This is a genomic window from Agrobacterium sp. 16-2014-1-2a, assembly GCF_053522705.1.
The window spans coordinates 111102-226444 of the sequence record NZ_JBNWBX010000001.1 but is presented as its reverse complement, the minus strand read 5'-3'; the positions used below and the strand labels follow the sequence as shown (position 1 = coordinate 226444).

Below are 115343 nucleotides of genomic sequence, written 5' to 3'. Positions count from 1 at the left end.
CAGCGCCCGCGCCGTTGGGCTGTCATCCACGATCAGCACATGGTGGCGGTGGTTGGTGAGGAAACGACAGATGGATTCCGTCAGCATGTCCACGGCAAAGATATTGTCTTTCAGAATGTAGTCGACCACATTCTTGGCGATCAGCGTTTCGCGGGTCGCCTCATGAAACGTGCTGGTGAAAACGATGGTCGGGATCGAGAGATCGATCAGATATTCCAGCGCCTCGCCGTTCTCCGCCCCCGGAAGATTGATGTTGGAAATCGCAAGCGTCACGGGTTCGGCCGAGTGTTCGTAGCACGCCTGCAACTCCTCGAAGTTGCGGCACACCTCCACGGAAACGCCCAGCAATTCCTTCAGGCGCATGCTCACCATCTGGGTGAACACATTGGTATCTTCCGCAAGCAAAATGCGGCAATTGGTAAATGGCACACCCGAATATTGCATGCCCGTAATGCCCAGAAAATTCATTTTGTCCCAGTCCCCCGTCGCCTTTCACGGGAAATTAGCAGGCGTATTTTTCAGAATGATTAATAACACTTTTGCCCGAAAACAGTCGGCATACATGCTTACCCAAAAGAAAACACGGCCCCCGAGGGAGGGCCGTGTTTCGAATGCTTCCAGGAAAATCCCTCAGGCGCGCAGCAGCGCGTTTTCCGTATCGAAGGGGCTTTCTTCCACCACCTCGGCATCATAAAGCGTGCCGAGAATGCGAATTTTCAGCTTTGTGCCAATCGTGGCATATTCGGGTTTCAGCATGGCAAGCGCAATCGATTTGCCGATACGCCAACCAAAGCCGCCGCTCGTCACACGGCCGGCAAGTGCGCCATCTGCATCGAAGATAGCTTCAGAACCACGGGCATCGACATCCGTATTGCCCGAAACGGTCAGCGTCGAGAATACCGATTTCAAGCCGGCTTCCTTGTATGCCACCAGCGCGTCGCGGCCGATGAAGTTTTTCTCCGGACGCAGGAAACGGTCGAGACCGGATTCATAGGCGTTATATTCGACCGAAAGCTCGCGGCCCATGTTGCGATACGACTTTTCAAGCGACATCGACACCATCGCACGAATACCGAATGGCTTGATGCCAAATTCGGCGCCCGCTTCCATCAGCCGGTCGAAGATGTAGTTCTGCATTTCGATAGGATGGTGCAACTCCCAGCCCAGTTCACCGACGAAGTTGACGCGCAACGCATGCGCCGTCGCCACACCCACGGAGATCTGCTTCGCCGTCAGCCACGGGAAATCCTTGTTCTCGAGGCTGGTACGGGTCAGCTTCTTCAGGAGATCGCGCGACTTCGGACCGGCAAGTACCAGCACGCCGTATTTCTGGGTGATGGGCTGCAACACGACTGAACCGTCGGTGGGCGCAAGCCGCTGGAGCACGTCATGATCGTGCGCCTCAAGACCACCGGCGGACACAAGATAGAACCGGCCCGGCGCCCATTCATAGACGGTGAACTCCACCTTCACGCCGCCATTCGGCGTCAGAAGATGCGTCAGCGCAATACGGCCGCGCTTCTTCGGCACGATATTGGCGAGAATGCTGTCCAGCCAGGCGCGCGCGCCGGGACCGGAAACTTCCATCTTGGCGAAGGCCGACATGTCAAGCACGCCGACATTCTGGGTGACGTTCTTCACCTCGTTGCCGACATGTTCGAAATAGTTCGAGCGGCGGAACGACCACTTCTCAACGATACGGCCATCATCCAGTGGCGGCGCATAGTTGTGGCTGGTGATGACATCCGCACCGACGCCGAGGTCCTCTTCGCGCAGCGCATAACCTTCCGGAGCATACCAGTTGGCACGCTCCCAGCCGTAAACGGAACCGAACACACCGCCGAGCTTCTTCAGACGGTCGTAAACCGGCGTCGTCTTCAGCGGACGGGCAGCGGAACGTTCTTCATCAGGGTAATGCATGGTGAAGACGTTGGCATAGGCTTCCTCATTCTTGGCAATGAGGTAACCTTCCGTTGCGTGAGGGCCGAAGCGGCGCGGATCGACACCCATCAGATCAAGTGTAGGCTCACCATCGACGATCCATTCGGCAAGCTGCCAGCCAGCACCACCAGCAGCGGTGATGCCGAACGAGTGGCCTTCATTCAGCCAGAAATTCTTCAGGCCCGGTGCCGGACCGACGATCGGGTTGCCATCAGGCGTATAGGCGATAGCGCCGTTATAGACCTTCTTGATACCGACTTGACCGAAAGCCGGAACGCGCACCATCGCCGTTTCGATATGCGGCATAAGGCGGTCGAGCTCCTCCTGGAACAGCTCATATTCGCTATCGTCAGAGGGACCGTCGACATAACAGACCGGAGCGCCGACTTCGTAAGGGCCGAGGATCAGACCGCCGGCCTCCTCGCGCATGTACCAGGCCGAATCCGATTCACGCAGAACGCCCATTTCCGGCAGACCCTGACGGCGACGCTCCAGAATGGCCGGATGCGGCTCGGTGACGATATATTGGTGCTCAACCGGGATGACCGGAATATTGATGCCGACCATCTCGCCGGTCTTGCGGGCAAAGGAGCCGGTGCAGGAGATGATATGTTCGGCGATGATCTCGCCCTTATCCGTCGTCACCTTCCAGTGACCGTCTTCCAGCTGCTCGATGGCGGTGACGGTGGTGTTGCGATAGATGGTGGCGCCACGGTCTCGCGCGCCCTTCGCCAGCGCCTGCGTCAGGTCGGCGGGCTGGATATAACCATCATCGGGGTGCTGGATGGCGCCCAGCAGGCCGTCCGTCTCGCAAAGCGGCCAGATTTCCTTCACCTGCTCCGGCGTTAGCATGTTGACCCGCACACCGATGGTCTCGGCAATGCCGGCATAATACATATATTCGTCCCAGCGATCCTTGGTGCGGGCGAGACGAATGTTCGAGACCTTGGAGAAACCGACATTCATGCCGGTCTCTTCCTGAAGCTCCTCGTAGAACTTCACCGAATATTTGTGGATCTGGCCGACCGAGTAGCTCATGTTGAACAGCGGCAAAAGACCGGCTGCGTGCCAGGTGGAACCCGAGGTCAGTTCCTTGCGCTCGATAAGGACGCTGTCGCTCCAGCCCTTCTTGGCAAGATGATAAAGCGTCGAAACGCCGACGACGCCGCCACCGATCACCACCGCCCGTGCATGTGTCTTCATTTACAGAACCCCTAAAAAGCGCCGGCATTGCCTGTCGTGCTGCCAAATCGATGGGATGGAATATGAAGCGCCCGGCGGCCGTTCAGCCGCCTGATTGCGACATGGCCATAGGGTGCTGCGACAGGGGAGAAAATGCCGTCGCTGGAGGCGGGTTTCAAACCACCGTCGCCTTTTGAAGACGACGGTGGTGCACATATGGGAAAATACCAACCGGAACAGATCAAGTGTCAGCCAAGACGGATTGGAGCCTGAACCGCCGGATAAACCGTCTATCTGGTCTGAAGCTGCAATTGCATTCCCCGCACATCCGGGCCGTCCAAGTTTAACCCCTTTATAACGTCATTGCCGGGAACGATAATCGAGTTCTTGAGGACAGGACCGCCTGGCAGATTGTGTATCCCGCCGCCGCCACCGGGCGGAGGTGGTGGCGGCGGAAAAACGCCGCCACCATCATCCTTGCTGCAAGGTGGAATGCGATAAATGCAATCATCGTTGAATTGCGCAATATCTCCACTCGCAGACGGGCGAACCACATCCTGCGCATTTGCCAGAAACGGAAAAAACATACCGAAGAGAAAAATAGCCAATCTCATTTCGCAACCTCCTGCGAAGATGCACAAATCTTGGCGCGGTCTTTTACGTCCTTGCCAGCGGCAGCTTTTGCCGCGGCGTCCAGCCATGCGGGCGTGCTGTTGCGCATACCGATGGAAACGCTGTTGAAGCCTATGACGAGCGGCCTCGCAAACTGGCTATCGGAAAAGAGGCCGGAACTGTTCGTGCTGCGAATGGTGTTGTCATTGCCGGCCATGTTTTCGGCCGCCGGCTGCTGGCCCTGCGGGCCTGTGGTCGCGGCAACGTCCGCACCATCCACAGTCTTCTGGACGTCACCTTTGTTTCCCCTCGCATCGATGAAACCCGAGCGTGCCCGGCCGTTGGTGACCTTTACCCCGCGTGTCAGAAACGCCTGACGCACGACCAGCAAGCGAATGTCGTAAATATAGCGCGAACCACAGTCCTCTGTCTCCGCGGTTCTCAGAATATTGCGGCTGAGAATGTACGAGAGTTTTTCGCGAAGATAGTCGTCGGCGCAATAGACCTTGGTGTCGTCATCATTGCAAAACCGCATCAGCGCATTTTGTGCATGGAAGGGATTGATCGCATAGGTCTGCACATTCTGAAGCTCGATTTCCTCGATATCCGCCCGTGCGCCGCCAAAGGCGATATGGCGTAAAAGTCCTGCCATTCCTTCCTTGCGTTCTATCCTGACGATGGGAAACAGCGCGTCCTTCACCAGCAGGCCAGACGTCGTCCCATCCACAGCAACCTCCGTACGCGGTTGAGCAATCGACAGAGACTTTTTATCCTCCGACCAGGTGCTGTCGCCGAAATAAGGCGCCTCAGACTTGACCCCGAGATATCCCCGCAAATTAGGTATCTGGGTGATCTTGACGTAGCGACCGATGAAGGCTTCGCTTTCGAGGTCGGTCGGCAAAGACTTGAACTTGTGGCCCGAATCCACGACCTCGGCGATGATGTCTCCGACATAAATATCCTCCTGTGGAGGATAGACCGGCTCGATGCCCAGTCTGCGGATGGATTCATTCCAGCGTTTCGGCAGGTAATCATCCGTCACATCGGTTTCGCCCATCAGGAAAAACAGACCGGCAGAACCGATAACGACACCTGTCGCCAGTAAGGATACTCGGGCGGCATGGAGTGTCACCCACCTCCACGCACTCCTCAATTTTTCCCGCAAAGACGTTTTCGCGGGAACTTCGCCCGGAGGCTGGGCAGGCTGGGCAGGCTGGGCAGGCTGGGCAGGCTGGGCAGGCTGGGCAGGCTGGGCATTCTCATCGACTGGATCCGGCATGTGAACCCCGACAGGAAAGAAATGAACTAAATATAACCCAGCATATCAACTTAAAGTTTAAAAAACAATACAGTCATCGAGGGAATTTTCACTGTATTTCATGAAGACGACCGACAAAATCCGGTTTCCCTCCCAATAAGATCTTTCCTGTGTTTGGCGTCTCATCCGCCACAATGCGAATCGGGCGCGAGGATAACTCCCCGCGCCCGTCAACGCCCGTATCGGCTGCGTCGCCGCAGCCGCGGTAGCCGCAGATTAACTGTCCTTGCCGGCCGCCTTCAACGTCGCCTTCGGCTCCACCACGGTTTTGTCACCCGCCTTGCCCGCATCCTTTTCCGGTGCAGTTTCCGCGGCAGGCGCCGCCGCGCCCGTATGCGCCGCCACCGCCTTGTCACCCTCTTCCGAAAGCAGCGCCGCCAGCATTTGCGGATTTGTATCGCCTTCCACGTGGATGTTGAGGTTACGCTGCGGGAACGGGATGGCGATCCCCTCTTCGCGGAAGCGTTTCAGGATCGCGATCCTCAGCGCGTTTTTCACGCCAAGCCCATTCGAAAGATCGGCGAGGTGGAAACGCAATTCGAAATCCAGCGAGAAGTCGCCGAAACGGAGGAATTCCACGTGCGGTTCGGGGTTGCGCAGTACGGGCGGCTGGGTGCGCACCAGTTCCAGCAGAATATCCATTACCTGCTGCGGATCGGATTCATAGGCAACGGAGACCGGAATTTCCGCACGCATGATACGGTTGCGGTGTGTCCAGTTGCCGACCGAGGAATTGATGAATTCCGAGTTCGGTACGATGATCGACTGGCCGCGGAAGGTTTCAATCTCGGTCGCGCGCACCGAAAGCCGTTTGACGGTGCCTTCCGTCGTGCCTGTCACCACCCAGTCACCCACCTTGAAGGGACGCTCGACCAGCAGGATGAGGCCGGAGACGAAGTTCGAGACGATGTTCTGAAGGCCGAAACCGATACCGACCGAAAGGGCAGACGCCACCAGCGCCAGGCTGGAGAGGTTAAGACCGGCGGAAGAGACGCCGAAAATGGCCGCAACCGCGATACCGAGATAACCGATGCCGGTCTTGACCGAGTTGCGCACGCCAGCATCCACCTGCCCGCGCGCCATGACGTTGTTGTCCAGCCACTTCTGGAACCAGCGTGTTATGATGTAGCCGATGGCAAAGACAAGGACGCCGCCGAACAGGCCGATCAGTGAGATGGAGGCATTGCCGACGGTGATGCCGGTCAGCAGACGATAGGCCCAGCTTTCGATATCGCCCGGCTGGAACCCCCAGGAAAACAGGATGAGCGGCACGCCGAAGGCGAGTGCGATGACATAGATGCCGAGCCCTGCCGCAAGACCGGCCTGATCCAGCGCAACCGGGCCGAGACCGTAGCGCCGCCCGAGATAACGCCCGGCCAGGGATTCGGAAAAGGCGCCCTGTCGCGAAATCGCCTTGCCGGAAAGAATGCCGATATACATCGTTGCGAGCACCGCACCGGTGGCGACGATCTGCGTGGCAAGGAACCGCGCCAGCCCCACATAACCCGTCAGGCAGGCGCCGATGAGAACAAGCCCGCCGACCCTGAGCAGAATGACCAGCCAGCGCGGCAGGCGCTGGTTGCCGGTCTCGTAGTCCTGCCCCTCACCGATCACCGGGCGCAGGAACGACACGGTGAGCAGGATGATGCCAATGATGATGGAGGCAATGAAGCTCTTGGCAACGGTGACGATCAGCGGCGAATAGAGCGTCTCGCTGATCGTGCCGAACAGATAATCGAGACCGTTGACGAGCGCCATCAAAAGCACGGCCGAGGACAGCGTGTGCGCTCCGCGATTGGAAACCTGCAACAGACGCCATTCCGGCTGCGTCGGCGCAAAGATAGCGTAGCTCAGCCGCGACACGAAATAGACGAAACCAGTAACTGCCATGGCCCCGAACAGGATCGGCGCGATATCAGAACGAAGAACGTTGAAATTATCGAGGAAAAACGCCGAGGTCACCAGAAAGAGGAAAAGCGACAGCGACTGCACCATGGTTGACCAGAAGGCCACCGAAAGCCGCCGCAGATAGGAAGGCTCGCCGGAAAAGGCCCGCCTTTCCATGCGGCTGCCGAAAAAGCGATAACCGCCCACTAGAAACAACAGCGCCGCCATGATCGACAGCATCACTGCCCCGAACATCGGCAGGCGTTTGTAGTTCCAGACGAAACCCGCCCAGCTGCTGAAGGCGTTGTTGAGATTGGTCAGCTCGCTCACGAAGGCGGAAGAGGCGTCGCCCAGCGTCTGGGAAGAGACTTCGGTGCGCTTGAACAGGGTCGCGGCAAAAAGCGCCCGCCGAACTGCCGTTATGTTGTTGGAAATCTGCGCGGCGTTGGTGGCAGTGCTCTCCACCTCGCCGGCAATGGCATTCACCTCGGCACGCTCCGCCGTCAGCCGGGAGCGCTCCTCCGTCACCATGCTCGCTTCGGGTGGCTGTCCTTCCGCCGGAGCAGCGCCAAGCGCGTCGAGACGCGTCTTGATCTGGTCCAGGCGGGTCCGCAACTTGGTGTTGGCGGCGGCAGCATCGGCTGCAATGGTATCGGCGCGTCCCTTCAGGTCCACCAGTTGCACGTCATCGCTGCCGCCCGCCTCAACCTGTTTGGCGATTGCCGAAATATCGGCCTTCCATTTTTCCAGATCCGTGCGCGCCTGCTCGACGATGGAAGCCTGGATAGCGACTGGTGCGGCCGCTGGCGCATCCTGCGCCGACGCCAAGGTTGCGGACGACAGAAAGCTGCCAAGGAGGGTGAATACCGCGACCATTATCGCAGCCATGGCGGCCTTTCGCCGCCGGCCGGATAAAGGCCCGCCGAACATCCGCCTACCGTCAATCATTCCGCCAAACATCAACCGCACATCCATGCCTTTCATATCTTCACCCAGCATCAGGCTATTTATCGCCTGCCGCGCGGAAAACCACCCGCAAAAAGCGAGGTTTTCGGGAGTCTACCTTGCTTTTCACCCGGAGAATCATCACCTTCAATAGTGCAGCAATCATGGGAGGAAATCATGGAATCTGCTGGTATTGGCTGGATCGCAGCTATCATCATCGGTGGTGTCGCCGGGTGGCTCGCCGAACAATTCATGAAAAGCAATATGGGTGTTTTCATGAACATCCTACTTGGAATCGTCGGCGCGATCGTCGCCAACGCCATTCTCTCGGTATTCGGAATCGTTTTGACCGGATGGATCGGTTATCTCATCGCCGGCTTCATCGGCGCCTGCATCCTCATCGTCATCGGCAGAGCTTTCCGGCGAGGATAGCAAAAGACAAAAATCCGTAAAATCCCGGATTTCCAGCCTTTTCCAGCGCGACTGAAATTTTTTCGTCACAAAAATCGAAGAAATTTCATTTCCGCGCTGGACAAGCCGAAACTTCCCCTTTATAGCCCCCCTCACACCGCCACACGGTGTCGGTCGGGTGATTAGCTCAGTTGGTAGAGCAGCTGACTCTTAATCAGCGGGTCGTAGGTTCGAGCCCTACATCACCCACCAAATTCTTCAAAAATGACAAGATGTTGCGGTGCTAAGTTAAAGCATCGCATTCGGCGCCGTGGACTGAAAAAATATTTCGAATTCGGCGCCCCTAAACATGCGGCCGCGACAGCGGACCTAGCTCCCAAGAAAACCTACAACTTCGTTTCGGGTATGATTTTTGTCCCGATAAAACGTGGCCCCAAGGGCCGCCCGACAATACGGCTTGCGAATTCCTCGGTGAAAGGAACAGGCATTGCCCGCCTCACCGCGTCGATGGCGGAATCGATAAAGGCTTGCCGTCTTGGACTGTCTTCCTGCGGGCGCGCGGCTGTGACGACCACCTTGCCCCTTATCTGCCCATCCTTATGCAGAATGAACTGAAGCGTCACGACAAGCCCCTCCGTGTCTTCCGGCGGCACCCAGCATGCGTAAATCGCATCGAACATTTCGTTGAGGTTGCTGGTCGGAGTCGTTGCAGACCCGCGACTGGCCCAAAGCCTGCGTCAGAAAACCCGCGTACAGGGTGGCCAGTGCCACGATACCCGGCAGCTTGAGGCCGCAGAAGAATAAAACGAACGCTTGATCAAATCCATTATCCTCTGTCGGAAAGCGATCAGCCTGGCCCATCCACCAATTAACGTCATTTTAGAAAAAATATTTTTGTCAGTAAAACTCTTCGCTGATTCAGCAATCGAAATATACAAAATAACAAAGTCCACGATACACACAGAAAAATCATAAATACATCAAAATAAAACTCACAATAAATGAAAAAACAATTGAAAATAAAAAAATAGTTTCGAAATAGAAAATAATATATTTGTTTCATAAAAATAAAATCACAAATAAAGGCAAAACCTCAAAATATTTATTTATATATATTTGTAATATTTAAAATAGACTGGATATCTCGAAAAGTTACCCATAACGAACCCTTCGCAATTTAACCAAAACCCGCAGTTTGCATTGCAAGCCACTGGTTTGGTTGTATGCATTGCCCAGCCAGAACGATGGCGCAAAAGGGGGATATCATGACATCAAAATGGGTAACGGCGGTATTTTTCGGGGCTACGTTGACGGTTGCGGGTGCGGCGCAGGCGGACGACCTCGTCTTTTCGCTGAAGAACGGAACGAACTCCGTTCTCAATGCCTTCTACACCTCGCCGGTCGGCGTCGATGACTGGGAAGACGACGTGTTCGGAAAGAAGGCGCTTGGTCCGGGCGAAACGATGGAGATCACCATCGCCGATGGCCGCCGCGTGTGCAAATACGACATGCGTTTCGAATTCCAGGGCGATGAGCTGGAAGACCTCGAGGATACGCAAAACCTGTGCGAACTCGGCGAATATACCATCACCGAGTAAGAATCCGGCAATAACGGCCCTGCCCGATCATGGCGGGGCCTGCACCAACAAGCGGCCTTCAAAAAAACCAGCCGCTCCGGCAACGCCGGTTTTGCAACACAGCTACTGAAACGACGAAATATCAGCGCGGCAGTGCCACCCGCTCCGCAAAGCGGTCTTAATCATGCCTATGATTGACGTGATGAGATTGATCGTCAACATATTGCTTTTCGCCCTCGGCGCAGTCGGAAGCGGCGTATGTGCGTTTCTATTGTCGGGTACGCTTGCCGATTCCGGATTTCTCGGTTCCTGTTTCGAGGGAAGTTGTGCCTATGCGGCGCTTTTCATGGTGCTGCCCGTCACATGGTTCGTGCTTTTTGCGCTTTATGTCATGGCATTGCTGGTCTGGAGACGAAAACCTTTCCGGAACGGAAGGCTCTGAAATAGGTAAGACGGCGCCGTCGCTACCGGACGTTCGTTGACAGCCATCGAGACTTGCCGTTAACGTCCCGCCTGCTGGGGGATTCGCTGCCATTGATATACGGGCCTGCCCGATATCATAGGCCTCTGAATGTGCATGTTTCCGATTTGCGCGTCGCTTAACGACGTGCATGGCGGAAAACAGGGAGACCAAACGATGCGGGCCGCAATTAATTCTCCATCGCTTTCTATCGATACCATGGACTATCAGGCCGAGTGCCAGTTCGCGCTGGAGCCCTCTATTCAAGGGCTCATCGAAAAAGCGGAAGACGCTGGCTGGAACCGCCAGCAGGCCGCGCTTGCCATCGTCGCGCTCGCCAGTGAACATCTGAGTGACCTGCTTCCAGGCCTCACCCTACCCGATCAACGCCCCCTGTCCTGACAGCCTCCCGCCCGCCGGAGCCGATCGGCACCCGGCATGATTGCCAAAGCATCCCGAAAATTGATTGAGCAGGCCGTAGTATCCCCCGTCGCGCCCGCACGGGCCTTCGATGCTCCGTCGCAAGCGCGAGGGGAGAAAACGCTCCAGGCAAAGCCCTGCCCCTCAATGCAGCCGGTAGCGTCCCCGTCACAGACCAACTCCAGGGCATTTCAGCTGCCCTTTAAGTATCGCTGCCACAGTGTTGACATAAGCGACCGATAATGAGAACATAAAGTGAACATTATGGAGGTCAGCGATGAACGCAGCAGACGCAACCATAGAAAATGCCCTGTCCGTGGTCGCTCGCTCCCGCGATATGCGCGAGCGCGCGCTCGAGAGACGACGGGAATTGCAGCGGCGAACGGAAGTCATCATCGCCCGGCCGCTCTACGTGCTTAAAAAGAATGAAGGCCCGAAGCAATTGTCGCTGAAACTCGACAGCTAGATGGCAAAAAGCAAATCCCGTGCGGATTACCTCACACACGGGATTTTCAGAATGAAACGATCATTGTCTTGTCTTATTGCATGCGTTGCATTGCGGCTTCGGGTTCGCCAGTCGTCGCAACCGTTGCCGCGGGAAGGCGATCGGTCTTTTTCAGTATGACGATGGGCTTGTCCACCGGATCCGTCGGCGGAACGATGCTTGCAGTTTTGAATTCACGGTCGACAGCAGGAACGGAAGCGTTGATCTTTTCATGACCTGCGCACTCCGCCAACGCTGCACTGGCGGAAAAACCAAGTACAGCGGCGATAATGAGAACTGATTTCATGTCATTCTCCCTTCGCTTTCGTGGCGATCTCCCAATCTAAGGGGAGACGGTCTGGATTGAAAATCACACTTTAGAGACATCTAAAGCTCTCTGTCATTGCGGCAGTCGTCATCGGTGGCAATGGGTGAGGCGTGCCGCTTTATTTTTTCCGCAAATCCAGCGGATTTTGGCAAAGCGGCCTGCGGAATATCATCGCCACATAACTTCCCTTCAGGGAAATCAGGCTAGGCTTGTAAGTTGTGGCCTGTGCCGCGTTTGCGGCCTTTATCGTTCGTCCATCTGGAGAATTATGCTGCATGGCACGCCTCCTTCCATGAGCGATAACGAAAAAACAGCGGTCTTGTTCCGCAGCGGCGAAACGGCGGACAATTGAAAAGATAAGGTGCCGCCGCGTGCTTCGTCTCCACGCCGGTGAGATGGTGGCAGGAATAGTCGCATGAAGGGGAAGCTCGCCGCATAACTCCGGCCTCGCCGCCTCATCCCGCTCCCGCTGAGAAGAGCGCTCCCAAACCCAACCATGACCCAAGGCTTGAAATTTTGCCCGAAACCGCTATATGGCTTTGCGAGAGGACGACCTCGGCCATTATGGCGACAGCATGCGGGACGGCCCGGTCACATACCGGAGAATAAATTGCGTTCCCTGCCCGATCGTATCCGCCACGCTCTCAGCTTCGAAATCATCGGCCTTCTGCTGGTCGTGCCGCTGGGTGCATTCGTATTTCACATGCCCATGGAAGATATCGGCATTGTCGGCCTGGTCAGCGCCACGCTCGCCACCGCCTGGAACTATCTTTACAATCTCGGCTTCGACCATGCCATGCAGCGCCTGAAAGGCACGACGCTGAAGACGCCTGCTATCCGCGTCGCCCATGCTCTGCTGTTCGAACTGGGTCTGCTGATCGTGCTGATGCCCTTCATCGCCTGGTATCTCAGCATCAGCCTTGCCCAGGCGCTGGTGATGGATATCTCGTTTGCGCTGTTCTACGTAGTCTATGCCTTCGTCTTCAACTGGGGCTACGACCGGCTTTTCCCACTGCCGGAATGGCAGTCGCAGGACGCCGTCTGATCGACGGCGGCACCGGCGTGTGCGTCAGCGTAGCGAAGCCGTGAAAAAGCGGATGACTTCGCTGTTCAGTCGACGATGAAACTCCGCCCGGTCAAACCCCGCAATATCGCCGCATATCTCGGCCAGGGCTTTTTCCATCTCGGCGGGGCAAGGTGTTATGAACGAAAAATGCCCTGCCCCTTTCACCGTCTGATAGTCCGGTTTTGCCGGCAGGTCGTCGCGCAGCCCTAAAATATCCTCCGGCGCCACACCGTCGCCGCCGCGCTCTGAACTCCAGAGCTGAACGGGGATTTTGATATCTCGCAGATCGGCCCGCCCTGGAAAGGCGTTGAGGGGGTCTGCAATAACCACAGCCTTCACCCGCGCATCGTAGACCCGGTCCTCAGGCGAAGCAGACCTTTCCAGCATCTGAGCACACACTGCCGCCTGCCCATCAGGGCACGGCAATCCGGTATTTGGAAAATCCGGAACGCCGCCGGCAAGCACCAGCGCCGTATAACCGCCGCGCGAAAATCCGAACACCCCGATCCTTCCGGCATCGATAAAACGGGCATCGTTCCAGTTCGCCAGCATATGGTCGAGCAGGCGGACGATATCGGCCGGTCGTTCGGTCAGCGCGGAAAGATCGCCTGCCCGCTTCATGTCAATGGCGTTATCGCCGGGATGATTGATCGCCGCGACGATGAAACCGGCATCCGCCAGCGCCGCCGCGGTATCCCGATGGCTGAAATACGTACCGCCGAAACCGTGGGAGATGATGACGAGCGGATATTGCCCATCGACAACAGGGCAATCACGCACCGCTTGCAGAGCGAAGGGGCCGATGCGGGTCTCCACCGGAGTCGCCGCGCAGGGCGACCACACCGCCGCCCTCATGGAAGGCTTGCCGCCTGCCGAGGGAATCTCGATCAACCGAAGACCGGCTGCCAGAACGGTGCCCGTTCCGCACATGGCGGAAACAAGGGAAAGGCAAAGCAACACCAGAAATCGCATGACGGACCCGCGGATCGGAAACATTGAATGCAAGGCCGTCACCAACAGGCCTCACCCGCAACATAGAGCAATCTCTTGTAGCGGAAATGACCGTCGTCAGACTTAGAGCGACTTCAGCGTCCAGGCCACGATTTCGCGGGTGGCGGCGGCGAAAGCCTGGTCCAGCGCTTTGACGAAATTGGCATTTCCGGAACCGCTGACGCGTGCGCTGGCGCGGAATACTTCCTGCGCCTTTACCGTGCCGTTGCGATCGTTCAAGAGCTTCACCGAAATCTCGATATCGGCGGTGTTTTTTGCCGTATCGATTTCGAAGGTGCGAATATCGCTGACCACCTGGTAATCGATCGCCAGCCCCTGCCCCGGCCGGCCGACGCCACCGAGCTTGCCGGTATCCTCGAAGGCTTGCACCAGCTTGGATTGCACCATGCGCGGCAGGCGGTCGCTCCATTGCGAATTGCCGAGATATTGCACTTCCGAGCCGGAAAGGCGCACCACGATGTTTTCGCTATCAAGCGCTTTCAGCGCCGTCGGATCGGCGATCAGCAATTGCCGGCCTTTGAGCGACGGCCCCTGCGTCACAGTCGCCGAAGAGACGGAAAGGTCGAACGTATCGTTCGATGGGGTTCCCGCACAGCCCGCCATCGCAACCGCAAGCAGCGGAGCCAGAAGCAGGGCACGGCGCTTATGGCCGTTCATCAATCGTGTCATTGGCCCATACCCCTTTTAGCGCCTTGTTCTGCCGTCATATTGTTTCACGGTTTCGCCGCCGAAAATCAACCGCTGCGGATCGCGGTCGATATTGGTGATCGCATTGTTGAGATTGTCGACCGTCTGCCGCGTGCTGCCGATAAGCGCCTGGAAATCCTTCAGGCCCGAACTGGAGAAGCGCGTGAGATTGTCTGCAATCGGCCCGATTCGGGCATTGAGATTGTCGGCCACGGCCTTGAACGAGGTCAAAGTCTCGCGCGCCTTTGCAAACAGCGAATTGGCATCGTCGGTTCCAAGCATCCCGTCCACCTTGGCAAGAATGCCATCGACACGGCTTGAGGCAAGGTTCAGCTTGCGGCCCATGTCGGTGAAATCGGAGACCGCCTGGTCGATATCGGCCCGGCGTGCGCCGACATCGTCGGCAATTCGCTTGAAGTTCGCCACGGCATCACGCGCATCGGCAGTCGCTGCGGAAACATCACCCACCACGGTGCTGACCTTTGCGGGATCGACCGACGCCAAAAGCTCATCCGCGCGCTTCACCACCGTCTGCACTTCCGTGCTCGCCGCCTCGAAGTTGCGCGCCGTGCTCTGCACCGTTTCCATGATACCCTGAATATCGCTCGAAGCGGAAGCGACGTCCTTCGTCACCTTGTCGACATTAGACAGGATAGAATCGATCTTGCCGGCATCCACCGCCTTCACCAGATCTTCGACAGCAGTCAGCGTGCCGTCCAGGCGTACCGAGACCGATTGAACGGTGGTGGAAAGCGAACTGAGGCTGGCGATGAAACTCTTGATACCATCGGAATTTGCGGCCAGCGCATCGGAGAATTTCTCGGCGTTACGCACCGTCTGCGTCAGCGGCCCGCGGGCATCCTGCACGAAACCCTGCAATTCGCCGATGGCGCCATCGGCGCGTTTCAGGATCTTGTCGGCGGTGGCAAGAAGGTTGGTGACGCTGGAAAGATCGGCCGTCAGCTCGGCGGGAACGCCGCTTTCGACGGATTTCTGCAGAATGCGCTCACCATCCTTGTTGCCGCCGGATAGCTCGATATAGGCAGCGCCCGTCAGGCCCTGAATTTCAAGCACGGCGCGGGTGGACGGGAAAACCGGCGCGTCCGCCTGCACTTCGGTAAAGGCGATGGAATAGGCCGGATCGTCACGGTCGATCGCAAGACCGCGCACCGTGCCGACAGGAATGCCGTTGAAGCGTACCGGAGAGCCGACGGAAAGGCCGTTTGCCGAGCCGGGAATACGCACCACGAGCTGCGCCGTCGGTCCACCCCGGCCGAATTCTGCCATCCAGTAAACGAAGCCGAATGCGGCGGCGATCACGATCAGCGTGAAAATTCCGACTATGGTGTAGTTCGCCTTGGTTTCCATGCTTCTTGTTACTCCACCGGATTTTCGTGTCTGTCGTCCGGAAGAACGACAGAGCGCGCCCGTTTGCCACGGAAATAGGACTGCACCCAGGGGTCGTCACAGGCAAACATGTCCTGCAAGGTCCCTTCCACCAGCACCTTCTTCTGCCCTAGCACCGCAATGCGGTCGCAGACGGAGAACAGGCTGTCGAGGTCGTGCGTCACCATATACACGGTCAAACCGAGCGAATCGCGCAAGCGCGCGATCAGCATATCAAATTCCGCCGCCCCGATGGGATCGAGGCCGGATGTCGGCTCATCGAGGAAGACAAGGTCGGGATCGAGCGACAGCGCGCGCGCAAGCGCCGCACGCTTGATCATGCCGCCGGAAAGCTCCGACGGGTATTTGTCGCCCGCATCGGGCTTCAGGCCCACCATCTCGATCTTGAGATAGGCAAGCTCGTCCATCAGCTTTTTCGGCAGGTCCAGATATTCCCGCATCGGCAGCTGGATGTTTTCCTTCACCGTCAGGCCGGAAAACAGCGCCCCCTGCTGGAACAGCACGCCGAGCCGCTGGTCGAGCATCATGCGGTCGTCTTCGCTGGCCTTGTCGTAATCGGTGCCGAGAATGCGGATTGCACCCGCCTGGCGTGGCAGAAGCCTCAAGATCGCACGCATCAGTACGGATTTACCCGCGCCGGATGGGCCGATGAAGCCAAGGATTTCACCGCGATAGACATCCAGATCGAGATTCTCGAGCACGTTCCTGCCGTTGAAACCGACAGTCACACCCTCGACGGAAAGAACCGTCTCACGGCCGTCCTTTGCAGTTTTTGTCTCTTGCGGCTTCTGGTCCAAAGTTTCCAACGCGCCCTCCTTAAAAATCGATGGCTGCGTAGAAGATGGCAAAAAGGCCATCCACCAGAATGACGACGAAGATCGATTTGACCACCGACGACGTGACGTGTTTGCCGAGCGATTCCGCCGAACCGCCGACCTTCATACCCTCAACCGCCGCAACGATGCCGATGATCAGCGCCATGAACGGTGCCTTGATCATGCCGGCGGCGATGGTCGATTCCTCGACCGCGCCATGCAGACGCGACAGAAACACTTCGAAGGTGATGCCGGAATAGAGAAGCGTGACGATGGCGGCGCCGAAAAGTGCGGCGAAATTGGCAAGGATGGTCAGAAGCGGCAGTGCGATTGTCAGCGCCACGAGACGCGGAAACACCAGCACGCCAACGGGGTTGAGACCGATCACCTTCAGCGCGTCGATTTCCTCGCGCATCTTCATCGAGCCGATTTCCGCCGTGATCGCACTGCCGGAGCGACCGGCGATCATGATTGCGGTCAGAAGCACGCCGATTTCTCGCAATTGCAGGATGCCGACGAGATCGACGACGAACACTTCCGCGCCGAAGTAACGCAGCTGGAAGGCGCCCTGCTGGGCGATGATGGCGCCGATCAAAAACGACATCAGCATGATGATCGGCACGGCGCGCACGCCCATATGGTCGATCTGGTTGACGATGGCCGCCGGCGAGACGCCACGGCCGCGCCCGAGCTTCATCTGCGCGCCACGCACGGCAGAACCCAGAATATACATGCCCGCGAGGAAATCCGCACCATTCTGGACGACAGCTTGTCCTATCGGCGAGAAGAAGCGTTCGGCAAGTCCCACCTTGGCGGCAGGCTCACCCTCCATCGCCGCTTTATCCGGCAATTGGCCGATCAGATCCTCGATTCGCTCGTTTCCGGTAAGCGTGACGGTAACGCCCTTCGCTTCCATATCTTCGCGCAATCGCCGGATGACCCAGGCGCCGGTCGTGTCGATTGCCTCCACCGAGGAAAGATCGATCTCCACCGGACCGGCAGGGCCGCTTTTCTCGATGTTTTCGAGGCGTGCAAAAATGCCGGAAAGATTGCTGTTGCGCCAGGAACCGCTCAAGGCATACCGCTGGCCGCCGCCGGAGACGGCGTCGTCTTCGGTGATTGCGGCCGGGTTCGCCTGTTGCCGTATATCCTGTTCTTGCATAATGCTCCGAGCGAGTGCAGCCGTCACGAGATTCTTAAAGGTTTCATAACGGTTTGGCCTTCGGCAAGCCACAGTGACAGCCGACAATTCGCGATAAATTTGGCGTCATGTGTCTTTTAACGCCTGTCAGGAAGTGAAAAAACATGCCCCGTTACCTTCAAGCCACAACAGAACGTTTCGCCGTTGCTGGCAGCTTCACTATTTCACGCGGCACTCGCACACATGCGGATGTCGTAACGTGCACCATCCGCGATGGTTCCTTTACCGGCAGAGGTGAATGTGTGCCCTACCCGCGTTATGGTGAAAGCATCGAAGGCGTTATCGCCGATATCGAAGCGATGGCTGAGCAGATTGCCGGCGGCCTGACACGGCATGAATTGCAGCAGGTGATGAAACCCGGCGCCGCCCGCAATGCAGTGGATTGCGCACTATGGGACCTCGAAGCCAAGATGAGTGGCAAAAGTGCTGCCGAACATAGTCTCGGACACGCGGCAAAACCGCTCCTTACCGCCTATACCATCTCGCTTGCCGATCCCGAGACCATGGCGGCGAAAACGGCGGAAAACGCTGGCCGCCCGCTGCTGAAGATCAAGACAGGAACGGCGGATGACGAGGCGCGCCTGCGGGCCGTGCGCACCGCAGCACCTGACGCGCGCATCATCATCGACGCCAATGAGGGCTGGAACGACGATAATATCGAATATTATCTGAAACTCGCAGCGGAACTGAACATCGCGCTCATCGAACAGCCGCTTCCCGCCGGCAAGGACGCCATCCTGGCCCGCATCGACCACCCGGTCCCCATCTGCGCCGATGAAAGCGTGCATTCCACCAAGGACCTCGCAGACCTGCGCGACCGTTACGATGCGATCAACATCAAGCTGGACAAGACTGGCGGTCTCACGGAAGCACTTGTCATGAAGGCAGAGGCGGAGCGGCTAGGCTTCATCATCATGGTCGGCTGCATGCTCGGCACCTCGCTCGGCATGGCTCCCGCCGTTCTGGCCGCTCAGGGAGCCGCCTTCTCCGATCTCGACGGCCCGCTGATTCTCAGGCAGGACCGGCAGCCGGGCCTCGTTTACGAGGGTTCGCTGGTTTATCCGCCGCAGCCGGAGTTGTGGGGATAAGAGCCCTCGTTCGGGTTTCGTGTGAAAGCACTACGCCGCACATCGCAATAGTCTTTGCAGTATCACGTAAACTGTATGACCAGCCTTGCCTCACACTCGGCGTCATCCTCGGGCTTGTCCCGAGGATCTATCCACGTCGCGCGAAATCAATCGGTTGCAGATCCTTGGGACAAGCCCAAGGATGACGACTGAGAGCTGAACCATCCCGCGCTTAGGGATCGCCCTGCCTGTTGAACAAACCCCAATCAGGCCGCGTGCTTGCCAATCAGACCTGGAATATCCACCGGCTCCATCTCGTCCGATGTCTGCGAAGGGACATCGCTCGTCTGCATCCAGGTGATCAGCTCGAAAGTGCCATCGGCATTTTCGGCAATCGCTGTGCAGCTTTCCACCCAGTCGCCGGTGTTGATGTAGCGGATGCCGTCCATGTCTTCCATCACGGCGTGGTGGATATGGCCACAGATCACACCATCCACATTGTTGCGGCGCGCCTCGTCGGCCACTACGCGCTGGAACTCGCCGATGAAGTTGACGGCGTGTTTGACCTGCAATTTCGCCCAGGCCGAGAACGACCAGTAAGGCAGACCGATGCGGCGGCGCACCGCAGCAAGGACGATGTTGATCGCAATCGCCGCGTCGTAGGCCCAGTCACCGAGATAGGCGAGCAGGCGGGCATTGCGCACCACCACATCGAACTCGTCGCCATGGATGATGAGGTATTTCTTGCCGTCTGCCGCCTCGTGGATCATGCGCTCGGCCACTTCGATACCGCCGAAATGCATGCCCGGAAACTCGCGCAGAAATTCATCGTGGTTGCCGGGAATGTAAACGATGCGCGTTCCCTTGCGGGCCTTGCGCAACAACTTCTGCACCACGTCGTTGCAGCCCTGCGGCCAGTACCAGCTGCGGCGCAGGCGCCAGCCGTCGATGATGTCACCGACCAGGATGATCGTATCGGCCTCGTGATGTTTCAGGAAGTCGAGCAAAAAATCCGTCTTGGCCGCCTTGGAACCGAGATGGACATCCGAAATGAAAAGCGTTCTGAACTGTCTGGTTTCAATTTGACCGGCCACGGATTTAATCCCCTTGTTCGGTTGCGTCCCTGCGGCTTTCTTCCCTCTCAGAACCAGACTCGTGTTGCAGCAACATGACAATGGCCGGTTTTTGTATGGAATATGACTGATGGCATCACGAAAACGCGAATAAGCCATTCCCGCATTTGCATAAGGGGGCGGCAAATAACGGCTGTACCACGGGAAAGTTTGTTGTATTCAGAGGGCCGGAATTGAACCAGACATGACGGTGGAAGACATGACCTCTCACGATAAGAACAACACGCCCGCCAACACGGCAAAGGCCGACATCGAGGAACAGGCGCTCTTTTTCCACCGCTACCCGCGCCCCGGCAAGCTGGAAATCCAGGCCACCAAGCCCCTTGGCAACCAGCGCGATCTGGCGCTTGCCTACTCGCCGGGTGTCGCCGCCCCCTGCCTCGCCATCCATGAAAATCCGGAAATGGCAGCGGAATATACCGCCCGCGCCAATCTCGTTGCAGTGATTTCCAACGGTACGGCAGTGCTTGGCCTTGGAAATATCGGCCCGCTTGCGTCCAAGCCTGTTATGGAGGGCAAGGCCGTCCTCTTCAAGAAATTCGCCGGCATCGACGTTTTCGATATCGAGATCGATGCGCCCGGCATCAACGACATGGTCTCCACCATCGCAGCGCTGGAACCCACCTTCGGCGGCATCAACCTTGAAGACATCAAGGCGCCCGAATGTTTCGAGGTGGAGCGCCAGCTGCGCGAGAAGATGAACATCCCCGTCTTCCACGACGACCAGCACGGCACGGCGATCATCGTCGCCGCCGCCGTCACCAACGCGCTGGAACTGGCCGGAAAATCGCTTTCGAGCGTCAAGATCGTTGCCTCAGGCGCCGGTGCGGCAGCCCTTGCCTGCCTCAATCTGCTTGTCGCCATGGGCGCAAAGAAAGAAAACATCTGGGTCCACGATATCGAGGGCCTCGTTTATGACGGCCGCAACTCGCTGATGGACGAGTGGAAGGAAGTCTACGCGCAGAAGACCGACAAGCGGGTTCTGGCCGACTCGATCGACGGCGCCGATGTCTTCCTCGGTCTTTCGGCGGCAGGCGTGCTGAAGCCGGAACTTCTGGAGCGCATGGCGGAAAACCCGCTGATCCTGGCGCTTGCCAACCCCAATCCGGAAATCATGCCGGAAGTGGCCCGTGCTGCCCGCCCGGATGCGATGATCTGCACCGGCCGTTCGGATTTCCCGAACCAGGTCAACAACGTGCTGTGCTTCCCCTATATCTTCCGCGGCGCGCTGGATTGCGGCGCAACCACGATCAACGAGGAAATGAAGATGGCCGCCGTGCAGGCCATCGCCGAGCTTGCCCGCGAGGAGGTCTCGGAAGTCGCCGCCAAGGCCTATAGCGGCGAAACGCCGATCTTCGGCCCGAACTACCTCATTCCCTCGCCTTTCGATCCGCGTCTCATCCTGCGCATCGCGCCGGCCGTTGCCCGTGCTGCCGCCGCAAGCGGCGTCGCCGCCCGGCCGATCAGCGATTTCGAAGCCTATCTCGACCAGCTGAACCGCTTCGTCTGGCGTTCCGGCTTCATCATGAAACCGGTCTTCAACGCCGCCAAGGTTGCCGAAAAGAAGCGCATCATCTTTGCTGAAGGCGAAGACGAGCGCGTGCTGCGCGCCGCCCAGGTGCTTCTGGAAGAAGGGACCGGCATCCCGATCCTCATCGGCCGCCCGCAGATCATCGAAACGCGCCTGAAGCGCTTCGGCCTGCGTATCCGCCCGAATACCGATTTTGCGGTGGTCAATCCCGAAGACGATCCGCGTTACCGCGACTACGTCGATGATTATTTCGCCCTCGTCGGCCGCGCTGGCATCAACCCGGAGGCGGCCCGCACCATCGTGCGCACCAACTCCACGGTCATCGGCGCGCTGTCGGTGAAGCGTGGTGAGGCGGATGCGCTGATCTGCGGTCTGGAAGGCCGTTACGACCGGCACCTGCGCGACGTGAACCAGATCATCGGCAAGCAGGAAAGCGTTCGCTCTTTCGCAGGCCTCAGCCTGCTCATCACCCAGCAGGGCGCGCTGTTCCTCACCGACACCTTCGTCAACAACGATCCGACCTCCGAAGAAGTGGCTGAAATGGCCATTCTCGCGGCAAAGGAAATCCGCCGCTTCGGCATCACGCCGAAGATCGCGCTCGCCAGCCACTCCAATTTCGGGTCGCGCGATTCGGAAAGCGCCCGCAAGATGCGCCGCGCCCTGAAGATCGTGCAGGCAGCGGCACCCGAATTGGAAGTGGACGGCGAAATGCAGGGCGGCTCGGCACTTTCGGAAGCGCTGCGCAAGCGCGCGATGCCCAACAGCGTGCTGACCGGCGAAGCGAACCTGCTGGTCTTCCCGAACCTCGATGCCGCAAACATCACGCTCGGCGTCACCCGCACGCTGACGGAGGGCCTGCATGTCGGCCCCATCCTGCTTGGCACGGCACTTCCCGCCCATATCCTGTCGCCCAGCGTCACCTCGCGCGGCGTTGTCAACATGGCGGCCTTTGCCGTCGTGCAGGCATCGCACCCTTCGGTCTGATGAAGGCGCATTAACGCAGTTTTGAACATGCTGTTGCCGCATTGCGGCAACAGCTTATGTTATCTTCCTGAAACACGGATTTCCCGAAGCATAACACCCTCGCCACCGGCCGGGGACATCGAACGGATCGCACCATTGACCCGGCGCCGCAGCATTATCGGCCTCCTGCTTCCCCTTGTTTTCATCGCCCCGGCCGCTGCTTTCGCGGATCAGGTCTGCGATACGCTTTATGCGCAGCTGCGCGAACCGCCGCGTGTCATCGGCAACACCGCCGAGGTACGGCGTTACGCCAATGCGCTCACCCGCCAGAACATCGAGATCCGCAGGATCAGGAACGATCTGCGCCGTTACGGCTGTTCATCCGCAAGCGTCACCGTTTATGGCAGCCCGAATGCCGAACTCTGCGCGGAGATCAGCGACGCGATGGCGGATGCGCAGAGCGAACGCGATGCCATCATTCGTGACCGCGACTATGCCATGGCGGCCCAGGGCAGCGATGATGGCGACATCAGACGCCAGCGCATTCTCGCCGCACTCGATGCCAATGGCTGCAGCGCCATTCCTGAAACGGAAGCGCGCCAGCTGACGGCACCCGATGTGACACGTTACCCCGACGCCTTCGGCGAACAGAGCAATCCGCCGGGACAGGCAGGGCTTTCGCCCTACCCCAATGCCGCTGCGGAAGGCGGGCTCAGGACGCTGTGCGTGCGCACCTGCGACGGCTCGTTTTTCCCGATCGCTTCCAATGCCTCGCCGCTCGATTTCCGTGCGCAGGCCGAACAATGCCAGAAAATGTGCCCGGGTACGCAGACGGAGCTCTATTTCCACTCCATGACGGAGCAGGAAACGGCTGACATGGTCTCGGCTGAAACAGGAAAGCCCTACAAGGACCTGCCGACCGCCTTTGCCTATCGAAATGCCTCAACGAAAGCCCCAGGCTGCGCCTGCAACATGGCCGCCTATCACGAGGAGATGAAGCAGCAGGAGGCTGCGCGGCCGGAAGCTGAGAAACCCTATTCCAGCATCACGACCATTCCATCACCGCAAGGTGACACCCCCAAAAAACCCACCGAACTGCAGCAGGCCGCAAAGCCGCCGGAACAACCGGTTCCGGAACGCGACTATGACCCGAACAACAGCAAGGTCCGCGTCATCGGCCCTAAATTCCTGCCCGACCAGACAGGCCGGATCGACCTGAAGAACCCGGCGCTGAAGGGCATTCAGCCGCAGCAATAGCTCCCATCAGGCACACGGTATGGAGTTGGCAACGCTCTGTCTCACTCACAAGGCGGTCGCGTCTTCTCTTTACCGTCCACCCCAGCGATTGCGAAACACCAGCTCCTCCAGCGGCACGCGCTGGCGCCACCCCTTCACCGCCAGTTCCGGCTCGGTGTAAAGTTTATCGACGCGGCCGAGGCATAGCCAGGCGACGATCTCGATGTGGTCGGGGATCTCCAGAATGGTGCGAATGTCGCTATCGTGGAAAATGCTGACCCAGCCGACGCCGATGCCTTCGGCGCGCGCTGCAAGCCAGAGGTTCTGGATGGCGCAGACGGTGGAATAGACATCGGTGCGCGGATTGTGGGTGCGGCCCAGCACCACCTTGCCGCCACGCGTCGGATCGCAGGTGACGCAGATGCTAAGCGGCGCCTTGCGGATGCCCTCAAGCTTGAGGCTGCGGTAAAGCGCCTGCTGCTCCCCCTCGAACATCGCCGCCGCCTCGCCATTGGCGCGGCTGAAGGCAACCCAGGCTGCCTGCCTCACCGCACCGTCAGTGACGAGCGTGAAATTCCACGGCTGCATGAAACCGACCGAGGGCGCGGAATGCGCCGCCTTCAGCAGGCGCTCGACCACATCTTCCGGCAATGGATCCGGAAGGAACTGGTCGCGCACATCACGGCGGGTTTCGATGGCACGGTAGATCGCCTCTCGCTCTCCCTCGGAAAACGGGTAGGCGGGCGAAAGCGCGTGATCGAATGCATCGGCGTCGAGCGAACTGGTCGCGAGTGGATCGGTCGGCATCGTCTATCCCCAACAATGCTGGCGCGCCGCCACGAAAACCGGCTCCGGTTTTCGCCTGCACGACGCGCTGCTGCAACAACCTGCCGCCGTCCACGCGGTCTGGTCTATCCTGTCAGGCCGGTCTTCTGACTCGGCTTCATCCGCCCACTTTCGCCTTCCCGAATGGATTCAGTGGCATCAAGAAAAAGGGCATCCGCCTCACAGCGCTGGGCACGTTCCGGTCTTGCACCGGATTCCCGATTCTCCCGCCCTAAAGGGCAGGCACCTGACGAAGAAGCTTATGAGCAACAAAGATTGCAAATACAAGTATCTTGCGCAGCGATGCGGCAATGTGACCGTGGCCACCTCACCTGCGTATTGCGGCCTTCAGCCGCCTCGCAGACGCGCGCCGGCTGAAGCACTCCCTACCGCATCACCCAACGGGAAAATACCGCACATAAGCGAACTCATCCCCGTCCGGTGACCAGTTGGGCGAATTCATCGTTCCCTGCCCGCCGAAAAGGTCAAACAGCGTTTCGGCATTACCGCCATCCATATCCATCAGCCGCACGCGCACGTTGAGGTCGCGCGGATGGTCGAAGACATCGGCGTCGTAGGAGACGAAGACGACTTTGTCACCGCTGGGAGACGGATGCGGGAACCAGTCGCCATAGACGCTGTCGGTGATACGCTCGACGGCCGAGCCATCCACCCGCACGCGCCAGATCTGCATCTGGCCGGTGCGGCTGGAGTTGAAATAGATCCATTCTCCATCCGGCGAATAATCCGGCCCGTCATTGCGGCCCTCACCATGGGTAAGGCGTGTCTCAACGCCGCTGTCTATGTCCATGGAATAAATATCGAAAACCTGATCGCGAATGCCGCAATAGGCGAAACCTTTCCCGTCCGGTGACCAGCCGTGCCAGTAGGACGGAAGGTTCCTAGTCATCAGACGCGGCGTTCCGCCCGTCGAAGGCAGCAGATAGATGGCACTCTTGCCGAACTCCACCTTGTCGGAAATGGCATAAAGCGAACCGTCAGGCGAAATGCCGTGGTCATTGTTGCAGATTGTCGCAAAGCCGGTATCGACCTTGTCCGGCGAAGGGTCGCCGGCAAGTGACAGGCGGTAAAGCAGGCCATCGCAGTTCAGAAGCAGGTATTTCCCGTCCGGCGACCAGTTCGGAGCCTCGAACAGCTCCGGCGTCTGCCAGACCACCCGCATCTGCCGAGTGCGGATGTTGAAGATTTCGATGGAACTGCGCATGCTGCCTCCCGGGCCTGTCGATCGTCTGGCGTGGAGCGTTGAATGGCACAAACATTCCGTTTGCATCCGCCACCGCCGTGATTATGATCCTATTGCCGCAGGCACCGCCCTGCAAATTCAAATAGGAAAAAACAGCAGCGTTCCGGCACCGCCCGCACCCCTGCCCGTTTCTCCCAGATCCGAGGTTCCGCGATGAACAACATCGCCGATCACGGCATCCGCTTCGGTCGGATCGCCGCAATGCTTCCTGTCAAGAATATCGAGAAGGCCCATGACTTTTATGTCCGTGTGCTGGGCTTCGAAAAGACCTTCGAAAACGGCAACCCTGTCGGTTTCATGATCCTGAAACAAGGTAATGCCGAGTTGCACCTGACATTGCAGTCGACGCACAAACCGGCCCCCTTCAATGTGGCGCATATGCTGGTCAGCGACGCCGACGCGCTGCACGCGCTTTGCAAAAGCCACGGGCTTCGCATCATCAAAAGTCTGCAGGACAAGGATTATGGCCTGCGGGCCTTCGTTTTCGAAGACCCGGATGGTAACCGCATCGATGTGGGGCAGGTTATTTAAGGTGAGTGAAGAGTGGCGCGGGCTTTCCTCGCGTCACTTACTAAGTCTCATTTGTCGCCTTTTCGGCAGAATCTAAAACATCTTTTAGCGCTACACGTATGAGCTGATTAATAAAAAGTTGTCTCCCAGAAATCACTTGGTCTTCATCGATTTTCTCGGTGATGAACTCAGAATCGATCGCCATTTCGAACTCCAAAATCCACCAGCGATCAATCTTGGTTGCGAGACGATTAGCCTCAAATAATAACTCGATATCGAGACCGGTCTTCTTATCATCTAATAAAAACGCATAAAGCTCGTGAGCAACCTCACCTCGATATTTCGAAAATCGACTGATTAACTCATCATCTTCAATTGTAATCGCTCCAAGTTCGAGGTGGAAATCTCGACAAGCTCGGAAAACACTCTTTCCTCTTACTATTTCGCCAAATTTAGAATCGGGTTTCCCGACCAATTCGCCATCAACGATTTCCCATTCATTTGTAAAAAAGCTCTTCACTTTATCGGTGATTAGCTCTTTCAAATTCTCATAGATTATTAAGAATAACGCCCCAATGCGGAGATTGAGTGAAATCTCAATGTGATCCTCCTTGAGAAGAGATTTTATTTTCTCATAAGGCAGATCATCTATTTCCACAGTCTACCGATCCCGAAACCGGTTGGTAATCGGATAACGGCGATCGCGGCCGAAGTTCTTCTTGGTGATCTTCACCCCGGGCGCGGATTGGCGGCGTTTGTATTCGGCGAGATAGAGCAGATGCTCGATCCGGTGCACCGTCGCGATATCATGGCCACGCGCGAGGATTTCCTCGACCGACATTTCCTTTTCCACCAGGCACTCCAGAATATCGTCCAGCACCGGATAGGGCGGCAGCGAATCCTGGTCTGTCTGGTTGGGTCGCAATTCGGCGGATGGCGCCTTGGAGATGATATTGGCGGGGATCACTTCGCCGGATGGCCCGAGCGCGCCCGGCGGCACATGGGAATTGCGCCAGCTGGAGATGGCGTAGACCTGCATCTTGTAGAGGTCCTTGATGGGATTGAAACCGCCATTCATGTCGCCATAAAGCGTCGCATACCCCACCGACATTTCCGACTTGTTGCCTGTTGTCACCACCATCGAGCCGAACTTGTTGGAAACGGCCATGAGAATGGTGCCGCGTGTACGGCTCTGCAGGTTTTCTTCGGTAATGCCTTCTTCCGTGCCTTCGAACATTTCCGAAAGCGCCGAAAGGAACCCATCCACCGGTTCGGCAATGGGCACGATATCGTAACGGCAGCCGAGCGCCCTGGCGCAATCGGCTGCGTCCTTCAGCGAATCCTCGGAGGTGTAACGATAGGGCAGCATGATGCAGCGCACCCGCTCTTCGCCCAGCGCATCAACAGCAAGCGCAGCGCAGATCGCCGAATCGATACCGCCGGAAAGGCCGAGAACCACGCTCTTGAAGCCGTTCTTGTTGACGTAATCGCGAAAGCCCAGCATGCAGGCGCGGTAATCCGCCTCCTCGCCTTCAGGGATTTTCGAGAAAGGACCGCTCTCACAGCGCCAGCCTTCTGCGGTGCGTTTCCAATCGGTAACGGCAAGGGTCGCCTCGAACTGGCTCATCTGGAAGGCAAGGGTCTTGTCGGCATTGAAACCGAAGCTCGCGCCGTCGAAAACCAGCTCGTCCTGCCCGCCAAGCTGATTGGCGAAGACCAGCGGCAAGCCGCTTTCGATTACCTGCTTCAGCGCCACCTGATGGCGCACATCCAGCTTGCCGCGATAATAGGGCGAACCATTCGGCACCAGCAGGATTTCCGCCCCGCTTTCGGCAAGCGTTTCGCACACACCCATATCGTTCCAGATTTCCTCGCAGATCGGAATGCCGATCCTGACACCGCGGAAATTATAGGGACCGGAGATCGAACCTTCGGCGAAAACACGTTTTTCATCGAACTCGCCGTAATTCGGCAGGTCAATCTTGTCACGCAGCGCGATGATCCTGCCGCCATCCAGAAGCGCAACCGAATTGTGCCGGCCCGTTTCACCCTGACGCGGAAAACCGATGACGACGCCCGGCCCGCCATCGGCGGTTTCCGCCGCCAGTTCTTCCACGGCCTTCAGGCACGCTTTCAGAAAAGCCGGCTTCAATACCAGGTCTTCCGGCGGATAGCCGGATATGAACAGCTCGGTCAGAAGCAGGAGATCGGCACCCTGCGTCGCCGCATCGGCCCGTGCTTCACGCGCCATGGCGAGATTGCCCGCCACGTCGCCAACAGTCGGATTGAACTGCCCGACGGCAATTCGAAGATGGTTTTTGATGTCGTGTCTGTCGCTCATGGCTTTTCAATACCGCGCCCGTGCCCGCTCCGCAACGCGGCAATTGCATGCCGCACCACCTTGATAGGATGAAGCCGCAACCGGCATTCACGCTAAGGTTATCACCGCACCGGCCACACTCCGCAAAGTTCATGTCGCGTTCATCGCGCTTATGTGACAGTTACATGACAGTTTTGCGACGCCCCGATTCACCTCCCCGAATTGCGCGGTGTCGCCTCGTAATACCGGAGTATGAGTTTGAGAAATTCGGCGCCAAAAACAACGGCTTCCGAAAAGGCTGATTTTGTCTTTTCGCCTGCATGGACGCGGAGCCTTTCCAAGCTTTCGGGTAAGGCCTACACGCTTGCCAATCTGACATTTTCGTCGGTCGTGCTTGTCGTCGCGCTGGAATGGATCGCCCGCGGTTCGCTAGTTGATGTCGGCACCTTCCTCACCTCATCCGCCCGCCCCGGCATGACCACCATCGCCGCCGTGCTGCTGCTGCTCGTAGCGCTGGATTCCATCCTCGGCCGCCGTTACCTGTCGCTCATCGCCGTTGCGCCGCTTTGCGCGCTGACAGGGCTTATTTCCGCGCAGAAACAGACCTATCTCTCCGATCCGCTTTATCCCTCCGACCTGCTGTTCGGCCGGCAGATCCTCGAGCTTCTGCCCACCATGCTGAAAGCCCAGCCGGTGACGGCCGTGCTGGTCGGCCTTGGCCTTTGCGCCACGGTTGCGGCCCTTTCCACCCTGTGGCTGCTGGCGCGGCGTTATTCGCCGGGCTTGAGCTGGCGCGAACGCGCCGCAGGTCTTGTGCTGGCGCTGCCGCTTCTGGCCGGCCTCGCCTCGCTCATGGACTATTCGCATTATTCGTGGGTGCGCGATCGTCTCAACATCATCCCCATGATGTGGGATCAACAGGAGAATTACCGCCATAACGGTTTCCTGATGGCCTTTGCCTTCAATATTCCCATGGCCAACGTCTCGGCGCCGCAGGGTTACGGCGAAAACAGCATCGCAGACCTGACCTCGGAACCCGCCGCCTTTGCCGCCAACACGGGCGATTACCCTGATGTCATCATGTTGATGAGCGAATCGCTGTGGGATCCGACACGGCTTGAAAACGTGAAGCTCTCTGCCGATCCGATGCCCAACATCCGCGCCAAGCAATCCGGCAACGTGTTCTCGCCGGAATTCGGCGGCATGACGGCGAATGTGGAATTCGAGGCGCTGACCGGCTTTTCCAACGCCTTCCTGCCCTATGGCAGCATTCCTTATCAGCAATATATCCGCCGCCCGGTGCCCTCGCTTGCCAGCTTCTTCCGTGGCGAAGGATATTCGGCCATCGCCATGCATCCGTTTCAGGAATGGTTCTGGAACCGCAAGGAAGTCTACAGGAATTTCGGCTTCGAGGAGTTCCGCTCGGAAGAGACATTGCCGCCCATGGAAAAGCGCGGCAACTTCGCCTCCGACGACGCGCTGATGGACCAGATCATGGTGGCCGCGGACGATGCGCGCAACCCGCTCTTCCTCTTCGCCGTCACCCTGCAGGGACACGGACCTTACGAGGCGGGCCGTTATGCCGGCGACACCATCGGCGTAGAGGGCGATCTTTCCGCTTCCGCATCGCAGGCGCTTGGTACCTATGCGCAGGGCGTGGCGGAGGCCGACGACGCCCTTCTGAAGCTGATGCGCTGGGCAAAAAAGCGCGAGCGCGAAACCATCATCGTGCTCTTCGGCGATCACCTGCCGCCGCTTGGCCAGACATTCGTGGAAAGCGGCTACATGCCGGGCATGGTGGCCAGCCGCCGCGCGCCGCTGGAAATCATGAAAAAGGAACACGAGACGCCGCTCGTCGTCTGGTCCTCGAAGACGGGCGTGCGCAAGAATATCGGCACCATCAGCCCGGCGCTGCTGCCCTATCACGTATTGAAAACAGCCGGTTTCTCAGACCCCTTCTATACGGGGACTTTGGGTGAAGTGCAGGATGCGTTTTCCGTTGTCGACCGGCATATGCTGGTGGCAACGGATGGCAAGGCCCTGCCCGACTGGTCGATTTCACCCAATTCCATTCCGGACGTGGTGCGCAATTATCGCCTGCTGCAATTCGACATGATGTTCGGCGAGCAATATGGCCGAGAGCGCTTCTTCCCCGGCTTCAACTGGGTAAATGACGCTACACCCTCCGTCTGATGGGGCTGGATGTCTAAACGGCATGGCAGCGGAAATCGTTTGAATTCCATTGCCATGCGGGTTTATCTCGACAGGGCCGTAACGAACCATCAGCACCACGAGAAGCACCGTGTCAGACATCTCCGACTATATCGTTTCGCACTTCAAGCGCTCCTCCCGGGAAATCGGCGAGGTGGAGCGTCGTATTCTGGAACTGTCGCACCAGAAAAAGCTGGTCTCGACCGACACCAATGCGGAATTTTCCGCCGGGGCAAACCTGGGCGACAGGCTGGCCGACAGCATTGCAAGGGTTGGCGGCTCCTGGGGATTTATCCTCAGCTTCTGCTTTTTCCTGGTGTTCTGGGCAATCATCAACACGATCGTGCTGACGACGCGGGCCTTCGACCCCTACCCCTTCATCTTCCTCAATCTTCTGCTCTCCATGCTCGCGGCCATTCAGGCGCCGATCATCATGATGTCGCAGAACCGGCAGGCCGCCCGCGACCGCTTCGAGGCCGCCAAGGATTATGAGGTGAACCTGAAAGCCGAGCTTGAGGTGCTGTCTCTGCACGAAAAGATCGACGTGAAGGTACTGGCCGAACTGGCAGCACTCAGGCAGGACCTCGCTGCCCTTCACCGCCATGTGACCCGGAAAGAAGACTGACGAGAAAGAACCGGCGCGCGAAAATCCATCCCCGCTTTTCCCCGCCCCGCCTTACCCTGTTATCTTGAATGCAGTCCTGCCGGGTAGACGCCAGACGTGGCGTAAACCGAAGGACGGTCCTGGTGGTGGGAACGGTGGCACGTTCATGGTGACAGGACCATTTCGCAAAAGGCCGTGCACTGCCTCTTGCGAAATACGGCTTTCTGGAATGCCCGGTCGCGCAAGCATCCGTCCACTCCAACCCCAATCAGAGCGTGACCGGGCACAACCCGTCTGAAACTACGAAAACCCGACGGCGAAGGCCGTGCCGGGCGCAAAGGCGCATCTTTGCGTCGCAAAACGACGAGCGGGCAAAACGGTTACGAATCCGTCAGATTATTGCGCTACAGATTGACGCAGGCGTTTGTTGCATTGCACTCTCGTGTGCAAGGCTGACAAGGGAATCACTTCCCCTGGTCAAAATGGCATCACGACCATTTCGCGGCAGCGCCATCCCGGATGCGACATCCGGTCATTGCAATACATTCTGTTCCGGGGTTTTCATGTACCAGTTCGATCTGATTGTTATCGGCAGCGGTCCGGCGGGAAGACGCGCCGCCATCCAGGCCGCTAAGCTCGAAAAGAGGGTTCTGGTCATCGAGAAGGGCAGCCGCGTCGGCGGCGTTTCGGTGCACACAGGCACCATCCCTTCCAAGACATTGCGCGAAACCGCGCTCAATCTCACCGGCTGGCGCGAACGCGGTTTTTATGGCCGCTCCTACCGCGTCAAGCAGGAGATCGACGCGGACGATCTGCGCCGCCGCCTGCTGATCACGCTCGACCACGAGGTCGAGGTGCTGGAACACCAGTTCGCCCGCAACCGCGTGCAGCACATTCGCGGCACGGCAAGCTTCGTCGATGCCAACACGGTGAAGGTGGTGAAGAACGACGGTGAAGTCATGAACGTCACCGGCGCTTCCATTCTGCTCGCCATCGGCACGCGGCCCTACCGGCCACCGCATATTCCCTTCGACGGCGCGGCAGTGCTCGATTCGGACGAGATACTCGAGATCAAGGAACTGCCGCGCTCCATGGTCGTTGTCGGCGCGGGCGTCATCGGCATCGAATATGCCACGATCTTCAGTGCGCTCGACACGCAGGTAACAGTGGTTGAACCGCGCGAAACCATGCTGGAATTCATCGACAAGGAAATCGTCGAGGACTTCACCTATCAGTTGCGCGACCGTAACATGAAGCTGATCTTCGGCCAGAAAGCGGAAAAGGTGGAGCGCGACGACAGCGGCAAGTGCCTCGTTTCGCTCAGCAACGGCCGCGTCCTTAAAGCCGAGACGGTGTTGTTCGCCGCCGGACGCGTCGGCGCAACCGATACGCTCAATCTTTCCGCCTGTGGGCTGGAAGCCGACAGCCGCGGCCGCCTGAAGGTCAATCCCGAGACCTTCCAGACAACAGTGCCGAACATTTACGCCGCCGGCGATATCATCGGTTTTCCGAGCCTCGCCTCCACCTCGATGGAACAGGGCCGTATCGCCGCCCGCCACGCGGTCGGTGCACCGGCCGGTGAACCGCCGCAGTTCTTCCCTTACGGCATCTATGCCGTTCCGGAAATCTCCACCTGCGGCCTGACGGAAGAAGAAGTCACCGAACGCCACATTCCCTATGAATGCGGCATCGCCCATTTCCGCGAAACCTCACGCGGCCATATCATGGGTCTCGACAGCGGGTTGCTGAAGATGATCTTCTCGCTGAAAACCCGCCGTCTGCTCGGCGTCCACATCGTCGGCGAAGGTGCCACCGAACTGGTGCATATCGGCCAGGCCGTGCTGAACCTGAAGGGTACGGTGGAATATTTTGTCGAGAACACCTTCAACTATCCCACGCTTGCCGAGGCCTACAAGATTGCCGGTCTCGATGCGTGGAACCGCATGGGTGAGCTGAAGAAGGATTGAGGCTGGCTGTTGCGGGTGGAGATCGTTTGCAATGTGCGCAAACCTCTCCTCCGTCATGCTCGGGCCTGTCCCGAGCATCTGCAACGTCACGATTTTATGCGACGTGATTAGATCCATGGGACTAGCCCAAGGATGACGCCGAATGCGACGCAAGAACGTCTATCACCTTCTGCTCATCCATACGATAACCGGTGACGCCCCTCACCACCGAATACTATACCGCGCACTCACACCCGGCCGAAAATGATCCGCATATCCCTGATCGAGCGTTCCGCGCACTGTCAGGTGATCGCCGATCTTCTGCTCCACGGCCACGCCGCTGCTGAACTCGTTGAAGCTGTTGCGGCTTGCCCCCGTCAGCACGAAGGCCGTGCCGGTTTCCGAGCGGGAAAGGCGCAGCGACTGCGATACATCCAGGCCGTTCCATTGCTGCGCCGTGCCGTCATAACGCACCGTGAAATTTCGGTTGGCCTCGATATCCAGTTCCGGCGTAACGATGCGTTTCTGTCGCGACGTCATGGAAACGCTGCTCGACCCCGTCAACGCGTTGAAGAGGACACCGACATCACGGGCAAGCGACACGCCGGGCAACTGTTCCGCCAGCAGCGTGACATTGCCCCACAACCTTACTGGCGTATCCACCACCTGCCCCGTCCTGGAGGCATTCATGCCCATTTCCAGCCCCGCCCGGATCGGCGTCTCGACCGGCAGCTTCGCACCGATACGCGCCGTATAGGAACGATCGGAATTCTTGACCGGCTTCCAGATCAAACCAGCCTCATCGGCATGGGCGGAGGACCCAAGAGCAGTGAACAAAGAGAGCAAAAGGCCAAAGCCTGTTCGTGGTGACATATCTTGTCCCCTGGCAAATTAAGGGCGCACCGGGTGAACCCGGCAGGCACGGTAAAAGCTTAAGGCCAAAGGTTTTGGCAGCGATGACAGCCGCGCGTTGGCGGCCCATGTTTCCTTGACGGCTGCACCGGCAGCCAAGACAAATCATGCTGCGCAGGGTGCCAGATGAACGGGAGATGAACAAGAGCAGATGCAGCAAAAAATCATGCTGCACCGCATTGTGATCGAAACGAAGGTGACGGGAAGCGTAGCGTGTTAATTTCCTGCCTTCGGAACAACGCAACGAGCCAGAATATCATCCACCACCACTCCCAAAGACCTCGATGAATCAATGGCAGATGCACCGACTGGAAGGTCTTCTTTCGTTGCGTGGAGTTGCAGGACAAATTGTCTTTCGGCCAGATTGCCACCGAACTCATCCTCGGGCCTGGCAGCCAGCCGTCTTTGTAAGGTCGCTGCATCGACATCCAGAATGAAGACCTCATCGAACAGATCTACAAAGCGTCGAAAATTTCTCGATCCGCCACAGAAGAAGGTGACGGCGTGCTCTTGATCAGCCACAAGCTGCCGAACTTTTTCGACATTCCAGATGTGATGTCGGTGACGGAAGGCGATTTTTGTGTCGCCGCCCTGAAACAGCGCGACATCCATGGTTTCGCCCGTTTCGGGGTCGCCTTTGTAAGCCAGTTCACGGTCGCCGTGAATCACATGAAAGCCGCGTTGCTGAAGTTCCGTTGCAACCGAGGTTTTACCAGCCCCGGAGACACCCTCGATCAAATAATTTCTTCTGCCCATCGCCGCGACTGCCCAACGCCCTGTCATGCCTTCTGAAGATAATAGTCGAGAAAGACGTGAAGATGTCGGAGTGTCGAATTCTCCGGTTCATGTAACGCGAAATTGCGGTAGCTTGACGACTCAACGTTTTCCCACTGATAGTGACAAAAAGGCGAAGCCTGCGCCTAACCTCCCAGACCTTCCCCAGCATGGTCTTGAACGGAGGCAAAGGGACTGTCGTTGTCTCAGGCTACTGTCTTGGTCCGATCGTTTCGGGCGGGTTGCTGGGGAATCGCGTCCGGGACGTGAAAGGCCTGATCATGACGCAAAATAATAATTTCAAACGCCGCGTAAGAGCTCGTGCAGCGAAAACCGGCGAGTCCTATACGGCGGCGCTCAAGCATATCCGCCGAACTCCCGACATGCCAGTTAGCCCTTCTTTACGAATGGCTGTCGCGCAAACGTCGCTGGTCGACGACCCTCGTATGGTTTCGGCACTGAAAGCAGCCGGGCAAGAAATGCGTCGCCTCATGTGCGATGCCCATAAGGCCGGCGCCCGTCTCATCCATTTCCCGGAAGGGGCAACGTGCTGGCCCAATAAACGCATCATGTCCGAAACTGGGCCGAGAGAAATCGGGCCTTCCGACTGGACGCGCTTTGAATGGGAAACCCTGCGCAGAGAACTGGAAGCGAGCAGAAAACTGGCGCGAAGGCTGAAGCTTTGGACGATTCTCGGTTCCGTCCATCAGCTTACTCCGCCACATCGACCGTATAACAGCCTGTACGTCATCTCCGATCGCGGGAAGCTTATAACTCGCTACGATGAGCGCCTGCTGTCGAACACCAAAATCTCGTTCATGTACTCGCCGGGAACTGTACCGGTGACGTTTGAAATCGATGGCTTCCGTTTTGGTTGCGCGCTCGGCATGGAGGCGCACTACCCAGAAATATTCATGGAATACGAGAAGCTGAACGTCGATTGCGTGCTGTTTTCCACCGCAGGTGATGGCCCGTCCAATGCCCCGGCATTTGCAGCCGAAATATTGGGGCATGCGGTGAGCAACACCTATTGGGCCAGCTATTCCACCTTGGCGGCTCAGAGTACAGCTGCTCCCTCGGGAATCGCCGCACCGGATGGCCGTTGGGTGGCGCAATGCCCGATGAACGGTTTACCGGCTATCGCAATAGCAGACATTGCTATCGATCGTGAAAATCCCGCACGACCATGGCGGCGAAAAGCCCGCAGCGATCTATATGCGCCTCATCAGGTGAATAATGATCCCAGAAGCGATAGCCGGGAGCAATTTTAACAGGCGAGATCGGTCAGCGGCGCGGTTTGGGTCCGCTGGCCACCGCGCAAGGCGGATGGACCGTATCGCCCAGACGAAACAAAAAAGGCCGCAGCTTTCGCCACGGCCCTTCCATTCATTCAGCTTTCGCCAGCCAAGATTATTCGGCGTCGGCCTCAGTGGCCTTCTTCTTGGCCGGAGCCTTCTTCTTCGGAGCGGCTTCTTCGCCTTCAGCGGCGTCGTCAGCTTTGGCAGCAGCCTTTTTCTTGGCAGGCGCCTTCTTCTTGGTTTCCGTTGCTTCTTCGCCGTCGTCAGCCAGAAGCTCTTCCTTGGAAACGGTCTTGTCCGTTACCGAGATTTCCGTGAGCAGCTTGTCTATGACCTTTTCTTCGAAGATCGGAGCGCGCAGCGAAGCGGAAGCGCCGGGGGTGTTGCGGAAGAAATCGAGGATTTCCTTCTGCTGGCCGGGGAACTGCTGCAGCTGCTGGAACAGCGCGCGCTGCATTTCTTCTTCGGTCACTTCGACGCCGGCCTTTTCGCCGATTTCGGAGAGAACGAGGCCGAGACGAACGCGGCGTTCAGCGAGCTTACGATATTCTTCGCGGGCTTCTTCTTCCGTGGTGTCTTCGTCAGCGAAGGTCTTGCCGGACTGGGCAAGATCGGTGTTGATCTGGCGCCAGATGTTGTCGAATTCGGCATCGACGAGGCCAGCCGGCGTGTCGAACTTGTACATTTCGTCGAGCTGGTCGAGAATCTGACGCTTGACCTTCTGGCGGGTTACGTTGCCGTACTGGCTTTCGATCTGGCCGCGAACGATTTCCTTCAGCTTTTCAGCCGATTCGAGACCGAGCTTTTCCGCCAGTTCGTCGTTGATTTCAACAGCAGCGGCAGCAGCAACTTCCTTGACGGTGATGTCGAAGTTGGCTTCCTTGCCTGCGAGGTTCGCAGCCGGGTAGTCAGCCGGGAAAGTCACGGTGATGGTCTTTTCGTCGCCGGCCTTGACGCCAACGAGCTGGTCTTCGAAGCCGGGGATGAAGCGGCCAGAACCGAGAACCAGTTCAGCGTCTTCAGCAGCGCCGCCATCGAAGGCTTCGCCGTCAACCTTGCCGAGATAGTTCATGGTGACGCGGTCGCCCTCGGCGGCCTTGCCCTTCTTGGCTTCAAAGGTACGGGCGCTCTCAGCGATCTTGAGGATCTGCTCGTTGATTTCGTCTTCGGAGACTTCAACAACTTCGCGGGTAACCTTGATGCCGTCATTGGCCTTCAGTTCGATGGCCGGAATGATTTCGTAGGCAACGGTGAATTCGAAATCGGTTTCAGCCGAAAGGATCTTTTCGGCTTCCTGCTCGTCTTCGGTCATGGAGATGGCCGGCTGCGTTGCAGACTTCTCACCGCGGCTGGAAAGGATTTCGGAAGGCTTTTCACGAACCAGCTCGTTGACGAGGTCGGCCATGATGGACTTGCCATACATCTTCTTCAGATGGCCCATCGGCACCTTGCCGGGACGGAAACCGTTGATGCGAACCTTGTCCTTGGCGTCAACCAGGCGCTCGTCCAGACGGGCCTTCATGTCGGCAGCCGGGATAACGACCTTGAGTTCGCGCTTCAGGCCTTCAGCCAGCGTTTCGATAACCTGCATTTTCTCAAACCTTCACATCATGGCGGCGGTGCTCAGACAGCCGTTGGTTTACTTTCGAGCACTGCGCCGGAAACGTCGTTCCCCGGCCGTGGCTTCCATTATTTCTTCACACAAGCGCCTGCCGGACAAAATTGCGCTCGCGCCGGAGACAAGGGCGCGAAGGGGATGATGAACCCCAAAGCTCCCTGCATCACTAAGGATGCACTCTGGCACAAGCGTGGCACAGCCATGCTTTACTTGTGGTGCGGGTAGAGAGACTCGAACTCCCACGCCGAAGCGTTGGTACCTAAAACCAATGCGTCTACCAATTCCGCCATACCCGCACGTTGGGCGGCGGTATGTCACAATGTTCTGGAAGGGTCAAGCACACCTTATCGCCGCGTCCGGTTTCGCCCGGACTTTTCTTGGGTCCCCGCCCCAGCCGCAAAAGCCGCCCGGTACGTTCTTGCCGTTTCGTGCCCGCATGAAAGGGAACGGCGCGCCCGCAGACGATGACACGAGGGGCCGCAAAACTGCGCACGCCGTCTCCCTCTTTCCCGTCCGGCTTCACATGTTGCGACAGGAAAAACGCGCAACATTTATGCGGCTACATGACATTATATATAGGACATGCCGCCCGTCATTTTACGAGAACGCGCGCCTCCAGCCGAAGCCCTTATACGAACGACCTTTGCATCCCCATCCTCGCCGCTGCCCTGCCCGACCCCTGGTATTCAGCCGGACCGCACGGCTTGGCAGCGACAGATGTCGCCAAGTTCACTAAAAGCACACAAATTGGTCACAAATTATGCAGCAACCGCCGCAATTGGGGTCGTTTACCGGCTTGCTTTGCGTTCCATGCATAGGTGGCATCTTGCTTTGTCTGTTTTTGTTTTTATTAAACCGATTATATTCATGGTCATACAGAGATCGAGTTCAGCCCCGAGCCTAATCCTCCCAAGACGGGCCGGAAATGCTGGACAGCACGAAGAGGAAGATGACAATGAACATTACACGCTCGCTCACCAACTGGCGCAAGTATCGTCAGACCGTAACCGAACTCGGCCGCATGACCGACCGCGAACTGAGTGACCTCGGCATTGGCCGTCAGGACATCCGTCGCGTCGCACGCACCGCCGTCGGCATCTAATACGCTCCGCCGCTTGAGGCGGCGGATGCGAGACGACCCTCCCAAAAGGCCAGAGGCTCCCGCCTCCGGCCTTTTTTTCGTTCTGGCACCTTCTCGGAATCGAGCCGCGCCGCCCCACCGGCATGTGCGCGTGACAAACAGATGAAAAATGCATCGATTAGGCGGCTGCATCCGGCATGTCTGGAGAGCCCGAACGCCCTTCAAGCACCGCTGAGGGGAGCAAAAAGCCGGTCTAACACCGCCAATGGCCGCAAACCCCTTCAAAACCGCCCGAAAGACAGGCATTTCCGCTCATATTTTGCTCATGCGGTAGTCAAAGCCGCAAATTTAGCCGACATAGTGCACAAATGCATGGCAGTCGCCTAAATTCTGCACTGCACAACATGGCTCAATGTCTATATATAAAACCTCAACAGCCGAGAGCACAGAAACACTGAGCCGGCCGACGAAATCAAAGAAAGATTGAGGAAACGATCATGAACCCTATCCGCATCGCAAAGAACTGGATCTCCTACCGTCGCACGATCAACGAACTTGGCAGCCTGTCCAACCAGGCCCTGAGCGACATCGGCCTGACACGTTACGACATCCGTAACGTAGCTTCCCGTTCGTTCCGCTAAGGCGTAAAAGATCGTCCCGCTGCCCGACCTCCAGGGCGCGACGATTGAGCGACAGGTAAAAGAAAGCGGCGCCTCTGGCGCCGTTTTTGATTCTGGCGGTATTCGCCGGAGATTTTTGGCTTACAAGCATAGAGACCACATTCCCTCCGCCCCTATCGTCCCACCCGCAAAAACATTTGGCTGTCGCAGCCATGCATGGTAGTGCATCGCCCTGAAAAACGCGTCCTTCGGGACCCGCGCGGAACAATCACTCGAAAGACAGCCGCCGGAGGGGAGCTTTTGCCCCCACGCGGCCTATGGGCGCCAGCATGCAAGACAAGACCTATTCTCCCATTCACGTCGTGGGCGGCGGACTGGCCGGTTCGGAAGCCGCCTGGCAGATCGCTGAAAGCGGCGTTCCAGTCATCCTGCACGAAATGCGCGGCGTGCGCGGCACGGAAGCGCACAAGGGCGATACGCTGGCGGAACTGGTCTGTTCCAACTCCTTCCGCTCCGACGATGCGACCGCCAATGCAGTGGGCGTCATCCATGCGGAAATGCGGCTTGCCGGCTCGTTGATCATGGCCTGCGCCGACAGGCATCAGGTACCTGCCGGCGGCGCGCTTGCCGTCGATCGCGACGGATTTTCTCAGGCCGTCACGGACCGGCTCGAAAGTCACCCACTGGTGACGATCCTGCGCGAAGAGGTTTCCGGCCTGCCGCCGAAGGAATGGGGCAGCAGCATCATCGCCACCGGCCCGCTCACCTCGCCGGATCTGGCGGCGGCGGTTCAGGCCGAGACGGGTGAGGATGCCTTGGCATTCTTTGACGCCATTGCCCCCATTGTGCACCGCGACAGCATCAACATGGATATCTGCTGGTACCAGTCGCGTTACGACAAGGTTGGCCCCGGCGGCACGGGCAAGGACTACATCAACTGCCCGATGAACGAGGAGCAGTACAACGCCTTCATCGACGCGCTGATCGCCGGCGACACGGTGGGTTTCAAGGAATGGGAAGGCACACCCTATTTCGACGGCTGCCTGCCAATCGAGATCATGGCTGAACGCGGCCGCCAGACGCTGCGCCACGGGCCTATGAAACCGATGGGCCTGACCAACGCCCACAACCCCACCGTCAAGGCCTATGCCGTGGTCCAGCTTCGCCAGGACAATGCGCTCGGCACGCTTTACAACATGGTGGGTTTCCAGACCAAACTGAAATACGGCGCGCAGGCGGATGTATTTCGCATGATCCCGGGTCTCGAAAATGCGGAATTCGCCCGTTTGGGCGGCCTGCACCGCAACACCTATATCGATTCCCCCGTCCTACTCGATCCATCGCTGAAGCTGAAATCCCGGCCTGACCTGCGTTTTGCAGGCCAGATCACCGGCTGCGAAGGGTATGTGGAAAGCGCCTCCGTCGGACTTCTGGCCGGCCGTTTCGCTGCCGCCGAACGGAAAGGCGACACCCCGAGCCTGCCGCCCGCAACGACAGCCCTCGGCTCACTTCTCAACCACATCACCGGCGGGCATCTTTCCTCGAATGATGAGCCGGGCAAACGTTCCTTCCAGCCGATGAACATCAATTTCGGCCTCTTCCCAGAACTGGAGCCAGGCTCCATCGTCAAGCCGGAAGGCGTGAAACGTTTTCGCGGCAAGGACAAGACAATCATGAAACGCCAGCTCGTTGCAGCGCGGGCGTTGAGGGATTGTGCAACGTGGTTGAACGGGGGCGAGGTCATCCTAGAAACCGTCACCGATCATTATCGCTGAAACGCCACGGCATTGGCTAGGGTGAAGCCCCTGACCAATGCCGTCAGCGAACATTCCAGAAAAGCCAGTCCGACTTTCCCTTCTGATATTTGTAGTGTCGGGAGAAATACGGGTTTACCGCCGTCACGTATTCGAACTCGATATCCGTATTGCCCAGCAACGAAATGAGCGGGCGGTATTTGTAACGCCCCGAAATTACGATTACCGCTTCTTCGGTCTTGAAGTTTCCTTGCGTCAATATCTTGTCCCACTTCACGTTTTCGGCGTTGCCAAAAAAATTGTACGGGGCGAACTCGGTCACGGCGACCCCACCCACAAGCTTGGCGCTTCTGAGCGTCAGATCAAGCTTTTCAGATTCGAGCGGGCGCCCGGCAGCCATGACAAAGGATTTGACGCCCGTCCTGACGCGCTCCTCAAATTCCGGGAATCGGGCCGACCAACGGGCCGTATTGTCCACAACTGTTACGAAACGGTCATAGCTCATCCAGCCACGCCCGATTTCGATCACCATCGCCAGTACTAGAATGAGCAAAGGCATCAATAGCGCTAATTCCACCGCGGCAACGCCAGAGCGCGAACTTATCAGCGAGATGGATAGATATTTCAATCTCTTACCAATCATTCCGTCACCAGAACCGCGGTGATCGCCAGAGAGAGATTTTGCAATTGCGGCTTGCCCCCGGAACTGGGAACGAGCAGATGGGTGGTGGGAAGAATGAATTTCCAGTCATACCCCAGCGCCAGAAGATATTGCCCGGCGGCCTTGCTTGGCGCCTCGAATTTGTTCTCGACCGGAAATGTCACCGGTGTAGTAGCAAGGTTGGCATCAGCAATGGCAATGAGCGATATTTTCAGGTCATCTTCAGTTGTCGCGAGCAGGAAATTCGAGGCAATAACCTGCCTGAACTCCGCCGCGGTAACGGACGTTCGGCCAGCCGCCGCCTTGCGCAGATATTCAGTCCCGGCAGTGGCCGCCGTCGACATATTGAGGCTGAAGAAAAGCACGAGACTAACTTCGATGATACCGAAGATCAGCAGGAGATAGACCGGCAAAAGCAAACCGAACTCAACGGCGGTAGCCGCACGGATATCCGTGGCAAGCGACCGGATGAGACTGGGGAAGTCACGATGCGATATCTTAAAACGAGTCAAGATAAGTGACCTCGAATGCCGTTATGATGCCACCCAGACTGTCGCTCGTTCCAGCGGCGGCGATCGACAGCTTGTATAGCGAATAAGTATCGACAGTGACCTCGTAGCTTCGGCGCTCCCATCGAATTTCATTCGCCTTCTGGCTCATCTGGATAATTTTTTTCTCTACACCCATTTGGGGCCGCAACACCTGCAGCGAAATATCGATGTCGTTCGAGCCTTCGTAATTTTGGTTTCGCCCGTTGTACCAAACCGAGATTTCGTATTTGCCGGGATGCATTTCCACATATTTGAAGATCGAGCTGTTGGCGTCGCGTCTTTTTTGCCCTTCCCAGTGACTATCAAGTTCGACAGCGTAGCGGGTTGGCGGTATTCGCTCATGTTGGCCGTTGCGCATCGAGGGCGTGTTGTTCTTCTCTTCTTCTGTAGTGCACTGCTGCCCCTGCTCGGAATTCAAGGCGTCCTTGCCATCCGGTTGCGCCTTGCTGCCGTTTTTCGGATCGTTGTTTTCTTTGGGAAGAGTAGCCTGTGACTTTGGGGTGCATGTCATCCTGGCGCTTGTCTCCTTCTCCTTTTCCTGATCCCCGTAGCCCTGCCAGCCATGGTTCTTCCGGCAATCCGCATTGCTCCAATCCTGAAGTTCGATGCCCGGCCCCGTACCGCCATCCCACCCCAGTTCGGCATAGGTATAAACACCCCAGCAACCGTTGGGTGTTTTGGCGGTTCTGCCGTTTTTCAGCATACGTTCCGTGCCGTTCAGCGTCTTTTCGAAGGTGTTGTTGACAACGACCTCACCGTCATGTGGATAAGGCGGTATACCGCCACAACGATACGACAGCTGATAGTCCAGTTTTTCCGCCCCGAACATGCCACTGAACACGGTTTTGTAGCTGAACTTTGCGTCTATATCCGTCGTCAGCCAGTCGATTTTAACATCGCGACTGACCACATCCTGTTTGGTGGAACGGATCAGTGCGTCGAACGTGTCGAGCACGTTTTTACGGCGCACCTCATCCAGGGGTACGTTCGTGCGCGTCGGTTTTGTCGAACGCTCACATGCCTGTGCAACCACCCGCTTCGACTGGCTATAATATGCCAAAGCCCGGCCGCCTTCGAAAAGAAACCCGAAAAAAAGCAGGAAAACCGGCAACAGCAACGCCGTCATAATGGCGAAACTGGCCCTCCGGTCGTGCAAAAACGCCCCGAAAATCTCCGCCAGACCGTCCAGTTTTGTCTTAAAATTCAACATTGAAAATGCCGCTTCATGAAATTGGCTATCACCCGCCTTAAAATAAATCGCCCAGTTTCCCTCCACGCATCCGGACAGACACAACGCCACAGCCGGAGGGAATATTGGGGCAGCAGCAAACAAACTCAGCAAAGGCTGATGTACCGCGATCATGGCGGCACGCGGCAAATGAGCCGAACCACTTGCAAGCAAGAGATGCAAAAACTAATAACAGCCGCCGAAATACAGCACCGACTGCGGGTTATGCTCCATTCGAAATTCTATATTGTGGTATAAACACCAAATTTGTAAATTAATAGTCACCTTTATTCCGAAAAATATATGTAAAAACATACACTTAAATCACGTATTCATAATTTAGAATAGCTGAAGTAAACCATATAAAGACAACGCGAAACATTGCCCTGATGGCAGGCCCGCGACGATGCGCAAATTCCTCACAGGTGTGAGGGGCATTGCCGTCTTTTGAATACGGCAAGACGGATTTGTACCTTGCCCCTGCCGCCAAGCTCGGGCAAAACAGCCTTTTCCAATCACGAGACCATGCCAGGAGATAGAATATGGACGTTCGCGCCGCAGTTGCCATTCAGGCAGGAAAACCGCTTGAGGTCATGACCGTTCAACTCGAAGGTCCCCGCGCTGGCGAAGTGCTGGTCGAGGTCAAGGCGACAGGTATCTGCCACACCGATGATTTCACTCTCTCCGGTGCCGATCCCGAAGGTCTGTTTCCGGCCATCCTCGGCCATGAGGGTGCAGGCATCGTCGTTGATGTCGGTCCCGGTGTCACCTCGGTCAAGAAGGGCGATCATGTCATTCCGCTTTACACGCCGGAATGCCGCGAGTGCTATTCCTGCACATCGCGCAAGACCAATCTCTGCACCTCCATCCGCGCCACCCAGGGCCAGGGCGTGATGCCTGACGGCACCTCGCGCTTCTCGATCGGCAAGGACAAGATCCACCACTATATGGGCTGCTCGACTTTCTCGAACTTCACCGTCCTGCCCGAGATCGCCCTTGCCAAGATCAATCCCGATGCGCCCTTCGACAAGGTCTGTTACATCGGCTGTGGTGTGACGACCGGCATCGGCGCCGTCATCAACACCGCCAAGGTGGAGATCGGCTCGACGGCAATCGTCTTCGGTCTCGGCGGCATTGGTCTCAACGTTCTGCAAGGCCTGCGTCTTGCCGGCGCTGACATGATCATCGGTGTCGATATCAACAATGACCGCAAGGCCTGGGGCGAGAAGTTCGGCATGACCCACTTCGTCAACCCGAAGGAAGTGGGCGACGACATCGTGCCCTATCTCGTCAACATGACGAAGCGTAATGGCGACCTGATCGGCGGTGCGGATTATACGTTCGACTGCACCGGCAATACCAAGGTCATGCGCCAGGCGCTGGAAGCCTCGCATCGCGGCTGGGGCAAGTCTGTCATCATCGGCGTTGCCGGTGCCGGCCAGGAAATCTCCACGCGTCCGTTCCAGCTGGTCACCGGCCGCAACTGGATGGGCACGGCCTTCGGCGGCGCGCGTGGCCGCACCGATGTGCCGAAGATCGTCGACTGGTACATGGAAGGCAAGATCCAGATCGATCCGATGATCACCCACACGATGCCGCTCGAAGACATCAACAAGGGCTTTGACCTGATGCACAAGGGCGAGAGCATCCGCGGCGTCGTGGTCTATTGATCGGCTGACAAAATGGCAGGCGCGCACCGCGCGTCTGCCATATGAATTGACCTACCTTTCCGCTTACAGCCGTGCCGATTAACGGGACGGTAAATCTATCGTCGTATGCCGATATTGCGCGGTGGAGTTGAAAAATCCCTCCCTGCCCGAAACGACGCCAGATAGCGGGAGCCACCTCTGAAAACCGTACCGATCGACAACGGAAACCGCGTCGCTGCCGTTGCACTTCTGGCGAAAGGTTTTCCGGAAAAGAGCGAGGCTTTCTGGGCGCTCGGCGTGTCCCTTATAAGCGACCATCATCAGCGGCAGGATCTCGGCCACATCGGGCAATTGCTGATGAAGGGCGACGATGCCGTGGGCGTTCTTCTGACGATCCGAAGCCGCCTGCCCGAGACTGGTAGGACAGTCGTCAACCTGTCCAGCTGGTATGTCGAACCTTCCAGCCGCTGGTTTGCACCGCGTATGCTGCAAATGGCGACATCCTTCGAAGAAGACATCTTCACCGATCTTACCCCGTCTCCAGAAGCCTGCAAGCTGAACGAGAGACTGGGGTTCACAACGATAACGAATTGCACGCTTTTTTATCCCCTGCCTTTAAAGGCATTCAGCCCGGCCAGGGCGCGGCTGCGCCCGCTTGCCGAAGTGCCGCAGGGCACGCTGTCTGCCGCCACGCGCGACATGCTGGAAGATCATGCGCGTTTCGGCTGCATCGTGGCAGTCATGGAGGCGGATGGCAGCCATTATCCGCTGGTGTTTTTAAAAACCATAACCAAAAGGCTGCCCTCCGCCCGCCTCATCTATTGCGAGGACAGGCAAGTCGCCCAGAGGCACATTTCGGCAATTGCCCGCCATCTTCTTGGCAAAGGCCGGCTTGCATTGACCATGGCGGCTTCCGATGAGAAGCGAGACGCCGGCGGATTTGCCATACTCAAATCCTCGCCAATACAAGTAAAGGGAGCATGGAACCCACGGTTTATTAACGAAACATATTCAGAATTGGTGTTATTGCCACCCTGGGTATTGGGACGCTCTTAAAAGACGCGCGCTTAAACCTTGCCTGAAAAGAAAAAAATGCGCTTCGGCCGAGACTAGTCCCGACTGCGCGAACGAGCGGAGAATAAGCATGCTTTCAGCGAAACCCAGGGAAGTCGATGTCTCCGAGACCATCTATTCCTACCTCTCGCAGCGTTTCCCGGCTCATGCCCCGTTTTCCGCAGATACGCAATTGCTCGAAGGCGGCGTGATCGATTCGCTCGGTTTTCTTGAACTGATGATCTTTCTCGGCGAAGGTTTCGGCATCGTTCTCAATGATGAACATTTCACCCCGGAAAATCTCAGCACGCCGGCCGATCTGATTGCCTTCGTCACTCAGGAACGGCGCAGATGACAACCCACATCCTGCTGCACCACCTGCTCACCGCGCGGGCGGAAAGCGGCGATAAGGCGCTTGTCTACAAAGAAAAATCACTGAGCTATCGCGAATTTTCCGAAGCGGCCGCACGTTGTGCGGCGGCATTGCAGGAGGCCGGAACGGAGCGCGGCGACCGTGTCGTCATCTTCCTGCCGCGCGGCATCGAGGAATGCTGGTCGATCTTCGGCGTGAGCATGGCTTCCTGCGTCTTCGTGCCGGTCAACGCGCTTTTGAAGGCGCAGCAAATCCGCCATATCGTCGCGGATTGCGGCGCAAAAATCGTCATCAGCAGCGCTACGATGATGGATGAGCTGAACGCGGCTGTGGAAGACCTGCCCGAGGTCACTGTACTGCTGGCGGAACAAATCGACCGCCGCCCGCCCGTGCCTGCCAAAGTCTCCCCGTCAATTGGCGAGGACCTTGCAGCAATCCTCTACACATCCGGCTCCACCGGCTCGCCCAAGGGCGTGATGCTGTCGCACCGTAATCTTCTGGCCGGAGCGCGCATCGTGCGCACCTATCTGGAGATCACCGGAAAAGACCGCCTTCTCTCCATTTTGCCCTTCAGTTTCGATTACGGCCTGAACCAGTTGCTGACGGCGGTTGAACAGGGTGCGACCACTGTTATCTCCACCTTCAGGCTCGGCGACGACATTGTCAGGGACTTGCGCGACCATGCCATTACCGGGCTTGCCGGCGTGCCGACCGTTTGGGCTATCCTGACGAGGGCCGCGCCGTTGCTGGCGAAAACGCCGTTGCCGCAGTTGCGTTACATCACAAACTCCGGCGGACGCGTGCCGCAGGAAACCGTGAGGGCGCTGCGCGAAAAGCTGCCGGGAACGAAAATCTATCTGATGTATGGCCTGACCGAGGCCTTCCGCTCCACATTCCTGCCGCCTGATGAAATCGACCGCCGCCCGACTTCCATCGGCAAGGCTATCCCGGAATGTGAAATCTTCATCGTCACCGATAAGGGACAGAGGGCAAAACCGGGTGAGCCCGGCATTCTCGTCCATCGCGGCCCGACCGTGTCGCTGGGTTACTGGAACCGGCCGGAAGATACCGCCAAGGTGCTGCGCCCTCACCCTTTCATTCCGGCCGAACGCGGTGGCGAGACCGTGTGTTATTCCGGCGATCTGGCGGTGGAAGACGAGGACGGCTTTTTCAGTTTCGTTGCCCGCAACGATGCGATGATCAAATCGTCAGGCTATCGCATCAGCCCGACCGAGGTGGAGGAAAGCCTGATGTCGACTGGCCTTTTCCAGCAGGTCGCCGTCATCGGCCTGCCGGACCCCTTTGCAGGCGAGAAGGTGCATGCCGTGGCAACCGCCGCCAACGAGAATATCGATACCTCGGCAGCTCTCAAAAAAGCTGCCGAAATGCTTGCCCCCTTCATGATTCCGCGCGCCATCGAACTGGTCGACCGGCTTCCGGTCACGGCCAATGGCAAGGTGGATTACCGCGCGCTGGTGCGCGAACGGACGGACAATGGCGCCCACGGATAAACCCCAAAGCCACGGCCCTGCCCTTGCCGCCGCGCAATTCGCAGTCGACGAAAACGATCTTGTCATCGGCGGCCTTGCCGTGCGCGATATCGTCGCTGAGACCGGAACGCCGTGCTTCCTCTATGATGCCAGCGCCATGCGCCGCGCCTATCGCGATCTCGCAACCGCGCTCAGTGGTTTTGCCGATATCTACTATTCGGTGAAAGCCAATCCCCTGCCCGCCATCATCTCGCTTTTCCGTGAAGAAGGCGCTGGCGCAGAAATCGCCTCCGTCGGTGAATATCGCGCCGCCATCAAGGCAGGTGTGCCACCGGAAAAGATCATCTTTGCCGGTCCCGGCAAGCGCCAAGCTGAATTGCTTGAGGTGATCGAGAGCGGTATCGGCGAAATCCATATCGAGAGCGCCGAGGAAATTGCCCGCATCGAGGCGATCGGCAAACCGGTCAAGGCTTCGATCCGCATCAATCCGGTGCCGGATGCGCAGGCAGGCGCCATGCGCATGGGTGGCAAGGCCACCGCCTTCGGTTTCGACGAGGAAGAACTCGAAAACGTCCTGCCGCTGTTCAGGGACATCAGGCATATCAATCTCGTCGGTGTCCATATTTACGGTGGCACGCAAATCCTCGATGCCGACATGCTTGTCTCCCAATGGAGACACTCCATTTTGCTTGCCGCACGCATGGCCGAAATGCTCGGCAGGCCCCTTGAAACCATCGATCTCGGCGGCGGTCTCGGCATCCCCTATTTCGCCGGGGAGACGCCGCTCGATCTTGCAGCGGTCAGTGCCGCCATTCCCGACCTCAAGGCCTTGGTGCAGGCACATCCGCTGATCGCCGATGCCCATATCATTGTCGAACCCGGCCGCTTCCTCGCCGGTCCCGGCGGCATCTATGTGGCGGAAGTCAATTCGGTAAAGACCTCGCGCGGCACCACCTTCGTGGTGACGGATGGTGGCATGCATCACCATCTGGCAGCCTCCGGCAATCTCGGCCAGATCGTCAAGCGCAACTACCCCATCGTCGCACCGGCCATGATGCAGGCAGACTATGAGGAAACTGCAACCATAGTCGGCCCGCTCTGCACACCGCTCGACACGCTGGCACGCAATGCGGCCCTGCCGAAGCTGAAGGCTGGTGATCTCCTGGCAATCCTGCAATCGGGCGCCTATGGCGCCACCGCCAGCCCTTCGGGTTTTCTCAGCCATCCGGCGGCGAAGGAAGTGCTGATCGAGGATGGTGACATCGCCATTGTCACGTCGGCTCGAGATAGGGCTGGAGACAATATTGCTACCCTCACATCCGAAAATCCCCATCAAACACTAAGAATTTATGACATTCGCGAGGGCGTAATTGCAGCCGATCTTTACGATCTCCTTCATCTCCTCGCACCGGCCTCTCAAACGGCAACTTGGGTCGTTTCCACGGTCAAGTCTCTGCAATCCGCCGATGAATGGTTTGAGGTGGTGGGTGAATCGCGAGATGACCTCGAGATGTTGGCCCAGAAAGATGCGCGTATTTCAGGCGCCGTTCTGGCCGACCTCGCGAAGAAGGCGAAACAAGTGATATGGGGGCAGTTTACTGCGTTGTCGCCAGCCTTGGATCAGGAATGGGTGACCATTCGGGCAATCGACAGTAGCTTCTATGAAGTAACGACGCCTGACGCGAATGTGCAGGATAAGATTAAATCGTTCTTTCGGGATGTCCGCCCTACAGATTCGCAATACCGGTAAACTGAGACGCAACGCACGGGATAATCACCCCCGTAACAGTCTGTCCCCAACCGCAAATTTGGATTTCAGCAGACACTCATCATATTCCGCCTCGGCATCCGAATCGAAAACGATGCCGCCGCCGACATTGAAGATCGCGCGGCCGCCATCGAGCAAGGTCAGCGTGCGGATCGCCACCGAAAAGCGCATCTCACCAGCTGGAGACATGAAGCCGATCGCGCCGCAATAGGCGTCGCGCGGCGTCTGTTCCAGTTCGCGCAGGATCTTCATCGCCCACATTTTCGGCGCGCCGGTCACCGAACCGCAGGGAAAAAGCGCCGCGAAAATATCCTCCACCGTCACATCAGGCAAAAGCTTCGCGCGCACATGGCTGACCATCTGGTGCACGGTGGGATAGGTCTCGATATCGAACAGTCGCGGCACATGGAGGCTGCCGACTTCGGTGATGCGGGAAATATCGTTGCGCAGGAGATCGACGATCATGCGGTTTTCGGCAAGCGTCTTTTCATCCTCAAGCATCGCCGCGATGATCGCCCGGTCCTCTTGCGCATTCGCACCGCGCGGCGTCGTTCCCTTCATCGGGTGGGTTTCAATGAAACCTTCCCCGTCCACCGAGAAAAACAGTTCCGGTGAGCGCGACAGGATCACCGGTCCACCGAGATCGACCAGCGCGCCATATTTGACCGGCTGGCGCTCAACCAATGACCAGAAGGCCGTGAGCGGATCGCCGCTCCAGCGAGCGTGAACGGGCATCGTCAGATTGCCCTGATAACAGTCGCCGCGACGCAGATGCCCGTGCAGCCGCTCGAAGCGCTGGCAATAGTCTTCAAGGCTCCATGCGGGCGCGGGATCGGCCAGGAACGCATCGGCATCCGGCAGACTTACGGGCTGCGCAAATCGCCCCTCATCCGGTTGTGGGCCGGAAAAGACGCCGAAGCGAAGGAACGGCACGTTGCGAGGCTCGGCAGCAAAGTCCGCAAGTTTCGGCTCGAACAGGAAACCCGCCTCGTAGGACATATAGCCGGCAAGGTATTTCCCGGCGCGGCGCAGCTGCTCCATGCGTTTCAGCGCCGCGAAAAACGCCTCTGGCTCATCCGCGACGATGATCTCCTCCGGCTCGGTGAAGGCTGTCACCGTGCCGGTCGTGTCATCCCGGAAAAGAACGTAAGGCGCATGTGCCAAGGAAAGCGTCCGAGCAGGAGAAAGGGTCGGGAAAAATCAGGTCGGGTCTATGTCGCCCCGCGCCCACATCTCTATGGTTTCCGCATAAAAATCAGCGAAACGGCCTTCCTCGATCGACTTGCGGATACCCTGCATCAGCTCCTGATAATAGGCAAGATTGTGCCAGGAGAGCAGCATGCCGCCCAGCGCCTCATTGGAGCGCGTGAGATGATGCAGATAGGCGCGGGAATAATCACGCGAGGCCGGGCAGTTTGACTGCTCATCGAGCGGCCGCATATCCTCCGCATGGCGGGCATTGCGTATATTGACCCTGCCGCGACGGGTGAAGGCAAGCCCGTGACGACCGGAACGGGTCGGCATCACGCAGTCGAACATGTCGATGCCGCGAGCCACCGATTTCAGAATATCGTCTGGCGTACCGACGCCCATCAGGTAACGCGGCTTTTCGGTGGGCAGCACCGGCAGCGTGATGTCGAGCATGCCCAGCATCACATCCTGCGGCTCACCGACGGCAAGGCCGCCGACAGCGTAACCCTTGAGATCAAGCTGCTTCAGCCCTTCGGCGGAGCGAATGCGCAGATCCGGCTGGTCGCCGCCCTGCACAATGCCGAACATGGCCTTGCCGGGCTGTTCACCGAAGGCGACGCGGCAACGCTCCGCCCAGCGCAGCGACATTTCCATGGCGCGCTCGATTTCCTTCCGCTCGGCCGGCAGCGCGATGCATTCATCGAGCTGCATCTGGATGTCCGAATCAAGCATGCCCTGAATTTCGATCGAGCGTTCAGGCGACATATGGTGCAGCGAACCGTCCACATGGCTCTTGAAGGTCACACCCTTCTCGTCCAGCTTGCGCAGGCCGGAAAGCGACATGACCTGGAAGCCACCGCTGTCGGTGAGGATCGGATGCGGCCAGCGGATAAGCTCATGCAACCCGCCAAGCCTTGCCACGCGCTCCGGGCCGGGCCGCAGCATCAGGTGATAGGTATTGCCGAGAATGATATCGGCCCCCAACTCGCGCACCTGGTCGAGATACATGGCCTTGACAGTACCGACAGTGCCAACAGGCATGAAGGCAGGTGTGCGGATGACACCGCGCGGCATGGCGACTTCGCCAAGGCGGGCGCCGCCGCTCGTGGCTTTCAGGGTAAAGGTGAATTTGTCGTGCATCAGTTCTTCCGGAACAGCAGGCTTGAATCGCCATAGGAATAAAAACGGTATCCGGTTTCGATGGCATGCGCATAAGCGGCACGCATCGTCTCGAGACCGCAAAAAGCCGAAACGAGCATGAACAGCGTCGATTTCGGCAGGTGGAAATTGGTCATCAGAATATCGACCGCGCGGAAACGGTATCCGGGCGTGATGAAGATGCCCGTCGCGCCCGACCATGGCTGAATGACGCCATTCTCATCAGTGGCGCTTTCGATAAGCCGCAGCGAGGTGGTGCCGACAGAAACGATCCGCCCGCCGCGCGCCTTGACGGCATTGAGCTTTGCCGCAGTCTCTTGCGAAACATGGCCGATCTCGAAATGCATCTTGTGATCGTCGGTATCGTCGGCCTTAACTGGAAGGAAGGTCCCTGCCCCAACGTGAAGTGTCACGAAATGTCGCTCGATGCCGGCTTCGTCCAGCGCCGCAAACAGATCGGGCGTGAAATGCAGGCCGGCAGTGGGTGCGGCAACGGCGCCCTTCTCGCGTGCATAAATTGTCTGGTAATCGGTCTGGTCCTGCGCATCTTCCGGGCGCTTCGCGGCAATATAGGGCGGCAAAGGAATATGGCCGACGGAGGCGATCGCCTCGTCCAGAACAGGGCCAGAAACGTCGAACAGCAGCGTGATCTCGCCCTCCTCACCCTTTTCCTCGACGGTGGCCTCCAGATGGGCAAGGCCGCAGGCATTGTCGCGCTCGTAACCGAAACGGATGCGGTCCCCCTGCTTGATGCGCTTGCCCGGCCGCGCGAAAGCCTTCCAGCGCGACTGGTCGGCGCGCATGTGCAGCGTGGCTGAAACTGCCGTTTCAGGCGCACCTTCGCGCAGCCGCACGCCTTCAAGCTGGGCTGGAATGACGCGGGTGTCGTTGAATACCAGCGCGTCGCCGGGCTTCAGGAAGGAAGTCAGGTCGGATACGATGCGGTCTTCCATGCGGTTCGCATTCGGATCGACCACGAGAAGACGCGCACTATCGCGCGGGTTCGCCGGGCGAAGGGCGATATTCTCCTCGGGGAGATCGAAATCGAACAGGTCTACGCGCATTGCAATGGCTCTCGAAATATCAAAACCCGCCCTGCATGGCATGGGGCGGGTGGTGGGTGATGACAAGGCTTCCGACTACACTCGAAGTCATCCTCGGCTTGTCCCTAGGATGAGGTCTGAGAGGTTGGCGCCATCATCAATGTGAAACGCCCCGCAGTTTCCTGCGGAGCGGGTAAACACTTTATACGCTATTATCAGGCCGCCGAAGCAAGCTTCATCGAAACGATCGAATCGGGGTCCTTCACAGGCTCGCCGCGCTTGACCTTGTCGATGGCTTCCATGCCTTCGATGACCTGGCCCCACACGGTGTACTGCTTGTTCAGCCACGGCGAATCGGTGAAGCAGATGAAGAACTGCGAGTTGGCGGAGTTCGGGCTCTGCGAACGGGCCATAGAGCAGGTGCCGCGTACGTGGGAAATAGCCGAGAATTCAGCCTTGAGGTCAGGCTTCTCGGAGCCGCCCATGCCAGCGCGGGCCGGGTTGAAGCTTTCCGAACCCTTCTTGCCGAACTTCACATCGCCCGTCTGGGCCATGAAGTCTTCGATGACGCGGTGGAACACGACGCCGTCGTAAGCGCCTTCCGATACCAGTTCCTTGATACGGGCAACGTGGCCCGGAGCAACTTCCGGAAGCAGCTGGATCACGACCTTGCCGGTCGTCGTTTCCATGATGATGGTGTTTTCCGGATCCTTGATCTCGGCCATGATTATTCTCCTCTGTTCGGGCTCTATTGCCCTACCTTACTTCTTGCCGACGGTGACCTTGATCATCCGGTCGGGGTTGGAAACTTCGCCGTTGCCGCCGGCGCCGCGCTTGATCTTGTCCACGGCTTCCATGCCGGACACGACCTTGCCGACCACGGTGTACTGGCCGTTCAGGAACGGACCGTCGGCAAACATGATGAAGAACTGCGAATTGGCGGAATTCGGATCGCTGGAACGGGCCATGCCGACAACGCCGCGCGTGAACGGTGTCTTGGAGAACTCAGCCGGAATGTCGGCCATGTCAGAGCCGCCGGTGCCGGCACGCTGGGCGTTGAAGCCCTTCTCCATGTTGCCGTACTGCACGTCGCCGGTCTGCGCCATGAAACCGTCAATGACGCGGTGGAATGCCACGTTGTCATAGGCGCCCTTTTTCGCCAGCGCTTCAATCTGCGCCACGTGCTTGGGCGCGACTTCCGGCATCAGTTCGATGACGACGGGGCCGTCCTTCAGCTGGACGGTCAGGAATTCGGCAGCCGAAGCGAAGGTGCTGGCGGCAAGCGCGCCCGCAAACAGGGCGCCGGCAAAGGCAAATCGAACGAGTTTCATTGGATTGGCTCCGGAATGTGAGGCTGAAGTCAGCGCTTCAGCTTGGCGTTGAGGGCTTCAAGCACGGCTTTGGGAACGAAGGCATCCACATTGCCGCCCATGGCGGCGATCTGCCGGACCAATGTGGCTGTAATGGGTCGCGACGACGTACCCGCCGGCAGGAACACGGTCTGTATATCAGGTGCCATCTGGCGGTTCATGCCGGCCATCTGCATTTCATAATCGAGATCGGTGCCGTCACGCAGGCCGCGCAGAAGAAGGCGCGCGCCATGCTGGCGGGCTGCATCGACGACCAGATTGTCGAAGGAAACGACCTCAACGCGCGCCGCCTCACCAGGCAGGCTTTCGGAAAGGGCCCGGCTTATCAGCGTCGCCCGCTCCTCGAAGCTGAACAGCGGTGCTTTTCCGGGATGGATGCCGACGGCGACGATGACTTTGGACGCCACGTTCAGCGCCTGGATAAGCACATCCAGATGTCCGTTGGTCATCGGATCGAAGGATCCTGGATAAAAGGCAATCGTCATATCGCTCTCAAGTGGTGGGCGTTATGTGCCGCCTTTTGTCACGGAGATGGGCGCGGCGCAAGACTTTTACAACCCGGACGCCCTCCCGGTGCGGTCTGAACAACGGATGAATGCGCCGTTCAGTGCGGTTTCAGGGCTCATTTATATAAATACACGGCATCGGGAAACCGAAATGCCCCTCACCTCGTTAAGCCCCCGGAGAAATGAAAATGCTGGCCTTTATGATCGTCTTTTCGGTCATCGCATCATTCGCAGCCGAGTATCTTTTCCTCGAATGAGGCCAGTCGCCGGTTTCCTGAACGCCAGATGAACAAGCCATTCAAGGAAGTTTCACAGGCGCGATGCTAATCGATTTTTAAGGTTGACGCGGAACATGATTGGACGTGGCGCGTTAATATCAAACCAAAGGAACAGACAGATGTTTGTAAGAGAAAAACAGTCTACTTCGGCGAAAATCAGCGTCATCAGCACCGCCTGGACAGTACTGGTCATCGCAATGGTAGCAACAACGTTTAGCCTTTATGATCAGAAGCCTGCCGCCCAGGGACCGGACTATCCACAGATGACCGCCCGCTACCAGTCCATGACCTATTACTGATGAGGAACTAGGATTTCCTCGCTACCAACGGAGATGATATCATGTTCACATTCCTGACTCTGCTTCTTGCCCTGATCAGCATTATGTTCGTGACGTCAATGATCTCCGCCGTCGCCGAGATGCGACGTGAAGACGAGGAATTCAAGGCCTCGGTAAGACGCAACCGCGCGTTCTGACCGCAACCATCAGACTTAGCCGTCTTTCAGAATATGATTCTCCGCAACCGCCTGGATGCTCCGGGCGGTTTTATTTTGCCGCCTTAAGGGCCAGTATGGCGAAGATGAAGGCGTAAAAACCTAGCCCCAATCACATAAGCGTTTTCAAAACCCCGTTTTTCCAAGGCAAATTCCCTTCAATTTCCCATTGGATTGATTTAAGGAACGCCGATACGTTGCGGGCCGGACGGCTGGCGACCGCAATGACGTTCCTGTGAGGTTTGCATAACGATGCTCGATTCCCTGAGAAATGCTTCTCGAACCATGGCAGCCAAGCTGCTGCTTCTCCTGCTTGTTGTTTCGTTTGGCGTCTGGGGCGTCTCCGCATCACTCGTCACCTCCAATTCGCATGCGGTCATGACCGTCGGCGACCAGACGGTCAGCCCGCAGGAATTCCGCCTCGCCTATCAGCGTCAGGTTTCCGATCTGAGCCGCCAGTTCGGCGCGAGACTGACCACCGAACAGGCCAAGGCCTTCGGCATCGACCGTCAGGTGTTCAGCCAGCTTGCGGCGGGTGCCTCGCTGGACGAACTGGCGTCGAAGATGAATCTCGGCCTTTCGGAAGACCGCCTCGCCAATCTCATCGCCGAAGACCCGGCATTCAAATCGGTTAATGGCCAGTTCGATCGCACCCTGTTCACCGAGCGGCTGCGCAACTCCGGCCTGCGCGAAGACGACTATATCAAGGAACGCAGCAAGGTCGCGGTCAGAAGCCAGATCGTTGAAGCCGTTTCCGATGGTTTTAAGGCACCGCAGGTACTGGTGGACGCACTCAAGCAATACCGCAACGAACAGCGCTCGGTCGATTACGTCATCCTGTCCAACGCCGTCATTGCGCCGGTCAAGGCGCCGGGCGACGACGTGCTTGCACCCTGGTTTGAAACCAACAAGGCGAAATATCGCGCGCCCGAGTTCCGCAAGTTCACCTATGTGAAGCTGGAACCATCGGACATTGCCGATCAGGCTTCGGTGACGGATGCGCAGATCGCCGACTATTACAACAGCCACAAGGACAGCTTCCGCACCGCCGGTCGCCGCACCGTCGAGCAGCTGACCTTCCCGGAAAAGGAAATGGCAGAAGCCGCCGCGGAGCAGATCCGCCTCGGCAACACCACCTATGATCAGGTGGTGAAGGATCAGGGCAAGACCGCCTCCGACGTGACGCTTGGCGAATTCACCAAGGACACGATCCCCGACCAGTCGATTGCCGATGCTGCTTTCGCCGTCCAGAAGGATGGCGGCGTGTCTCCGGTCGTGGCAGGCTCCTTCGGCCCGGTCATCCTGCGCATCACCGGCATCAAGCCGGAAACCACCCGCACGCTGGAAGAAGCAAAAGAGGACATCCGCAAGGACCTCGCCACCGCTGCTGCAGCCGAAGAAGTCACCAATGTGCATGACCGTTACGAAGACCTGCGTGCCGGCGGCTCCTCGCTTGCCGATGCGGCAAAGCAGCTGAACCTCAAGCCCGTCACCATCGACGCCATCGATGCCGCCGGTCTTGATGAAAAGGGCGACGCCATTCAGGACCTGCCCTCGCCGCAGCTTGCCCAGGAAGTCTTCAAGACCGAACCCGGCACCGAAGCCCTGCCGATCAATCTTGGCCGCGAAGGCTACATCTGGTTCGACGTCGATCAGATCATCCCCGCCCGCGACCGCACGCTTGCCGAAGTGCGCGACGATGTCGTTGCCGACTGGACGGCAGAGCAGCAGCGCACGGCGCTTGCCACCAAGGCTGACGAACTGAAGGCACGCGTTGAAAAGGGCGAGACACTGGCAGCGGTGGCTGGCGAACTCGGCCTTGCCGTCGAGCAGAAATCCGGCCTGCGCCGCACCAGCGAGGACGCGATTTTCGGTCGCCAGACGATTACGGCGGTATTCTCCGGCGCTGAAGGCATGACGGGCACAGCGGCAGACGCCGATGGTTCCAGCCGCATCCTCTTCAAGGTCACGGCAGTCGACACCAACGCGCCTGCCGATGCGCTTGCCAATGACGATCAGCAGTTCGCCGCCATCGCCCGCGCGGCCGGCGACGACATGCTCGACCAGATGGTCAACCGCCTGCAGAACGACTACGGTGTGACCATCAATCAGGCCCTCGCCGATCAGGCGATGGTCGGCTTCTAACCGGGGGGCGGAAACGATGGCCGAACTGAAACCGCTGATCGCCAAGGTCGCAAACGGGGAAAGCCTGAACCGCGAGGAATCGCGGGCCGCTTTCGACATTCTGATGTCGGGCGAAGCTACCCCGTCGCAGATCGGCGGTTTCCTGATGGCACTGCGCGTGCGCGGCGAGACGGTGGACGAGATTGTCGGCGCCGTCTCCTCCATGCGCGCGCGCATGCTGCCGGTTTCGGCCCCCGAAAACGCGATCGACATCGTCGGAACCGGCGGTGACGGTATCGGCACCTACAATATCTCGACGCTCGCCTCGATCATCGTTGCCGGCACGGGCCTTCCCGTTGCCAAGCACGGCAACCGGGCGCTAAGCTCCAAATCCGGCACGGCGGATGCGCTGTCCGCACTCGGCGTGAAGCTGGATATCGGCCCTGACCTTATCGCCCGTTGCATCAGTGAGGCGGGACTCGGCTTCATGTTCGCGCAGCTGCACCATTCCGCCATGCGCCATGTCGGTCCAAGCCGCGTCGAACTTGGCACGCGCACCATCTTCAACCTGCTCGGCCCGCTTTCCAACCCGGCGGGCGCGAAGCGCCAATTGCTCGGCGTCTTTTCGCCGCGCTGGCTGGTGCCGCTTGCCGAAGTGCTGCGCGATCTCGGCTCGGAAAGCATCTGGGTCGTACATGGCGACGGCATGGATGAAGTCACGACGACAGGCGTCACCCATGTGGCGGCGCTTGAAAACGGCAAGATCCGCACCTTCGACCTGACGCCGAAGGATTTCGGTGTTGAACCCGCTTCCATGGCAGACCTCAAGGGTGGCGACGGCATTGCCAATGCAGCGGCACTTCGCGAGGTTCTGTCCGGCAAGCGCAACGCCTATCGCGACGTATCGCTATGCAACGCCGCGGCAGCCCTTGTCATTGCCGGCAAGGCCAAAACGCTTGGCGAGGCGATGACGACCGTGAGCCAAGCGCTCGACAGCGGCGCGGCGGCAGCAGCGCTCGACCGCCTGGTCGCTGTCTCCAATGAAACAGTCTCCGGGCAGGCCGACCACTAAAAGGAATGAGAGCGAAACCATGAGCGACATTCTGAAAAATATCGAGATTTACAAGCGCGAGGAAATTGCCGCCGCCAAGGCCAGGGTTTCACTTGCCGATCTCAAGGCGATGGCCGCAGGCCAGACTGCGCCGCGCGGTTTTTACAAAGCGCTGCGGACAAAGCAGGCTGAGGGCAAATTCGGTCTGATTGCCGAAATCAAGAAGGCCAGCCCCTCCAAGGGGCTGATCCGCCCGGATTTCGATCCGCCGGCACTGGCCGCCGCCTATGAGGCTGGTGGCGCCGCCTGTCTTTCCGTGCTGACGGACACGCCGAGCTTTCAGGGTGCGCCGGAATTTCTGACGGCTGCCCGCAATGCCTGCACGCTGCCTGCGCTGCGCAAGGATTTCATGTTCGATACCTATCAGGTGCATGAGGCCCGCGCCTGGGGCGCGGACTGCATCCTGCTCATCATGGCGTCTCTTTCCGACGATGAGGCGAAACGCCTTGAAGACGAGGCTTTTTCACTCGGCATGGACGTGCTGGTCGAGGTGCATGATGCGGAAGAAACCGAACGGGCGCTGAAGCTCGCCTCGCCGCTTCTCGGCATCAATAACCGCAATCTGCGCACTTTCGAGGTCAGCCTCGAAACCAGCGAGAAACTGGCTGGCCTCGTGCCCGCCGACAAGCTGCTGGTCGGCGAAAGCGGCATCTTCACCTATGAGGATTGCCAGCGCCTCGAAAAGAGCGGCATCAGCACCTTCCTCGTCGGCGAAAGCCTGATGCGTAAGGACGATGTGACGGCAGCTACCAAAACCCTGCTAACCGGCCAATCCGGCGTTCTGGCGGCGGAATGATGCGCCGATGAGCGAGGCGACAAAGCTCACCCATATCGATGCGAGCGGCGAGGCCCATATGGTCGATGTCGGCGACAAAGCCGAGACCGTCCGTGTCGCCGTTGCCGAAGGCTTCGTGAAGATGAAGCCGGAAACGCTGGCGCTCATCCGCGATGGTAATGCCAAGAAGGGTGACGTCATCGGCACAGCCCGGCTCGCGGGCATCATGGCAGCCAAGCAGACGGCAAACCTCATTCCGCTCTGCCACCCGCTGATGCTGACCAAGGTTGCGGTGGACATTACCGAAGACGCTGCCCTGCCCGGCCTGCGGGTGGAGGCCATGGTGAAGCTCTCCGGCAAGACCGGCGTGGAGATGGAGGCGCTGACCGCCGTGTCCATCGCCTGCCTGACCATTTACGACATGGCCAAAGCCGCCGACAAGGCGATGGAGATCGTCAATATCCGCCTTCTCGAAAAGAGCGGCGGCAAGTCGGGCGATTTCCGGCGACAGGAGACCTGAATGAAGCCACTGCTGCCCGTGGATGAGGCCGTAACGCGTCTTCTGGATGCGGCGGTTCCTGTGGTTGACAGCGAAACCCTTCCGCTCGCCGAATGCGATGGCCGCGTCCTTGCGGCTGACCTTGCGGCGCGTCTGACCCAGCCGCCTTTCGATGCCTCGGCCATGGACGGCTATGCGCTGCGCAGTGCCGATGCGCCACAAATCGGGTCAGTCCTCACCGTTATAGGCCAGGCTGCGGCAGGCCACGCTTTCGCGGGCACGGTGGGTAAAGGCGAGGCCGTGCGTATCTTTACCGGCGCACCGGTGCCGGCGGGTGCGGATGCCATTCTCATTCAGGAAGATGCCGAGCTTCTCGGCGAGGGCAAAATCCGCACCGCTTTCGACATCACCGCCGGGAGACACATTCGCCCGCGCGGACAGGATTTTGCCGAGGGCGACACCGTTTTGAAGTCCGGGCGCGAACTCGGCTTCACCGATCTCACCGTTGCGGCGGCGATGAATCACGCAACGCTTGCAGTCTATCGCAAGCCACTGGTCGCCATCCTTGCCACCGGCGACGAATTGCTGCCGCCCGGAAGCACGCCCCTTCCCGCCCAGATCATCGCCTCGAACACCTTCGGTGTTGCCGCACTTGCGCGGGCAGCCGGTGCCGAGGTTCTCGATCTCGGCATTATACCCGACAACGACACGCTGATCCGCGCCGCCATCGGCAAGGCTGTCGCGGCAAAGGCCGATGTGCTCGTGACGCTCGGCGGCGCCTCTGTCGGCGACCATGATCTCGTTCAGGCGGCGCTTAAGGCCGAAGGCATGCAGCTTGATTTCTGGCGCATTGCCATGCGTCCTGGAAAACCGCTGATGGTGGGCGCCATCGATGCCATGCAGGTTCTGGGCCTGCCAGGAAATCCAGTAGCGAGCCTCGTCTGCGGCCTGCTGTTCCTCGAGCCACTGCTTCACAGAATCGCCCGCCGCATTCCGCCGCAACGCGTCACCACGGCCCGAACCGCCACACCGCTGAAGGCGAACGATCACCGGCAGGATTATCTTCGCGCCCGTTTCAGCACCGATGACAACGACGCTCTGGTGGTGGAAGCCTACGCCAAACAGGATTCATCCATGATGAACATACTGGCACATTCCGACGGCCTGATCGTGCGCCCGCCAAATGCGCCGGCAGTTGACGCCGGTGCGGAATGCTCGGTGATACGGCTTAGAGCCTGACGGGACATATTCAGGCGGCAGACAAAACAACGCATTGTTTCAAAATCTTGCGCAATTTTCACCGCAAGTAGTCACAGAAATGAGACGAGCTGCAGCCACTTCTGTTGAGACGACGTAATAAAAACTGTAACGTTGCTGTATCCGGACACGCGCGAAGAAGTTCGTTGCTTATAAGCGGCGTCTTGCCAGATGAAAAACTCCGCGCCTCAACCATCTCCCGATTATCACCCTGCGTTGTTGTGCCGAAATAAATCACCCTAAAATCACTATCGGGATTGACAGAATAAATACGAAGCTGGCACCAAGACGAGCAGTAGAAATCAAAAAACTCCGGAACTTCCTCGAAATGAGAATTACTTATAATTATCAGCTAAATAAGATAAAAATTGCCGAAGATCAAATTTCAGGGAACAAAAATTAGTTTCCCATAAATTAAGCTTTTCAAAACGGCCTACATAATAATAATCATAGTCGATAAGCAGACTCACTGGAGTTTCTTGATGAACACGGCATCCACGCCCAAATCCACGGGGCCCGACATCGCCGGGCAGATTGCCTATGCCATGCGGAGCATGGGTGTGTCGCCGATCCCGCGCAACTATAGCCTTTTTTACGAAGCCTATATCGGCTCGAACCCGGCGCTGACGAGGGATCTGGCGGCACTGGGAAACCGGGTGACGCAGGAGGATCTGGACGAACTGTCCGCGCGGTACGGGGAAGGCAATCCCATCGCCTCGATCGACGACGCGCACGAGAAGCTGCGGCGTGAACTGGAGGCGCTTCTCGGAACGCTGAGGCGCGAACAGTCCTCCATCGAGAACTACAACAGAATTCTTGGCGAAACCCGCCAGCGCATTGACGACAAGACCGTGTCGAGCACCAATATCCTGAAAAATGCGGTCTCGCTGCTGGCCGAGGCCACCGGCTCGAAAATCATCGATGGCGAAAAGGCGTTCAACGACGTCAACCGCCATGCCGAGGAAATGCAACAGGTGCGTCTGGAGCTGGATGAATACAAGCGAATCGCCAATACCGATTCGCTGACGCGCCTTTCCAACCGTCGCGCTTTCGATGACAGGCTGGCCTCCGTCTACAACAGCTCCATCGGCCTGCAATATACGACGCTCATCCTGCTCGACATCGACCATTTCAAGCGGATCAACGATACGTTCGGCCACCCGGTCGGCGACAAGATACTGGCCACAGTCGCCTCCGTCATCCGCGCCAATGTCCGCAAGGACGGCTTCGTCGCCAGAAGCGGCGGCGAGGAATTCGCCATCATTCTTGATGGCAACACGCCGGAAGAAGTCATGGTGATCTGCGAGCGCATCCGCCTGTCGCTGGAAAGCACACCGTTCCGCAATTCACGATCGGGCGCCGACTACGGTACGGTGACGATCTCGATCGGCTTCGCCTCCGCCTCGCAGGCAAACAATCCGGGCGAACTTTACGGACATGCCGATATGGCACTTTACCACGCCAAGGAAACCGGCAGGAACCGTTCCGTCATTTACGAGGACGGCATGCAGAAGAACTATATCGGCAAGAACTGGCTGATCTACCGTACCTAGGGCGTCGTGCGTCCTTATCGGGGGCGCAGTTAACGGACGCTCTCCTCTTCCCTCATTCCTGTGCTTGTCACAGGAATCTAGCCAGACCAAGTCCTTGGGCTGAAAAGAGCCTCTCTCGCCGCGCCGACGCGCGTCGGCTAGATTCCTGTGACAAGCACAGGAATGAGGGCGGAGAGAAGCCAATGGCTCACGGGCGAATGTGCTGGTCTCGTCAGGACGAAAGCCGCACCGCCACCCCTCACCACATGGTCTTCGCCGCCCGAACCGCCCATTCGCGGTCATAAGTCTCCTGATCGAACTCCGCCTTGGCGGCTTTGAGCAGGCTGCCGGGTGTGGGCAGTGACGCGGGTTCCACGAAGTTGTCGGGGTTCCACAGTTCCGAACGCATCAAGGCCCTCGCGCACTGGAAATAGACCTCATCGATTTCGACCACAATGACGGTGCGCGGGTGTTTTCCGTCCATTTCGAAGCTTTGCAGCAGATCGGGTGCGACCGAAACGACAGCGCGGCCGTTGATGCGCATCGTTGTATTCGAGCCCGGGATCAGGAACATCAGCGCCACGCGTGGATCGCGCACGATGTTCAAGAGCGAATCGACGCGGTTGTTGCCGCGCCAGTCGGGCAAAAGCACCGTCCTGTCGTCGGCCACCCTTACCACACCGCCCTTGTCGCCGCGCGGCGAACAGTCCATGCCTTCCGGCCCGACAGTCGCCAGCGCCAGAAATGGCGAAGCCTCGATCATCTGCCGGTATTCGGCGGTCAGCGTGGCTGTCACCTTCGCGATAGATGCCTCGCTTGTGCCATCGTAAATGGCCTTCAATTCCTCAACCGTGCGAATGACCGTCATTGTGCGCTCCAACTCCTGCAATCAATCTGCCCACCCATAAATCAGGGCGCGTTATTCCTCTGCCGCTTCCGCTTTTTCCCGCTCCGCCCGCTCGCGCGCGGTGCGTGCAGCAACGAGGTCCGCCGGCTGGGAATTGCCGCGGATCAGCGACCGGCCCGCATAAATACCGCCGACGACTTCCATCGCGAAACGTTCCTCGTCGCGGTCGCGGAATTCCTCCACCAAGCGGGCAGCATCTTCCCGCTCCTCGCCCATGGCGCCCAGCACTTCCTCGCTGAAATTCATCGCCGATTCCAGCGTCTCGCGGATCTGGTAATCCACGCCGGCCTTCACAAGATCGATTGCGTGGCCACGGTCATAGGCACGGGCAAGAACGGGAACCAGCGGAAACTCATGCTTGACGATCTCCGCGATCCGCACAGCGGCTTCCTTGTCATCGACGCAGATCAGCACCGCACGCGCGGTGCTTGCCCCGGCGGCATGCAGGATTTCCGCGCGTGAGCCGTCGCCATAATAGACCTTGAAACCGAATTCCGCGGCATCGCGCACAAAGTCGGCATCCTTGTCGATCAGCGACAGCGTGTAGCCACGCGCGAGAAGCGGCTGGCTGACAATCTGGCCGAAACGCCCGAAACCGATCAGCAGAATGCTGCCCTCGACATTTTCCGGCACATCGAGATCATCGGTCTTGGGAACGGCCGCCGGCACCAGCCGGTCGTGCAGAATGACCATCAGCGGCGTCAGCACCATCGAGATGATGATGGTCGCCGTCAGGATGGCGTTGGCTTCGCGGTCGAGGATGCCGGCGCTGACAGCGGCGGAATAGAGCACGAAGGCGAATTCGCCACCCTGAGCCATCAACACAGCCCGCTCCAGGCTTTCGCGCCTGGTGGTGCCGAGCGCCCGCGCCACGCCGTAGATCAGCAATGCCTTGAGCAGCATGTAACCTGCGACGCTGACGACCACGAGCTGCCAGTTCGATGCGATGACGGCAAGATCGATCGCCATGCCGACGCCAAGAAAGAATAGGCCGAGCAGAATGCCGCGAAACGGCTCGATATCCGCTTCCAGCTGATGGCGGAACGACGATTCGGACAGCAGCACACCAGCCAGAAACGCGCCCATCGCCATGGAAAGACCGCTGACCTGCATCAACAGCGCCGAACCGAGCACCACCAGCAGGGCCGCGGCCGTCATTACCTCGCGCGCACCGGACGCCGCCAGCAGGCGGAAGAACGGGTTGAGAAGATAACGCCCGGCCAGAATGAGCGCGCCGACGGCGGCGAGCGCGATGCCGACGGAAATCCAGCGCTCCGAGGGTGTGACGTGCTCGCCACCAGCACCGAGGAAGGCAACGAGCGCCAGAAGCGGCACGATGGCGAGATCCTCAAACAGCAGGATGGCGATGATGCGCTGGCCCTTGAGGCTGGACATGCTGTTGCGTTCCTGCAGCATCTGCATGACGATTGCCGTGGAAGTCAGCACGAAGCCGGTACCGGCGACAAATGACATGATGAGCGGAAAGCCGAGACTGACGCCAACCATCGTCAGACCCGCCATACAGACCAGCACCTGCAGCGCGCCAAGCCCGAAAATATCCTGCCGCATGGACCACAGCCGTGACGGCTGCATTTCAAGGCCGATGATGAACAGGAACATCACCACGCCGAGTTCGGCGATATGAAGGATCGCCTGCGAATCGGAGAAGAAACCGAAGCCATATGGCCCGATCACCAGGCCGGCGGCCAGATAACCCAGCACCGAACCGAGGCCTATGCGCTTGAAAATCGGCGCGGCCACCACGCCCGCCGCCAAAAGCACGACCACCTGGGCCAGATCATTTCCGTTCGCTTCGACCGCCACACATCACCCCGTTTAAATTGATAGAACGAGGGTGTTCCCTCCCTCACTTCCTAGCGCATCAGTATGAAAATCGAAAATGATTTTACAGAAGGACGATACGCAGATTCAACGGGTTATTTGTCCATAAGGCATGCGGGCTTCAGATGCCGCTGCTCTCCTCCCCTCATTTCTGTGCTTGTCACAGGAATGAGGGTGGGGAGTATCCGCAGGCCTTGCGCCCGCCTACCGGGATAGCGGTTCCCTGCTCAAGCCCTTTTCGGCGAGCTGTCGCTCATAATCGGCAAACGATGCGTCGCCGGTCTCTCCCAGTTCCTTCAGATATCTCCAGGTAAAGATGCCGCTGTCATGGCCGTCGTCGAAGACGATGCGCACGGCATAATTGCCCGTCGCCATCATGGAGCGGATCGTCACGTTGCGCTTGCCGGGAACAGTGACCTTCTGGCCCGGCCCGTGGCCCTGCACTTCCGCGGAGGGTGAAAGCACGCGCAGCATCTCGGCACCAAGGCGATAGACGCTTCCATCATCGAAGGAAACGGTCAGTTGCCGCCGGTCTTTCGACACAAGCAGTTCAGTCGGCCAGGCATCACTCATTTTTCACTTCCGCAAGCTCGTCTTATGCGTCAGAATTACGGACTTGCCTCGCGATAGGCAAGTCACTACATCACCTGTAAAGCACATGCCCGGCAATCTTGTGCCCGGCGCATCGCGCAGTGAGGACGGAGACGTGAACAGTTTCCCCGGATCGCTCGAAAGAGCGCAGTCCCTGACGGAAAACAATGCACCGATGGTGGACCCTTTCGGCCGGTCCATAACCTATCTGCGCGTTTCCGTGACAGACCGCTGCGATTTCCGCTGTACCTACTGCATGTCCGAACACATGACCTTCCTGCCGAAGAAGGACCTTCTGACGCTGGAGGAACTCGACCGGCTCTGTTCCGTCTTCATTCAACGGGGCGTGCGCAAGCTGAGGCTGACCGGCGGCGAGCCGCTGGTGCGCAAGAACATCATGATGCTGGTGAGGAACCTCGGCCGCCATATTGGCACCGGCGCGCTGGATGAGCTGACGCTGACCACCAACGGTTCGCAGCTTGCGAAATTCGCCGCCGAACTCGCCGATTGCGGCGTGCGGCGTATCAACGTCTCGCTCGATACGCTGGACCCGCAGAAATTCCGCGAGATCACCCGCTGGGGCGATATCGACCGTGTGATGGAAGGGCTGGATGCCGCACAGGCCGCCGGCATCAAGGTCAAGCTCAATGCCGTCGCGCTGAAGGACTTCAACGAGACTGAAATTCCCGAGCTGATGCGTTTCGCCCATGGTCGCGGTATGGACCTGACTGTCATCGAGACCATGCCGATGGGCGAGATCGAGGAAGATCGTACCGATCGCTACCTGCCGCTTTCCAGGCTGCGCGCCGATCTGGAACAAAGCTTCACGCTTGTTGACAACGACTACCAGACCGGCGGCCCTGCCCGCTACGTGACGGTGAAGGAAACCGGTGGCAGGCTCGGTTTCATCACACCCATGACCCATAATTTCTGCGAAAGCTGCAACCGCGTCCGCCTCACCTGCACCGGTACGCTCTATATGTGTCTCGGGCAGGACGATGCCGCCGACCTTCGCACGGCGCTGCGCGCTTCCGACAGCGACGCCTATCTCTCGGGCGCCATAGACGAGGCCATTCTGCGTAAGCCGAAAGGGCATGATTTCATCATTGACCGCACCCACAAGCGCCCCGCTGTCGCCCGCCATATGAGTGTGACCGGCGGCTGAACCTGTTTCTCGTCCACCCACCCATTTAAGCGGTTGAAATGCCGGCTTGGCCGTGTCAGGTCTCTTGGCATGGAGGAATGCGCGGTCCCGCCCGGCGGGCGACCCCTTAGAGGAATTTGGGGTTAGGCTGCGCATGGTCTGGGACAGTATGAAATGGCATTGACGGACAATACGCGCGGCGCCCTTCTGATGGCGCTCGCCATGGCAAGCTTTACGGCCAACGACGCCCTGACGAAATCCGTCACCCCCTACATCAATACCGGCCAGATCATGTTCGTGCGCGGCATCATGACGGTGGTGCTGATCTATATTGCCGCCCGGCACTTCGGCGCGCTCCGGCCGCTGAAAACCCTGATGCGCCCCATCATCATCCTGCGCTGTCTCTGCGAAGTGACAGCCGCCGTTCTCTATCTGACGGCGCTCGGACTCATAGAATTTTCCAACGCCTCGGCCATATTGCAGTCCCTGCCGCTGATCGTCACGCTGGGTGCCGCACTGTTCCTGCGCGAGCCCGTCGGCTGGCGGCGCTGGGCGGCGATCATCGTCGGCTTCATTGGGGTGCTCGTCATCATCCGGCCCGGCCCGGAAGGCTTTACCTCAGGCGCGCTGCTGGTCGTCGCCTCGCTGGCGGTCACCGCCGCGCGTGATCTTCTGACCCGCAAGATGTATGCGGATGTCCCCTCGCTTGCCATCACCTTCGTTACCGCCTCCGTCAACATGGCGGTGGGTGGCCTGCTGATCCAGCCCTTCGGCGGCTGGCAGCCCATGAACTTCATGATCCTGTCGCATCTGGCCGGTTCTGCCGTTCTGGTGCTGGTCGGTTACCAGGCAATCATTCTGGCAATGCGAACCGGTGAAATCTCCTTCGTCGCGCCATTCCGTTACACCAGCCTGCTCTGGGGTTTCATGATCGGCGTGTTCTTCTTCAACGAAAAGATCGACAGTTTCACGATCGTCGGCGCCGTGATCGTCATCGGCTCGGGCCTCTACACCTTCTACCGTGAAAGCCTGCGCAAGCGCTCGCAGATGGCCAAGCGCTCCGCCGCAACGCCCACTGCCGCGACCACCGTGCGGCCAGCGTCCGTAACGAAAGCTGCCTTTACGGAAAAAGCGGGAGAATGACATGAAAAACACCCGCTTTCTGGATCGCACCACCCCGCCCCACATCATCACGCTCGTCGTTATCGCCGGCGTCGCGGCGCTTTGCATGAACCTGTTCCTGCCCTCGCTTGCAGCGATGGCGCTCCATTTCGAGACCGATTACGCCGTGATGCAATTTGCCGTGTCCGGCTATCTTGCCGCCACCGCCTGCCTGCAACTCCTCATCGGCCCGCTATCCGATCTTTTCGGACGCCGGCCCGTCATGCTTGCCAGCATCGCGATGATGATCGTCGCCACGCTCGTCTGCATGCTGGCGCCAGATATCACCGTCTTCATGTTCGGGCGTGTGGCGCAGGCGGCCGTCGTTTCCGGCTTCGTGCTGGCGCGCGCCATCGTGCGCGACATGGTCCCTATGGAACAGGCCGCTTCGATGATCGGCTATGTGACCATGGGCATGTCGGTGGTGCCGATGGTCGGCCCCACGGTTGGCGGTCTGCTCAACGATATCTCCGGCTGGCAATCCAGCTTTGCGCTTCTTGCCCTGCTCGGGGTCGGCATTCTGGTGCTCGCCTGGTTTGATCTCGGCGAAACCAATCACAACAGATCGGCAAGCTTCTCGCAGCAGTTCCACGCCTGGCCGGAACTTCTGCGCTCGCCGCTCTTCTGGGGATATGCGCTGACCTCGACCTTCTCGTCGGGCATGTTCTTTTCGTTTCTAGGCGGCGCACCCTTCGTCGGCAGCGTGCTTTATGGCCTTGCCCCGGCCATGCTCGGCCTGCAATTCTTCTTCATGGCCAGCGGCTACATGCTCGGCAACTTCGTCTCCGGCCGTTATGCGAGCCAGATCGGCATCACCCGCATGATGCTGTCGGGCAATGTCGTCGCCATCGCCGGCATTGTCGCAGCCATAGCGCTGATCTTCACCGGGGCGGAAAGCCCCTATGCGTTTTTCGTGCCGCTTGCGCTCATTGGTGTCGGAAACGGTGTGACCCTGCCAAGTGCCAATGCAGGCATGGTCAGCGTCCAGCCGCATCTGGCAGGCTCCGCCTCCGGTCTCGGCGGCGCCATGACCATCGGCGGCGGCGCGGCACTTTCCGTGCTTGCCTCCTCGGTTCTGTCCAAAGAGGACGGAACCTGGCCGCTTCTTCTCGTGATGCTGGCGACCGGCCTTGTCGCCCTCCTCACTACCTATATCGTAAGGCTGCAGGAAAAGCGGCAATGACGGCGCGATTTGAAATACCCGGTCTTGTGCTTGCCGGTGGCCTGTCGCGACGGATGGGCACCAACAAGGCGACCGTGATGCTGGGCGACGAACCGCTGCTTTCCCATGTCGTGCGCCGCATCGCGCCACAGGTGTCGGATGTCACCATCAATGCCGCGAATGGCTGGGCCGAAAGCTATGGCCTGCCGTTGCTGCCTGACACCGTGAACGGCCATGCCGGGCCGCTAGCCGGAGTTCTCGCCGGCATGCGGCATTTCCAGAACCATCACGTCCGGAAAAGCCACTTCCTGACAGTGCCCGCCGACAGCCCGTTCTTTCCCGAAGATCTCGTCGACCGCCTCTGCGAACACATGGCCGAAGATGCAATCGTCATCGCCGCCTCCAGCGGCCAGTTGCACCCGGTTTTCGCGCTATGGCCCGTGGCGCTCGCGGACGATCTGGAGGAATGGCTGAAGAACGATGCAAACCGGCGCATCCGCGCCTATCTTGCACGACACGTCACGATCGGTATCGCCTTCCCGCCGCTGGAAACGGCCAAGGGCAGCCTCGATCCGTTCTTCAACATCAACACGCCGGATGAACTGGCGCTCGCTCGAAGCTATCTGGAGAGCATGGAACCATGATGAGCCAAAAGGTCTTCGGTATTGCCGGCTGGAAAAACTCGGGCAAGACCGGCCTTGCGGTCCGCATCGTCACCGAGCTGACGGCGCGCGGCTATCGGATCTCGACCATCAAGCATGCCCATCATGATTTCGATATCGACAAGGTCGGCGCCGACAGCTGGCGTCACCGTCAGGCGGGCGCGCACGAGGTCACCATCGTCTCCGGCACCCGCTTTGCCATCATGCATGAATTGCGCGGCGAAGCCGAACCGTCTTTCGAGGAAATCCTCGCCCGCCTCGCCCCTTGCGATCTCGTACTGATCGAGGGTTACAAATACGAGCCGGTGCCGAAGATCGAGGCGCGACGGCTGGAAGCTGCCAAGACCGAACCGCTTGCCGGAAGCGATCCGCACATCATCGCAATTGCCGCCGATCACGCGGTGACCGACACCACTCTTCCCGTCTTCGACCTCGACGATACCGCCACGATTGCGGACTTCATCGAGAAGACGGTTGGGTTGGTGAGGGCGTAACTGCCGTTTCGGCAACCTCCTCTCCTCCGTCATCCTCGGGCTTGACCCGAGGGCCCGCAAACCGACCGCACCATGGATCCTCGGGTCAAGCCCGAGGATGACGTCTGATGTTTGAGGACGCTTGGCCTACCCCCAAAAATGAAAAAGCCGGGCGTTCGGCCCGGCTTCATCATTCCTTGAGACGCAATACCTATTCAAGGAAACCGGAGGGGTTCACCGGCGTCGCATCCTTGCGAACTTCGAAGTGAACCTGAGGACGTTTGGCGCTGCCGGTCATGCCTGACGTGGCAATGGTCTGGCCGCGCTGAACCTTCTGGCCGCGCTGCACGTCAAGATTGGCGGCGTTGCCGTAAACGGTGACCTTACCGTCGTCATGACGGACGAGAACCGTATTGCCGAGCTGCTTAAGGCCATTGCCCGCATAGATGACCACACCATTTTCGGCGGCCTTGATTGGCGTGCCTTCCGGAACGGAGATGTTGATGCCATCGTTGCGGCTGCCTTCGACGTTGTCGCCGAAATTGTTGATGACGGCGCCACGAACCGGCCAGCGATATTTGCCGATGCCCGTGGATTCCGGAGCGAGCGAGGCCATATCGGACTTCTTCTCGATATCGCCGACGCTTGCCGTTGCGGCAGGAGCGGACGGTACGGTCGCAGCTGCGGCAGGAGCCTTGTAGGGTTCCGGCTTGGCGGATGCGGTTTCCACTGCCTTGGCCGCTTCCTTTGCGGGTACGGAGGCTGTCTTGATGGCGTCGGTCGAAGCACCCGGCATGGCGAGTGTCTGGCCGACACGGATGCTTTCGGTGGAAATGCCGTTCGCGGCCTTGAGGGCTGCAACCGAAACGCCGTTTTCACGGGCGATCTTTGCCAGGCTGTCGCCCGGCTGAACCTTGTAACCACCGGCTGGCGGCATAGGCTTGCCACCGGGAGGTGTGAGCTTGCCGTTTTCAGCCGAAACCTTGTCGCGGGCAACACTCTGCGAGGGCAGCACGGCTACCTTCTGGTCTGGACCGCGCAGCGGGTTCGGCTCGTCGCCGTTGCGGTTGAGCGCAATGTCACCAGCCGCAGCCTTGGCGGCATTGCGGACCTGACCGAATTTCGGAATAAGGATCGACTGGCCAGCCTGCGCGGACGCCGCGGTTTTCAGACCGTTGACCCGCAGCAGTTCCTTTTCGGGAACGCCGTAGCGGTTGGAGATCGTCGCGATGCTTTCACCCGGACGCAGCGTTACCGAAGAGGCGCCATCCGTATGCCAGCCGTTCTTGTCGGAACGGACGGTTGCGGTGGTGAGATTGTCGGCGACGGGAGCGGCAGCCTGCTGTGCAGGTGCTGCGAGAGACGGAGCGGCTGGTCGTTGTGCGGACGGGAAAGGCTGGGCCATGGCTTCGTTGCGGGTCGACGGGTCGCGGCTTGCCACCGCCGGCGGAGCCGACAGCTCGGAGCGCTGCACCGGAGAGGCCGAAGCCGAACGGGCCGTCGAAGGCTGAACGCCACCGCCGTAACCGCCGGAAGACGGATAGGAGTTGGCCGCCATGTTCTGATTGGCGTAGCCGCCCTGGGGTGCCGCAGAGGCATAACCACCGTTCATGTCGCCTTGCGGGACCGGGGCCTGCCCATAAGCACCGCCGCCCTGGCGGGCTGGAATTGACGCTGTCGTCATCCGATCCGGTCCACTGGAAAAGAGGCCGCTGAACCGCGTTGCATCCGAGCTACAGCCCGTTGCGACGCTTGCCAGCAATGCCGCTGCGAACATTTTTGCGACTGATTTTCCGATTTTAGACGAATGTCTCATACGCATAACTCGATCTACACTGACGCCAACCCGCCGCATCGAGGTCGATCCGGCACAAATTTCACTTCTTGCAAGGCCCATTTCCCGATCCCGGGAAAACCATGCGTCGATGTTTATGATTAAAGCGCGTTAGTGTTACCACGCCGTTAAAACGTTAAGCCGCTCGGCGCTTTTTTGACACTTCGATAACCATGACGAAAACGGCATGCGTCATGTCTGAACAATATTATTATGGAAAATCAGTTGGTTGTGATGATTTAGAACATTCTAAGACGAAAATTAATCGCCTTCGATATTTTCATTTTGTCACAAATGCCGGGCAATATGGTTGCCAAGCGGCAGATAGGGCGTCTCGAACAGCTCTTCCTTCTCGAAGCGGCTGCCGGTCTTGGAGAAGCGCGTCATCACGCAGCGCCCGTCTTCCAGAATAATCGGCGCGATCATCATGCCGCCGGAGACGATCTGCTCGGCGAAAAAGCGGGGCATGGTGGTAAAGGCGGCGGTGGCGACGATTCGGTCGAAGGTGCCCTCGCCGACCAGACCGTTGCTGCCATCCGCCTGGCGGATGACGACATTGCGGATGGAAAGATCGTCCAGACAGTTCTGCGCCTGCTGCACCAGCGTCTTGTATCGCTCCAGCGAAAAGACCCGCTCCACCCGGCGCGCGATGATCGCCGTCATGAAACCGCTGCCGGTGCCGATTTCCAGCACGCGCTGGCCCGGCTTCAATTGCAGGCGGGCCAGGATTTTCACCGCCATGTCAGCGCCTTCCATGAAGGCGCCGCAGTCGATCGGGATTGTACGGCTGGAATAGGCATCAGCGGCGAATTGCGGCGGCACGAATCTGGAGCGCGGCGTCTGTTCCACCGCCGTCAAAAGGTCGAGATCGGAAATCCCCTCGCCCCGCAAGCGGAGAACGAGAGCGGCAAAACCTTCCTTTTCAACCATTGCGGATTTCAATCGGCGACTCCGAATCCAAGTGCTTGCGCAACCCGATCCTTGACCGTGTAATCCGTAAGGTCAAGCTTTAGCGGCGTGACCGAAATCTTGCCGTGCTTCAAAGCGTGGATATCCGTGCCCTCGCGGAAGGTGCCGAGGCGTTCGCCAAAGCGCAGCCAGTAATAAGGAAGACCGCGGCCATCCTGGCGTTCTTCTACCGTCAGGCCGAAATCGAGCTTGCCCTGCCCGGTAACGGAGACACCCTGCACATCATCAGGTGCGCAATTGGGGAAATTGAGATTGAGAAAGGTGCCATCAGGCAATTCCACATTCATCAGCTTGCGCAGCAGATCCGGCGCATGGGTCTCGGTCACCTCCCACGGCACGACGCGGCCTTCGGAATGGCTGAAAGCCTGGCTGAGTGCGAAGGAGCGCACCCCTTGCAACGTACCTTCAATGGCGCCGGCAATCGTGCCGGAATAGGTGACATCGTCAGCCATATTGGCACCGGCATTGACACCTGAGAGTACGAGATCGGGCTTTTCCGGCAGAACTTCACGGATGCCCATGATGACGCAATCGGTCGGCGTACCGCGCAGCGCGAAATGCTTGTCGGAAACCTTGCGCAGCCGCAGCGGCTCGGAGAGAGTAAGGGAGTGAGCAAGACCGCTCTGGTCGGTCTCGGGCGCCACGATCCAGACGTCATCGGACAGCGTGCGGGCGATACGTTCCAGCACCGCCAGCCCTTCGGCATGGATACCGTCGTCATTGGTCAGCAAAATCCGCATGTTTCTCTCTCCGCTTTTCATATCTTCCGGGACGGAGCATCCTCCCCACCGGCAGTGAGGTGTGCAGTTCTCTCAACGTCATCCTCGGGCCTGTCCCGAGGATCTAATCACGTCTAAATTAATCGACAGGTTGCAGATCCTCGGGACAGGCCCGAGGATGACGTCGGCGTATTGGAAGATTCTCCTTCCAATAGCACGACGCTGCGCTCCCTCAGGCCGCCTTCTCGATCCGTGTCAGACCGCCCATATAGGGCAGCAGCACGTCTGGAATTGTGACAGAACCGTCGTCGTTCAGGTAATTTTCGAGAACGGCGATCAGGCAGCGGCCGACGGCGGTGCCGGAGCCGTTCAGCGTGTGCACGAACTTCGTCGCCTTGTCGTCCTTGCCGCGATAACGCGCATTCATGCGCCGCGCCTGGAAATCGCCGCAGACGGAGCAGGACGAAATTTCGCGGTAGGTGTTCTGGCCCGGCAACCACACTTCCAGATCGTAGGTCTTGCGCGCGCTGAAACCCATATCGCCGGTGCACAGCGTCATGGTGCGGAAATGCAGGCCAAGACGCTTCAGCACTTCTTCGGCGCAGGCCGTCATGCGCTCATGCTCGGCAACAGCACTTTCCGCGTCGGTGATGGAGACGAGTTCGCATTTCCAGAACTGGTGCTGGCGCAGCATGCCGCGTGTGTCGCGGCCGGCAGAGCCCGCTTCCGAACGGAAGGACGGCGTAAGTGCCGTGAAGCGCAGCGGCAGCTTTTCCTGCTCGAGAATTTCGCCGGAGACAAGGTTGGTCAGCGTCACTTCCGCCGTCGGGATCAACCAGCGGCCATCAGTGGTCTTGAACAAATCCTCGGAAAACTTCGGCAATTGGCCGGTGCCGAACATCGCCTCATCACGCACCATCAGCGGCGAAGAGACTTCCGTGTAGCCATGTTCCGAGGTGTGCAGGTCGATCATGAACTGGCCGAGCGCCCGTTCCAGACGCGCCAGCTGGCTGGTCAGCACGGTGAAGCGCGAGCCGGAAAGCTTGGCAGCCCGCTCGAAATCCATGTAGCCGAGCGCTTCGCCAATCTCGAAGTGCTCCTTTGCTTCATGGTTCCAGCCGGGCTTCTGGCCGACCACGCGGGTCACCACATTGTCGTGTTCGTCCTTGCCGTCAGGAACATCGTCGAAAGGCATGTTGGGCAGGCGCGACAGGGCGTCGTTAAGCTCGGCGGTGACCTGGCGGTCCTCCTCCTCGGCGCGCGGCATGTTTTCCTTGATGTCGGCGACTTCCGCTTTCAGCTTTTCCGCCAGCTCCATGTTCTTCTGCGCCATGGCGGCGCCGATGTCCTTGGAAGCGGCATTGCGACGCGACTGCATGTCCTGCAGGGACTGGATGACGGACCGGCGCTTTTCGTCGAGAGCGATCAGGCTGCTCGCGGCAGGCTCTGCGCCGCGCCGTGCAAGTGCTGCATCAAAGGCTTCGGGGTTTTCGCGTATCCATTTAATGTCGTGCATCGTCGTTCCAGACTATTGTTGGTCGCTCGCGTTTTAGCAGCAAAACGCCGGGCGAAAGACCCGGCGCGAGGAGATTTGATGAGCAGGAAGACCGTGGCGAAGCGTCAGGTCTCTTCCAGCTCCGTGCTTTTGGATTCCGCAGCACGTTTCCTCTCCACGAGTCGAGCCATGTAGATGGAAATCTCGTAGAGAATGATCGCAGGCAGCGCAAGACCGATCTGGGACATGGGGTCTGGCGGCGTCAGCACGGCCGCAACCACGAAGGCCATGACAATGGCGAACTTACGCTTTTCCCGCAGCCAGTCGCTGGTCAGAATCCCGACCCGCGCCAGAAGCGTGGTGACGACAGGCAGCTGGAATACCAGGCCGAAGGACAAAACCAGCGTCATGATGAGGCTGAGATATTCCGACACCTTCGGCATCAGGGAAATCGCCACCTCGCCATCTACTGGCAATTGCTGCATGGCGAGGAAGAACCACATGACCATGGGCGTGAAGAAGAAATAGACGAGCGCCGCGCCGATGAGGAAAAGGATCGGCGACGCGATCAGGAACGGCAGGAAGGCGGCGCGCTCGTTCTTGTAGAGGCCCGGCGCCACGAATTTATAGAGCTGCGAGGCAATCACCGGAAAGGAGATCACCATGGCACCGAACATGGCAACCTTGATCTGCGTGAAGAAGAATTCCTGTGGTGCCGTATAGATTAGCGATGATTTCGCCACATCCAGGCCCGCCCAGATGACCGCCCACTTATAGGGAATGACGAGCAGGTTGAAGAGATGCTTGGCAACGGCGAAACAGGCGATGAAGGCGACGAAGAACGCGCCGAGCGACCAGATCAGCCGCGTGCGCAACTCCATGAGATGTTCGATAAGCGGCTGCGGCTTGTCCTCGATGTCCCCGCTCATGCTTCATCCTTTTTGGGCTTTGCAGCCTTGGTTCTTGCCGGTTTGGCCGGCTTGGCATCCGCAACGGCAACCGCCTTCTCAGCTGCTGCTTTCCTGACAGCAACCTTTTTGGCGACAGCCTTCACGGTCGGCTTCAAGACAGCAGCTTCTTCAACAGGCGCTGCGGCAGGCTTACTGCGGGTGGTGCGCTTCGGCTTGGCGGCAACCGCTTCGGCTTCAACGGTCGCAACAGATTTCGCACGCGCACGCTTCGGCTTTTCTTCCGCAGCAGCAACCGCAGTAACCGGCCCAGATGCAGAAGGCGTGGGAACCACCGCAGGCGCCACATCCGGAAGCTTCATCTCGGGCTCCGGCACGCTGACAAGAGGAGCCACCGGCTCACTTGTTGCAGGTGCTGCTGTCGACGAAATCGCATCGGGAGCGGATGTCGCCTTCTGGAGATCAGACTTGATTTCGTTGCCGAGCTGGCGAAGCGGGTTCATAGCATCGCGCAGGGAATTGGTCGGGTTGAGATTGCGCACATCGGAGATTGTCTGCCGCACATCGTCCATGTCTGCCTCTTTCAAGGCCTCGTCGAACTGCGTGCGGAAATCCCCCGCCATCTTGCGAAGGCCGGCCATCGTCTTACCGAAGGCGCGGATCATGGGCGGCAAGTCCTTGGGACCGACGACCACGATCAAAACGACCGCGATCACCAGAAGCTCGCTCCAACCGATATCAAACATCAAAACGCTCCCGAGACCCTAGCGCCAGTCTCAAAACAAGCAGGTTCAAGCCGCTTACTTGATCTCGTCAGCCTTGTGGTCAACAGTCTTCGCGTTGACATCGGCTGGCGGCGGAGTCTGATCTTCGTCAGCCATGCCCTTCTTGAAGCTCTTGATGCCCTTGGCGACATCGCCCATCAGTTCCGGGATCTTTCCGCGTCCGAAGAGAACGAGAACGATCACCAGCACGATCAGCCAATGCCACACACTAAAAGAACCCATAACTGAAACTCCTGAATTTCGCTTTCAGACGATGTAAGACGTTTGAAAGGCTTTTTCAAACAACAAATCGTTGCTTCAACAGGCTGTGGGCATAAAGTTTTCGTGCCTTGTCACCCGCATGAAGACGATATCAATCGTCGCCATCGCCGCCACCAGGTGCAAGCAGGCCCAACTCTTCCAGATCGAGCTGCGTGATCGGGTCTTCGTCTTCGCGCAATTCGTCGCTCATCATCGGCAAAGGCACGCCGAAATTGGAAGGAATACGGCCCGAAAGCAGGCCCGCACCCTTCAGTTCCTCAAGGCCCGGCAAGTCCCGCAATTCCTCAAGGCCGAAATGGTCGAGAAACTCCACCGTGGTGCCGATCGTCACCGGCCTGCCCGGCGTGCGCCTTCGGCCCCTGAAACGCACCCAACCCGCTTCCATCAGCACATCGAGGGTACCGCGTGAGGTTTGCACGCCACGGATTTCCTCGATTTCGGCGCGTGTCACCGGCTGATGATACGCCACAATCGCCAGAACCTCCAGCGCCGCACGCGAAAGCTTCTTAGGTTCCTTTTCCTCAGAATGGACGACGAAGGAGAGATCGCCGGCCGTGCGGAACGCCCATTGCCCGCCAACCTGCACCAGATTGACACCCCGCTCGCCATAAGCGGCCTTCAGCCCGTGGAGTATGGCAACGACATCCATGCCGCGCGGCAGCCGCTCGGCAATGAAGGCAACTGAAACCGGTTCGGCCGAGGCAAAGACCAGCGCCTCGGCAATGCGCTCGGCTTCCTTCAGCTGACGCTCGGAAAATACCGCAGGTTCGGCCCCAACCACATCCGCCGCCCCATCTGCCACGATGGCGGCTTCGCCGGTATCGTCGTCATGCGTCATTATCAGTCCTTTCCGCATTAGGCGCGCGGTCATCTCGCTCGCTCCTGCGCATATAGATGGGCTGGAACGCGCCCTCCTGCCGGATTTGCAGCGATCCCTCGCGCACCAGCTCCAGCGAGGCGGCGAAAGCGCTGGCGATTGCCGTCACGCGCATCGCGGGGTCAGGCACATATTGCAGCAGATATTGGTCGAGCACCGTCCACTCGCCGACATCCCCGAGCAGACTGTTCAGGAGTTCCCGGGCTTCCACCAGCGACCAGACCTGCCGCTTTTCAATCGTGACCTGGGTGATGGCCTGCCTTTGCCGCAGATTGGCATAGGCGCTCAGGAGATCGTAGAGGTTCGCCTCGTAAGCCGAGCGGTTGATATGCGGAATATGCTCCGGCGCGCCACGGGCGAAGATATCGCGGCCAAGCTGGGCGCGGTTGACGAGGCGTTCAGCCGCCTCCCGCATCGCCTCCAGACGTTTCAGCCGGAAGGCCAGCGTCGCGGCCATTTCTTCGCCGGAGGGGCCGTCATCCTTCGCCTGCTGCGGAATGAGAAGCTTGGACTTGAGGAAGGCAAGCCAGGCCGCCATCACCAGATAGTCGGCAGCAAGCTCGATGCGCACGCGGCGGGCTGTTTCCACGAATTGCAGATATTGCTCGGCAAGCGCCAGCACCGAAATGCGCGACAGATCGACCTTCTGCGTGCGAGCAAGGTGTAGCAACAGATCGAGCGGGCCTTCGAAACCCGCGACACCGATCACCAGCCCGGCCTCGCCCGTCAGCCGCTCCGGCGTCACATCCTGCCAGAGCTTGTCCATAGGCGTTGAAGTACGAGACTTGTCTGCTGCCATTGTTCCATCCGCCGGGCGTCCGGCCTGTCGTCCCGAGTACCGGGCCGCCGCCCGATTGTCAGGAAACGGCCCACATGGCGTTGAATTCGGCTCTCAGTTCAGCTTCGTCGGAGGCATCAGTGGCGGGAAAACCCGCTTCCACGGCCCGCACCCGCTCCAGCGAACGGCCGGAAAGAACGGGAACCTCCTTCACGACCTCAAGCATTTCACCCATCACGCCGTTGCAATGCAAGACTATATCGCAGCCACCCGCAACAATATTCGCGGCACGCTGGCCAAGCGTGCCCTTCAGCGCATTCATGGAACTGTCGTCGGACATCAAAAGACCGTCAAAGCCGATTCGCCCACGAATGATCTCCTCGATCACCTTTGGCGAGGTCGTTGCCGGACGCTCCCGATCGACGGCGTTGAACACCAGATGCGCACTCATCGCCATCAATTCACGGTTCAGCGCGCGGAATGGCACAAAATCATGGGCGTCCAGCTCGTCCAGCGGCACATCGACAACAGGCAATTCATGGTGCGAATCCACCATGCCGCGACCGTGGCCCGGCATGTGTTTCATGACAGGCAACATACCGCCCGCCTTGAGACCGTCAGCCGCCGCCTGCCCCATCTCCGCCACCATGGTCGGGCTGTAACCATAGGCCCGGTTGCCAATGACGTTGCTGGCGCCTTCCACCGGCACGTCTAGCACCGGCAGGCAATCGATATTGATGCCGAATTTCATGAGATCGAAGGCATGCAGACGCGACATCAACCACGCCGCACGCAGCCCTTCCTCCCGGTCACGCTCGTATATCTCGCCAAGAATGCGGGCATTCGGATAGGCTTGCAAAAGCGGCGGCTTGATGCGCTGAACGCGCCCGCCTTCCTGATCGATCAGAACCGGCGCATCCGGCCGCGCGACGGCATCGCGCATTGAGGCCACGAGATCGGTAATCTGTTGCGCATCACCGATATTGCGCCCGAACAGGATGAAACCCCAGGGCCGCTCATTGCGGTAAAGGGCAATCTCGTCAGCGGAAAGCGTAAGCCCGCCGCATCCGAGGATCATAGCTTTGCAATCGGTCATGATGTCACGCTCACAGAATGGGGAAATGGCCTTATACCGCAAGGCGTCGGGGATAAGTCGACAACCCCTCCGCCGTCATGCTCGGGCCTTTCCCGAGCATCTGCAACCGACCGGTTGGCGAAACGTTGGCAGATCCTCGGCACGGGGCCGAGGATGACGTCGAATGTGAGGAAAGCCTTTCCCCACTGCGAGGACTGCCTTAGACGGCAGCCCCAATCTTCACTCAACCGGATCAGCCGCTATCAGCGCGCCACCAGGCAGCTGCCGCCAGCTGCGCGGAACTTTTCGCACAGCGCCACGGCTTCGTTCTTGTCGCCTGCCGGGATGCGGACGCGGTAGAACGTGCCCTTGCCGGCGATCTCAGCGGCCTTGATGTCGACGCCGCGACCAGAAATGACCGAACCGAACTTGGCCGACATGTTCTGGTAGGACTTCTGGGCCTCCGCCTGGCTCGGCAGGGACGCGATCTGGATGTAATAACCACCCGAAGACGGCGCGCTCGTTGCTGCGGGCATGGCGGCGGCTGTCTGCTGCTGTGCAGCCTGCGGCTGGGCCGGAGCAGTTGCAGCAGGACGGACGTTGCCCTGATTGGTCACCGTTGCCACCACATTGGAAGGCTGTGCGGACGGACGCGCCGAAGGAACGGGCGCAGCCGACTGCGAGGCCGGTGTGGAGGAAGCGGCTGGCGTATTGGCCTGCGGATGTTCAGGCGCAACCGGAACACGCGAAGCGGCGATGACGGCGGGAGCGCCCTCACCCGGCTTGGCTGCCTGCGGTGCAGCAAGCTCCGCGACCTTGTCGGCCTTCGGTGGCTGGGCAGCAGGCGCATCGACTTCCTGTGCAACCAGCGTACCATCAGGCTTGACGATCATGGTACGGACCTTGCGCGGCGAAACGCCCGTCGCACCGGCACCTTCGTTCTGGCTGGCCTTTTCTTCCGGCGAAAGCAGGCGCGGATCTTCAGTCTCGCCAACCGGCGTGCCGGTGGCTTCCATGTCCGCGTCGTTTTCACCTTCCAGCGGCAGCTGTTCGGGTATCAGCGTACGCTGGACCACATCGACAGGCTTTTCGTTGCTGGAGATCAGCGCCGGTTGCTTCGGATCGGCAGCGCTACCACCGGCCACGCGGTCGTAAACCGCCTTGTCCTGGTTGGGCACGACGCGGCCGCCCGGATTTTCCGGCACCACCTTCATCGGGTCGTTATCGGCGGAAATGATGACCGGCGCGCCATTGGAGCCCGCACCGGACGAACCGCCCGACATCAGCGCGTAAACACCACCACCGACAAGCACCAGACCGATTGCTGCGGCAACCGGCATGATCCAGCGGCGACCGCCGCGTTCTTCTTCTTCGCGATAGGCCGGCTGATGGTCGACAAAAGTATTCTCGGCATCGCGCGGCGCATTGCCACGCGAGGCAGCAGCCTCCTGCATGGAGCGGCGGAAATCTTCTTCCAGCGCCCGCTCAAATTCGTCGACCTCCTCCGGACCCTGTGCCTGAGGACGCGCCTGCGGGGCAGCAGCCCGGTTTTCCGCATGTTTGTGACGGTCAAGACCACCGGCAACCGCCGGGGCAAACAGCGTTGCGAGCTCGGTGTCGATATCGAGGTCTTCTTCGTGACGACGGGCGACAGGCTTGGGTTCGAAAACGCCGACCGGCAATTCCGGCACGTCCATCTCGGTAATATTTTCCGGATGTTCTTCCGTCTCACCGATCTGCGAGGGATCGAAAGGCAGGCTTTCCAGCGTTTGTGGTGCAACCGGCTGCGGTGCGGCTGCAACCGGACGCGGCTGAACCGGAGGGGCGGCTACCGGAATTGCAGCAACCGGGGCCGGGCGCGGCTGAGGTGCTGGCTGTTCCCGCACCGGCTGCGGCGCGGCGGCAGCAACCGCTACCGGAGCGACCGGCTGCTGGCGAACGGGCTGCGGCACAGGCGCAGGTGCGACTTCCGCTGCAGCGATTTCGGACAGGTCGAGGTCAAGATCGAGATCATCAAGCGCAAGCTCGAAGTCATCGTCGTTGAAACCTGCGAAATCCCCAAAGTCCGGCTCCTGAACGGGCGGCGCTGTTACGGCCGGGGCTGCCTTTACAGGGGCTGCGGCAACCGGCGCCGTGGCAACCAAAGGCGGCTCCACTCTTGCAGCCGGAACGATAGGCGCAGCCTGTGCGATGGGGGCATCCTGAACGACAGGCTCTTCGCCGCGTCCGGGAATGGAATATTTCGCAACGCCGTAGATCAGCTCATCCATCGGCGAAAGATTTGTTTCAACCGGCTTTTCTGCAACCGAAGGCGCAAAGGTCGGCGCAGTTTCTTCCGCCTGAACGAAGACGGGCTCAGGCGCCGGAACTGGTTCGGCCTGTGGCTCGATCCGGGCTGCAGGCAGCGCTTCGGCCCTCGGCTCGATTCGCCGGGGATCACCAGCCGCAACATCACGGCGCGCGCCGAAATTGGCAAGCGGCAGACGCAGGCTGGAAAATTCCAGCGAAGAACGGCCACCATGCGAAGGCGGACGCACGGAAATCGGTGCAGGCGCTTCGGCGACGGCGATCTCTACCTCATCGGCAAGATCGAAAGCCTGCGGCTCAGGCGCATGGCTCTGATCGGAATGCGCAATATTGCTCGAAACATCGGCCGGAAGCTCAGGCATAGCGTGCCAGGTGCTTTGAGCCGGCTCGACAGCCTGCGGCTCTTCCCATGCAGCCTGCTGGTAAACCACCGGCTCGGCAGGGCGCGACTGGCGCGAATGCACATCGAACACCTCGGCAACCGCACCGGCATCATCACGGAAATCCGCGCGGATGTCCTGCGTCGACGTCTCGACGTAATTGTGAATGTAGGCCTGATCGGCCTCGGGAAGTGGCTCCTGGCTCACTTCGGGTGTGGGGCTTGCCTCGAACACGGGTTCGTCCGCTGGCGCAAGCTCAGGCTCGCGCCGGGCGAAAACCGATTCGACGCGCTGCATGAAGTCGCTGGGGTGGATGCCCGCACGCACATCGTTTGCCGGGTCAAGAACGACCGGATCGGCATGCGGCGCATCGTAAACCTCGAACTCTCGAAGCAGCTCGTCTTCGAGATTGAATTCGGGTTCGCGGCGGGTTGCCGCAGAGCCGGCGCGTGGCGCAGCTTCGGAACCCGCATGCGAAGGACGCTCATCGAAACCGACGATACGCGCCAGTTCTGCCAGAGGATCGTTGTCAGCGAACCCTTCAGACCGGGCGTCCCGGTTATACGCGACATTTTTTTCGACCATTACGTGTTCCACCATCTACGCATTGCAGCTCTTGCCAGCGTATTGTGAGCAAATAATGGTGATATGTTATCGCATCTCGTCAGGCGCGTCCGCTCCTAAAAGCGTAAGACCAGACTTCAAAACATTCGCGACAGCATTCACCAGCCCGAGTCTGGCAATGCTCAATTCTCGGTTTTTATCGTTAATAAAACGTAATTCCTGATGGTCTTTACCTTTGTTCCAGTGTCCATGGAAGGAACTGGCGAGATCGTAGAGGTAAAAAGCAAGCCTGTGCGGCTCGTGCGCAAGGGCTGCGGATTCGATCAGGCGCGGGTACTCAGCAAGCTTTGCAACCAGCTGCAACTCGTTGATATCGCTAATCAAAGCAACGGAAGACGACATGTCGTCCTGCGAGAGCGCAAGACCCGGAAACGCTTCCTGCGCCTGGCGGAAGATGGACATGCAACGGGCATGTGCATATTGCACGTAAAAGACCGGATTATCCTTCGATTGTTCGGTCACTTTCGCAAAATCGAAGTCCAGCGGCTCGGAATTCTTCCGATAGAGCATCATGAATCGCACGGGATCGCGACCTACTTCGTCCACCACATCGCGCAGCGTGACGAAATCGCCTGAGCGTTTCGACATCTTCACCGGCTCGCCATCGCGATACAGCTTCACGAGCTGGCACAGAAGAACCGTCAGCTTCGACTTGCCTTCCGAAACGGCGCGCGCAACCGCTTCAAGCCGCTTCACATAGCCGCCGTGGTCGGCGCCGAGCACATAGATCATCTCGGAAAAACCGCGATCGAACTTGTTCTTGAAATAGGCGACGTCGGCGGCAAAATAGGTGTAGGAACCGTCCGACTTCATCAGCGCGCGGTCCATGTCGTCGCCCACCTCGGTGGAACGGAACAGCGTCTGCTCGCGGTCTTCCCAGTCTTCCGGCAACTCGCCCTTCGGCGGCGGCAGGGTGCCCTTGTAGACGTGGCCCTTGAAGGTGAGATCGTTGATGGCCGAGAGAATGGGGCCGCCATTGCCCTCATGCAGCGTGCGCTCCGAGAAGAACACGTCGTGCTTGACGTTCAGCGTCTCCAGATCCTCACGGATCATCACCATCATTGCGGCGATCGCCTTGTCCTTGACGATAGGTAGCCACTTTTCCTCGGGCATGGCGCGCAGCTTGATGCCATATTCATCCGCCAGCGCCTGGCCGACTGGAACGAGATAGTCACCGGGGTAGAAGCCCGACGGAATGGCGCCGATATCTTCGCCAAGCGCCTCGCGGTAACGCAGGAAGACCGAACGCGCGAGCACGTCGATCTGCGAGCCGGCGTCGTTGATGTAGTATTCCTTGGTCACGCCATAACCGGCAAAGGCGAGCAGGTTCGCCAGCGTGTCACCCACGACAGCACCACGGCAATGGCCGACATGCATCGGACCGGTGGGGTTGGCGGAGACATATTCGACGTTGATCTTCTGGCCCGTGCCGATCTTCGAGCGGCCGAAATCGATGCCCTGCCCGATCATGTCGGCAAGAAGACGCTGCCAGTAACCGACAGAGACCTTGAGATTGATGAAGCCGGGACCGGCGACGTTGACGCTATCGACATCGCCATCGGCCTGAAGTGCTGGCACGATGAGTTCGGCCAGCGCCCGGGGATTGGTGCCGAGCGGCTTCGCCAACACCATAGCGGCATTGGTTGCGACATCGCCATGGCTCAGATCGCGCGGGGATTCGACCGTAATTCGACTGAAATCGACCTTTTCGCGGTTCTCTTTCACGAGATCGAGAGTCTCGAGCGCGTTTTTGATCCTGGTATCGAAATCGGCAAAAATGTTCATCGTTCCAACCTGCGCGAAGGGCTTCTGTTCATGTCCGGCCATCATAACCGGGTTGGCTTCGCGATCGCCCGCTGCCCTATCGCAAATCGGGGGTGTGGTCAAACAGCCGCTGGTGGGCGCGCAGTGCATAACTGTCGGTCATACCGGCCAGATAATCCCCCACATGGCGGGCTTTTGCGGCCTTGCTCATACCGGAAATGCTGTCCACCCAGTAGTGACTCTGCATCTCTGCCGGCACTTCCATATAACGGTGGAAAAGGTCGGTAACGATCTGCGTAGCGCCGGCGCGGATGCGCATGATTTCCGGATGCCGGTAGATATGGGCAAACAGCAGTTTCTTGATCTGCCTGTCGGTTTCAGCCATTTCCGGCGAGAAAGTCGCGACGGTAAAATCGGCGGCGCGGATATCGGCCGCACTCTTCGGTTTCAGCCGGGAAAGATTCTGCTGCGCGACCCCGATTACATCCTCGACCATATGGGTGATCTGGCGACGCATGATTTCATTGGCGAAGCGTTCCTTGTCGAGCACGGGATATTTCGCACGTACCTCAGCCATCAGCTTGCTGAGGAAAGGCACCTCTTCCAGCATCTCGAAGCTCAGATAACCGGCACGCAGGCCGTCATCGATATCATGGGTATTATAGGCGATGTCGTCGGCAATAGCCGCCATCTGTGCCTCAAGGCTGGCATAGCTGCCGATTTCCAGATCCTGCAGCTCGCAATATTCGAGGATGGGCAGCGGAACCGGGCCCTTCACGCCCTCGCCCTCGGCATTGACCAGCGGGCCATTGTGCTTCACCAGCCCCTCCAGCGTCTCCCATGTCAGGTTGATGCCGTCATATTCGGCGTAGCGGCGCTCCAGCTTGGTGACGATGCGCAGCGACTGCGCGTTGTGATCGAAGCCGCCATAGGGCAACAACACCGCATCCAGCGCATCCTCACCTGTATGGCCGAACGGCGTGTGGCCGAAATCATGCACCAGAGCCACGCCCTCGGCCAGATCCTCGTCCAGCTTCAGAGCACGTGCGAGTGCGCGGGCAATCTGCGCCACCTCAATCGTGTGGGTGAGCCGGGTGCGGTAATGGTCGCCGTCAGGGCTGATGAAAACCTGCGTCTTGTGTTTAAGCCGGCGAAAGGCCGTGGTGTGGACAATGCGGTCCCGGTCGCGCTGGAACTCCGAGCGCGTCAGGCTCCCCTCCTCGGCAAAAAGACGCCCGCGCGTGGTCCATGGATCAGAGGCGAAAACCGCCCTCTCGCCACTTCCGAAACCCAATGCGCGCTGGTCTATAATCATTCATCCACCTGTACTGTTCTCTGGCCGGGACTTCATTTGACCCGAAGTCCATGGCCTTTGACCATTGACCTTTTCATCCACCCTTCATACCTATCGCAAAGGTCGGCGCAAAGCATCATCGCGGCAAAGGCCGTTGCGGACATCGCTATAGACCGTTTATTTGACTGGTTTATAATGGTGACGACAAATCTATTGCTCTCCGGTTCTTGACCCCGGCACGAGGAACGACATGGAAAACAGCGACATTACACTTTCGGAAGCCGCAGCGAAGCGAATCGCCCAGATCGTCGCAGCGGATGCGGGCAAGCAGGCTCTGCGCGTTTCGGTGGAAGGCGGCGGCTGCTCGGGCTTCTCCTACAAGTTCGACCTGGCGGAAGACCCCGCCGATGACGACATCGTGATTGCGCGCGGAGACGCCAAGGTGCTGATCGACAGCCTGTCGGTTGTCTATATGGCCGGCTCTGAAATCGACTTCGTCGACAATCTGCTCGGCCAGTCCTTCCAGATCAAGAACCCGAACGCGGTCGCAAGCTGCGGCTGCGGCACCAGCTTTTCTATTTGATGGTGATATCAAGCGCCAAGCTTGAGATCATTCACGCCTTTCTCTCCGCCCTCGTTCCTGCGCTCGTCACAGGAATGAGGGTTTGGGGAGCTGCGGTGCATCCATAGCTGTTGATCTACCCTGCCCCGGCTTCTATCCACCACATCCTCACCCGCCGTTTCCAAAAACGGTGGCAATCGCTTTTGCATCGGGTAAAAGTAACCTCACAAAAGGGAAACTCCGATGAAGATTGCCACCTGGAACATCAACGGCGTCAAGGCGCGTATCGAAAACCTCTGCCAGTGGTTGAAGGATTCATCGCCCGACATCGTTTGCCTTCAGGAAATCAAGTCGGTTGACGAAGGCTTTCCCCGCCTTGAGCTGGAGGCGCTCGGCTATCACGTCGAGACCCATGGTCAGAAGGGTTTCAACGGCGTCGCCCTTCTGTCGAAGATGAAGCCCGACGAGATCAATCGCGGCCTGCCGGGCGACGATGCCGATGAACAGGCACGCTTCATCGAGGGCGTGTTTTCCGTTGATGGCGGTGCGATCCGGGTCTGCTCGCTCTACCTGCCGAACGGCAATCCGCCTGACGATCCGGTCAAATATCCCTACAAGCTCGCATGGATGGAGCGGCTGCGCCGCTTCGCCGAAGATCGCCTTGCGCTTGAGGAGCCGCTTATTCTGGCGGGTGACTACAACGTCATCCCCGAACCCTTCGATTGCCACGATCCGCGGGTCTGGGCGGGCGATGCGCTGTTCCTGCCCAAGACGCGCTCGGCATTCCGCAGGCTGGAAAATCTCGGCTTTACCGATGCCGCACGCGCGACGACGGATGAACCCGGACTTTATTCCTTCTGGGATTATCAGGCTGGCGCATGGCCGAAGAATAACGGCATCCGCATCGACCACCTCATGCTGTCGGCGGAAGCGGCCGACAGGCTGGAATCGGTCAGCATCGAAAAACATGTGCGGGCTTGGGAAAAACCGTCCGACCACGTACCGGTCTGCGGTTATTTCAATTTTACGCCGATCAATTGAACGGCGCTCGCCGGGCGAGTTAAAGAATTTCCGGTAAAAGTACGCCGAAACAAAGAGTTAGAGCACGTCAAACGATTCCGTTTAAACAGGACGTGCTCTGAGTCGCCTCAGCCAAAATAGACATAATTGTCAGTTCGGATCATCGATCTGCATGTTCTGCGCCAGCGCGATAGCCGCGCGGCGATCGTTTTCACCCGCGAGCGAAAAAGCCTGTTCCTGAAGGGTCTGGATCCAGGTGCAATCCACCGCCGTGCATTTGTCGAGCGCGGCCGTCATGAAGGCGAGCCCCTGCGTCGTCTGGCCTTCCTGGAAAAGCAGATTACCGAAAATCGACATGGCGCCGGCATGGCCGTGCTTGCGTGCCTGATTGAGCCACTTCTTGGCCTGCTGCACATCCGCCCGGCCGCCCTCACCCGCAAGGATCATTTCCGCCAGACGGAACTGGGCCTCGGCCACGCCAAAGGTGGAAGCCACCTGAAAATAGAGCTGGCGGGCCTGCGACAGGTCCATCTTTACCGGAGTGCCGGGAATGCCGTGGCGGTAATAATCGGCAAGAGAAAGCAGCGCGTTGACGAAGAAGCCGGTATCCTCGGAGCCCGGCTCGACGCCCTGGCTGGCAATTTCGCTGTAAATCTTGAAGGCTTCGAAGTCGTTCTTGGCAACGCCATCGCCGAAGGCATACATATTGGCAAGCGCCCAGCGCGAGCCGGTATGGCCCTTTTCGGCCGCATAGCGATAGGCCTCGACGGCTTCGTCCTTGTTACCGTTCTTGTAGGCCTTGAAGCCGAACTTGAACAGGTCGAAGGGCCCGGATTCCTTGGTAACGCCTGCGTTGATGTCAAAAGCCAGCACCGGCATTGCGAGCGACGCAAGCAAAAGGCTCATGATGAGCGGCTTTAGAACATGTGCTTCACATTTCAGCATTTAGGCGAACTTCTCTCACTCTTCCCGGCATATAGCCAATACTTGCGGAATACTGCAAAGCTGAACCCCGCCGGGTCGCGATTTTTCGAACACACTGCGTCTTTCCGGCAGCACTTTCCAGCGCACTGCCGATGGTCATATGCGGTAATTGCTCCAAATTTTCAGTGAGACAGATATAAGCATAATTTCCGGCAATATAACGGCGTTTGACCGCCTGCCGGTCAGCGCCAAACAAGAAACCCGGATCAAATTCCCGTATTACTTGCTTAAACCCTGAATCCAAACCCGTTTTCACTCTTCGCAACTCCGCAGGCCCACATCAAACGCCTGCATGTTCTTCCATCCCCGCGTCCATAAACAGAAGCCAAGCACCTTGTTTGTGGCGGGAAATGGACAGATATGCCCACATTCCAACGCGGCACCACGCTTGCAGAAAAGTGTTGCCAAATCGTCACAAAACTTTCGGGCTAGAAATTTTTATCGAGCAGGAATCATAGTCGGGAATGAAAAAAGGTCCGGTTGGTAAACCGGACCTTTCTTTTCGTTCAGGTGTGGCGAATGGTGTCAGAACTTGACCTTGACGCCCGTAGAGATCGCAGCCACGAGATCGTTGCCGAAGTCGTAGCCCGCCTCATTGCCGCAGGTGAAGCCCGCACCGCAAGGTCCACCGTTGATGGATGAGCTACCGGAGGTCAGGAGGCCGAGAGCACCGGCAACCTTGAACTCGATATTCTTGTTCGGCGAGTAGACGATCTGCGTGCCCAGCGTCCAGGTGTCGGTCTGGGTGCCGATAACAGTCGATGTACCGCGATCCCAGGTCAGGCTCACAGCACCGCTCCACTGCTCGTTGAACTTGTGACCAACGCCGCCGGAAATCGTCCAGCCATCACGATAAAACAGGTCTAGCGTGTTCAGCGTGTCAGCGCCGCTCGGAACGCAGGGGGACGTCCCTACCGCGCAGAAAGGAATGACCTGAATCTGGCTCCAGTCAGTCCACTTCACCGAACCGAAAGCCAGCCAGTCCGGAGCTATGCCGGATTGCACCTTGAGTTCGATGCTGTCTGGCATCGAAACGGAGCCATATATCGGCACCAGCTTGCCGCCGTATTTCGCCAGCGTCGGAGAGATGGACGGCGGCGTCTGCGGAACTCCTCTGACGTCGGCGAAACCGGTCAGGTCATGATCGACGGCGCTGTTATAAACAAGGCTCGCCCGGAAGGCGACCTCGGGGATTTCGTAGGCAACGCCGGCGCGCCAACCCCAACCGTCACCTTCCATCTCAAGTTTGCCGACGCCGCTGAAGCTGGACCAGGCCGGATTGAGGCCAAGAACAGCTGGGCCAAGAACCTGACGGTATTTATAACCGCTGATCTCCTGGTAAAAGCCGCCGCCAATAATCGAGAAGTCGCCCTTGCCAAGATCAAACTTCACACGGCAGGTGGTGGCGTAATTGTGCGACTTTACCTTGGTTTCGATATTGTAGCTCGATCCCTGCCAGATGCCCGGATTGAGGTGCGCGCCCCAAGGCTGCGAATAATCGAACATGCAGTCGCCGAAATCGCCGATTGCCGCCTTGGCGCCGATGCGGGTCGACCAGAAGTTTTCAGAGTCATCTGCGCTCCTTGACCAAGTCGCAGGCAGCGGACCGCTCTTCAGCGGATTGTCACGCGCATTCTCAACCTTGCGCTGTGGCGCAACGAATGTAGCGGAACTGTCGAGAACATAGTCGGACGGGTCGAACAGCAGGTCGATATTGTAGCCACCGCGCTCGAGGCCGCCCGCCAGTGAAGGCGTGACCGCCGCGATGCTGGCTACGAAACATACTGCGCCGCGAAAAAATGCAGTTTTTGCCATCTCTCTCCCCAATCAAGGCAATGTGATCATTGAGAGAGTGAAATGCTTTGCGGCAAATGACAATCTGCCGTGGCGCGGCGCGGTTGCCACCGGATGGCCATTTTTTTACGTAAGTTTTTGATGTTTGGCATCTTACATAATCATTTTAGGCTATTATTCTAATCCAATTAGAAAAAACGACACAAAACGAAACAAACTCCCAATCCGCACCGGAAATGTCGCCAAATAACCACAGTTGGACGTTTCCGAAGAAAATCGCTTATCAGGCCGTTTTTATTGATCTTTTTCGTCTTCCTGCGCGGTTTTGTGCGCCTCGCGGCAGAAATAATCGCGCTGTCACGCAGTGCATGATTCGCCATTGCAACGCAGCAATGAATTGAGCCGGCCCTGACAGAACGCAAAACGCCCCGTTTTCACGGGGCGTTTTGATTTTACACGCAACAGGAACCTTATCCTGCTTCGCTGACCCGCTGCAGGGCGGTTCGAAGACTTGTCAGCTGAACTTCCAGCTCCGCCTTGCGGTCGCGCTCGGCGGCCACAACCTCCGGATCGGCATTGGCCACGAATTTTTCGTTCGACAGCTTCTTGTCTATGCGTTCCATTTCCGCATCCACCTTGCCGATCGCCTTTTCGAGACGGGCCTTTTCGGCCGCGAGATCGACGAGGTTGCCGAGCGGCAGGCAGACGGTGGCCTCACCGATGATGATCTGCGCGGAACCTTTTGGCGCCACATCGGCACCACGGATTTCATCGGCACGCGCCAGGCGCCGGATAGCGGCGGCATGGCGGTCCAGCCGCGCTTCTGTCGAGGTATTGGCACCGACCACCACCAGCGATGCGGTGGCGCCCGGCGGCACGTTCATCTCGGCACGCGTCGAGCGGATGCCCGAAACCAGATCGATCAGCCAGTTGATTTCCGCAGCCGCGGCATCGTCGCGGAATTCCGGAGTCGGCCAGTCGGTAAGGCAGAGAAGATCAGCCCGCTCCTCGCCCTCGCCCGCCGTATGCGCCCACAGCTCTTCCGTCATGAAAGGCATGAAGGGATGCAGGAGCTTGTAGATCTCATCCAGAACATAGGCCGCGCAGGCCTGCGATTCCGCCTTTGCCGCCTCATCCTCGCCACCGAACACGGGCTTGAGCAGTTCCAGGTACCAGTCGCAGAACTGGTTCCAGACGAAACGGTAGAGGATACCGGATGCATCGTTGAACCGGAAGTTCTCAAGAGCCGCCGTCACATCGCGCGCGGTGTTGGCAAGCTCGGTCAGGATCCAACGGTTGATCGTCAGCGATGCGGTTTCGGCCAGGAAATGCGGATCGCGCTTTACGCCGTTCATTTCGGCAAAACGCGTGGCGTTCCAGAGCTTCGTGCCGAAGTTGCGATAACCGGCGATACGTGCCGGATCGAGTTTCACGTCACGACCCTGCGCCGCCATGATGGCGAGCGTGAAGCGTAGCGCATCCGCACCGTATTCGTCGATCAGTTCCAGGGGATCGATGACGTTGCCCTTGGACTTGGACATCTTCTGGCCGTTCTTGTCGCGAACCAGCGCGTGGATGTAGACGGTGCTGAACGGCTCGACCGGATTGCCGGCATCGTCCTTCATGAAATGCAGACCCATCTGCATCATGCGGACGACCCAGAACGGGATGATGTCGAAACCGGTGACAAGCACGTTGGTCGGATAATAGCGCGCCAGTTCCGGCGTCTTTTCCGGCCAGCCGAGCGTCGAGAACGGCCACAGCGCCGATGAGAACCAAGTATCGAGAACGTCTTCGTCACGGGTCAGGATCTCACCCGGCTTGAAGTTTTCAAGCTTCTCCTCGACCCAGGCCTTCCACGGACCTTCATGGGCAATATAATGCTGGATAGCGGCCTGAAGCGCCTCTTCCTCGGTCTTTTCAACGAAGACCTGCCCGTCAGGGCCGTACCATGCCGGAATCTGGTGTCCCCACCACAATTGCCGCGAGATACACCAGGGCTGGATGTTCTCCATCCACTGAAAATAAGTGTTTTCCCAGTTCTTAGGCACGAAATTGGTGCGGCCTTCGCGAACCGAGGCAATGGCCGGCTGAGCCAGCGTCTTGTTGTCAACCCACCACTGGTCGGTGAGGCGCGGCTCGATCGGCACGCCGCCACGGTCGCCATGCGGCACGACGTGCTTGTGCGGCTCGATCTTGTCGAGGAGGCCGGCTTCCTCGAAGATTTCGACGATGACCTTGCGGGCGAAGAAACGATCCTGTCCTTCCAGACGATCCCATGCGCCGTGCAGCGCCGCCGGATGATTGAGGCCCTCGAGGAAATCCTCGTTCTCCTTGATGGAGATCGTCCCATCGATATTCATGACGTTGATGGCGCGCAGACCGCAACGCTTGCCGACCTCGAAATCGTTGAAGTCGTGCGCAGGCGTGATCTTCACGGCGCCAGTTCCGGCCGTCGGATCGGCATAGTCATCCGCAACGATCGGGATCTTGCGGCCAACGATCGGCAGGATGACATGCTTGCCAATGATGCCCTTGTAGCGCTCGTCTTCCGGGTTCACCGCAACACCGGTATCGCCGAGCATGGTTTCTGGCCGCGTGGTAGCAACAACGATGTAATCGCGCGTTTCGAACTCGGTAGGCTTGCCTTCCTCGTCAAATGCGATCGGGTGCTGATAGGTCACACCCTTTTCCAGCGGATAACGGAAGTGCCAAAGGTTGCCCTTCACTTCCAGCTGTTCGACTTCCATGTCGGAAATCGCGGTCTGCAGCTTCGGGTCCCAGTTGACGAGGCGCTTGTCCTTGTAGATCAGGTTCTGCTTGTAAAGGGTGACGAACACCTCGAGAACGGCCTCGGACAGACCCTCATCCATGGTGAAGCGCTCACGCGACCAGTCGCAGGACGCGCCGAGACGCTTCAGCTGGTTGAAGATCAAGCCGCCGGATTCGGCTTTCCATTCCCAGACCTTGTCCACGAAGGCCTCACGGCCCATTTCGCGGCGGCCCGGAAGCTGCTGTTCCATCAGCTTGCGCTCGACGACCATCTGCGTGGCGATGCCCGCATGGTCCATGCCCGGCTGCCACAACACGTCCTTGCCGCGCATGCGCTCGAAGCGGACCAATATGTCCTGAAGCGTGTTGTTGAGCGCATGGCCCATATGCAGGGAGCCGGTGACATTCGGCGGCGGGATGACGATTGTGAAGGTTTCCGCGCCCGGTTTGGCGTTGGCGCCGGCACGAAAAGCGTTCGCCTCGTCCCAGGCTTTGGCGATTTTCGGTTCGACGGATGCGGAATCGTAGGTCTTTTCGAGCATTTCCTGACCTGAATTTTAGAGTTCTTGTGTGGATTTTTTTAAATAAGGATGGATGGTCGAGAGTCAACAGAAACCGACCCGTCAGCGACTATGACCCCATAGCGCCTTCATCTTCAACAAAAAAGCCGCCCCGGTGCCGGAGCGGCCTCTGTTTCATTATCTTGCGCATGTTACAAGACGCGGACGAACAGAGCCTAGCGGCGCGAGCCCCGCGCCACACGTTCGATTTCCTCACGCACGAGACGCTCCACCAGGGTCGGCAGATTGTCTTCCAGCCAGTCCTGCAGCATCGGACGCAGCATTTCGGCGGCCATATCCTCGATCGAGCGTCGTTCGACGCCATCGAAAATTTCCGCAAGTTCGCTGAAGGAACGGGCGATCTGCGCACCGGCAGCCTCGGAAATGAGGTTGAGCGACAAACCGCCCTCTTCCTTGGATTCGGCCAGATCGAATGACGGCATCTCGACAGCAGGTTCCTGCACCGAAATCTCGAAATGATCCTGGGCTACAGGCGTTTCGATGGCGCCACGCAGCGTCAGCTGGTCGAAGCGGTTCTCGAAAGCTGCGCTCTCGACAGCGGCAGCAGCAGCACGATCCTCGGCGGCAAAAGCTGCCGGCTGTTCACTGGTGCTCGCGGCAGCGGCCGCCAGCAGCGGCCGCACATCCGTCGGGCGCTGCGGCGCAGGGCGTTCAACCTGTTGCGCAGCCGAAGGCTGCGGTACGCTGGAGGAATGAGCGGCCGGGGCCGCCTGCGCGGGCTCACGCTGCGCCTGGGCGGCAAATGCCTGCGGCCCCATGGCAGCGTTGCGGTCGGCGGCAGCGCGAACGCGGGCGGCGACATCGGCAAGCGACATGCTTTTCTCGGCCGAGATTTCCTGCTGTTCTGGCGTCTGCTTTTCGGAGGCCGCGGAAAAATCCTGCACCGGCCTTGCGCCAAATGCCTGGTTTGCGGCGGGGGGAACGCGCGCCGGCGGGCTGATGGCCTCCGTCACGAAGGACGCTTCGCCTGCGCCATCGTCTTCGTCGTCATAGACAGGCGGCAACTGCCCGGAAAACGCGCCGGTAGGCCCGGTCTCGTTGCTTTCGATGATCCGGCGTATGGACGCCAAGATCTCTTCCATGGACGGTTCACGCGCTACGCTTGGCTGAGCCATATCAATCCCCGGTTTCCACTCTCTAGACCGCCTTGCGTCCATACGGACGCCAAAAGGACGCTCCAACATTTTAAATCTGCACACCGTTCCTGTCGAAAATCGCTTCCGGTTTTCGGGCCGATGGCCTGAAAAGGGGTAGAAATACGCACACCCCGAATCACCCTTAGTCTAGGGCAGCATAGTCAGGAACTAAATCACTGATTCGACAAGTTTCGCCGTGATGCACAGCTTTGTGAGAATGGTTTTTTTGGGCAATTGGGTGGGCGAAGCGGGTCTGCCGGTGCGGCACCCGCAAAAATAAACGCCGGGGCGGAAAGTCCACCCCGGCGTCCAAAACAATGATCGCTTTTAAAGATCAGAAAACGAATTCGGCCGCCTTGGCAAAACCGGGCAGAGGCTTGATCGACGCGTTGAAAGAGGTTGCAGCCGAGGTGCTGTTGCCATCGCGACGGTAAACGGTTGCCTTGGCAGCGTTACCGTATCCGACAACGACGACCAGACGTCCGCCATCGCGCAGCTGGTCGGTCAGTGCCGCCGGCACTTCCTCGACAGAGCCGTTGATGAAAATCAGGTCATAGGGTGCTTCGCCCGCATAACCCTTTTCGAGATCGCCGGTGACAACAGCAACATTGTCATATCCGAGCGAGGCCAGCGTCTCAGTCGCCTCAGCCGCCAGCGTTTCGTCGCATTCGAGCGAAACCACCGAACCGGCGAGCTGGGACAGGATGGCCGCGGTATAACCCGCGCCGCCGCCGACTTCCAGCACCACGTCTTCCTTGGTCACCGCCGCAAGCTGCAAAAGCTTCGCCAGCGGCGAGGCCTTCATGACGTAACGGGCCGGGCGACCATCCCGGGCGGGACAGATCTGCAGATCCTCGTCCACATAGGCAATCTGCCGCACACCCGCTGGCACGAAAGCTTCGCGCGGCACGCTCAAAAACGCCTTCAGCACCGAATGCGACGTCACGTCGGTCGTGCGCAACTGGCTGTCGACCATGTTGGCGCGTGCGGTTTCGAAATCCATCATATCGTTATCGCCTCAATTTCGCGGATGCCGGTCGGGAAGCCTCGGCCCCAAAAGCTCAAAACGGCACGGGTCTCCCCTCGCCTTTAAACAATCTCATAATTGCCCAAGCCTGCGCTTTCAAGCGCGGTGAGCCCTAAGTGCTGGAAAAAGCGAAATGGCCGGGATTTTTTAGAACAGCAAGGGCAGCCGATGACCGCAAGGTTAGCCAAAGGTTCAAAAAAACAGGTTCTATTCGGTGAAATTTTTGGAGGCCTCGCCCGGAATTGAACCGGGGTACAAGGATTTGCAGTCCTCTGCGTCACCACTCCGCCACGAGGCCTCACACGCTCATGAATTCGAGCGATGGCGGGCATTTAGAACGAATCCATTATGCGCGCAAGAGGGTTCGTTCCGAATGTGCTGTTTTTTCCGATCCGATGGACAAAGGGCAATCGACCACGTCCTAAGCCCTTCGGATTCCGACATTTTTTGTATCTCACTCATATTCCAGAAGAAACAATGCCCGCAGCCGGGGCTTTGCGCGGGTGCGGGCAGTCGCTGCATCTTCAATGCGGATCGATCAGATGCGACCCAGCAGAACAAGAACGAGGACGATGACCAGAACCAGTCCGAGGCCACCCGAGGGACCATAACCGTAATTGTGGTAACCCCAGCTTGGCAAAGCACCGATCAAGAAAAGAATGATGAGGATAACGAGAATGGTGCCGATCATGTTTAGCCCTCCATGAATAATAGGTATGCGCGGTATTTAATGATCAAACACGCAAAAAGTTCCGTTTCCTCCATCCGCTTATGGCGTGGGCCGAGAATGCATCTCCAGCCGATTCAAAGGGTTAAACGGCATTTGCGGACAACGCGGCGGGTCGTGCGCGCGCACGGCGGCTGCGATTGGCGACGCACCACGCTCCGGCCCCGGGGTGATCGACCATGGTAGCGATTTATTCGAGGTAATTTCTCGGTCTATGTATATCGCGTACCGTTCGTCATACTAAATCAAGTCACCCGTTCCCTGAAACTGGCGGGGGACTGGGAGACCTGGTATCACTGGCAGTGCGCCAGGTCTCACCTGTTTCCTTCTTCTCCGGCGATCTTCCCGCCGCACGCAAACCGTTCCCCAAACAAGCACACGGACATTTTACCTGCGGCGCTGTACGCCACGCTTGCCTTGCCTCTTTCTCTCCGGTTAGACCCCGGATCGGGAGGGAGAAATGAGAATCATATGTCCGGTTTTGCGAACCTCATCCCGCTTTTCATCTTCGGCCTGCTCGTCTACGCTTTCTTCCGCTGGGTCGCGCGCGACACTCAAAATCCGAGACGCAAGTAGCAGGTGCGAATAGCTCTGCCCTTTATCACTCGCGGGGAACCGTTGCGCCTCCATATCGTTTTCGCAGATGCACTTCGGAGGACAGGATGAAAACGCTCGTATCATTGGCCGCAATCGCGCTTACGCTTGCGGGCTGCACGACCTCAGGCCCGGCCGCTTATGTCGAACCGATCCCCGGCAGCATCACCTATAAGGGCCAGCCGCGCACCAAGCTGACGAAATCGCCGATCGGCAGTACCTTCAGCCACGAGTTCCGCATCGACGGCAGCACGAGGGCGGTGGAAACCTATCGCATTGCGCCAGATCGCTCGCTCGAACTCATAGACCGCCGCATCATTCGCGATTGGCTGTTCGGACGCGACGACTGACCGCACCGCAAGCCAACCGAAACCAATTGCGCATTCTGCCCGCTTGGTTTAGAGCCGGGCACGATAACCAACACGGATGAGCGATGAACACGCGCTGGCAAAAACCCGTCCTGATCGCGTTCGAAACGCCGGGCGACTATACGAGCATCGAGACCACGCAGGCGGCATCCTGGGCCATGATCGAGGATTGGCCGATAGAGGACGGCGATGCGTTGGACGCGGCGTTGCTGGTCTGCGCCGCCGTCGATGCCGGCAGGAAAAAGCCGGAGGATGCGCGCAAGGCCTTCATCGCCGCCGCAATCGAGGCTGGCCTCGACATCAAGGCCTGACGGCATCAAGACCCATGGTCGAGAATTAAAATGGCGTCCTGAGGCTAAACAAGTCAGGACAACAGGTTTAAAGGGTTAAATCAGATGGAAGCTTCTGGAAACATGAAAAAAGCCCTGTTCATATTTCTCCTCTCCTGCCTCGCCATCGGCCTTCTCGGCCACCTCGTGGTCGCCTTCGTCGTTACCGGCTGAAGCACCGATGTCCACTCCGTATTATGGCGGAGCGGCAGGGCATTAAAATTTCCTAAATTTCATTCTGCTGTTATGGAACCGCGATAAATCTTTTCCGTTCTCTCTTCGATCAACAAGGAGGATTGAAATGCGTGACGGATTGAATGGTTTTCTCGAAATTTCCATGCTCGGCGTCGTGATTGCAAGCTGCCTTTTCATGGTCAACCTGCCGATCTGACCCGCCTTAAAAATCATTCCCTGCGGTACCGGCGACGTTAGATGCCGGGGTAAGAAAATGCGGCCTTTCGGGCCGCATTTCTTTTTCCAGCAATGCAGGCTCAAGCAGAAAGCTTGGCGGCCAGCTTGGCGACATGTGCGCCTTGGTAGCGTGCGGCTTCCAGTTCGATAGCGGAAGGCTGACGCGAGCCGTCGCCATCGGTGATGGTGGAGGCGCCATAAGGCGAGCCGCCCTTGATTTCATCGACGCCCATCTGGCCCTGGAAAGCATAGGGCAGACCGACAACGGCCATGCCGTGGTGCAGGAAGGTGGGGAGGAAACCAAGGATGGTCGATTCCTGACCGCCGTGCTGCGTGGCCGACGACGTGAAGGCCGAGCCGACCTTGCCGACAAGCTTGCCGCCGAACCACAGACCGCCGGTCTGGTCCCAGAAATTGCGCATCTGTGAGGCAACCGTGCCGAAGCGGGTGCCGGCGCCGACGATGATGGCATCGTATTCTGCCAGTTCGTCAACAGTCGCGATGGGGGCAGCCTGATCGAGCTTGAAGTGTGAGGATTTGGCGACTTCCTCAGGAACCAGTTCCGGAACGCGCTTGACGACAACTTCCGCGCCGGCAGACTTCACACCTTCGGCAACGGCATATGCCATCGTCTCGATATGGCCGTAAGATGAATAATAAAGCACCAGAACTTTTGTCATTTTCTTTGTATCCTTAGGGTTAATCGTCTCAGGCGTACCAGCCAGAAGCCTTTTTAAGAACGCGATGATCATTAGTGGTGACCCGTTACAAGCATGTGATGCAAAGGTAGCCCAGAGGCCGGTCCCACACCAGCGGTGCATCCGCATACGCACTGTTCGCAATCAGTGAACGAAACGCCGGAACGTCAACCTTTCATAGATAGACATTTTTTCAAAACCGCTTTGCATTCACCGGGCGGCGGACTAACGTCGGACAAAACAGCTGACGAGTACCCCCCATGTCCAATCCCTCACCCACCCCATCTGTCGTGACCGCCGCCATGCTCGCCATCGGCGACGAATTGCTGTCGGGACGCACCAAGGACAAGAATATCGGGCACCTCGCGGATGTGCTCACCATGTCCGGAATAGACTTGAAGGAAGTGCGCATCGTCGCCGACGAGGAGCACGCAATCGTCGAAGCGCTGAATGCGCTGCGCGCCCGCTACGATTATGTCTTCACCTCCGGCGGCATCGGCCCGACCCATGACGACATCACCGCTGATGCGGTATCCGTGGCTTTCGGCCTGCCCTGCGAGCACGATGCCGAGGCTTTGCGGATATTGGGTGATATGTACCGTGTGCGCGAAATGGAATTCACCGAAGCGCGCAAGCGCATGGCCCGCATGCCAAGGGGGGCAAGCCACATCGCCAATCCCGTCTCGGTCGCCCCCGGCTTCGTCATCGGCAACGTCCACGTCATGGCCGGCGTTCCGCAGGTGTTTCAGGCCATGCTGGACAATGTCATGCCAACGCTGCGCACCGGCGCGAAAGTCATGTCGCAGTCGGTGCGCTCTCCCTATGGCGAAGGTGACATCGGCACGCCGCTGACCGCAATCCAGAAAGCGCACCCGGAAACCAGCATCGGCTCCTACCCGAAATATGACGGACAACGCTTTTCGACGGAGATCGTCGTGCGCGCCCGTGATGCCACCGTCCTGAAAGCGGCGGCGGATGCAGTGGCGACGATGATCGAAACCATTGGTCAGGAAAAAACACTGTCGGCCAGCAAGGGCGATGCAACCGCCTGAGACGAAGCGGATTGACCAAAATCAAGGTGGCACCCGGCAGAGGTAGCCACTCTACCAAAAACGACGCGTCACCGAGGAGCTAAAAAATGGGTTACAAAACGATACTGGCAGTGATCGACAATGTGGAGAACACGCAAAAGCTCGGCGATTTCGTGGTAAGTCTTGCCAACCAGTTTTCCTCGCATGTGATTGGCCTGCACATGGAAACGCTGGCCGCCGTTCCGCTCGTCGCGCCGATGGAAATTCCCGACCCCGCTACCGTTCAGGTGCTTCAGGACGTGGCGCACAAGGAAACCACGGATGTTGGAAACCTCTTCGAACACACGCTGTCTGCCAATGGCATCTCGCATGAGTGGCGCAGCTTTGTAACCTCGGTGGGGTACGCCTCGTCATCGGCAATCGATAGCGCGCGCTGCGCCGATCTCATCGTCGCCCGCCAGAGCAACTCCTCCGCACTCTCCGACAGCCGCTCGGATATAGACGGCTTTCTCCATGAAAGCGGCCGCCCTGTTCTTCTCGTTCCGCATGTGCTGACGGTTGCCAAACCGGTCAAGCGTGTACTGATCGCCTGGAACGGCTCCCGCGAGGCAACACGCGCCACCTTCGATGCCCTGCCCTTCCTGATTGCAGCCGAGAGCGTCGAGATCTTCTCCGTCGATCAGGCCGAGAGCGAAACGCAATCGTCTGGACTTGCCGGAACCGAACTGGCCGCAACACTCGCCCGCCACGGCGTCAACGTCACGGTAACCTCGCAGGAAAAAATCGCCGGCATTTCGCCGCAGGCGGCTATCGAAAACCGGCTGTCAGACCACAGCATCGACCTTCTGGTCATGGGCGCCTACGGCCATTCCCGCTGGTGGGAGTTGCTGTTCGGCGGCGTGACGCGCACGCTGCTCGATTCCATGACGGCGATGACGCTTTTGTCGCGTTAAACACCGGTAGCCGTGGATGAAGCCGCAAGAGCCTGCGCGCAATGCTTGCCTTTTTGCAGGTCTTGCGGCTATTAGCCAAAGCCATCGACAATTTTGACCAGATGGTAGACGACATGTCCCTTCCCGATAAAGCCTTTCCCGTAACCTGGGATCAGTTTCACCGCGACGCCCGCGCGCTTGCGTGGCGTCTTGCCGGCCTTGGCCGGGAGTTCCGGGCGATCGTCTGTATCACCCGCGGCGGTCTCGTGCCGGCAGCGATCATTTCCCGCGAGCTGAACATCCGCCTGATCGATACGGTCTGCATCGCCACCCGCCACGATTACGTCAACCAGGGCGACACGGTTCTCCTGAAGGGCGTGGCGCCGGAGCTGATGTCCGACGGCGGCGAAGGCGTGCTCGTCGTTGACGATCTGACCGACACCGGCAAGACCGCACTGGAAGTGCGCGAAATGTTGCCGAAGGCGCATTTTGCCTGCGTTTACGCCAAGCCGAAGGGCGTGCCGACCATTGACACCTTCGTCACCGAGGTCAGCCAGGACACCTGGATTTATTTCCCCTGGGACATGGGCTTCACCTATCAGGAACCGATCGCCAAGGGATCGCGCGGCTGATCGCCTGTCGCAACCCAAAACCATGCCTGAAAAGCCGTCCCTTCGGGGCGGTTTTTTTGTGTGGAAATGCTTTTTTGGTAACGGCAAAAAAACACGGAAAAACCGCAGTGTCGCCTTTATGCCGCACCCCGGAAATGCGGGGTTTTCGCTTTCCGCTGCGGAAACCAGCCTCGCGCAAGCTTCAAAGTCTCGCGCCAAGTCACTGATTTTTTTGAACGCTTTTGCTATCCCCGTTTTCCACAGGCACTGCACACAATATCTTGTGGTTAAAAAACGGTTTCAATCTATGGCTTGACGAATCTATGCCGCAGGAGGAAAGTGACAGTTATGTTGCGGCGGCAACGGACCGGAAAGTAACGAGGCCGGTTCCTTTCAATCTCAGTTCGCAAGTCCAGAAGGGGCGTCCCGACCATCAGGGGGCGGTTCGCCGGTGGATTTTGCGTGCCTTGCGGATACCGCCAAAAACATGACGCGGGGACTGGCGGCAGGAAGCTGTTGATACTATATTTAGTACTCACATGACTCTTGCAGCCGAATAAGCCACGAGATACAGGGATCACATCCAAGGATGAACATCCCTTACAGATCGGCAAAAACCGGCTGCGCGCATAGTTCGCACGGCTGGAACGAATTTTTGCGCCCTTTGCCGGGCGCCCAATGGACGAGGACACGAAACCATGCGCATCGAACGCCGCTTCACGAAGCCCGGCCAATCGTCTTATGCGGAAATCGAATTCCGCAAGGCCGTCAGTGAAATCAAGAACCCGGACGGTTCCATCGTGTTCCGTCTGGCGGATATCGACGTTCCCGCGCAGTTCAGCCAGGTCGCGACCGACGTTCTGGCGCAGAAATACTTCCGCAAGGCCGGCGTGCCGAAGGTGCTTAAGAAGGTTGAGGAAAACGATGTTCCTTCCTTCCTGTGGCGTTCGGTTGCCGATGAGAAGGCCATGAAGGACCTCCCCGAGGGTGAGCGTTATGGCTCCGAAACCGATGCGCGTCAGGTTTTCGACCGCCTGGCCGGCACCTGGACCTACTGGGGCTGGAAGGGCAAATATTTCTCCACCGAGGAAGACGCACTCGCCTTCCGCGACGAGCTTGCCTATATGCTGGCGACCCAGCGTGTAGCCCCCAACAGCCCGCAGTGGTTCAACACCGGCCTGCACTGGGCCTATGGCATCGACGGCCCGGGCCAGGGCCACTTCTACGTCGACCCCTTCACCGGCAAGCTGACCAAGTCCAAGTCCTCTTACGAACATCCGCAGCCGCATGCCTGCTTCATCCAGTCTGTCGAAGACGATCTGGTCAACGAAGGCGGCATCATGGACCTGTGGGTGCGTGAAGCGCGCCTGTTCAAATACGGTTCCGGCACCGGCTCCAACTTCTCCTACCTGCGCGGCGAAGGCGAAAAGCTTTCCGGCGGCGGCAAGTCCTCCGGCCTGATGAGCTTCCTCAAGATCGGCGACCGGGCAGCCGGCGCAATCAAGTCCGGCGGCACCACCCGCCGTGCGGCCAAGATGGTCGTCGTTGATGCCGACCATCCCGATATTGAAGCCTATATCGACTGGAAGGTGAACGAGGAGCAGAAGGTTGCCGCTCTCGTCACCGGTTCCAAGATCGTTGCCAAGCACCTCAAGGCAATCATGAAGGCCTGCGTCAATTGCGAGGCAGATAACGGCGATTGCTTCGACCCGGCCAAGAACCCTGCCCTGAAGCGCGAAATCCGCGCTGCCAAGAAGGACATGGTGCCGGAAAACTACGTCAAGCGCGTCATCCAGTTCGCGCAGCAGGGTTACAAGGACATCCAGTTCAAGACCTACGACACGGATTGGGATTCCGAAGCCTACCTCACGGTTTCAGGCCAGAATTCCAACAACTCCGTATCGCTGAAGGATGACTTCCTGCGCGCTGTTGAAAACGACGGTGACTGGAACCTGACCGCCCGCAAGGACGGCAAGGTCATGAAGACGCTGAAGGCCCGCGACCTATGGGAAAAGATCTCCCACGCCGCCTGGGCATCGGCCGACCCCGGCCTGCACTTCAACACCACCATGAACGACTGGCACACCTCGCCGGCCGAAGGCCCCATCCGCGCTTCCAACCCGTGCTCGGAATATATGTTCCTCGACGACACGGCCTGCAACCTTGCTTCGCTGAACCTGCTTCAGTTCAAGGATCAGGCAACGAAGCGCATCGACATCGCCGATTACGAACATGCGGTTCGCCTGTGGACCGTCGTTCTCGAAGTCTCGGTCATGATGGCGCAGTTCCCCTCGCGCCAGATTGCCGAACGCTCCTATGAATACCGCACGCTCGGCCTCGGTTATGCCAATATCGGCGGCCTGCTGATGTCCTCGGGCATTCCCTATGACAGCGACGAAGGCCGCGCCATCGCCGGTGCGCTGACCGCCATCATGACCGGCGTTTCCTATGCCACCTCGGCTGAAATGGCTGGCGAGCTTGGCCCCTTCCCGGGCTTTGCGCCGAACCGCGACAACATGCTGCGCGTCATCCGCAACCACCGCCGCGCCGCCCATGGCCTTTCCTACGGTTATGAAGGCCTGTCGGTGAACCCGGTTGCCCTCATCCATTCCGATTGCACGGATCAGGACCTTGTCGCCCACGTTACCGCCGCCTGGGACAAGGCGCTGGAGCTTGGCGAAAAGCACGGCTACCGCAACGCCCAGACCACCGTTATCGCGCCGACAGGTACGATCGGTCTCGTGATGGATTGCGACACGACCGGCATCGAGCCGGACTTCGCGCTGGTGAAATTCAAGAAGCTTGCCGGCGGCGGCTACTTCAAGATCATCAACCGCGCCGTGCCGGAATCCCTGCGTTCGCTCGGTTATTCGGAAAGCCAGATCGCCGAAATCGAAGCCTATGCCGTTGGCCACGGCAATCTCAACCAGGCACCTGCCATCAATCCCTCGTCGCTGAAGGCCAAGGGCTTCACCGATGAGAAGATCGAAGCCGTGAACGGCGCGCTGAAAAGCGCCTTCGACATCAAGTTCGTCTTCAACCAGTGGACGCTGGGCGCCGATTTCCTCAAGGGCACGCTCAAGGTTTCCGATGAGCAGTTGTCCGACATGAGCTTCAACCTGCTGGAGCACCTCGGCTTCAGCAAAAAGGACATCGAAGCGGCCAATGTGCACGTCTGCGGTGCGATGACACTCGAAGGCGCACCGTTCCTCAAGAACGAGCACTTGGCCGTATTCGATTGCGCCAACCCCTGCGGCAAGATCGGCAAGCGTTATCTCTCGGTCGAATCGCATATCCGCATGATGGCGGCAGCACAGCCGTTCATTTCGGGTGCGATCTCCAAGACGATCAACATGCCGAATGATGCAACCGTGGAAGATTGCGGCGCAGCCTACATGCTGTCCTGGAAGCTGGCGCTCAAGGCCAACGCCCTTTACCGCGATGGCTCCAAGCTTTCCCAGCCGCTCAACGCTTCGCTGGTGGAAGATGAGGACGACGAAGACTTCGTTGAAGAACTGATCCAGCAGCCGCTCGCCCAGCAGGCCGTGACGATCACCGAAAAGATCGTCGAGCGCGTCATCGAGCGGGTATCGCGCGAGCGTGAAAAGCTGCCGAACCGCCGTCAGGGTTACACCCAGAAGGCAACGGTCGGCGGTCACAAGGTCTATCTGCGCACCGGCGAATTCGGTGACGGCCGCATCGGCGAAATCTTCATCGACATGCACAAGGAAGGCGCTGCCTTCCGTGCGATGATGAATAACTTCGCCATCGCCATTTCGCTTGGCCTGCAATATGGCGTGCCGCTGGAAGAATATGTGGAGGCCTTCACCTTCACCAAGTTCGAGCCGGCCGGCATGGTGCAGGGCAACGACGCGATCAAGAACGCCACGTCGATCCTCGACTACGTGTTCCGCGAACTCGCCGTCTCCTATCTCGGCCGCCACGACCTCGCCCATGTCGATACCTCTGACTTCTCCAATACCGCACTTGGCAAGGGTATCCAGGAAGGCAAGACCAATCTGCTCTCCACCGGCTGGACACGCGGTTACAAGCCGACGCTGGTTTCCAACAACGAAGGCGAACGTGCTGCTTCCGAACCCAAGGGCTCGGCAACGGCAGCCCCCGCCCGTGCCTCGGCCAACGTCACTTCCTTTGCAGGCTCAGCCGCCCGTAAGCTGGAACCGACAGTCGCGATCTCCACCTCGGAAATCGTCTCCTTCAAGCGTGATTATGAAGAACGCGCCAAGGAACTGGCGGAAGAGATTGCCGAAGAGGTAATCGACGACGTGGTCCAGGAAGCCAAGCAGACCGCCACCGCCCTCTTCTCCGACAAGGCCGCCGCCGACGCGGCATCGGCCAAGGCGGAAGCCAAGAAGAAGGAAAACGAACGCCGCATGCGCTCGATCGCGCAAGGCTATACCGGCAACATGTGCTCGGAATGCCAGAACTTCACGATGGTGCGGAATGGCACTTGCGAGAAGTGCGATACTTGCGGTGCGACGAGCGGTTGCTCGTAAGATATCTCTTCTGTTAGTTTGATACGAAGAACCAACTAAGGACTGGCCAACGAAATATTGGCCAGTCCGAAACCTAAAATCGGTCAGCCAGCAGTTTAACGTCTTTCGATCACTGATAAGTGCTCGTAAAATTGGACTTAAAATGACGAAAACTGCACAGGCCCGTGAAGCATATAATTTGTATCAGCAGAAAAATCTCGCGAGACTCATTTTTCATGCAATAAAGCTATTTTTATATACTGCTGTGCCGGCCACCGTAATTGCGTATTTAACAGATCATATTAGCGGTTTGTTTTACATATTAGCCCCGTTCTTCATTTATTTATCATTCCCTTTCTGGTTTGGACTTTACGTATCTAGTGCGTTGCTGGCGCAGATGGCCGGAGAAAGCCTCGGGAAAAAGACCTTGCTTGGCGACAATCCTACGTTTCCCGACGTCACGTTTCATCTCACAGGCTTTAGAGTTAAGGATGAAAGCAATGAAAGTTGAGTTCAGAGCCAATAATCGGGTAAAATCGACCGAGCCAGATAGGCCCGTTTTCACGCCATGACCGACGAATAAGCGGAAGCCAATGCGCTCGCCGATCCCGACAATCGGCCGCTTTCCGCCGAACAGTTCGCTGCTGCCAAGAAAATGCCGCGCATCAAGATCATTCGCCGGGCACTGAAGTTGACGCAGGAAGAGTTTTTTTGCCCGCTATCACATTCCGCTCGAAACTTTGCGCGATTGGGAACAGAGCCGCAGCGAGCCGAATCAACCGGCCCGCGCCTATCTGAATGTCATGGCCGTCGATCCCGAAGGTACGCCGGCTGCGCTCCGTAGAGGCGCGGCCTGACGCGCCTTATCCCACAAAATCAAACAGCAGCTTCACATTCAGCGCCGCAATTACCACTGCGATGAGCCATGCAAACGCCGAGAGCCATCGCGGGGCGCACAGTTCACCCATCTTGGCGCGGTCGGCGGTGAACATGACCAGCGGGAAGACGGCGAAAGAAAGTTGCAGGCTTAAGACCACCTGCGTCAGTATCAGCAGTTGAGACGTGCCGCTTTCACCGAAGGCGATGGTGACGCCGGCGGCGGGGATGATGGCGATGCCGCGGGTGATAAGGCGGCGCAGCCACGGGGCAAGCCGCATCTTGAGGAAACCTTCCATCACGATCTGGCCCGCAAGCGTTGCCGTAACGGTGGAGTTGATGCCACAGCACAAAAGCGCCACCCCGAACAGCGTCGGCGCAATCGCAAGGCCAAGCAGCGGCGCGAGCAGACTATGCGCTTCACCCAGTTCGGCAACATTCGTCTGACCCGTTTTGTTGAAGGTCGCCGCTGCGAGGATGAGGATCGCGGCATTGATGACGAGAGCAAACGTCAGGGCGATGGTTGAATCGAGTGTCGCGAATTTGAGCGCCTCGCGTTTTTCGGCCAGCGTCTCGCCGATGGCGCGCGTCTGCACGATCCCTGAATGCAGATAGAGATTATGCGGCATCACCGTCGCGCCCAGAATGCCAAGCGCCAGATAGAGCATCTCGGGGTTGGTGACGATCTCCGTCGTCGGCGCAAAACCACGAATCACCTGGCTCCAGTCGGGATCGGCCAGCGCCAGCTGAATGGCGAAACACACCGCGATGACGCCGAGAAGCGTGATGACAAGCGCTTCCACCCAGCGGAAGCCAAGCCTTTGCAGATAAAGGATCAGGAACACGTCAAGCGCAGTGATGAGGACGCCAAGTTCGAGCGGAATGCCGAAAATCAGGTTGAGGCCGATAGCCGTCCCGATGACCTCGGCGATATCAGTCGCGATGATTGCGATTTCGGCCAGCAGCCAGAGGACCATCGCCACCGGTTTCGGATAGGCATCGCGACAGGCCTGCGCCAGATCGCGCCCGGAAGCAATCGCCAGACGGGCACAGAGCGCCTGTAGAACGACGGCCATGATGTTCGATATCAACGCCACCGTCAGCAGCGTGTAGCCAAACTTGGAACCGCCGGCGAGCGACGTTGCCCAGTTGCCGGGGTCCATGTAACCGACCGCGACGAGATATCCGGGTCCGAAGAACGCCATCGCCCGGCGAAACGTACCGGCATTCGGGCTTATCTTGATCGAGCTGTGAACGTCGGACAGCGAGAGATCGTCGCCATTCCGCCGCCATCCAAAGACAGGCTTGTCCATCTTGCGAACTTTCAAATGGAAATTGAATTAATGCAATTGCAAATCATTCGCATAAAAGGGTGTGGACTGGCAAGCGGAGTTTCGAAGCTGTGTGCCGGCGCGAGAGGCCGCAGTAACATTCGGCCTGAACGCAACCATCGGCGCAGCGCGTCATGGATTTAATGAAATGAGACCCCTCCTCCGTCATTCCAGCCTTAAGCCGGAAGCCAGCCAGCCAAGGTCTCTGGGCTGAAAAGACTCTTCTACGCGGCGTAGTAGCCAGTAAACAACGGCAACCCACGGCCAATCCTACCGCGAAACCTCACGGCGTTGTCATCGCCTCCGCCCCGCCATTGCGGAACAGCCGCGTGCATGCCCGCGTTTGTCTGTCACGAAGCAAAGATAGTCCGGGGAAGTTCATGCGAGACGGCAATAAATTCAGCGTGGCGAACCAGCCTTACCGGTGGCCGAAATATATCATGGCGCAGCGAAGGCCGCGCGACTGGCTGATGACCATCAGCGGCGTGGTGCTGCTGGTCATCGTCGCCGCCGCTGTCGCCATGGGTTATCTCGTCACCAGCCATCCCGGCAAGCCAGAGCCGAATACCGGCATCATCGAGGAAAACGCAGCGGAGAACGCCTGATATGCGGCGCAAGACGCGCCGCTTAACTCAGACCCTGAAGATCCCCGCTGAACTGCGCCTCATGCAGGCGGCTGTAATGGCCCTTGGCGGCCAGAAGCTCGGCATGGGCGCCGGTTTCCGCAATACCCGTCTGGTCCACCACAACGATGCGTGACGCATCGCGGATCGTTGCCAGCCGGTGGGCGATGACGAGCGTTGTGCGGCCCTTGGCAAGCTCCGTAAGCGATTGCTGGATGGCCCGCTCGGTTTCGGTATCCAGCGCTGAGGTCGCCTCGTCGAGAATAAGGATAGGCGGGTTCTTGAGGAACATGCGGGCGATGGCAAGACGCTGTTTCTGACCACCGGAAAGTTTCACGCCACGCTCACCGATGACGGTGTCGAGCCCCATCGGCATCGCTTCGATGACGCCGTCGAGCCGGGCACGCCGCGCCGCATCCATGATTTCGACATCGGAAGCGCCGAGCCGGCCATATTCGATATTCTCGCGGATCGTGCCGCCAAACAGGAACACATCCTGCTGCACGATTCCGATCTGGTTGCGCAGCGAGGCAAGCTTCATCTTGCGGATATCGATGCCGTCAATGGTGATCGAACCGCTGGTGACATCATAAAAGCGCGGCAGCAGAGAGCAAAGCGTCGTTTTGCCGGCCCCCGAAGGCCCGACGAAGGCCACCGTCTCGCCCGCATTGATCTTCAGGTCGATATTGTCGAGAACCTGCTTGCCCTCGGCATAACCGAAACCGACATGGCGATATTCAATGGCGCCGGAAAGCGCCGGTGCCTCGATCGCATCCGGTGCGTCGGTGATATCCGGCGCCGTGTCCAGAAGCTCGGTAAAGCGGCGGAAACCGGCAATGCCCTTCGGATAGGTCTCGATGACCGAGTTGATCTTCTCCACCGGGCGGAAAAACACGCCGACCAGAAGCAGGAAGCCAACGAAGCCGCCTTCCGTCAGGCCGCCATGCAGCACGAACCAGGCGCCGCAGATCATCACGATCATCTGCGTCAGCCGCATGCTCATGTAGCTGAGCGAAGTGCTGGCCGCCATGATCTTGTAGGCATCCAGCTTCGTGCGGCGGTATTTCTGGTTGTCCTTCTCAAACAGCGCGCGTTCGTGGTCCTCATTGGCAAAGGCCTGCACCACCCGCATGCCACCGACATTTTCCTCGATACGGGCGTTGAAATCGCCTACCCGACCGTAGAGCGCGCGAAAGTTCTGCGTCATTCGGCCACCGTAACGGCTCGTCACCCAGGCGGTGACAGGCACGACGGCGGCGGTGACGAGCGCCAGCGGCACATTGACCGACAGCATCAGCAGGAATGCGCCAATGAAGGTCATGATGGCGATGAACAGATCCTCGGGGCCGTGATGGGCCACCTCACCGATCTCTTCCAGGTCCTTCGTCAGCCGGCCAACCAGATGACCGGTCTTCTGGTTGTCGAAATAGCGGAAGGAGAGCTTCTGCAGGTGGTCGAAAGCCAGCCGCCGCATGTCGGTCTCGATATTGATGCCGAGCATATGTCCCCAGTAGGTGACTGTCGCCATCAGACCCGTATTCAGGACATAGATGACGAGCAGCCCGACCGATGCGGCGAGGATGATGCCCCATTCGCCACCCGGCAGCAGCACGTCCACGAAGGCTTTCACCGCCATCGGAAAACCGAGCTCAAGCACGCCCGACAGCACCGCGCAGGAAAAATCGAGAATGAACAGACCGCGATAGGGACGGTAATAGGCGAAGAAACGGCGCAGCATGGCGTGACCTGAAGAGCGGGCGCGGCAAGCGGAGGCCGCAATAAAAACGGAGTTCAATTGTCATATTTCAATGCGCGCGCCAAGACCGATGTTCTATTTTTACCAAAATCGTTCAATAGGCTGAGCGATAAACACACAACGGTAATGTGATACGGCTATATTGCACTTATATGTATTGGTGTGACAGAGTGAATGCACCCTTCGGGGAGAATGCGAGAAAGAGCCTGCCGTGAGTAATATTGACAGCCGTAAGCCCAGTGGCGAACCGAGATGGCTTGGTCCTGCAAGCCCGACGCGGATCGCCCTGATCCCGCCAATATCGGCTGCGCGCTGGCTGCTGGTTCTCGTCGCCCTTGCGGGCATCTACTTCTTCCACGGCTTTCTCGTTCCGGTTCTGGCAGCCCTTGTCATCGGCTTCGCCAGCTGGCCGGTCTACACGCGGCTTCTGCGGCAGGTGGGCGGCAACACCACGCTCGGCGCCTCCATCGCCATCATCCTCATCCTCACCTTCCTCGTGGTGCCTATCTTCATCGCCGCTTCCTATACGGCCAGCGAAATCCGCGAATGGTTCGGCTGGGCGGTGCATGTCAACAAGGTGGGCGCACCCGTGCCAGACTGGATCGCGGCGCTCCCCGGCGTAGGCTCCTGGCTCGGCGAGCAGTGGGTGAAATATATCGGCACACCGGGTGCGATCGGCGAAGTGATCCAGCTCGTCAGCGGTGCCAATATCGGCAATATCTACCGGGCGATCCTCGCCGCGGGCAACGGCGCGTTCCACCTCGTGCTGACCCTGCTGTTCATGTTGATCGCGCTGTTCTTTGTCTATCGCAACGGTGCCGGCTTCTCCCATCAGGTCGATCTTGTGGGAGAACGCATCCTGCCGACGCGGTGGGAGCGCATTTCCCGCGTCGTGCCCGCCACCATCAGCTCCACCGTCACCGGCATGACATTGATCGCCATCGGCGAAGGCATAATCCTCGGCATCGCCTACTGGATTGCCGGCGTCCCCTCGCCCGTCACACTCGGCGTGCTCACCGGTGTCATGGCGCTCATCCCGGGCGGCGCGCCGCTCTCTTTCACTCTCGTATCGATCTATCTGGTCGCCAGCGGCTCTCCCGCTTATGGCCTGGGGCTATTCATCTGGGGTTCGGTCGAGCTTTTCATCGTCGACAAGACTATCCGTCCGAAACTCGTCGGCGGCCCGATCAAGCTGCCTTTCCTGCCGACCTTTTTCGGCCTCGTCGGCGGCGTCAAGACCATGGGCTTCCTCGGCCTCTTCATCGGCCCGGTGCTGATGGCGCTGCTGGTGGCAATCTGGCGGGAATGGGTGCGAGAGGTGGAAATCTCCACTGGCGCCACCGTCGACGTTCCGCCGACCCCTACCGCTGAAAATGACCCGCTCGACGACATCGTTGCGCGTGAAGAGGATAGCAACGAAGCGACGGCGTTCCGAAAAGCAGCGTCTTAAACCTCGTCTTCGTCATGCTCGGGCCTGTCCCTGGCATCTGCAACCCAACGATGTTACCAGACGTCGGCAGATCCCCGGCACGAGGCCGAGGATGACATCGCCAAGGGCGGCATCGAGTGTTCTGCAAAGCGCGCCGATAGCGCCCGCCTCGCCTTTAAAGCGTCTTCTCCATGAACAGGCTGAGCGGGTCCGGCTTATAGGGCGCAAACGCCTCAATCTCGACAAACCCCGCCTTGCGGTAAAGACCGATCGCCTCCGGCTGGCTGATGCCGGTTTCAAGCCGGATGGCGGTAAGCCCGAGCTCGACGCCGCGCGCAATGAGCGTATCCATGATCAGCTTGCCGATCCGCAATCCCCTCGCCTCCGGATCGACGAACATGCGCTTGACCTCCGCCGTACCGTCACCCGCCTCCACCAGCGCGCCGCAGCCAACGACACGGCCATCATGCCGCGCCACGAAAAAGGAGACATTGTCCTTTTCCAGCTGGCCGATATCGACCAGATGATTGCTTTCGGCGGGATAAAGCGATGCCATATAGACGTTAGACAGATCGATAAGGCGCAGAACCGCTTCCTGCCGGGGTGTTTCAAGCTTGATTTCGGGGGCCAATGCGATGCCTGCTTTCTCTCAAAAAAATGCGTATTTCGTCGTAATGTCACTGCAATCGAGATAGATGAGTTTCTAGAGCATAATTCCCGACAGAGGCAACACACACCATGAAAACAGCCCTCGTTCTCATGACCTTCCTAGGCTGTGACGACACCGCCACCGATTGCCATTACCTCGCCACCTCGCAGCAGCGCTGGACGAGCATCGAACTATGCGACGCCGTGTCGGAGAAAGAGCTGGAACGTTTCGCAAATGCGTCCTACCCGGTCGTGGTGGCCGTGTGCCAGACACCGGGCGAGCAGACGCCCCAGACTGCGGGCAACGCGCCCGCAACGCAGCCTCCCGCCGCCACGGCCCCGGCCGGAACGGAGGAGCCACCGGCACAGGTCACGCAAAAGGAAGAGGAAAGCCTGACAAAACAGGCGATCAGCCGCGTCAGCCGCATCCTGCCTTCCACTGAAGGCGTGAAGCACCTGCTCGGAACGCCGGTCAGAATGGTGGAAAACAGCTATTCGTGGATTGCCAAGCGGTTCGAGAAGTAGGCCTCAGGCCGCCTCTACCGTCAGCGCTTCCGCATAGTGCCGCGCTTTCTGCCGTTCCTCGGCAATGGTCAGTTTACGCACGGCGTGCAAGAGTTCGAAAAGCGTTTCGGAACCATCGACGTTGCGGAAATGCGCAAGCAGTTCGGCCGATACAGAGGCTGCGGCCTGCGACAGATGCGATCGGGCGGCGCGGCGCCACATCAGCGTCGCCTCAATGAAGACATCAACGACATCGCCCAAAAGACCGACGGACTGGAACAGCGCCTTCAGCGCGTGCGGCCGTCCGGTCGCCAGAATGGCGCGCACCTTGCGGTCATCGAGACCTGAGAGATTGACCATCGCCGCCGTGAAAAACTCCAGCCTGCCCGAACAGACGGCATGGATGAGAAGCGCCGGTGTCAGTTCCAGCCTTTGCCGCAGATGCTCCACCAGCGCCGGCAACTCCGGCGACGAAACATTGGCGGCGATGAGGATGGTGGCGGAATCTTCCGCTTCGCGGAAAATACTGTCGGCGCGGTTGCGCGCGATCAGGGCATGAACA

Annotated in this window: 104 protein-coding genes, 3 tRNA genes, 2 pseudogenes and 1 riboswitch (2 of these 110 cut by a window edge); of the genes and pseudogenes, 50 read left to right on the top strand and 59 right to left on the bottom strand. The window is 58.7% G+C overall.

Annotated elements, in window-relative coordinates:
* The 5 genes from ACQZ45_RS01135 to ACQZ45_RS01115 all read right to left on the bottom strand — a co-directional run.
* Window positions 1-468: the 5' portion of a response regulator gene (locus ACQZ45_RS01135; protein WP_003515447.1), read on the bottom strand. 366 nt of this gene lie to the left of the window's left edge; the window shows 468 of its 834 coding nt (coding positions 1-468); it begins with the start codon at window positions 466-468; its stop codon lies off the left edge, out of view.
* Between the two features lie 162 nt (window positions 469-630).
* Complete coding sequence (locus ACQZ45_RS01130) at window positions 631-3144, bottom strand: FAD-dependent oxidoreductase (protein ID WP_113291755.1); 2514 nt, start codon at window positions 3142-3144, stop codon at window positions 631-633.
* Between the two features lie 269 nt (window positions 3145-3413).
* The gene (locus tag ACQZ45_RS01125) at window positions 3414-3737 is read right to left on the bottom strand and encodes a hypothetical protein (RefSeq protein ID WP_035252119.1); all 324 of its coding nucleotides are present in this window, start codon (window positions 3735-3737) and stop codon (window positions 3414-3416) included.
* The gene (locus ACQZ45_RS01120) at window positions 3734-5014 is read right to left on the bottom strand and encodes a hypothetical protein (protein ID WP_448742120.1); all 1281 of its coding nucleotides are present in this window, start codon (window positions 5012-5014) and stop codon (window positions 3734-3736) included. Before ACQZ45_RS01120 ends, ACQZ45_RS01125 begins: the two co-directional genes overlap by 4 nt.
* Before the next feature lie 255 nt (window positions 5015-5269).
* Window positions 5270-7939: a mechanosensitive ion channel family protein gene (locus ACQZ45_RS01115; protein ID WP_448742119.1), complete on the bottom strand. Its 2670-nt coding sequence runs from the start codon at window positions 7937-7939 to the stop codon at window positions 5270-5272.
* 123 nt (window positions 7940-8062) lie between these two features.
* On the opposite strand from ACQZ45_RS01115, the gene ACQZ45_RS01110 reads away from it, so the two are divergent.
* Window positions 8063-8317 (top strand): GlsB/YeaQ/YmgE family stress response membrane protein, encoded by a 255-nt coding sequence (locus ACQZ45_RS01110; RefSeq protein WP_003515453.1) that lies wholly within the window; start codon window positions 8063-8065, stop codon window positions 8315-8317.
* Between the two features lie 155 nt (window positions 8318-8472).
* A tRNA-Lys gene (locus tag ACQZ45_RS01105) sits at window positions 8473-8548 on the top strand.
* A gap of 134 nt (window positions 8549-8682) precedes the next feature.
* On the opposite strand, the gene ACQZ45_RS01100 is transcribed toward ACQZ45_RS01105, so the two are convergent.
* Window positions 8683-8976 (bottom strand): hypothetical protein, encoded by a 294-nt coding sequence (locus tag ACQZ45_RS01100; protein ID WP_448742118.1) that lies wholly within the window; start codon window positions 8974-8976, stop codon window positions 8683-8685.
* 585 nt (window positions 8977-9561) lie between these two features.
* Between ACQZ45_RS01100 and ACQZ45_RS01095 the strand changes: the two genes are divergently transcribed.
* From ACQZ45_RS01095 to ACQZ45_RS01080, 4 genes are all read left to right on the top strand, one after another.
* Window positions 9562-9894, top strand: coding sequence for a hypothetical protein (locus tag ACQZ45_RS01095; protein WP_003515455.1), 333 nt, complete (start codon window positions 9562-9564; stop codon window positions 9892-9894).
* A gap of 169 nt (window positions 9895-10063) precedes the next feature.
* A complete protein-coding gene (locus tag ACQZ45_RS01090) occupies window positions 10064-10315 on the top strand; it encodes a hypothetical protein (RefSeq protein WP_113291757.1) in 252 nt (83 codons plus the stop codon).
* Window positions 10316-10510: 195 nt separating this feature from the next.
* Window positions 10511-10735: a hypothetical protein gene (locus ACQZ45_RS01085; RefSeq protein WP_113291758.1), complete on the top strand. Its 225-nt coding sequence runs from the start codon at window positions 10511-10513 to the stop codon at window positions 10733-10735.
* A 295-nt stretch (window positions 10736-11030) separates the two neighbouring features.
* The gene (locus tag ACQZ45_RS01080) at window positions 11031-11219 is read left to right on the top strand and encodes a hypothetical protein (RefSeq protein WP_003515469.1); all 189 of its coding nucleotides are present in this window, start codon (window positions 11031-11033) and stop codon (window positions 11217-11219) included.
* 73 nt (window positions 11220-11292) lie between these two features.
* On the opposite strand, the gene ACQZ45_RS01075 is transcribed toward ACQZ45_RS01080, so the two are convergent.
* Window positions 11293-11544, bottom strand: coding sequence for a hypothetical protein (locus ACQZ45_RS01075; protein ID WP_003515471.1), 252 nt, complete (start codon window positions 11542-11544; stop codon window positions 11293-11295).
* Window positions 11545-12175: 631 nt separating this feature from the next.
* Here ACQZ45_RS01075 and ACQZ45_RS01070 point away from each other — a divergent pair.
* Window positions 12176-12610: a PACE efflux transporter gene (locus tag ACQZ45_RS01070; protein WP_013636234.1), complete on the top strand. Its 435-nt coding sequence runs from the start codon at window positions 12176-12178 to the stop codon at window positions 12608-12610.
* A 24-nt stretch (window positions 12611-12634) separates the two neighbouring features.
* Here ACQZ45_RS01070 and ACQZ45_RS01065 read toward each other — a convergent pair whose 3' ends face one another.
* The 5 genes from ACQZ45_RS01065 to ACQZ45_RS01045 form a co-directional block, all read right to left on the bottom strand.
* The gene (locus tag ACQZ45_RS01065) at window positions 12635-13603 is read right to left on the bottom strand and encodes a dienelactone hydrolase family protein (protein WP_113291791.1); all 969 of its coding nucleotides are present in this window, start codon (window positions 13601-13603) and stop codon (window positions 12635-12637) included.
* Between the two features lie 102 nt (window positions 13604-13705).
* Entirely contained in the window at window positions 13706-14311 is a 606-nt protein-coding gene (locus ACQZ45_RS01060; RefSeq protein ID WP_019566194.1) for an ABC-type transport auxiliary lipoprotein family protein, read from the bottom strand.
* 15 nt (window positions 14312-14326) lie between these two features.
* Complete coding sequence (locus tag ACQZ45_RS01055; RefSeq protein WP_003515479.1) at window positions 14327-15697, bottom strand: MCE family protein; 1371 nt, start codon at window positions 15695-15697, stop codon at window positions 14327-14329.
* 8 nt (window positions 15698-15705) lie between these two features.
* A complete protein-coding gene (locus ACQZ45_RS01050; protein WP_003515481.1) occupies window positions 15706-16542 on the bottom strand; it encodes an ABC transporter ATP-binding protein in 837 nt (278 codons plus the stop codon).
* A gap of 10 nt (window positions 16543-16552) precedes the next feature.
* A complete protein-coding gene (locus ACQZ45_RS01045) occupies window positions 16553-17713 on the bottom strand; it encodes an ABC transporter permease (RefSeq protein WP_003515483.1) in 1161 nt (386 codons plus the stop codon).
* A 143-nt stretch (window positions 17714-17856) separates the two neighbouring features.
* Between ACQZ45_RS01045 and dgcA the strand changes: the two genes are divergently transcribed.
* A complete protein-coding gene (gene dgcA / locus ACQZ45_RS01040) occupies window positions 17857-18840 on the top strand; it encodes an N-acetyl-D-Glu racemase DgcA (RefSeq protein ID WP_113291759.1) in 984 nt (327 codons plus the stop codon).
* Window positions 18841-19085: 245 nt separating this feature from the next.
* Here the strand turns inward: dgcA and ACQZ45_RS01035 are convergent, their stop codons facing one another.
* Entirely contained in the window at window positions 19086-19922 is an 837-nt protein-coding gene (locus tag ACQZ45_RS01035) for a UDP-2,3-diacylglucosamine diphosphatase (protein WP_025593573.1), read from the bottom strand.
* Window positions 19923-20151: 229 nt separating this feature from the next.
* On the opposite strand from ACQZ45_RS01035, the gene ACQZ45_RS01030 reads away from it, so the two are divergent.
* The gene (locus tag ACQZ45_RS01030; RefSeq protein WP_003515491.1) at window positions 20152-22467 is read left to right on the top strand and encodes an NADP-dependent malic enzyme; all 2316 of its coding nucleotides are present in this window, start codon (window positions 20152-20154) and stop codon (window positions 22465-22467) included.
* A 135-nt stretch (window positions 22468-22602) separates the two neighbouring features.
* Window positions 22603-23703 (top strand): DUF2865 domain-containing protein, encoded by a 1101-nt coding sequence (locus tag ACQZ45_RS01025; protein ID WP_162736192.1) that lies wholly within the window; start codon window positions 22603-22605, stop codon window positions 23701-23703.
* Between the two features lie 69 nt (window positions 23704-23772).
* Here the strand turns inward: ACQZ45_RS01025 and bluB are convergent, their stop codons facing one another.
* On the bottom strand, window positions 23773-24489 hold the full coding sequence (bluB, locus tag ACQZ45_RS01020) for a 5,6-dimethylbenzimidazole synthase (protein WP_113291760.1): 717 nt from the start codon (window positions 24487-24489) through the stop codon (window positions 23773-23775).
* 98 nt (window positions 24490-24587) lie between these two features.
* Window positions 24588-24773: riboswitch (cobalamin riboswitch) on the bottom strand.
* Between the two features lie 128 nt (window positions 24774-24901).
* Entirely contained in the window at window positions 24902-25732 is an 831-nt protein-coding gene (locus tag ACQZ45_RS01015) for a TolB family protein (protein ID WP_113291761.1), read from the bottom strand.
* Window positions 25733-25924: 192 nt separating this feature from the next.
* On the opposite strand from ACQZ45_RS01015, the gene ACQZ45_RS01010 reads away from it, so the two are divergent.
* Window positions 25925-26302, top strand: coding sequence for a VOC family protein (locus tag ACQZ45_RS01010; RefSeq protein WP_113291762.1), 378 nt, complete (start codon window positions 25925-25927; stop codon window positions 26300-26302).
* Window positions 26303-26342: 40 nt separating this feature from the next.
* Here ACQZ45_RS01010 and ACQZ45_RS01005 read toward each other — a convergent pair whose 3' ends face one another.
* Both ACQZ45_RS01005 and ACQZ45_RS01000 read right to left on the bottom strand, forming a co-directional pair.
* Window positions 26343-26939 carry a hypothetical protein gene (locus ACQZ45_RS01005; RefSeq protein ID WP_113291763.1) on the bottom strand — a complete coding sequence of 199 codons (597 nt, stop codon included), beginning with the start codon at window positions 26937-26939 and terminating at the stop codon, window positions 26343-26345.
* 3 nt (window positions 26940-26942) lie between these two features.
* Window positions 26943-28622, bottom strand: coding sequence for an NAD+ synthase (locus ACQZ45_RS01000; protein WP_003515500.1), 1680 nt, complete (start codon window positions 28620-28622; stop codon window positions 26943-26945).
* Between the two features lie 231 nt (window positions 28623-28853).
* Between ACQZ45_RS01000 and ACQZ45_RS00995 the strand changes: the two genes are divergently transcribed.
* The 3 genes from ACQZ45_RS00995 to sthA all read left to right on the top strand — a co-directional run bounded on the left by ACQZ45_RS00995 (window position 28854) and on the right by sthA (window position 33383).
* The gene (locus tag ACQZ45_RS00995) at window positions 28854-30794 is read left to right on the top strand and encodes an LTA synthase family protein (RefSeq protein WP_162736193.1); all 1941 of its coding nucleotides are present in this window, start codon (window positions 28854-28856) and stop codon (window positions 30792-30794) included.
* Window positions 30795-30903: 109 nt separating this feature from the next.
* Complete coding sequence (locus tag ACQZ45_RS00990; RefSeq protein ID WP_003515504.1) at window positions 30904-31437, top strand: DUF1003 domain-containing protein; 534 nt, start codon at window positions 30904-30906, stop codon at window positions 31435-31437.
* Between the two features lie 542 nt (window positions 31438-31979).
* Window positions 31980-33383: a Si-specific NAD(P)(+) transhydrogenase gene (sthA, locus tag ACQZ45_RS00985; RefSeq protein WP_003515506.1), complete on the top strand. Its 1404-nt coding sequence runs from the start codon at window positions 31980-31982 to the stop codon at window positions 33381-33383.
* A gap of 201 nt (window positions 33384-33584) precedes the next feature.
* Here sthA and ACQZ45_RS00980 read toward each other — a convergent pair whose 3' ends face one another.
* Both ACQZ45_RS00980 and ACQZ45_RS00975 read right to left on the bottom strand, forming a co-directional pair.
* The gene (locus ACQZ45_RS00980; RefSeq protein WP_065660894.1) at window positions 33585-34235 is read right to left on the bottom strand and encodes a hypothetical protein; all 651 of its coding nucleotides are present in this window, start codon (window positions 34233-34235) and stop codon (window positions 33585-33587) included.
* A 255-nt stretch (window positions 34236-34490) separates the two neighbouring features.
* Entirely contained in the window at window positions 34491-35030 is a 540-nt protein-coding gene (locus ACQZ45_RS00975) for an AAA family ATPase (RefSeq protein ID WP_112674304.1), read from the bottom strand.
* 299 nt (window positions 35031-35329) lie between these two features.
* On the opposite strand from ACQZ45_RS00975, the gene ACQZ45_RS00970 reads away from it, so the two are divergent.
* On the top strand, window positions 35330-36319 hold the full coding sequence (locus ACQZ45_RS00970; protein ID WP_025593588.1) for a carbon-nitrogen hydrolase family protein: 990 nt from the start codon (window positions 35330-35332) through the stop codon (window positions 36317-36319).
* Between the two features lie 139 nt (window positions 36320-36458).
* Here the strand turns inward: ACQZ45_RS00970 and tig are convergent, their stop codons facing one another.
* A complete protein-coding gene (tig, locus tag ACQZ45_RS00965) occupies window positions 36459-37937 on the bottom strand; it encodes a trigger factor (RefSeq protein WP_003515514.1) in 1479 nt (492 codons plus the stop codon).
* Between the two features lie 240 nt (window positions 37938-38177).
* Window positions 38178-38260, bottom strand: a tRNA-Leu gene (locus tag ACQZ45_RS00960).
* A gap of 659 nt (window positions 38261-38919) precedes the next feature.
* Between ACQZ45_RS00960 and ACQZ45_RS00955 the strand changes: the two genes are divergently transcribed.
* From ACQZ45_RS00955 to trmFO, 3 genes are all read left to right on the top strand, one after another.
* Window positions 38920-39066 carry a DUF1127 domain-containing protein gene (locus ACQZ45_RS00955; RefSeq protein WP_013636249.1) on the top strand — a complete coding sequence of 49 codons (147 nt, stop codon included), beginning with the start codon at window positions 38920-38922 and terminating at the stop codon, window positions 39064-39066.
* 476 nt (window positions 39067-39542) lie between these two features.
* The gene (locus ACQZ45_RS00950) at window positions 39543-39686 is read left to right on the top strand and encodes a DUF1127 domain-containing protein (RefSeq protein WP_003515516.1); all 144 of its coding nucleotides are present in this window, start codon (window positions 39543-39545) and stop codon (window positions 39684-39686) included.
* A gap of 296 nt (window positions 39687-39982) precedes the next feature.
* A complete protein-coding gene (gene trmFO / locus ACQZ45_RS00945) occupies window positions 39983-41440 on the top strand; it encodes a methylenetetrahydrofolate--tRNA-(uracil(54)-C(5))-methyltransferase (FADH(2)-oxidizing) TrmFO (protein ID WP_162711080.1) in 1458 nt (485 codons plus the stop codon).
* A gap of 43 nt (window positions 41441-41483) precedes the next feature.
* On the opposite strand, the gene ACQZ45_RS00940 is transcribed toward trmFO, so the two are convergent.
* Genes ACQZ45_RS00940 through ACQZ45_RS00930 form a run of 3 tightly spaced genes read right to left on the bottom strand, consistent with a single transcriptional unit; the run spans window position 41484 to window position 43994 of the window.
* Window positions 41484-42062, bottom strand: coding sequence for a TadE/TadG family type IV pilus assembly protein (locus tag ACQZ45_RS00940; protein WP_013636251.1), 579 nt, complete (start codon window positions 42060-42062; stop codon window positions 41484-41486).
* Window positions 42059-42592, bottom strand: a complete 534-nt coding sequence (locus tag ACQZ45_RS00935) for a TadE/TadG family type IV pilus assembly protein (RefSeq protein WP_448742117.1) — start codon at window positions 42590-42592, stop codon at window positions 42059-42061. The genes ACQZ45_RS00940 and ACQZ45_RS00935 overlap by 4 nt, the downstream gene beginning before the upstream one ends.
* Window positions 42579-43994, bottom strand: coding sequence for a pilus assembly protein (locus tag ACQZ45_RS00930; RefSeq protein WP_448742116.1), 1416 nt, complete (start codon window positions 43992-43994; stop codon window positions 42579-42581). The genes ACQZ45_RS00935 and ACQZ45_RS00930 overlap by 14 nt, the downstream gene beginning before the upstream one ends.
* 407 nt (window positions 43995-44401) lie before the next feature.
* Between ACQZ45_RS00930 and ACQZ45_RS00925 the strand changes: the two genes are divergently transcribed.
* From ACQZ45_RS00925 to ACQZ45_RS00905, 5 genes and pseudogenes are all read left to right on the top strand, one after another.
* The gene (locus tag ACQZ45_RS00925) at window positions 44402-45529 is read left to right on the top strand and encodes an S-(hydroxymethyl)glutathione dehydrogenase/class III alcohol dehydrogenase (RefSeq protein ID WP_025593598.1); all 1128 of its coding nucleotides are present in this window, start codon (window positions 44402-44404) and stop codon (window positions 45527-45529) included.
* 276 nt (window positions 45530-45805) lie between these two features.
* The gene (locus tag ACQZ45_RS00920; RefSeq protein WP_162736194.1) at window positions 45806-46564 is read left to right on the top strand and encodes a hypothetical protein; all 759 of its coding nucleotides are present in this window, start codon (window positions 45806-45808) and stop codon (window positions 46562-46564) included.
* A gap of 88 nt (window positions 46565-46652) precedes the next feature.
* Entirely contained in the window at window positions 46653-46916 is a 264-nt protein-coding gene (locus ACQZ45_RS00915; RefSeq protein WP_003515534.1) for an acyl carrier protein, read from the top strand.
* Window positions 46913-48445: an AMP-binding protein gene (locus ACQZ45_RS00910; RefSeq protein ID WP_113291767.1), complete on the top strand. Its 1533-nt coding sequence runs from the start codon at window positions 46913-46915 to the stop codon at window positions 48443-48445. The genes ACQZ45_RS00915 and ACQZ45_RS00910 overlap by 4 nt, the downstream gene beginning before the upstream one ends.
* A pseudogene (locus ACQZ45_RS00905) lies at window positions 48429-49697 on the top strand (type III PLP-dependent enzyme); the annotation flags it as partial. The gene ACQZ45_RS00910 and the pseudogene ACQZ45_RS00905, both read left to right, overlap by 17 nt.
* A gap of 501 nt (window positions 49698-50198) precedes the next feature.
* Here ACQZ45_RS00905 and ACQZ45_RS00900 read toward each other — a convergent pair.
* The 6 genes from ACQZ45_RS00900 to coaD all read right to left on the bottom strand — a co-directional run bounded on the left by ACQZ45_RS00900 (window position 50199) and on the right by coaD (window position 55439).
* A complete protein-coding gene (locus ACQZ45_RS00900; protein ID WP_448742115.1) occupies window positions 50199-51356 on the bottom strand; it encodes an aminodeoxychorismate synthase component I in 1158 nt (385 codons plus the stop codon).
* Between the two features lie 36 nt (window positions 51357-51392).
* On the bottom strand, window positions 51393-52523 hold the full coding sequence (gene tgt / locus ACQZ45_RS00895) for a tRNA guanosine(34) transglycosylase Tgt (RefSeq protein WP_113291769.1): 1131 nt from the start codon (window positions 52521-52523) through the stop codon (window positions 51393-51395).
* The gene (queA, locus tag ACQZ45_RS00890) at window positions 52523-53605 is read right to left on the bottom strand and encodes a tRNA preQ1(34) S-adenosylmethionine ribosyltransferase-isomerase QueA (protein ID WP_113291770.1); all 1083 of its coding nucleotides are present in this window, start codon (window positions 53603-53605) and stop codon (window positions 52523-52525) included. The genes tgt and queA overlap by 1 nt, the downstream gene beginning before the upstream one ends.
* A gap of 194 nt (window positions 53606-53799) precedes the next feature.
* Window positions 53800-54309, bottom strand: coding sequence for a peptidylprolyl isomerase (locus ACQZ45_RS00885; RefSeq protein ID WP_003515547.1), 510 nt, complete (start codon window positions 54307-54309; stop codon window positions 53800-53802).
* A gap of 36 nt (window positions 54310-54345) precedes the next feature.
* A complete protein-coding gene (locus tag ACQZ45_RS00880) occupies window positions 54346-54915 on the bottom strand; it encodes a peptidylprolyl isomerase (protein ID WP_019566173.1) in 570 nt (189 codons plus the stop codon).
* A gap of 29 nt (window positions 54916-54944) precedes the next feature.
* Entirely contained in the window at window positions 54945-55439 is a 495-nt protein-coding gene (coaD, locus tag ACQZ45_RS00875) for a pantetheine-phosphate adenylyltransferase (RefSeq protein WP_003515552.1), read from the bottom strand.
* 418 nt (window positions 55440-55857) lie between these two features.
* Here coaD and ACQZ45_RS00870 point away from each other — a divergent pair, with 418 nt between their 5' ends.
* The 8 genes from ACQZ45_RS00870 to ACQZ45_RS00835 all read left to right on the top strand — a co-directional run bounded on the left by ACQZ45_RS00870 (window position 55858) and on the right by ACQZ45_RS00835 (window position 63550).
* Complete coding sequence (locus tag ACQZ45_RS00870; protein WP_003515553.1) at window positions 55858-56037, top strand: hypothetical protein; 180 nt, start codon at window positions 55858-55860, stop codon at window positions 56035-56037.
* Window positions 56038-56078: 41 nt separating this feature from the next.
* Complete coding sequence (locus ACQZ45_RS00865) at window positions 56079-56213, top strand: hypothetical protein (RefSeq protein WP_003515556.1); 135 nt, start codon at window positions 56079-56081, stop codon at window positions 56211-56213.
* Between the two features lie 270 nt (window positions 56214-56483).
* Entirely contained in the window at window positions 56484-58376 is a 1893-nt protein-coding gene (locus tag ACQZ45_RS00860) for a peptidylprolyl isomerase (RefSeq protein ID WP_013636263.1), read from the top strand.
* Window positions 58377-58392: 16 nt separating this feature from the next.
* Window positions 58393-59427 carry an anthranilate phosphoribosyltransferase gene (gene trpD, locus ACQZ45_RS00855; protein WP_113291771.1) on the top strand — a complete coding sequence of 345 codons (1035 nt, stop codon included), beginning with the start codon at window positions 58393-58395 and terminating at the stop codon, window positions 59425-59427.
* Window positions 59428-59446: 19 nt separating this feature from the next.
* Window positions 59447-60262, top strand: a complete 816-nt coding sequence (gene trpC, locus ACQZ45_RS00850; RefSeq protein WP_111796362.1) for an indole-3-glycerol phosphate synthase TrpC — start codon at window positions 59447-59449, stop codon at window positions 60260-60262.
* Between the two features lie 7 nt (window positions 60263-60269).
* On the top strand, window positions 60270-60761 hold the full coding sequence (gene moaC / locus ACQZ45_RS00845) for a cyclic pyranopterin monophosphate synthase MoaC (RefSeq protein WP_003515564.1): 492 nt from the start codon (window positions 60270-60272) through the stop codon (window positions 60759-60761).
* On the top strand, window positions 60762-61979 hold the full coding sequence (locus tag ACQZ45_RS00840; RefSeq protein WP_113291772.1) for a molybdopterin molybdotransferase MoeA: 1218 nt from the start codon (window positions 60762-60764) through the stop codon (window positions 61977-61979). It begins immediately after the preceding gene.
* 500 nt (window positions 61980-62479) lie between these two features.
* Entirely contained in the window at window positions 62480-63550 is a 1071-nt protein-coding gene (locus tag ACQZ45_RS00835) for a GGDEF domain-containing protein (protein ID WP_065687305.1), read from the top strand.
* Between the two features lie 238 nt (window positions 63551-63788).
* Here the strand turns inward: ACQZ45_RS00835 and ACQZ45_RS00830 are convergent, their stop codons facing one another.
* From ACQZ45_RS00830 to ACQZ45_RS00820, 3 genes are all read right to left on the bottom strand, one after another.
* Entirely contained in the window at window positions 63789-64397 is a 609-nt protein-coding gene (locus ACQZ45_RS00830) for a pyridoxamine 5'-phosphate oxidase family protein (protein WP_003515570.1), read from the bottom strand.
* A 51-nt stretch (window positions 64398-64448) separates the two neighbouring features.
* Complete coding sequence (locus ACQZ45_RS00825) at window positions 64449-66260, bottom strand: monovalent cation:proton antiporter-2 (CPA2) family protein (RefSeq protein WP_003515571.1); 1812 nt, start codon at window positions 66258-66260, stop codon at window positions 64449-64451.
* Between the two features lie 222 nt (window positions 66261-66482).
* Window positions 66483-66851, bottom strand: coding sequence for a gamma-butyrobetaine hydroxylase family protein (locus ACQZ45_RS00820; RefSeq protein ID WP_003515573.1), 369 nt, complete (start codon window positions 66849-66851; stop codon window positions 66483-66485).
* Window positions 66852-66936: 85 nt separating this feature from the next.
* On the opposite strand from ACQZ45_RS00820, the gene moaA reads away from it, so the two are divergent.
* The 5 genes from moaA to mobB all read left to right on the top strand — a co-directional run bounded on the left by moaA (window position 66937) and on the right by mobB (window position 71492).
* Window positions 66937-68034 carry a GTP 3',8-cyclase MoaA gene (moaA, locus tag ACQZ45_RS00815; RefSeq protein WP_162736195.1) on the top strand — a complete coding sequence of 366 codons (1098 nt, stop codon included), beginning with the start codon at window positions 66937-66939 and terminating at the stop codon, window positions 68032-68034.
* A gap of 153 nt (window positions 68035-68187) precedes the next feature.
* Window positions 68188-69156: a DMT family transporter gene (locus tag ACQZ45_RS00810; protein WP_113291773.1), complete on the top strand. Its 969-nt coding sequence runs from the start codon at window positions 68188-68190 to the stop codon at window positions 69154-69156.
* A 1-nt stretch (window position 69157) separates the two neighbouring features.
* Window positions 69158-70357: a multidrug effflux MFS transporter gene (locus tag ACQZ45_RS00805; protein ID WP_113291774.1), complete on the top strand. Its 1200-nt coding sequence runs from the start codon at window positions 69158-69160 to the stop codon at window positions 70355-70357.
* The gene (mobA, locus tag ACQZ45_RS00800) at window positions 70354-70980 is read left to right on the top strand and encodes a molybdenum cofactor guanylyltransferase MobA (RefSeq protein ID WP_113291775.1); all 627 of its coding nucleotides are present in this window, start codon (window positions 70354-70356) and stop codon (window positions 70978-70980) included. Before ACQZ45_RS00805 ends, mobA begins: the two co-directional genes overlap by 4 nt.
* Window positions 70977-71492: a molybdopterin-guanine dinucleotide biosynthesis protein B gene (mobB, locus tag ACQZ45_RS00795; RefSeq protein ID WP_113291776.1), complete on the top strand. Its 516-nt coding sequence runs from the start codon at window positions 70977-70979 to the stop codon at window positions 71490-71492. Before mobA ends, mobB begins: the two co-directional genes overlap by 4 nt.
* A 190-nt stretch (window positions 71493-71682) precedes the next feature.
* On the opposite strand, the gene ACQZ45_RS00790 is transcribed toward mobB, so the two are convergent.
* The 13 genes from ACQZ45_RS00790 to ACQZ45_RS00730 all read right to left on the bottom strand — a co-directional run bounded on the left by ACQZ45_RS00790 (window position 71683) and on the right by ACQZ45_RS00730 (window position 87562).
* Window positions 71683-73248 (bottom strand): LysM peptidoglycan-binding domain-containing M23 family metallopeptidase, encoded by a 1566-nt coding sequence (locus ACQZ45_RS00790; protein ID WP_019566161.1) that lies wholly within the window; start codon window positions 73246-73248, stop codon window positions 71683-71685.
* 345 nt (window positions 73249-73593) lie between these two features.
* Window positions 73594-74235, bottom strand: a complete 642-nt coding sequence (locus ACQZ45_RS00785; protein ID WP_113291777.1) for a protein-L-isoaspartate(D-aspartate) O-methyltransferase — start codon at window positions 74233-74235, stop codon at window positions 73594-73596.
* Window positions 74236-74243: 8 nt separating this feature from the next.
* Window positions 74244-75014, bottom strand: coding sequence for a 5'/3'-nucleotidase SurE (gene surE, locus ACQZ45_RS00780; RefSeq protein WP_003515592.1), 771 nt, complete (start codon window positions 75012-75014; stop codon window positions 74244-74246).
* Window positions 75015-75225: 211 nt separating this feature from the next.
* On the bottom strand, window positions 75226-76509 hold the full coding sequence (gene serS, locus ACQZ45_RS00775; RefSeq protein WP_065687302.1) for a serine--tRNA ligase: 1284 nt from the start codon (window positions 76507-76509) through the stop codon (window positions 75226-75228).
* Between the two features lie 104 nt (window positions 76510-76613).
* Complete coding sequence (gene tatC, locus ACQZ45_RS00770; protein ID WP_003515595.1) at window positions 76614-77417, bottom strand: twin-arginine translocase subunit TatC; 804 nt, start codon at window positions 77415-77417, stop codon at window positions 76614-76616.
* Entirely contained in the window at window positions 77414-78142 is a 729-nt protein-coding gene (tatB, locus tag ACQZ45_RS00765) for a Sec-independent protein translocase protein TatB (protein ID WP_003515598.1), read from the bottom strand. Before tatB ends, tatC begins: the two co-directional genes overlap by 4 nt.
* Window positions 78143-78196: 54 nt before the next feature.
* Window positions 78197-78403: a twin-arginine translocase TatA/TatE family subunit gene (locus ACQZ45_RS00760; protein WP_003515599.1), complete on the bottom strand. Its 207-nt coding sequence runs from the start codon at window positions 78401-78403 to the stop codon at window positions 78197-78199.
* Window positions 78404-78533: 130 nt separating this feature from the next.
* Window positions 78534-79280, bottom strand: coding sequence for an SMC-Scp complex subunit ScpB (gene scpB, locus ACQZ45_RS00755; RefSeq protein WP_003515601.1), 747 nt, complete (start codon window positions 79278-79280; stop codon window positions 78534-78536).
* On the bottom strand, window positions 79270-80118 hold the full coding sequence (locus ACQZ45_RS00750) for a segregation and condensation protein A (protein ID WP_111801156.1): 849 nt from the start codon (window positions 80116-80118) through the stop codon (window positions 79270-79272). The genes scpB and ACQZ45_RS00750 overlap by 11 nt, the downstream gene beginning before the upstream one ends.
* Window positions 80119-80176: 58 nt before the next feature.
* Complete coding sequence (nagZ, locus tag ACQZ45_RS00745; RefSeq protein WP_003515605.1) at window positions 80177-81193, bottom strand: beta-N-acetylhexosaminidase; 1017 nt, start codon at window positions 81191-81193, stop codon at window positions 80177-80179.
* 242 nt (window positions 81194-81435) lie between these two features.
* Window positions 81436-84444, bottom strand: a complete 3009-nt coding sequence (locus ACQZ45_RS00740) for an SPOR domain-containing protein (RefSeq protein ID WP_113291779.1) — start codon at window positions 84442-84444, stop codon at window positions 81436-81438.
* Window positions 84445-84510: 66 nt separating this feature from the next.
* Window positions 84511-86268 (bottom strand): arginine--tRNA ligase, encoded by a 1758-nt coding sequence (gene argS, locus ACQZ45_RS00735; RefSeq protein ID WP_003515610.1) that lies wholly within the window; start codon window positions 86266-86268, stop codon window positions 84511-84513.
* Window positions 86269-86344: 76 nt separating this feature from the next.
* A complete protein-coding gene (locus tag ACQZ45_RS00730) occupies window positions 86345-87562 on the bottom strand; it encodes a deoxyguanosinetriphosphate triphosphohydrolase (RefSeq protein WP_003515612.1) in 1218 nt (405 codons plus the stop codon).
* Window positions 87563-87791: 229 nt separating this feature from the next.
* On the opposite strand from ACQZ45_RS00730, the gene erpA reads away from it, so the two are divergent.
* Window positions 87792-88124 (top strand): iron-sulfur cluster insertion protein ErpA, encoded by a 333-nt coding sequence (erpA, locus tag ACQZ45_RS00725; protein ID WP_003515615.1) that lies wholly within the window; start codon window positions 87792-87794, stop codon window positions 88122-88124.
* 222 nt (window positions 88125-88346) lie between these two features.
* On the top strand, window positions 88347-89144 hold the full coding sequence (xth, locus tag ACQZ45_RS00720) for an exodeoxyribonuclease III (RefSeq protein WP_003515617.1): 798 nt from the start codon (window positions 88347-88349) through the stop codon (window positions 89142-89144).
* A gap of 129 nt (window positions 89145-89273) precedes the next feature.
* Here the strand turns inward: xth and exoR are convergent, their stop codons facing one another.
* The 8 genes from exoR to ACQZ45_RS00680 form a co-directional block, all read right to left on the bottom strand.
* Window positions 89274-90068, bottom strand: coding sequence for an exopolysaccharide production regulator ExoR (exoR, locus tag ACQZ45_RS00715; protein WP_003515620.1), 795 nt, complete (start codon window positions 90066-90068; stop codon window positions 89274-89276).
* On the bottom strand, window positions 90055-90363 hold the full coding sequence (locus ACQZ45_RS00710) for a hypothetical protein (RefSeq protein ID WP_448742114.1): 309 nt from the start codon (window positions 90361-90363) through the stop codon (window positions 90055-90057). The genes exoR and ACQZ45_RS00710 overlap by 14 nt, the downstream gene beginning before the upstream one ends.
* Before the next feature lie 269 nt (window positions 90364-90632).
* On the bottom strand, window positions 90633-91922 hold the full coding sequence (locus tag ACQZ45_RS00705) for an outer membrane protein transport protein (protein ID WP_003515621.1): 1290 nt from the start codon (window positions 91920-91922) through the stop codon (window positions 90633-90635).
* A 449-nt stretch (window positions 91923-92371) separates the two neighbouring features.
* On the bottom strand, window positions 92372-95215 hold the full coding sequence (locus ACQZ45_RS00700; RefSeq protein ID WP_003515623.1) for a valine--tRNA ligase: 2844 nt from the start codon (window positions 95213-95215) through the stop codon (window positions 92372-92374).
* A 194-nt stretch (window positions 95216-95409) separates the two neighbouring features.
* Window positions 95410-96369, bottom strand: coding sequence for a cell division protein PopZ (gene popZ / locus ACQZ45_RS00695; RefSeq protein WP_065687296.1), 960 nt, complete (start codon window positions 96367-96369; stop codon window positions 95410-95412).
* Between the two features lie 355 nt (window positions 96370-96724).
* The gene (locus ACQZ45_RS00690) at window positions 96725-97396 is read right to left on the bottom strand and encodes a protein-L-isoaspartate O-methyltransferase family protein (RefSeq protein ID WP_003515626.1); all 672 of its coding nucleotides are present in this window, start codon (window positions 97394-97396) and stop codon (window positions 96725-96727) included.
* 245 nt (window positions 97397-97641) lie between these two features.
* Window positions 97642-97715: transfer RNA gene (locus ACQZ45_RS00685), tRNA-Cys, on the bottom strand.
* A gap of 240 nt (window positions 97716-97955) precedes the next feature.
* Window positions 97956-98108: a DUF3309 family protein gene (locus ACQZ45_RS00680; protein WP_003515628.1), complete on the bottom strand. Its 153-nt coding sequence runs from the start codon at window positions 98106-98108 to the stop codon at window positions 97956-97958.
* Window positions 98109-98806: 698 nt separating this feature from the next.
* Between ACQZ45_RS00680 and ACQZ45_RS00675 the strand changes: the two genes are divergently transcribed.
* Together ACQZ45_RS00675 and ACQZ45_RS00670 are read left to right on the top strand one after the other, a co-directional pair.
* The gene (locus ACQZ45_RS00675) at window positions 98807-99088 is read left to right on the top strand and encodes a hypothetical protein (RefSeq protein ID WP_003515633.1); all 282 of its coding nucleotides are present in this window, start codon (window positions 98807-98809) and stop codon (window positions 99086-99088) included.
* A gap of 83 nt (window positions 99089-99171) precedes the next feature.
* On the top strand, window positions 99172-99417 hold the full coding sequence (locus tag ACQZ45_RS00670) for a DUF982 domain-containing protein (RefSeq protein ID WP_003515635.1): 246 nt from the start codon (window positions 99172-99174) through the stop codon (window positions 99415-99417).
* Between the two features lie 509 nt (window positions 99418-99926).
* Here ACQZ45_RS00670 and wrbA read toward each other — a convergent pair.
* Entirely contained in the window at window positions 99927-100526 is a 600-nt protein-coding gene (gene wrbA / locus ACQZ45_RS00665; RefSeq protein WP_019566148.1) for an NAD(P)H:quinone oxidoreductase type IV, read from the bottom strand.
* Window positions 100527-100804: 278 nt separating this feature from the next.
* Between wrbA and ACQZ45_RS00660 the strand changes: the two genes are divergently transcribed.
* The 7 genes and pseudogenes from ACQZ45_RS00660 to ACQZ45_RS00630 all read left to right on the top strand — a co-directional run bounded on the left by ACQZ45_RS00660 (window position 100805) and on the right by ACQZ45_RS00630 (window position 108471).
* Window positions 100805-101596 carry a competence/damage-inducible protein A gene (locus ACQZ45_RS00660; protein ID WP_013636292.1) on the top strand — a complete coding sequence of 264 codons (792 nt, stop codon included), beginning with the start codon at window positions 100805-100807 and terminating at the stop codon, window positions 101594-101596.
* Between the two features lie 86 nt (window positions 101597-101682).
* Window positions 101683-102528, top strand: coding sequence for a universal stress protein (locus ACQZ45_RS00655; RefSeq protein WP_003515639.1), 846 nt, complete (start codon window positions 101683-101685; stop codon window positions 102526-102528).
* A gap of 113 nt (window positions 102529-102641) precedes the next feature.
* Entirely contained in the window at window positions 102642-103139 is a 498-nt protein-coding gene (gene gpt / locus ACQZ45_RS00650) for a xanthine phosphoribosyltransferase (RefSeq protein WP_003515641.1), read from the top strand.
* Between the two features lie 22 nt (window positions 103140-103161).
* On the top strand, window positions 103162-103434 hold the full coding sequence (locus ACQZ45_RS00645) for a hypothetical protein (RefSeq protein WP_162632910.1): 273 nt from the start codon (window positions 103162-103164) through the stop codon (window positions 103432-103434).
* Window positions 103435-103816: 382 nt separating this feature from the next.
* Complete coding sequence (locus tag ACQZ45_RS00640; RefSeq protein WP_448742113.1) at window positions 103817-107635, top strand: vitamin B12-dependent ribonucleotide reductase; 3819 nt, start codon at window positions 103817-103819, stop codon at window positions 107633-107635.
* Window positions 107636-107777: 142 nt separating this feature from the next.
* Complete coding sequence (locus ACQZ45_RS00635; RefSeq protein WP_065659318.1) at window positions 107778-108125, top strand: hypothetical protein; 348 nt, start codon at window positions 107778-107780, stop codon at window positions 108123-108125.
* A 57-nt stretch (window positions 108126-108182) separates the two neighbouring features.
* Window positions 108183-108471: pseudogene (locus tag ACQZ45_RS00630) on the top strand (helix-turn-helix domain-containing protein).
* Window positions 108472-108477: 6 nt separating this feature from the next.
* Here ACQZ45_RS00630 and ACQZ45_RS00625 read toward each other — a convergent pair.
* Window positions 108478-109803 carry an Nramp family divalent metal transporter gene (locus ACQZ45_RS00625; RefSeq protein ID WP_013636297.1) on the bottom strand — a complete coding sequence of 442 codons (1326 nt, stop codon included), beginning with the start codon at window positions 109801-109803 and terminating at the stop codon, window positions 108478-108480.
* Window positions 109804-110201: 398 nt separating this feature from the next.
* Here ACQZ45_RS00625 and ACQZ45_RS00620 point away from each other — a divergent pair, with 398 nt between their 5' ends.
* A complete protein-coding gene (locus tag ACQZ45_RS00620) occupies window positions 110202-110426 on the top strand; it encodes a hypothetical protein (protein ID WP_013636298.1) in 225 nt (74 codons plus the stop codon).
* Between the two features lie 22 nt (window positions 110427-110448).
* On the opposite strand, the gene ACQZ45_RS00615 is transcribed toward ACQZ45_RS00620, so the two are convergent.
* Window positions 110449-112182, bottom strand: coding sequence for an ABC transporter ATP-binding protein (locus tag ACQZ45_RS00615; protein ID WP_113291784.1), 1734 nt, complete (start codon window positions 112180-112182; stop codon window positions 110449-110451).
* A 229-nt stretch (window positions 112183-112411) separates the two neighbouring features.
* Here ACQZ45_RS00615 and ACQZ45_RS00610 point away from each other — a divergent pair, with 229 nt between their 5' ends.
* A complete protein-coding gene (locus tag ACQZ45_RS00610) occupies window positions 112412-113650 on the top strand; it encodes an AI-2E family transporter (protein WP_003515654.1) in 1239 nt (412 codons plus the stop codon).
* Between the two features lie 154 nt (window positions 113651-113804).
* On the opposite strand, the gene ACQZ45_RS00605 is transcribed toward ACQZ45_RS00610, so the two are convergent.
* Window positions 113805-114260 (bottom strand): GNAT family N-acetyltransferase, encoded by a 456-nt coding sequence (locus ACQZ45_RS00605; protein ID WP_003515655.1) that lies wholly within the window; start codon window positions 114258-114260, stop codon window positions 113805-113807.
* Window positions 114261-114367: 107 nt separating this feature from the next.
* Between ACQZ45_RS00605 and ACQZ45_RS00600 the strand changes: the two genes are divergently transcribed.
* The gene (locus ACQZ45_RS00600) at window positions 114368-114802 is read left to right on the top strand and encodes a hypothetical protein (RefSeq protein ID WP_003515657.1); all 435 of its coding nucleotides are present in this window, start codon (window positions 114368-114370) and stop codon (window positions 114800-114802) included.
* Between the two features lie 3 nt (window positions 114803-114805).
* On the opposite strand, the gene ACQZ45_RS00595 is transcribed toward ACQZ45_RS00600, so the two are convergent.
* Window positions 114806-115343: the 3' portion of a DUF2336 domain-containing protein gene (locus ACQZ45_RS00595; protein ID WP_003515659.1), read on the bottom strand. The gene runs 617 nt beyond the window's last position; the window shows 538 of its 1155 coding nt (coding positions 618-1155); its start codon lies off the right edge, out of view — the gene reads right to left on this strand; it ends in the stop codon at window positions 114806-114808.

Coding starts and splice junctions, on each gene's coding strand:
- ACQZ45_RS01010 (WP_113291762.1), top strand. CDS start 25,925: ATGAACAACATCGCCGATCACGGCATCCGCTTCGGTCGGATCGCCGCA.
- ACQZ45_RS00660 (WP_013636292.1), top strand. CDS start 100,805: ATGTCCAATCCCTCACCCACCCCATCTGTCGTGACCGCCGCCATGCTC.
- nagZ (WP_003515605.1), bottom strand. CDS start 81,193: ATGACCGATTGCAAAGCTATGATCCTCGGATGCGGCGGGCTTACGCTT.
- ACQZ45_RS00600 (WP_003515657.1), top strand. CDS start 114,368: ATGAAAACAGCCCTCGTTCTCATGACCTTCCTAGGCTGTGACGACACC.
- ACQZ45_RS00805 (WP_113291774.1), top strand. CDS start 69,158: ATGAAAAACACCCGCTTTCTGGATCGCACCACCCCGCCCCACATCATC.
- ACQZ45_RS00635 (WP_065659318.1), top strand. CDS start 107,778: ATGACGAAAACTGCACAGGCCCGTGAAGCATATAATTTGTATCAGCAG.
- ACQZ45_RS01000 (WP_003515500.1), bottom strand. CDS start 28,622: ATGAGCGACAGACACGACATCAAAAACCATCTTCGAATTGCCGTCGGG.
- trpD (WP_113291771.1), top strand. CDS start 58,393: ATGGCCGAACTGAAACCGCTGATCGCCAAGGTCGCAAACGGGGAAAGC.
- ACQZ45_RS00840 (WP_113291772.1), top strand. CDS start 60,762: ATGAAGCCACTGCTGCCCGTGGATGAGGCCGTAACGCGTCTTCTGGAT.
- ACQZ45_RS00810 (WP_113291773.1), top strand. CDS start 68,188: ATGGCATTGACGGACAATACGCGCGGCGCCCTTCTGATGGCGCTCGCC.
- ACQZ45_RS00760 (WP_003515599.1), bottom strand. CDS start 78,403: ATGGGTTCTTTTAGTGTGTGGCATTGGCTGATCGTGCTGGTGATCGTT.
- ACQZ45_RS00860 (WP_013636263.1), top strand. CDS start 56,484: ATGCTCGATTCCCTGAGAAATGCTTCTCGAACCATGGCAGCCAAGCTG.
- ACQZ45_RS00835 (WP_065687305.1), top strand. CDS start 62,480: ATGAACACGGCATCCACGCCCAAATCCACGGGGCCCGACATCGCCGGG.
- ACQZ45_RS00950 (WP_003515516.1), top strand. CDS start 39,543: ATGAACCCTATCCGCATCGCAAAGAACTGGATCTCCTACCGTCGCACG.
- ACQZ45_RS00785 (WP_113291777.1), bottom strand. CDS start 74,235: ATGGTTGAAAAGGAAGGTTTTGCCGCTCTCGTTCTCCGCTTGCGGGGC.
- tgt (WP_113291769.1), bottom strand. CDS start 52,523: ATGCACGACAAATTCACCTTTACCCTGAAAGCCACGAGCGGCGGCGCC.
- scpB (WP_003515601.1), bottom strand. CDS start 79,280: ATGACGCATGACGACGATACCGGCGAAGCCGCCATCGTGGCAGATGGG.
- exoR (WP_003515620.1), bottom strand. CDS start 90,068: ATGCTGAAATGTGAAGCACATGTTCTAAAGCCGCTCATCATGAGCCTT.
- ACQZ45_RS00880 (WP_019566173.1), bottom strand. CDS start 54,915: ATGAAACTCGTTCGATTTGCCTTTGCCGGCGCCCTGTTTGCGGGCGCG.
- mobA (WP_113291775.1), top strand. CDS start 70,354: ATGACGGCGCGATTTGAAATACCCGGTCTTGTGCTTGCCGGTGGCCTG.
- trmFO (WP_162711080.1), top strand. CDS start 39,983: ATGGGCGCCAGCATGCAAGACAAGACCTATTCTCCCATTCACGTCGTG.
- ACQZ45_RS00820 (WP_003515573.1), bottom strand. CDS start 66,851: ATGAGTGATGCCTGGCCGACTGAACTGCTTGTGTCGAAAGACCGGCGG.
- ACQZ45_RS00915 (WP_003515534.1), top strand. CDS start 46,653: ATGCTTTCAGCGAAACCCAGGGAAGTCGATGTCTCCGAGACCATCTAT.
- ACQZ45_RS00640 (WP_448742113.1), top strand. CDS start 103,817: ATGCGCATCGAACGCCGCTTCACGAAGCCCGGCCAATCGTCTTATGCG.
- ACQZ45_RS00750 (WP_111801156.1), bottom strand. CDS start 80,118: ATGGCAGCAGACAAGTCTCGTACTTCAACGCCTATGGACAAGCTCTGG.
- ACQZ45_RS00655 (WP_003515639.1), top strand. CDS start 101,683: ATGGGTTACAAAACGATACTGGCAGTGATCGACAATGTGGAGAACACG.
- ACQZ45_RS00705 (WP_003515621.1), bottom strand. CDS start 91,922: ATGGCAAAAACTGCATTTTTTCGCGGCGCAGTATGTTTCGTAGCCAGC.
- ACQZ45_RS01090 (WP_113291757.1), top strand. CDS start 10,064: ATGATTGACGTGATGAGATTGATCGTCAACATATTGCTTTTCGCCCTC.
- ACQZ45_RS00790 (WP_019566161.1), bottom strand. CDS start 73,248: ATGTTCGCAGCGGCATTGCTGGCAAGCGTCGCAACGGGCTGTAGCTCG.
- ACQZ45_RS00645 (WP_162632910.1), top strand. CDS start 103,162: ATGCCTGAAAAGCCGTCCCTTCGGGGCGGTTTTTTTGTGTGGAAATGC.
- ACQZ45_RS01110 (WP_003515453.1), top strand. CDS start 8,063: ATGGAATCTGCTGGTATTGGCTGGATCGCAGCTATCATCATCGGTGGT.
- popZ (WP_065687296.1), bottom strand. CDS start 96,369: ATGGCTCAGCCAAGCGTAGCGCGTGAACCGTCCATGGAAGAGATCTTG.
- ACQZ45_RS01095 (WP_003515455.1), top strand. CDS start 9,562: ATGACATCAAAATGGGTAACGGCGGTATTTTTCGGGGCTACGTTGACG.
- ACQZ45_RS00830 (WP_003515570.1), bottom strand. CDS start 64,397: ATGACGGTCATTCGCACGGTTGAGGAATTGAAGGCCATTTACGATGGC.
- queA (WP_113291770.1), bottom strand. CDS start 53,605: ATGCGCGTAGACCTGTTCGATTTCGATCTCCCCGAGGAGAATATCGCC.
- ACQZ45_RS01065 (WP_113291791.1), bottom strand. CDS start 13,603: ATGCGATTTCTGGTGTTGCTTTGCCTTTCCCTTGTTTCCGCCATGTGC.
- ACQZ45_RS00975 (WP_112674304.1), bottom strand. CDS start 35,030: ATGGGCAGAAGAAATTATTTGATCGAGGGTGTCTCCGGGGCTGGTAAA.
- ACQZ45_RS01120 (WP_448742120.1), bottom strand. CDS start 5,014: ATGCCGGATCCAGTCGATGAGAATGCCCAGCCTGCCCAGCCTGCCCAG.
- ACQZ45_RS00980 (WP_065660894.1), bottom strand. CDS start 34,235: ATGTCACCACGAACAGGCTTTGGCCTTTTGCTCTCTTTGTTCACTGCT.
- ACQZ45_RS00925 (WP_025593598.1), top strand. CDS start 44,402: ATGGACGTTCGCGCCGCAGTTGCCATTCAGGCAGGAAAACCGCTTGAG.
- ACQZ45_RS00740 (WP_113291779.1), bottom strand. CDS start 84,444: ATGGTCGAAAAAAATGTCGCGTATAACCGGGACGCCCGGTCTGAAGGG.
- ACQZ45_RS00995 (WP_162736193.1), top strand. CDS start 28,854: ATGAGTTTGAGAAATTCGGCGCCAAAAACAACGGCTTCCGAAAAGGCT.
- ACQZ45_RS01030 (WP_003515491.1), top strand. CDS start 20,152: ATGACCTCTCACGATAAGAACAACACGCCCGCCAACACGGCAAAGGCC.
- ACQZ45_RS00885 (WP_003515547.1), bottom strand. CDS start 54,309: ATGGCCGAGATCAAGGATCCGGAAAACACCATCATCATGGAAACGACG.
- ACQZ45_RS00940 (WP_013636251.1), bottom strand. CDS start 42,062: ATGATTGGTAAGAGATTGAAATATCTATCCATCTCGCTGATAAGTTCG.
- wrbA (WP_019566148.1), bottom strand. CDS start 100,526: ATGACAAAAGTTCTGGTGCTTTATTATTCATCTTACGGCCATATCGAG.
- xth (WP_003515617.1), top strand. CDS start 88,347: ATGAAGATTGCCACCTGGAACATCAACGGCGTCAAGGCGCGTATCGAA.
- ACQZ45_RS00730 (WP_003515612.1), bottom strand. CDS start 87,562: ATGATTATAGACCAGCGCGCATTGGGTTTCGGAAGTGGCGAGAGGGCG.
- tig (WP_003515514.1), bottom strand. CDS start 37,937: ATGCAGGTTATCGAAACGCTGGCTGAAGGCCTGAAGCGCGAACTCAAG.
- ACQZ45_RS01080 (WP_003515469.1), top strand. CDS start 11,031: ATGAACGCAGCAGACGCAACCATAGAAAATGCCCTGTCCGTGGTCGCT.
- ACQZ45_RS00910 (WP_113291767.1), top strand. CDS start 46,913: ATGACAACCCACATCCTGCTGCACCACCTGCTCACCGCGCGGGCGGAA.
- ACQZ45_RS00670 (WP_003515635.1), top strand. CDS start 99,172: ATGAACACGCGCTGGCAAAAACCCGTCCTGATCGCGTTCGAAACGCCG.
- bluB (WP_113291760.1), bottom strand. CDS start 24,489: ATGCCGACCGATCCACTCGCGACCAGTTCGCTCGACGCCGATGCATTC.
- trpC (WP_111796362.1), top strand. CDS start 59,447: ATGAGCGACATTCTGAAAAATATCGAGATTTACAAGCGCGAGGAAATT.
- ACQZ45_RS00620 (WP_013636298.1), top strand. CDS start 110,202: ATGCGAGACGGCAATAAATTCAGCGTGGCGAACCAGCCTTACCGGTGG.
- ACQZ45_RS01125 (WP_035252119.1), bottom strand. CDS start 3,737: ATGAGATTGGCTATTTTTCTCTTCGGTATGTTTTTTCCGTTTCTGGCA.
- ACQZ45_RS00930 (WP_448742116.1), bottom strand. CDS start 43,994: ATGATCGCGGTACATCAGCCTTTGCTGAGTTTGTTTGCTGCTGCCCCA.
- tatC (WP_003515595.1), bottom strand. CDS start 77,417: ATGAGCGGGGACATCGAGGACAAGCCGCAGCCGCTTATCGAACATCTC.
- sthA (WP_003515506.1), top strand. CDS start 31,980: ATGTACCAGTTCGATCTGATTGTTATCGGCAGCGGTCCGGCGGGAAGA.
- ACQZ45_RS00970 (WP_025593588.1), top strand. CDS start 35,330: ATGACGCAAAATAATAATTTCAAACGCCGCGTAAGAGCTCGTGCAGCG.
- ACQZ45_RS01115 (WP_448742119.1), bottom strand. CDS start 7,939: ATGCTGGGTGAAGATATGAAAGGCATGGATGTGCGGTTGATGTTTGGC.
- ACQZ45_RS01055 (WP_003515479.1), bottom strand. CDS start 15,697: ATGGAAACCAAGGCGAACTACACCATAGTCGGAATTTTCACGCTGATC.
- ACQZ45_RS00680 (WP_003515628.1), bottom strand. CDS start 98,108: ATGATCGGCACCATTCTCGTTATCCTCATCATTCTTTTCTTGATCGGT.
- ACQZ45_RS00955 (WP_013636249.1), top strand. CDS start 38,920: ATGAACATTACACGCTCGCTCACCAACTGGCGCAAGTATCGTCAGACC.
- ACQZ45_RS01100 (WP_448742118.1), bottom strand. CDS start 8,976: ATGTTCGATGCGATTTACGCATGCTGGGTGCCGCCGGAAGACACGGAG.
- dgcA (WP_113291759.1), top strand. CDS start 17,857: ATGCCCCGTTACCTTCAAGCCACAACAGAACGTTTCGCCGTTGCTGGC.
- ACQZ45_RS01130 (WP_113291755.1), bottom strand. CDS start 3,144: ATGAAGACACATGCACGGGCGGTGGTGATCGGTGGCGGCGTCGTCGGC.
- ACQZ45_RS00675 (WP_003515633.1), top strand. CDS start 98,807: ATGAAAACGCTCGTATCATTGGCCGCAATCGCGCTTACGCTTGCGGGC.
- coaD (WP_003515552.1), bottom strand. CDS start 55,439: ATGACGATTGCCTTTTATCCAGGATCCTTCGATCCGATGACCAACGGA.
- mobB (WP_113291776.1), top strand. CDS start 70,977: ATGATGAGCCAAAAGGTCTTCGGTATTGCCGGCTGGAAAAACTCGGGC.
- argS (WP_003515610.1), bottom strand. CDS start 86,268: ATGAACATTTTTGCCGATTTCGATACCAGGATCAAAAACGCGCTCGAG.
- ACQZ45_RS00700 (WP_003515623.1), bottom strand. CDS start 95,215: ATGCTCGAAAAGACCTACGATTCCGCATCCGTCGAACCGAAAATCGCC.
- gpt (WP_003515641.1), top strand. CDS start 102,642: ATGTCCCTTCCCGATAAAGCCTTTCCCGTAACCTGGGATCAGTTTCAC.
- tatB (WP_003515598.1), bottom strand. CDS start 78,142: ATGTTTGATATCGGTTGGAGCGAGCTTCTGGTGATCGCGGTCGTTTTG.
- moaC (WP_003515564.1), top strand. CDS start 60,270: ATGAGCGAGGCGACAAAGCTCACCCATATCGATGCGAGCGGCGAGGCC.
- ACQZ45_RS00870 (WP_003515553.1), top strand. CDS start 55,858: ATGTTTGTAAGAGAAAAACAGTCTACTTCGGCGAAAATCAGCGTCATC.
- erpA (WP_003515615.1), top strand. CDS start 87,792: ATGGAAAACAGCGACATTACACTTTCGGAAGCCGCAGCGAAGCGAATC.
- ACQZ45_RS01075 (WP_003515471.1), bottom strand. CDS start 11,544: ATGAAATCAGTTCTCATTATCGCCGCTGTACTTGGTTTTTCCGCCAGT.
- moaA (WP_162736195.1), top strand. CDS start 66,937: ATGCCCGGCAATCTTGTGCCCGGCGCATCGCGCAGTGAGGACGGAGAC.
- ACQZ45_RS01060 (WP_019566194.1), bottom strand. CDS start 14,311: ATGACACGATTGATGAACGGCCATAAGCGCCGTGCCCTGCTTCTGGCT.
- ACQZ45_RS00625 (WP_013636297.1), bottom strand. CDS start 109,803: ATGGACAAGCCTGTCTTTGGATGGCGGCGGAATGGCGACGATCTCTCG.
- ACQZ45_RS01045 (WP_003515483.1), bottom strand. CDS start 17,713: ATGCAAGAACAGGATATACGGCAACAGGCGAACCCGGCCGCAATCACC.
- surE (WP_003515592.1), bottom strand. CDS start 75,014: ATGCGGATTTTGCTGACCAATGACGACGGTATCCATGCCGAAGGGCTG.
- ACQZ45_RS01085 (WP_113291758.1), top strand. CDS start 10,511: ATGCGGGCCGCAATTAATTCTCCATCGCTTTCTATCGATACCATGGAC.
- ACQZ45_RS00865 (WP_003515556.1), top strand. CDS start 56,079: ATGTTCACATTCCTGACTCTGCTTCTTGCCCTGATCAGCATTATGTTC.
- ACQZ45_RS00615 (WP_113291784.1), bottom strand. CDS start 112,182: ATGCTGCGCCGTTTCTTCGCCTATTACCGTCCCTATCGCGGTCTGTTC.
- serS (WP_065687302.1), bottom strand. CDS start 76,509: ATGCACGACATTAAATGGATACGCGAAAACCCCGAAGCCTTTGATGCA.
- ACQZ45_RS01015 (WP_113291761.1), bottom strand. CDS start 25,732: ATGCGCAGTTCCATCGAAATCTTCAACATCCGCACTCGGCAGATGCGG.
- ACQZ45_RS00690 (WP_003515626.1), bottom strand. CDS start 97,396: ATGATGGATTTCGAAACCGCACGCGCCAACATGGTCGACAGCCAGTTG.